The sequence below is a fragment of the Prosthecobacter gellanilyticus genome (assembly GCF_007992435.1).
Lineage (GTDB): Bacteria > Verrucomicrobiota > Verrucomicrobiia > Verrucomicrobiales > Verrucomicrobiaceae > Prosthecobacter > Prosthecobacter gellanilyticus.
Genome location: NZ_BKAG01000010.1, coordinates 1 through 115343, shown reverse-complemented (window position 1 = coordinate 115343; position 115343 = coordinate 1). Strand labels below are relative to the sequence as shown.

Genomic DNA, 115343 nt, shown 5'->3' with positions numbered 1-115343 from the left:
CCACCTCCTCCGAGGTGATCGCGCCGTTTGTGGATCGCTTTCTGCAGCTTTACCACAAGTCCTATGCCTGGCTGGCCGAGTCAGCTGAGCGCACGGAGAACCATTTCCTCAGCCCATTGAGCATGGGCGCGGACGTGGAACTGCTGATGCCTGAGGAGTTTGCCAAAATGCGGGAAACCCAGCCTCTGCGCACGCCTCCGGTCTTGCCGAAAAAGGCGTGATGACTCTGTGATAAACCGATGACGACCAGCAAATTAGCGAACGATCGGGCTGAGCAGGAAGGAGTGGTGCAGGGGAGACTTGCTCACCACGACAGAGGCTGCCGGAACGCGGGCGACTGGAGTGCCGACGACCACACGGCGAGCCTGCTGGGGCACATAGGAAGTGGAGGAGGGCCAGCGGCGCTGAACCTTGCGGCTGAACTGACGGTCAACGGTGCGCAGCACCTGGACCAGGGCGACCATGAGCGCGGAATTCACCACGCTGGCCAGGAACAGCAGACCATAATAGGAAACCTTCTTGATAGCCACGGACAGCCAAATGGAGCCTTCGCTCATCAGGTGGCCCAGGGTGGACTCATGTCCCGCGCTGTGGGAGGAGGCCAGCTCAAGCATGAACAGGGCACCGCCGCAGATCATGATGAGCATGAGGGTGAAGAAAGCGTAGTCGAACCAATGGATCCTGACGCGACGCGCGGACCGCCGCGCTGAAAAAACTGGAGCTTCCACAAGAAGCGAGGGAGAAAGGGAGCGAGTCATGGCTATTAATTATGGTTATACGGGCAATATACGTCTGTTTCAAAGTTTATATTTAATAAACCTTGATATTTTTGCACGTTCTCATGAACAGTGGTCCTGCCTTTGGTTAGGCCGCCAAAATGGCCGGTTCGAGCGCCTTTTGTCGACTTGCGAGACGACTTCAGAACACCCACCAAATAGGTCCACTGATCATCCTGGTTTGACGAGCTCAAAAGACGAGTTCCCCCCCTCAACTGGACATTGATTCCAGTATCTCGTCTTAAACCAGCCGTCCCGTCACATACTGCTCGGTCAGCTTGAGCTTCGGATTGCCGAAGATCTCCATGGTGTCGTCATACTCCACGAGCTTTCCCTTGTAAAAGAAGGCCGTTTTGTCGGCGATGCGCTTCGCCTGCTCCATGTTGTGGGTCACGATGACAAAGGTGAACTGCCCGCGAAGCTGCGCGATGAGGTCTTCGATACGTGCTGTGGCGATGGGATCCAGCGCGGCGCAGGGCTCATCCATCAAAAGAATGCGCGGCTGAAGGGCCACCGCTCTGGCGATGCACAAACGCTGCTGCTGACCGCCGCTGAGACCTGTGGCAGGCTCATGCAGACGATCCTTCACCTCATCCCACAGAGCGGAGAGCTTGAGACTGCGCTCCGCAGCTTCTTCCAGCTCCTGCTTGTCCTTCACTCCGGCGACACGCAGTCCATACACGGCGTTTTCAAAGATGCTGCGCGGGAAGGGATTGTACTTCTGGAAAACCATGCCGATGTTTCGGCGCAGGCTGATCACATCAACCTCAGGCGAGTAAATGTCCACACCATCAATGCGGATGTGGCCGCTGACCACGCGGGCGATGTCCACCAGATCATTGATGCGGTTGATGGCGCGCAGCAGGGTGCTTTTGCCGCAACCTGAGGGCCCGATAAGCGCCGTGATGTCCTGCCGATGCAGATCCAAATCCACATCAAAGATCACCTGATGGTCGCCATAGGCATAGTTGAACTTCTCCACCTGGATGAAGCTGGCGTCGGGTGTTGGCGATGGCGAGGTGGCTGGCATTGGTGAAACGACAGAAGGCTGATATGGAGCACTAATACCCCGGGCTTCCAAACCATTGTCTTCTGCAGTTCTGAAAAAAGTCGTCATGGGTGTTCATGAGTTCGATCAGAGGATCAACTGAAGGTGCCGCGCAGATAGGACTCGGTCAGTTTCTCCTTCGGCCGGTCAAACATGCGCTCCGTCTCGCCGAACTCGATGAGCTTGCCAAGATGAAGGAAGGCGGTGTAGTCGCTCACCCGCACGGCTTGCTGCATGTTATGGGTCACGATGATGACGGTGTAGTCGCGGGCCAGTTGATGGATGAGTTCCTCGATCTTCAGGGTGGCGATCGGGTCGAGCGCGGAGCAGGGCTCGTCCATCAAAAGGACGTCTGGCTGCGTGGCGATGGCGCGCGCGATGCAGAGACGCTGCTGTTGGCCACCGCTCAAACCGAGCGCATGAGCTTGAAGACGATCTTTGAGCTCATCCCAAAGGGCGGCCTGCGTCAGCGCCCGCTCGACGGCTTCGTGAATGACTTCGCCATCCTTTTCGCCATGCACACGAAGACCGTAGGCCACGTTTTCGTAGATGGTTTTAGGGAAGGGATTGCTCTTCTGAAACACCATCCCGACCTGCTTGCGGAGCTGCGTGAGATCCACATCCGCATCATGGATGTTCTTGCCCTTCACCCGCACCTCACCTTTGGCGATGCGTGCTCCAGTGACACGGTCATTCATGCGGTTGATGCAGCGCAGCAGCGTGCTTTTACCGCAGCCGGAGGGGCCGATGAGGGCTGTCACGCGCTTGCGCTCAACCTCAAGATTGATGCCATGCAGCGCCGTCTTGCTGCCATACGCGAAATCCATGTCTTTGACCTCCACGATGGAAGGCTGGGCTGGATTTGAATCAGTGGGCATGAGTGAAATGAAAACTGAGAACAGGAAACCGTGAACTGAGAACCGGGAACCCCTTACCATTTGTATTTGCCGCGCAGACGGCGGCGCATCCAGATGGAGGTCGCAGCGAGGCTGGCGACGAGGACGAGGAAGACGAAGACGCTGCCGTATTGAGCGCGCTCCGAGTATTCATTATGCGGAATGCGCGCTGCCAGGGTGTAGATGTGATAGGGCAGGGCCTGCACGGATTCGGTGAAGATGCCCAGGAAGCGCTGCACGCTCTGCTCCCAATGCGCGAACATGCCGGCATCTGCGGGCAGGGGAGGCATGTCTTTTTGCCAAGGAAGCTTGTCTTTGAAGGCCAGCGCCGCGGTGAACATGATCGGTGCGGTTTCACCTGCAGCGCGGGCGATGCCGAGGATGCTGCTCGTCAGGATGCCTGGTGTGGCAAAGGGCAGCACCGCACGCCAGATGGTCTGCCAGCGGGTGGCTCCGAGGGCCATGCTGGTTTCGCGGAAGCCCTGGGGCACGGCCTGAAGGCACTGCTCGCTGGCCGTGATGATCACCGGCAGAATGACGAAGGCCAGCGTGAAGCCACCACTCAGCACGCAGGTGTCCCAGCCTTGGAAACTCAGCTTCGTGAAGAGCAGCGGAATGACCAGCAGGCTGCGCTCATGCGGTGTGTCAGTCAGCACGGGTGCCGTCAGAACGAAGGCGCCAAGACCGAACAGACCAAACACCACCGAGGGCACGCCGGCGAGATTTAGAATGGCGAGCCGGATCATCTCCACGCGCTTTCCTTTGCTGGCATACTCACTCAGATAGATGGCACTGCACACTCCGAGGAAGAGGGCGATGGTGACACTGACAACGACGAGCAACGCGGTGCCGACGATGGGACCGAGAATGCCTCCGCCAGAGTAAGAGATGGTCTTCTCCTCTCGGAAGTTATCGCCGAGCTGTTTCTTGATCCCATCAGCACCGTTCACATCCGTCTCGATGGCGTTGCCTTGCTTGTCGAAGATGACGTGCAGCGTGCCTGGCAGCTCGGTGAGAAACTTCACATTCACAAAGGGGAACTCTTTGCGGAAGGTGATCGGCGCGCCCTTGATGAAAATATGCGCCACGATGGACACCGTGACGGCCACGATGAGGAAGGTGCTCAGGCGGAGAAGCCAGCGCACCGTGGTCTCGCGGCGCTGGGCGGAGCTTTGGTCTCCGGCGAAGGGATTGGCAGATTCGTTGCTCATCATGCTTTCGGGAGTTCAAACCTGCGCACCACGGCGCGGGCGCAGCCGTTCACAGCGAGGGAGATGACAAAGAGGACGATGCCTACCATGAAGAGTGCCTGCCAGTGCGCGCTGCCGCGTGACACCTCACCCAGTTCCTGGGCGATGATGCCGGTCAGTGTATGCGCGGGCTGGAAAATCACGCCCGGGCCTCCGCTGAAATCAGGAATGGCGATACGGTTGCCGGCCACAAGCAGCACCACCATGGTCTCACCGATCACACGGCCAAGGCCGAGCAAGATCGCGGCGGCGATGCCGGACAAGCCTGCGGGAACGATGACCCGGAACACCGTCTGCAGCTTCGTGGCACCGAGCGCATCCGAGGCATCGATGTAGGCCTGCGGCACATTGTTCAGCGCATCTTCCGCGAGGCTGAACATGGTCGGCACGGCCATCAGCGCGAGCAGGCAGCCAGCGTTGAACATGTTGAGCCGCTCTTGAATCGGGAAGCCCGGCAGCCAGCCCAGCCATGGCACCTCGCTGATCTCTTTGATGAGATCACCCACCAATGAGATGCCGATGAAACCGAGCACCACGGATGGAATGGCCTGGATGAACTCGATCACTGGTTTGATGATCTCCTTCTCACGGTCCGAGGCGAACTGGTTCGTGTAGATCGCTGCCGCCACACTCAGCGGCGTGGCGATCACGATGGCAATCAAGGCAATCACCACAGAACCCACCAGCAGTGGAACGAAGCCGAAGAAGTCCTGCCACGAGCTGTTCGTGAGCCAGGATGTGCCGAAGAAGAAAGCGCCGATGACAGTGAAGATGGAAACGGGTTTGTCCTGCTTCCAGGTGCGAAGGCTCTCCACACCATCACGCAATGCTTTGGCATGCAGTGGCAGGGCAGCGCGCACTTCGGTGAGGAGTTGGGTGGCTTCAGCGGTGCCGCCCTCCTTGGGCAGATTGACGGCAGCTGCATCCGCCGCAGCGGCATAGGCCACGACTTTTCCGATGAGCTCTTCCCGACGTTCGAGGACGGGCTTGATGCTTTCCTCATAGTTAGGCTCGTCGGTCTTGGATGCATCAGCCTCTTTGATCAGATCTTCTTTTTCCTGGGGATCTTTGGCCTTGCTGGCGGCTTTGAGGAGTTTCTGGCGGCCTTCCTCAAGGGTGAAATGGGTGGTGGCGGCTTCCTTCGTGGCGAGAACTTCTTCCTTCAGCTCATCCAGCACACCACGCAGTTCCTCAGGGGCTTCCTCGAGTTCATCAGAGGCATCCACGAGTGGTCCGAACTTTTGCTTCGCCTCCTTGTCCTTCACCGTGAAGGCGGCGCTCAGTTCCATCAGCATCGGAGGCAGATCGCTCACTTCCGGTGTCAGCTTGGCAAATTCGTCGCGCAGGCGCTTGGCTTCATCAGCGGTGAAGACGTCAGGCACATTCATTTTGGCCGCTGCTTGCTGAGTCGCCGCGGCAACTTGCTGGCGCAGAGGATCAAGCTCCGTCGCGGCAGGCGCGGGTTCTTTTTCCAAAGCCGCCGCCAGAGGCTCGCGGGCCAGCTTGGTCTGCTCTTCCACCTCACGCTTCAGCAGGAAAGCGGCATCACGTCGTGCGCGCACTCCTTGGATGATCGGGTCCACACTGGTGGTCACGGCCCGGCGCAGCTTGCTGGAAAGCTCCTGCTGCTCGGAGAGCGGGCGATCCACGATATCGCAAAACTCAAGACCAGCGCGGCGGTAGATCTCCAGCTCATGCTTGTAGGTGCCGAGGAAACCGGCACCCTCCTTCAGCAGGAAGATCATGATCAGCGCCAGCACGATGATGGTCACGCTGGAGTTGGCCGCGAAGAAGCCTCGGATGAGGCCCTGGGGGTCGGCACCCACGATGGTGCGTTTCCCCTTCCTGAGGATCAGGTCACGGAGCGGAGGGCGTTCAATTGGAGCAGGAGTATCCACCAAGTCAGGAGGTCACGGGTGACAGGGAGAGAAACGGGCAACCGGCGAAGGAAGTGTCTCATTCGCCGGTTGGCACGCACTGTCAAATCAGGTGTTCTTTACTTCGCCAGGGACTTCGGCACGAAACCGACCTTGCCCACGATGCTGTCGCCATTGGCGCTGAGGCAGAAATCCACGAATTCCTTGGTCGTGCCGGTGGGTTCGCCGCTGGTGTAGAGGTAGGTCGGGCGGGAGTAAGGGTAGTCCTTCACCGTGGCCACGCTGGGGGACACGCCACCGATGGTCACCACTTTCGTGCCCTTGGAGGCGGCATAGGCCAGGCCCACGTAACCCACGCCATTGGCGTTCGAGCCGACTTCGGAAGCGATCTGCTCATTGCCAGCCATCTTCTGGCTGTTTTTGCCATACTCACGGCCCTTCATGGCCAGACCGATGAAGTCCTTATAAGTGCCAGAGGAGGTGTTACGGGTGTAGAGCGAGATCGGGCCAGGGGTGCCACCCACTTCGCTCCAGTCGGTGATATCACCGGCGAAGATCTGCAGCACCTGCTTCTTGCTCAGGTCCGAGACGGGATTGTTCTTGTTCACCACGATGACGATCATGTCCCAAGCGATCTCGAACTCGGTCAGGGTCACACCCTTGCTGCGGCAGAGGGCACGCTCGTCGGCCTTCACCTTGCGGGAAGACATGCCGATCTCGGCGGTGCCGGCGGCCAGATTTGTGAAAGCGGTGGAGGAACCTTCCGCAGCGATGTCAAAGCTCACTTTGCCACCCTGCTTCTTGAAGGACTCGGCCAGCTGGGGGACGAGCTTGGCACCGAGGGTGTCAGAACCGCGGATACGGAGGGTGGTCTGCGCCTGAAGGCTGACGGCCGTCGTCGCGATGAGGGCCAGGGTAAGAAGGGCGGATTTCATAGGAATAGGATGTCTGTTGGTTGGAGGCGGCCACCTTTTAGGAGGTGGTGAGGAGAGTGGCAAAAGTTGGCTTGTGACGAGTTTGTCACACATGGGGATATTTTGTCACGAAGAGTGAAAATATGGGTGTCCATGATGTCGTGTGACGCTCTGTGACACACGTGTAAATTGCTGTTAATCAAATGATTAAATATAAATTGGTGGGGCGTTGTGGTTGCGTGTGACGAACATGTAACATTCGAAATCTCGCCAACTTGGTGACGCTCCCAATACATGTCGGAACTGTCACCTTGGCATCCAGCCTGGGTGCTGTGTCTCACTGCCTCTGAGGCAGGTCCTTGGCTCTCTCTCTCTACGCTTCACCCACATCATGCTACGCATCAACCCGACCCGCACTCGCTGGAGACTCCTCAGTCTCTTCACGGCCGCTACAGTGGCCCTCACTCCCGCCTCTCCCGTGCTTGCCAGCCAGGCTATGGAGCAGCTTTTTGGCATCCTGAAGACCAAGGGCAGCATTACCCAGGCCGAGCATGACATGCTCGTGGCCGCCATGAAGGCTGATGAAGCCAAGGCCGCCGTCCCTGCTCCGGCCCCGGCTTCTGGAGCCACTCCTTCTTCAGCGCCCGTGGTCGCCAATGCCCCGGCTGGTTCCACGGCTGCTTTGGAAAGGCGCCTTGCTGCTCAAGAGACCCGCATCAAGCAGCTCGAGTCTGCTCTCAGTGGCACGAAGACCAAGGTGGATCAGATCGCTGCCGGCACGAAGCCGGAAGCTTCCACAGGTCTCGCTGGCAAGGTGGAGAAGCTTGAAGACATCCTCATGGGCACCAAGGGCCAGGTGGAGGAGCTTTCCCGTATCACGGATAACACCTCTCCTTCCACTCTGAGCAAGACCGAGCTGGATGAGATGCTGGCTGACAAATGGTATGAGCGTCTGAAGCTTAAAGGTTACGTCCAGGTGCGCGGCACCTCGGTTCTGCATGATGAAGGTGCTCCGCTTAACGTGCCGAATGATGCCATCGCCAATGACCTGACCAGCATCGGCATCCGTCGTGCCCGCATGACCTACAGCGGTGACCTGACCAACCACGTCTATCTCTATGCTCAGCTGGACTTCTTCGGCAGCGTCGCTGGCTCCGTTTCCAATGCCGTCTCCGCTCGTGACTACTATGCGGATATCTCCCTCGACTCCGCCCGCGAATATCGTGTCCGTCTCGGTCTTTCCAAGGTTCCTTACGGCTGGTCGAACATGCAGTCCTCCCAGAACCGCCTCGCCTTGGAGCGTCCGGACGCCATCAACTCGGCCGTCGAAGGCGAGCGTGATTTCGGTGCTTTCTTCTACTGGGCTCCGTATGAGATCCGTAACCGCTTCAAGGACCTTGTGAAGATGGGTCTGCGTGGCTCGGGTGACTACGGCGTGCTCGCTCTCGGTGCCTACTCGGGCAATGGCATCAATCGTGCCGACAACAACGGCCGGACGCACTACGTCGCCCGTCTCGCCTATCCGTTTGAGTTTGAGAACGGCCAGTTCCTGGAGCTGGGTGTTCAGGGCTACACCGGCCAGTTCGCGCCAGGCACCTCGTCTGTCCGCCGTCCGGATGGCACAACTGGCACGCCGACCTTTGCCGACAAAAAAGGCGTGCTCGATCAGCGCGTGGGTCTCAGCGCCATCCTTTACCCGCAGCCCTTCGGTCTCGAAGCCGAGTGGAACTGGGGCCGCGGCCCAACGCTCAGCAAGGACATGCGCACCATCACCTCAGACAGCCTCAGCGGAGGTTACGTCCAGGCGAACTATCGTCACGTCTTTGCGAACCAGCAGGAACTCATCCCCTTCGTCCGCTGGAGCACCTACGATGGTGGTCGTAAGTTCGCCACCAACGCCCCGCGCAACCAAGTGGACGAGATCGGCCTCGGTCTCCGCTACATCCCTTATCCTGAGCTCGAGCTGAGCCTGATGTATACTCACGGCGATCGCACCAATACCGCTGTCGCCCCCTACAATCAGACCCGCGCCGACTACATCGGCCTCCAGGCCCAGATCAACTTCTGATGATCGATATTTAGTTAGACTGATGTGACGATCAGGCCTCCTCAAAAGGGAGGCCTGATTTGTTTTGATGGGGTGTGTTTATGATTCAAAAATCCTCTGTCCATTGAAAGCACGGGCGGAGACGTAGAGAAGGATGAGAGCGATGACAGTGAGGGCGGTCTTGGACCAGAGCAGGGCAGTAAACTCGGCCTGTGCACCCCCGAAGCCGATGGGCGGGCTGGCCCAATATTCCACCACCGTGAAGCCGGAGATGGCAAGCGCAACGCCCACCCAACGCCGGCCACGATGATACAGGCCGAAGCCGGTGAGGATCAGGAGGATGCCGTAAACAGAGTAGGCCCAGGTGTCGCGCAGTTCGCGAGATTTGTTTTGACGTTCGGCCAGTTCAGAGTGCAGTTCATCCAGCTTCTTAAAGAGTGCGGGATTCTTGGAGCGTGTGGTAGAACTGACATATGTTCCAGAGTCGCCCCCGCTGCTGAATGGGTCGTCTTTCTGCGGCTGGGCGTCCGCTTTGAGCTTCTCGGACTCGACCCAAGCTTTGCGGTACTCTTCCAGCAGGACGCTGGAACTGCTCTCGTTGCGCACCTTTGTTCGCTCGGGAGAAAATTCATCAAAGACGGAGGTTTCCACGCCCCAGGCAATGTGGTGCAGGTCGCGCCCAAGCTGGCCGAGGAAGAGGACATTGCCGATGATAAAGAGAGTGATCTGTAGTGTGCGCATTCGAAGGGGCTGCGTTGTTTGCTCCTCGCGAAGAGGATATGCGCATGAGATGCAATGTGGTAGGTCGAGTCAATATCTCTCGGGAACGAATGACGAAGTCGTTTTCCTTATTTCGCCTCTGCACTCCCCCTCGGCAGCAGCATACCCGTCTGGAAATCCAGCACAGATCGCCTCAGCAGGTACTCATACCTTGTCGTCGTCTGGTTGATCTCCGCCGCTGTCAGCGTGAGCTGTGCCTGGCTCAGCTCCACCACACTGCTGCTCCCGGCCTGATACCGTGCCTCCGCCAGCGAATATGCCTGCGCCGACTGCTCGCGCAGACGGCCGGTGATGTTCAGCCGCTCCAGCGCGTTCGTGGCATTTAGCCAGGCGAGCTGCACATCCCGTGTGACCGCGGCTTCCTGATCCTTCAAAGTTTGTTCGGCGGCTTGTGCGCGCAGACCGGCCTCGTTCTGCCGAGCGGTGTTCAGCCCGCCGGTGAAAAGCGGCCAGGTCAGCACCACACCCGCGGCAGCGTAGTTCTGATCCAGGCTGCGATCTCGCCAGGGCATCACGCCTGCGGCGCCTTGCAAGGTCAGGCGGGGCCGGCTTAGCGCGTTTTCAGCCTTCACAAACTTCAGCGCCGCATCATGCTCCAGCCTCAATTTGGCCAGCTCAGGACGCATGTTCATCGCCATCTGTACCAGGCCATCCGCTTTGGATGGCAAGGCCACGGGCTGGATGGGCGAGGTGATGTGATACACGGTGTCCTTCGGATCCATCAGCAGCCGTGCCAGTGTGGCGTGAGCGGACTTCAGATCATTGCTCGAGCGCGAGACCAGCAGTTCCGCATCCTTCAGGTTCACCTCGGCAAAGCTCACATCGATGGCCGACTTGAGCTGGTTCTTTTGCAGTGAGACGGTGTTGTCACGCAGCAGGCCGCGTGTCTTCACCGTCTGCTCGGCCACATCCAGCAGCGCCTGCGCCTGCAGGATCGCATAGCAGGCCGCATCCGTTTCCAGCAGAATCTGCGCTCGCGTGGTCTGCGCGTTCTGCGCCTCGGCCTCGGCTCGTAGTCGCGAGCTGGCAGTGAGGTTTGTCGTGCGGCCAAAGTCCGTGATGAGCTGGGTCACGTTCAATGCTCCCGATGCACGGTCATAGATGCCGGCGAGCTGCAAGGCATCCGTGGAGGCGCGGACACCTCCCTGGCTTTCAGACGTGATGACGCCAGCCATGGTGCCCTGTACCTGCGGCAGATACGCTGCGCGATTTTGGTTCACAATCTCTTCCACCGCGCGAACGGTGAAGTCAGCAGCGTTGATGCGCGGATGCCTCTGCAAAACCAGCACACGAGCCTCACGCAGGCTCAGCTTCTGCGGCTGCTCTCCGGCATGGGCGGCAAGGAGTGGCAGGCAGGCGAGTAAAAGGGAGATTCGGTTCATGAAGCAGGCGTGGGGGAAGGGGAACGAGGGAGGGCTTCGCTGCGGCGATGCGCGATGAGATAGGCTGCAGGCACGACGAACATGGTGAGCAGCACCGAGACACCGAGACCGCCGATGATGGCGCGGGCCAGCGGCGCATAGGCCTCGCTGCCAGCACCAAGCGCGAGAGCCATGGGCATGAGGCCGATGAGGGTGGCGAGCGAGGTCATCAAGATCGGCCGCAAGCGCACACGGCAGGCGCTGACCACCGCATCCAGCAGCGGCATTCCGTCCTGTCTTTGATGGCGGGCGAACTCGACGATGAGAATGCTGTTCGAGACCACAATGCCCATCATCATCACCACGCCCATGAGCGACATGACGTTCATCGTCGTGCCGGTCAGCCAGAGAGTGAGCACCACGCCAATGAGACCCGTCGGAATGGCCAGCAGGATCAGAAGCGGATCCAGAAAGGACTGGAACTGAGCGACGAGGATCAGATACACAAGAACGACCGCGAGGATCAAACCCAGCCCGAAGGTCTTGAACGAAGCGTTCATGTTCCCCACGCTGCCGCGCAGGTCGATGCGTGCCCCTTCCGGCACCTTGGTTTCCTTGAGGATCTTCTCCACGCCCTTCATGACCAAGCTCACGTCCTCACCTTCCGGTGCCACGAAGAGATTGATGATGCGGCGGATCTGATAGTGTGTGATCTCGGTCGGACCGAGCATCGGCTCAAGAGTTGCCACGGCATCAAGACGCACGGACTTTTCCATGCCCGGGCCGCGAATCGGAATCGCGCGCAGCATTTCAAAATCCTTCACGTGATGATCGGGATACTGCACCGTGAGGTAGTAGTCGTTGCCGCTCTTCGGATCCGCCCAGAAGGTCGGGGCGATGAGGCCGTTCGACATCAGCGCGGTGATCACGTTATGCGTCACCTCCTTCGGGGTCAGTCCGAGTTCCGAGATGCGCTTGCGGTCCAGGTCCATGCGGATCGCCGGGTAGTCCATGTCTTGCGGAACGAGCACATCACTCACCCCTGGAAGCTGGCGGATCTTCGCCGCCAGTTCAGACGCCGTCTTGTGCGTGGCCTTGAGGTCCGAGCCGCTGATCTGAATATCGATCGGCGTTGGCTGGCCCAGGTTCAGCACGGAGTCCACCAAGCCTCCGGATTGGAAGAAAGCACTCACGTGCGGAAGCTCCGCGCGGATGCGCTCGCGCACACGCTGCATGTAATCATAGCTGCCCACATGATGCTCTTCCTTCAGGCTCACCTGCACCGTGGCCGTGTGCTGCGCTGAGTTCGGATTGAAGATCGCGGAGAAGTCTGCCGTGATGCCGATGTTGGACACGATGATGTTCATGTCGTCTTTGGAGATGACCTCATGGCAGATCTTCTCCACCTGCTCGACGAGCTTTTCAGTGACTTCCAAGCGGGTGCCGCTCGGTGCCTTCAGGCTGATGTAGAACTGTCCCGCATCCGTGCGCGGGAAGTAAGCCAGGCCAATCCTCGGCAGAATCAAAGCCGAAGCCCCCAGCGCGATGACAAGCGCGATCAACACCAGCGAAGGTGCCCTCATCGCCGAGCGCAGAAGCCTCTCAAAGATGTTTAGCATGCCATCGAAGCGGCGGTTGAACCACGCATTGAAACCCTTGGCATCGGGTGAACCATGCGGCTGCACCTTCTTGATCAGCTTCGCGCAGAACAGCGGCACCACCGTCATTGCCACGAGATAGGAAGCCAGGATGGAAAGCACCACGGCAAGCCCAAGCGCCATGAAGAGATAGCGGCTTGCACCCGACAGGAAGATCACGGGGAAGAACACCACCGCCGTCGTCAGCGTGGCAGCAAGCACTGGCAGCGCCACTTCACGTCCGCCTTTCTCCGCAGCCACCTCTGGCGTCTCGCCATGCTCCATGTGCCGGAAGATGTTTTCCAGCACCACCACCGAGTCATCGATAAGGCGTGAGAAACCGAGCGCGAGACCGCCGAGGATCATCGTGTTGATCGTGCCGCCACCAATCGCCAGCGCGATGAACATGGCCAGTGCTGACAGAGGGATGGACAGGAACACTGCGATCGTCGCGCGCATGTTGCCGAGGAAGATCAGAATCAAAATGCCGGTGAGGATGAGGCCGATGCCACCTTCGTGAATCAGGTTTTCGATGGCCTTCTTGACGAACATCGACTGGTCAAACACCACGTTCGTCACAAGCTGCTTGGGCACATCCACCAGATTCTTCAGCACCTCCTTCACACCCGCCACGACTGAGATCGTGTTGGCATCGCCACCTTGTTTGAGCACGGGTTGATAGGCCGATCTCTGGCCGTCCACACGCACGATGTTGTACTGCACCTGCGAGGCATCCTTGGCCTCGCCGATGTCACCGACGAGCACGGACGACTGCCCCACCGTCTTCAGGGGGATGCGCCCGATCTCCTCGATCGTGTCCACCTGCGTGTTCGCATAGATGTTGTAGTCAAAGGGGCCAATGCGCACGTCACCTGCAGGCAGGATGAGGTTCGAGTCATTGACTGACCTAACCACATCCATGACACTGAGTTGATGCGCTTCCAGCTTGAGCGGGTCCACGTAGACCTGGATCTGGCGGTAACGTCCACCGAAGGGCTGCGGCACGGCAGCGCCTGGCACCACCGCGACCTGTGTTCGCACCTTGTAGTGACCGGTGTCACGCAGTTGCGCCTCGTTCATGCCTTCACCTTTCAGCGTGATCAAGCACACGGGCTGGCTGGAGGCGTCAAACTTCAGGACCACCGGCGGAAGGGTGCCGGGCGGGAGTCGCCGCAGCTCAGCCATGGCCAGATTGCCGATGGAACTCACCGCAGAGTCTGCGCTGGTGCCGGGCTGGAAGTAGATCTTGATCAAGCTCGCTCCGGGGAGCGAACGTGATTCCATGTGGTCAATGCCACCCGCGAGCGTGAGGAAGCGCTCAAGACGGGCGGTGAGGTCCTGCTCGATCTGCTCCGGCGGCATGCCGGGGTAGAAGGTGGCCACGATGACCACCGGCATCTTGATCTCCGGAAAGAGATCGACCGGCAGCCTCACGAGGCTGGTTAGCCCAACCACAAGTGTGGCAAGGCAGGAGACGATGATGAAATAGGGATACCGAAGGGCGAATCGCGTCATGGGGGGCTGGTCAGTCTGGCTTCGGTTCTCAATCAAAAACGCCACGCACCGCGTTGCGCAGCTTGTCCACGGTCACGTCACCTGCGTAGCAGAGATCAAAGACCTTCTGCTCGCGTGCGATGATCGCCTCGGCAGCGGCCGGGATTTTGTCAGCAATCTCATGCGGCACGGAAAGCACGCCATGGCAGTCCGCATGCAGCAGATCACCTGGCTTCACCTCCAGTCCGCCAATCTTCACCGGCGTGCCAAACTCCACCACATGCACATAGGCATGAGAGACGGAGACATGATTCGCGAAGAGCTTGAACTTGCCTTTGTTGATCGCGGGCAGGTCACGCACGGAGCCGTTCGTGATGGCTGCAACGCAGCCGAGCCCATGCAGGATGCAGGCATGCACCTCGCCCAGGAAAGCGCCTGCGCCAGGAGTTTCATCCACATCTTCAATGACGACGATACGCGGTCCGGGAATGGTCAGGATGTGATCCCACCAGTCCGTGCGGTCGGGGAAGTTGCCACCCATCACAGGCGGGCTAGAGCAGCGGATGCGCGCGGTGACGGCATATCCCACGACTGGTGAGTCACAGTTCGTCATGCAGCGGATGCTGGAGTCGGCGTAACCTTCATTGCGGAGACGCACGTTGAAGGTCTCGATGGCATTGGCCACCGTGCAGGTGTCGAGAGCCTGCAATGCCTTGAGGGTGTCAGGAGAGATCGGCGGCTTCATTTCTCTTTCTTCTCGAGGGTTGGCAGTTCCACATGCTTCGGTTGCACACTCTGGCCGTGGCTGAACTGCGCACGACTGCCCACCATGACGAGGTCTCCCTCCGCCAGGCCTTCCTTGATCTCCAGATGCGTGGGCGACTCCGTGCCCACCGTGATGTTCTTCGCCTCGATCTTGTTCTCCTTGGTCACCAGATAGACACTGGAGGTTCCCTTGTCCCGCGCCACGGACTCGATCGGCAGCACCAGCGCGTCATTCCGCCGGTCGATCTTCAGCACCACGGTCGCGTAGACACCGGCAATCAAAGAGTTGTCTGTGTTCTCCAGGTCGATCTGCGCCTCCATGGTGCGGGTCGCTGTCTCCACCTTCTGGGCGACACGGGAGATCTTCGCCGTGAATTTTTTGCCCAGAGATGGAATGCGGATCTCCGCCTCATCACCCACCTTCACTCCGGCCACATAGGAAACGGAAACGGGAAAGGCCACGCGCAGCTTGTCCACCTGCGAGAGGCGCACCAGTGGCGATGATCCTGAACTCGTGCCCGCTTGAATGAGCGAGCCTGGATCCGAATAGCGACGCGTGATAACCCCGGCAAACGGTGCCGAGATCTGCGTGTAGTCCAGCATGGTCTGGAAGCGGGCAGTGGTCGCGGCGGCCACGTTCTGCTCTTCCTTGGCGGAGTTGAGTGCAGCCCTGGCGGACTGGTCCTGGAGGCGGGCGGAGTCGATGTCCTGCTTGGCGATGAGGTTTGGCTGGGCCTTGTCGGCAGCTTCAAGGCGTGTGATGGCCAGATGCGCCTCCTCATAGGCGGCGGTGAATTTTTCCATGTCAGCCTTGGCTCGGCGCTCCGTGGCCTCGGCATTCTGCAGGTCGAACTTTAGTTCGGGCACATCCAGGGCGGCGATGAGCTGGCCGTCCTTCACAACGTCACCGGCATCGACCAGCATCTTGTCCAGGTAACCTGTAGCCCGGGCATGCAGTTCGATCTCCTTATAAGGGCGCAGTTCGGCATCAAACGACACCTCCCTGTAAATCACGCCTTTCACCACGGGAACGACGGCCACGACGGGAGCATCGGCGGCGGGCAGGTAAGTCAGGCTCAGACCCAGCAAACTGAGAGTGGAGAGCCATCGCAGGCTTCGTGACGGGAGGAGGGGCGGGGGGATTGTTTCAAAAAGCATGTCTCGGGGGATTTTTGGCAACGGCTCCAAAGGATTCTTTGTTACAGTTTTGTCACATTGAGACCCTATTGGGTCAACGACATGCGCCCCCGCCACAAAGCAATCCACGCCCCCGCCACAGGCTTTCCGACGCAGCTCCCGGGTCAAAAACAGAGTTTTGCCGCTCTTGTAGCCCCTCTGGAAGGGACATCAGCCCGCCCTTTCCGACATGTCGGCGGCACAATCCGACACGCTTTCGCCTGATTGATTGTCATTCTATGCCACGTTGGTAATTCTGGCGGCTCACCCCTGGACACCGCTCTCCCAAACTAGTTCCCCCTCCATGTCACGCGCTTCTGATTACGACTCTCCCAAGTCCTACACACTCGTCTGGGTGGCCACGCTCCTCCTCATCGTGGGTTTTGTGACGGGCTTGGTGATGTTTCCACCCATGTATGAAACGCCGAAGGATGAGGCGACCAGCAGCGTGCTCTTCGTGGGCCGTTTCCACCCCATCCTCCTGCATATGCCCGTGGGTGCGCTAGGGCTGCTCTGCCTCATGGAGCTGATCTGTTTCACTCGTCGTGGCGAGGAAAGCCTGGGCGTAGGTGCGCTGCTCACTCTTTGGGTCGGTGCCGCAGGTTCCGTGATGGCGGTGCTCGCGGGCATCATGCTTTCCCGTGAAGGCGGTTATGAAGGGGGGAACTTCACCCTTCACCAAACTCTGGCGCTCATCGGTACCTGCGGGGTGTTGCTGGCCCTTGTGGTCCGCATCTTCTCCATGAGTCATGAAAACAGGGAACTCATGCACGCCTACCGTGCGCTCTTCTTCGGCAGCTTCGGCCTCATGGGCCTCGGTGCTCACTTCGGCGGCAACATGAGTCACGGCTCCAAGTTCATGACCGAGCACGCTCCGGAGCCCATCAAGAGCCAGATCACCGGCATGGAGAAGTGGATGCTCAGCTTTGTCGAGAAGCCGAAGACCAAGGGGGAGCCTGCTGCTCCTGAGGCGAGCCCGACCCCGGCGCCAGTTCCCACACCGGTGCCGACTCCTGTGCCAATTCCGGTTCCAGTGCCGGTGGTCGCTTCTAGCGGCACCACTCCAACTCCTCCGCCGCCCACTCCTCCGCCGCCCACTCCTCCTGCAGGCTCGAGCTCCGGACCGGATGAGAAGCTTGTGTTCCAGCACGTGATCCTCCCCATCTTCGAAGCCAAGTGCAACAAGTGCCACAATGAGGACAAGTCGAAGGGCGACCTCCGTCTCGACACCTATGAGATGGCCTTGAAGGGTGGTGAGAACGGCAAGAACATCGTGGCAGGCAAGCCCGAGGACAGCCTGACCGTTCAGCGTATCGCTCTTCCTGATGACGATGATGAGCACATGCCACCCGATGGCAAAGAACAGCTCACTCCTGCTGAGGCAGCCGCCATCCGTTACTGGATCCAGTCCGGTGCCAGCGAGACGATGAAGGTCTCCGAGGCTCAATTTCCGCCTGAGGCGAAAGAAGCTGTCAAACTTTGATCCCGATCTGCCTTGGCAAGGGATGCCGTCTTGGGAGCGTAACCTTCTGACGGCATCACTCATCCGTTTCCCCCGCTTAACTGTCCCCACCCACCCATGAAGAAATCCCTGCTGCTTCCGGCCCTCCTCGCCCTGAGCCTGCACGCTGCCGAGCAGCCTGCTGTTGATCCCGCCATCAAGGCCGCTCTCGACAAGGTCAATGCCTCCGGAGCCTCGCTCATGCCCATCGCTGCCGATGGCAAGACCTATCGCTTCACAGCTCTGAATGTGGCCAAGGATTTCACAGATGCTGGGCTCGATTCATTGGCTCCGATCGCGGACAAGGTAACCTCGATCGACCTGGCTCGCACGAAGATCACCGACGCAGGTCTGGCCAAGGTGGCCACGATGAAGAACCTCACGGAGCTTCATCTGGAAAACACCGCCATCAGTGATGCTGGCCTGGACCATCTCAAGGGTCTCGCCTCGCTTGAGTATCTCAACCTTTACAACACCAAGGTCACTGACAAGGGGCTGCCCACGCTGGCCGGTCTCAGCAAGCTGAAGTCTATTTACTTCTGGCAGAGCGGCGTGACCAAGGCTGGCGTGGCCCAGCTCAAGGCCAAGCTGCCGAACACACAGATCAACAACGGCTGGACCGCTGAAGATGATGCCAAGCCCGCTGCCATCGTGGCCGCTGCTCCTGCTGCCGGCGCACCAGCACCGGCCGCCGCGGCTCCCGCCAAGGCTGATGCCGCTGCCAAACCTGCGGCAGCTGCACCCGCCGCCGCTCCTGCTGCCGCTGGTGGCAAGCTTGATGCTGCCATCGCTGCGAAGGCAGTGGTTTATAAAGATGTCGTGGCTCCGATCATGAAAGCCAAATGCGTGAGCTGTCACGGTGAGGAGAAGAAGAAGGGCAAGCTGCAGCTTCACACCTTCGCCTCCATCCTGAAGGGTGGCAGCGATGGCGAGAACACTGTCATCCCGAAGAACACCAAGGACAGCCTTCTCCTCGTTCGCGCTCTTCTGCCGACTGATGACGATGAGCACATGCCGCCGAGTGATGAGCCGCAGCTCACGAAGGAAGAGATCGCCATTCTGAAGTGGTGGATTGAAGCCGGTGCTTCTGAATCTGACACCGTGGCCGCTGCCAAGCCCCCGGCTGATGTGGAAGGTGCCCTCGCCGTGGTGCTCGCCAAGGGGCTGCCAAAGGGAGATGCCACCGCTGCTGCCAAGGTTGAGAAGCCAAAAGCCAAGCCTCTGACGGATGCTGAGAAGAAGCAGGTCGCTGATGTCACTGCCAAGATGCAGGCTCTGAATGCCAGCCTCATGCCGCTGGCCCAGGACACTGAGCAGCTTCGCCTCAGCGTCATCAATGCCGCTGACAAGTTCACCGACAAAGAGCTCGCTCTTCTGGAGCCGATCGCCCAACAAATTGTGTGGGTGGACCTTGCCCGCAGCCAGGTCACCGATGCCGCTGCTGACACGCTGGCGAAGATGAGCAACCTGGAGCGCCTGCACCTCGAAAACACCAAGGTGACCGATGCTGGAATCGCCAAGCTCGCCACGTTGCAGAAGCTGGAATACCTCAACCTTTACGGCACCAAGACCACAGATGGCGGCATCGCCAAACTCGCGGGTGCCAAGGGGCTGAAGAAGCTCTTCGCCTGGCAGACCGCTGTCACCAAAAACGGTGCCAAGGCACTTGAAGGCCAGCTTCCTGGCTTGAAGGTGAACGTTGGCTTGAGCGAAGCCGAGATCGCCGCTCTCACCACGCCACCGCCTGCTCCTCCGGCCCCGCCGAAAAAAGAAGAGCCGAAGAAGGATGACGCCAAGAAAGCTGATGCCAAAAAAGCTGATGCCAAAAAAGCCGAGGAGAAGAAACCTGATGCTCCCAAGCCAGACGCCGCGAAGCCTGAGGCCAAGAAAGCGGACGACAAGAAGGCTGCCGCCGGTGGCAGCGATGTCATCAAGGTGGCCATGAAGCAGTCCTTCAAACCTGATGATGCCCTGAGCAAAAAGGTATCGGCGGGCACCGCCAGTGATGCCGAGGTGGCGCAGATGCTGAAAATCTGCCAGGACATCGCCGCAGCCATGCCGCCGAAAGGTGACAAAGCCGCCTGGGCCAGCAAGTGTGAGATCCTCATCGCCTCCGTGAAGAAGATCCAGGCCAAGGACGCGACTGGCATGGAAGCTTTTAAAAAGGCCTCGAACTGCAAGGCCTGCCACACAGATCACAAGGGTTCCTGAACCTTGATGACTGCACCTGAACCCCCACCTGTGTTGATGCTGCCTGTCACATCGGCATGGTGTTTTGGTTGAGGTGGTCTCAGGGATGGTGAACTAGGCATGACACGGGAACGTAATCTCCGTGGAAAGCTTGGTCTGACCACTGGGCACTTGTCATTTTCCACCTTCGTTTCTTCATCCCTGAAGCACGTTGTCCAAAGCCTTTGCCCGTTTGCTCGTTATTCATCGCCATCATGATTGCATCCCCCCCACGTCTTGCGGCTTGTCTTGCAGCATCTGCCTGCCTCGCTGCCTGCGCTCCTGACTCCACGGAACCCATCACCGAGTCTCGTGAGCTGTCCCAGTACGCGCGCCCGCCTGCCGTGGACATTTCCAGCGCCACCCGGTTCTATGATGATGCAAAGCCGGAAACACCGCAGCCGCGCATGGACTTCCGCAGCCTGCTGGCCTGGACGGTGCCGCAAGGCTGGGCTGAAAGCTCCACTCCTGATCCCATGGGCATGCGCCTGGTGGATCTCCGCTTCGGTCCAAACCAGGAAGGCGAGTGCTACATCTCCCTCTTGCCCGGGCCTTCGGGCGGTCTCGATGCCAACGTGAACCGCTGGCGCTCGCAGATGGGACTGCCCCCTTACACCGCCGAGGAACTCGCCAGTCTGCCGAAGAAGCCCTTCTTCAACCGCGAGGCGACCTTTGTAGCCTTTGATGGCGACTTCAAAGGCTTCGGTGCTGAAGCCGCCAAGACCGGCTACCGAATGCTCGGCCTGATCAACAGCGCGGAGCAGGCCACCATCTTTGTGAAGCTCACCGGCCCCAAGGCCCTGGTGGAGCAAAACGCGGCGGCCTTTGACCAGTTTTGCCAGTCCATCCGGCCCAACCTGCCGAAGGAGTGATCCTCTATTTGACGAACCAAAAGCATTGCCTTCCGCAGTCCTCCCTTCGTCGTTTCCCTTTTGTCTTTCGTCATTAACAGCGCCGCTTTCCCCGTGTCCACTTCCCCCCAAAGCTTTCCCGCGAAAATCATCGCGTTCCTGTCCAGTTTCGGACTCGCCACCGTCGTCCTGGCCCTGCTGCTCCTGCTCACCTTTCTGGGCACGCTGGAGCAGGCAGAGTATGGCCTGGTCGCCAGCCAGGCGCGGTATTTTGAATCTGTGATCGTCGATCGCATTGACGTCGGCGCCTGCTGGCGCGCACTGGCGCTGGATGTCTACTGGAACATCGGAGATGTGGTGCTGCCCACCCCCATCCTGCCAGGCGGCTACACGCTGATGGGTGTCTTGTTTGTGAACATGTTGTTAGGTGGTCTCATCCGCATCCGCAAGAGCCCGCGCACGATCGGGGTCGTCATCAGCCACTTCGCCATTCTCTTCATGATCGCCGCCGGCGCGGTGACCTACCACTTTGCCAACGAAGGCATCCTGAACCTGGCGGAAGGCCAGACGAATGATGAGTTCCAAAGCTTCCATGAGCGCGTGATCGAGATCGAGAAAGTGCAGCCGGAGGGCTCGAAGCGCAGCGTGCTGGTCATCGACGCAAGGCTGTTCCAGGACCTCGGTAACAGCACGGATCATGGCAAGTCCCGCACCTTCACCCATGAGAGCCTGCCGTTTGACCTCAGCATCACCAACTGGAAGCAGCACGCCGAGGTGAAGCATGCGGAGGATGCCACGCGTGGCGATGCGGTGGATGGCTACTACATCCAGGAACTGACAAAGCTGGATGAGAACGGCCAGCTCCTCCCTGATGAGCGGCTGTCCCAGGCCTGCGTCGCGGTCGTGAAGGACAAAAAGAGCGGTGCCGAGCAGCGTGGCATCCTCTGGGAGTTCGCCAGGGCTCCATGGACGGTCACCATCGGCGACCAGAAGTTCCTCATCAACATCACCCGCCGCTCCTATCGTCTGCCCTTCGCGATCCGCCTGGATGAGACCAGCCAGGAGAAACATCCTGGCACCAATCGTGCCCGCCGCTTCACCAGCAAGGTGACCAAGCTCCACGGCACCCGTGAGGAGAAGCGAGTGGTGACCATGAACGAACCTGTGCGTGGTGAGGGCTATGCCATCTTCCAGAGCAGCTTTGATTCCGGTGAGGAGGAAGGCGGGGTGAAGCGCAGCGGCTTCCAGGTCGTGGAAAATCCCTCGGACCACTGGCCTCTTATCTCCTGCATCCTCGTCGCCATCGGCCTGCTCATTCACTTCGTCCTGATGCTGGCCCGAGCCATGAAGTGGAATCCCTGGCTCGCGGTCGGCATCACCCTGTTTGTCGTCACTGCGGGCTTCTGGCTCGCCTATCTGAAACTCTGACCTTTTCTGTCTTATGAAGAACTTCCTTGTCACACTTTTGGTCATGCTGGCATCGCTGGCGGAGGCGGCTGAGCTCCCCTCGCTCGAGCTTCTCCGCGATCCCGAGGTGTCAGCCATCTTTGAGGCCATCCCCGTGCTGGAGTCTGGCCGCATCAAGCCTCTGGAGAAGGTGGCGAACACGCGCCTGCTCAGCTTCCGCGCCCGGCAGAGCATCTGGCTCACGGACAATGGGGAGATGTCTGGTGGCAAGCCGCTGGTGGATCCCGCCACTCAGAAGCCCATCGTCAAAGAAGGGGATAAGCCTGTGAAACTCAGCGGGACTCAGTGGCTGCTTCTGACCTGGTTCCGGCCAGACGTGGCCCGCATCGTGCCCTTGTTCAAAGTGGACAACTCCTCAGCGATCGCGGAGCTGGGCCTGCCAACAAAGGCCAAGCGTGACCAGTACACCTATGCCGAGATCGAGCCTGCCCGCGTGACTCTGATGGACAAGATGAAGGTGTATCGGGAGATGGGATCCAAAAAGCTCAGCCCCGAGCAGCGCATGATCGTGCAGCTTGCCTCCAGCTATCTCGACTTCGAGATGATGATGGGCCACTTTGACTTTATCCGCGCGCCCTTTGGCAAAGGGGAAAGCCTGCCTGAAGGTGTCACCGCGCCCGTGCGCCTGTCCCAGAGCCTGCCCAAGATCATCGAGGTCGTGAAGAATAGTGGTGCTCCGATGCAGCTGCCCTGGTTCCAGCAGTTCTTCAAAACAGCGCTCGGTGCGATGATGAGCGGCAATGCCGAGGCGCAGCTCCGGCTCTTTCCCTCGGCCGACAAGTCTGTTGAGATCTGGGATGGCCCTGGTGCCTTGATTTTCGACTCCCTGAACAGCGGCACCGTGCCGAACGCGGGGCAGCTCAAGTGGCTGGCGGATTACGAGGACATCTATCTCGCGCTGCCAGATGCCGCAAAGTTCAAGACTGCGTCCCAGGCGCTGCTGACGAAAATCCAGACAGCCGCCAAAGAGCGCGGCGAGGCAAAATATGTCGGTCTGGAGCAGCATCTCATCAAAGCTGATTACTTCTTCAAGGCCCAGTGGATCTTCCTCACCGGTTTCATCTTGGTGGGGCTGACCTGGATCTCACCAGGTTCCCGACTGGAGAAGACCGCCAGATTGCTGGCCTGGCTCGCGCTGATCAGCGCCACCGCTCTGGCCGTCACCGGCGTGGTCGTTCGCTGCATCATCCTGCAGCGCCCGCCCATCACCACGCTGTATGAGACGATCCTCTTCATCGGCTCCGCCTGCGCCCTGCTGGGCCTCATTGCTGAGTGGCTGACCAAACGCGGACTCGGCCTGCTCATTGCCGCGGTGGCCGGCACCGCCTGCATGTTCCTTTCCATCCAGTTTGATACCGCCGAGGCCACGGACAACCTCCAGCAGCTCCAGGCCGTGCTCATTACGAACTTCTGGCTGTCCACGCACGTGCCGATCATCAATCTTGGTTATGCCGCTTGCATGGTCGCAGCCCTCATCTCCATCGTTTACTTCATCAAGCGCCTTTTGGGCGGTCTCCGGACAGGAGATGACGATGCCCGCGCCATGACCAAGATCGCCTATGCCTTCATTGGTTTCGGCCTGCTGCTGTCTCTCGTCGGCACCGTCCTCGGTGGCATCTGGGCGAACTACAGCTGGGGCCGGTTCTGGGGCTGGGATCCCAAAGAGAACGGGGCTCTCATGATCGTGCTCATGTGCCTGGTCATCCTGCATGCCCGCCTGGGTGGTTACATCCGCGAGATCGGCCTGCATTGCTGCAATCTCGTCCTCGGGTGCATTGTGATCTTCAGCTGGTTCGGTGTGAACCAGCTCGGGGTCGGCCTGCATGCCTACGGATTCACGGACGGCACTTGGCCGAAGATCTACGGCTACTGGCTCAGTCAGGTGCTTCTGCTGACGTATGGATTGTTTCTCGCCTGGCGCGAAGGCCGCAAAGTGAAGAATCGTCCTCCGGTGCCGGCTTGATGCAGGTGCGGTGGCTTCTCGAATGACGACGGAGCCGCAGCCAGCCCAAGGATCAAGGAAACGAAACTCACCAGGACCGGTGTTCCGCGTTCTGACGGGGCGGCCTGCAAGTCATCACTGCATGTTCGCCTCGATCACCTCACCACCTGTCGGCTCCACAAGCTGGGTTCTCACCAGATCAAACGAAGACCCATGCGTATAGGGCTGGATGTAGAGCTTCTGCTTCCGGCGTAAGAGGTTCTCACGCACGATCTCGAGCTGCTGGAAGTTCGCGCTGTCCTGGAAATCGGAGAACCAGTAAAGCGCATCTGCCTGCCTCACCTGCTCGCTAAGCAGTGCTGTCCAGGCGTAACCAACACCAACGTAATGCACGAAGAAGGTCTGCGGCCTATTGGAGAGAATGTTGTAGATGCTCTCGCTGGGGATCGGGTCATTGCGGCTGAACTTAAACTTGCGGGCGTCTGAAATGGAAGACATGCCGCCGGATCTCCAGAAGCGCTCAAACTCAGTTCCATTCGTGCGGTAGACCTCATCGCCACTGAGCCCGCCTCCAGGAGGGGCTTCCAAGCCACAGCCTGGAAAAAGCACGATGATGCTGCCACGCGCCACCTTGTCCACTTCCTCGATCACCTTGGGCAGGAACGGCGCCATCGAGCTGGAGACATCGAGCACAAGCGCCAGTTTCTTCGCCTTGATCTCACGGCCAAACATCGAGAGCGGCTGGAAGACCATGCCGCCTTTGGCACCTAGGCCCATACCCTTGCCGAAACCGCCACCACCCAATCCGCCGCCGACCTTGCTATTCGCAAGCATGTTGTTCGCGCTGGGCAGATCGAGAAGGTCCGGCACTTCATCCGGTAATACGATCTCGGAAATGGAGCCAACCGCGGCGATCTTCTGCTTGGGGATCTTCTTGTTCCAGGGCTGCTTCTTCTGCTGAACCTTGTGCTGCAGTTCCTGGGAGGCCTGCTGCCCTTGCTGTGTGCCACCGGGCAGGAAGTCCACCTGGGGTTCGAGCAGGACTTGGTTCACCACCAGGAAGCCGCCCACACCTAGAATCAACAGATGAATGCCCAGGCTGAGTGAGAGTGATGCGCCACCCCACTGCACCCACTTTTGCCGCAGCAACCGCACTACCGGGCTGTCCTTCTTCAGAACATCGGCGTCAGGCTTCTTTTCGCCCTCGGCATCACCATCCTTGGGAGCCTTTTGTTCGGCCGGCTTGGCATCCGCATCTTTGGGCGTTTCGGCCTTGGGCGTCGTCGCACTGGCAGGGGAGTCCTCCGTGTGTTTGCTGATCTTGGTCTTGTTCTTGCGCGGCTTCTCCGGTGCTTCAGCGACGACAGGTTCTTCGCGAACTGGCTCCGGTTCCGAACGAGGTGTCTCAGGCTGCGAAACGACAGTGCTTTCAGGAGCTGGCTCTGGAGTCGAAGGAGACTCTGGCGCGGATTCGGAAAGCAGAGGCTGCTCTGGGGGTGTTTCCACCGGCGGCGTGTTGCGCCGGATCACGCTGCGTTTTCTCGGAGCCGGCGAGGCGGCGGGGGAGGGATTCAGGGCGGGCAGCGTGGAGCCAGCTGCCTCATCCGGATTCATCGCAAAGAGTTCCGCCCATTCATCTCGCGAACTCGGTCGCTGCGGTGCTGGCAGCGGTTCTTCGGGGGCGGGAGGTTCGGGTTCAGGCGCGGGCTCCACTGGCGGCGTGGCGGCTGCGCGGCTCTGCTTCCGCTGCTCGGCGATCTGTTTCCAAAGGGCTGCCTTGGCGGCACGCGCGGCGTCAGCATCGGCGGTGGGGAGATGCTGGAAATCTTCGGGCGGCGTATCAGACATGCGGTGCGGCGGGAGACTGAGGGTTCGCCGGAAAAGCTGCAAGACTTTTCCTGGCGCTATCTTAACGCCGAAACCGGCCCTAAAATTAGCGTCCAGCCACCTGCCGGATCACTCCGATGACGCGCTCGATGTCGGCATCCGTGGATGACGAGCTCGAGGGGATCGAGAGGCAGTTCGCATAGAGGTCCTCAGCCACGGGGCAGGGAAGCTTCACGGCGTCCTGATGCGCGGGAGAAAGGTGCCCGGGCTGCCAGAGCGGCCGAGCCTCGATGCGGGCTTCTTTGAGCTGGTCGCGCAGGGCACGCGCCTCCATGCCGAAATTCGCGGGATCCACATAGATGGTCGTCAGCCAGCAGTTGCTGACCACTCCATCCGCTTCGCCTTGGAAACGGATGCCGGGGATGTCCGCGAGCTGCCTTTGATACAGCGCCTGGATCTCGCGACGGCGCTGCACGTAGCCCGGCAGCGCCTCCATCTGCGCACAGCCGAAGGCCGCCTGAATGTTGGTTAGGCGGTAGTTGTAGCCGACTTCGTGGTGGATGTATTCCTGCGGGTCGTCCTTGGCCTGAGTGGTGAGGTAGCGTGCCTTCTTGGCCCAGGCTTCGTGATTGGTGACCAGCATGCCGCCGCCACCGGTGGTGATGATCTTGTTCCCGTTGAAGCTGAAGCAGCCCATGTGGCCGATGCCACCGACGGGTTTGCCATGATACAGTGAACCGAGGCTTTCCGTCGCATCTTCAATGACGGTCAGGTCAAACTCTTCGGCGAGCGGCATCAGGGCATTCATGTCCACCGGATGGCCGAGGATGTGTACGGGGATGATCGCCGCGACGCGACGCCCGGTCTGCTTGTTGTAAACACCGCCGGTCTTGCGCTCACAACCATTCGTGAGGAAGTCACGCACCTGGTTCACATCCATCTGCCAATGGGTGGCTTCGGAATCCACCAGCACAGGGATGGCATTCGCATAACGAATGGCATTCACCGGCGCGATGAAGGTCATGGAGGAGACGATCACCTCGTCTCCCGGCTTCACGCCACAAACAAGCATGGCCACGTGCAGCGCGGCCGTGCCGCATTGGGTTGCCACAGCATGAGAAGTGCCTGCCGCTTTCGCGAGATCACCCTCGAAGCGCGTGACATACGACCCAACGGAAGAGACCCAGCCCGTGTCGAGGCAGTCCTTGATGTAAGTCCATTCATTGCCGCTGAGGTGCGGCACGCTGAGCGGGATGAAGGCAGGCGGCTCAGACGACATAGCCTTGGGCTTTGTAATGTTCGGCGTTCTGCTGGATCCAGGCCACGGTTTTTTCCAGGCCCTGCTCCAGGGTCACACGCGGCTCCCAGTCGGTCAGGGCCTTGGCCTTCTTGTTGCAGGCCAGCAGGCGCTCGACCTCGCTCTTGCTTGGGCGCAGACGTTCCTGCTCGCAGATGATGTTCACGTCCTTGCCAAAGATCTTGCCAATCGCGATCGCCAGATCACCGACGCTGATCTCACGGCCCGAACCAAAATTGATGGTCTGGCCCTTAGCGTTGGGAGCCAGTGCGGCAGCGCAGAAACCTTCAACCGTGTTTTGCACATAGTTCAGGTCGCGCGTCGGGCTCACGGCTCCGAGCTTCACATCATTGCCACGCAGGCACTGGCTGATGATCGTCGGAATGACTGCGCGCATGCTTTGGCGAGGGCCGAAGGTGTTGAAGGGACGCACTGTCACCACTTCAAGCTCAAAGGAGGCCGCGAAAGCTTCCGCCATCTTGTCCGCTCCGATCTTGGAGGCGGAGTAGGGGGACTGGCCCTGAAGAGGGTGTTCTTCTGTGATCGGCACAAAGAGTGCCGTGCCGTAGACCTCGCTCGTGGAGGTATGCAGCACACGCTGCACGCCTTCATCCATGGCGGACTGCAGCACGTTCAGGGTGCCTTCGATGTTGGCCCGCACATAGCTGCGCGGAGCCTGATAGGAGTAGGGGATGGCGATGAGGGCGCCGAGGTGGAAGACATAGTCACGGCCTTTCACTCCAGCGCGCACGCTGTCACGATCCGTGATGTCGCCAGGAAGGATTTCCATCTCGCTGGCGAGGTCGCTGTAGTCCAGCCAGCCGCGCTTGCCGAGCGCATTGTAGTGCACCATGGACCGCACCTGCGCGCCTTCGCGCATCAGATGCTCGGCCAGATGGCTGCCGATGAAACCGCCAGCTCCTGTGATGAAGACTTTTTTGCCTTTGAATGATCCCATAAATAAAAATTCGTTAGGTTATTGAGCGCCTCCGCGCGCTTGCTTGAGCTGCTCGCGCTGTCCCACATCGATCCATTCGTCCACGATCTCGAAAGCGCCGATGCGATCACTCTTGCGGACTGCTTCGTCGAAGAGCTCGGTGATGGGGAAGAACTGGCGCGGCACGCGGTCGATGATCTCCGGGGAGAGGATGTAGATGCCGGCGTTGATGAGCTGGGACACCGTGGGTTTCTCCACGATACTGGTCACGCAGCCCTCGTTGACCTCCAGGCAGCCAAAGGGAATCTCATGCGCATAGCTGCGCACACCGATGGTGGCCAGATAACCGCCGTCCTGATGAAACTCGAAGAGGCTGGACACGTCCACCTGGGTCACGAGATCACCATTGCAGACAAAGATGGGATGCTCGGGCCTCTCTGGCAGCAGCGAAAGAGAGCCGCCAGTGCCCAGCGGCTGGTCTGTGGTCTCGCGCAGATACTCGATGCGGCAACCAAAGTTGGTGCCATCACCAAAATGATCTTCGATCACGCTGGCGAGGTAGTTCGTGGAAATAAAAATGCGCCGGATGCCACAGCCGACGAGGTGCAAGACCAGACGCTCCAGAATCGGTCGGCCCGCCACTTTGAGCATCGGCTTCGGCGTGGCTTTGGTGAGCTCGCCCAGGCGTGTGCCTTTGCCTCCGGCCATGATGACCGCCCAGTTGGGCCTCGGTTGGGAGCCAAGGATCTCGCGGACCAAGTGCAGACCTTTGAGGCGGCCTTGGTCATCAAGGATGGGGATCTGATGAAGATGCCGCGCCTGCATGAGGTCGATGACCTCGGCGCGTGAGGCATTCGCGGACACGCTGGTGAAGCGGCGCTTGCCGAAAGGCTCCACGCAATCCGCCATGGATGCCCCTTTGAGCAAAGCGCGGCGGATGTCTCCATCCGTCACCGTACTCAGCAGGCGCTGCTCGGCATCCACGAGGAGGCAGATGCCCTCCGCGCCTTTTTCGATCACCTCCAGGGCATCTCGTATCGTGCCGGTGGGCGGCAGACAGAGCAGGGAGACGGGCTTGGAAGTCATGAGGGGCGGGTTGGAACGAAAAAAGACCCCGCCATCCGGTGGGAGGAGGTGGCGCTCCTGTCATTTTGCCGCTGGGCGCGTTTTGGCAACCCCTAACTTTCCCTCACTCGATGCGCTGCACGGTTTTGAGCACGAGGGTGGGCTTCCCATCTTCACGGGCCTGAGCCAGATCCACGCTGAACTCCGCCTGCCAGTCGTTCATTTCTTCGGGGTCGATCAACACCTGGCAAATGCGCCACGACGAGTTGTCTTCACTTGGCCCCACATAGGTGTGGCGGCCGTTGCGCGCTTCATTGTCGAGGCGGATACGGTCGTGGTCCGCGTAGTAAGGATCCATCAGCGCGGCCAGGGAGTCAGCGGTGAAAGATGACTTCACGGTCGAGACCGCCGCCGCGTAGTGCTCGGTGGAAAGAGGCTTCAGGAAGCGGAAGATCTCGGTGCGAATGAGGGCGGTGAACTCGCGTTTGTTGCGCGTGATGTCAGGAGCTTCGGCGGGCTTCTCCTCGAGTTCGTCGGGTTGGTAGTTGGGATCACGCAGGCGCTCCCACTCATCCAGCAAACTGGAGTCCGTGCCGCGCAGCAGGCCAGCCAGCCAAGCCTCCATCTCCTGCACGGGCTCGGTCTTTGCTGTGTCAGGCACCGTTTGGGCCAGCACTTTATAAACGCTGCTCAGATGCCGCAGCAGCACGCCTTCAGAACGGTGCAGGTCATAGTCATGGATGTAGTCGGCGAAGCTGCGGAAGTTCTCGAACATCTCGCGGGCGATGCTCTTGGGCCGGATGTTCTCCTGCCCTACCCAGGGATGTTCGGCGGCGAAGTCGTTGAAGGTATTGTAGATGAAATCGCGGCAAGGCTTCGGGTATTCCAGCTCCTCCAGTTTGGCGATCCGCTCCTCAAAAGGTATCCCCTCGGCCTTCATCGTGTTCATGGCCTCGGTTTTGATCTTGTCCAGCTGCCGGCGCAGGATGATGTCTGGATTCTCCAAGATGGACTCGCACAGCGTCATGACATCCGGCGCATAAGACGGGGACTCTGGGTCGATCAAGGCGAGGGCGTCGATGAGGTAGAGTGACAGCCCGTGGTTGAGTGAGAAGTCATCCTGAAGCGTCACGTTGAGCCGCAGCTTGGTGCCACCGCTGCGCTGCGCCAAAGGCAGAATCTCGACGATCTTCCGATCAATCAAGGCTCGAAAAAGCTGCCAGGCGCGCTTGCGATGCAGCTTCTTCGCGGCCGCTGTTTCATGGGAGTCACGGATCAGCTTCATCATCGCCCGGCAGCCATCATCACTGCGGCTCAGCACATTTAGCAGCAGGCCGTGAGAGACCTGGAAGCGTGAAATGAGCGGCTCTGGCTTGGCGGTTTGCAGACGCTTAAAGGTATCCTCACTCCAGCCAACAAAACCCTCGGGCGGCTTTTTCTTCACCATCTTGCGCAGCTTCTTCGGGTCACCTCCGGCCTTGGCCTCGAGCTTGGCATTTTCCACCACATGCTCCGGTGCCTGCGCCACCACATAGCCGATGTCATCAAAGCCGCGCCGTCCGGCACGCCCGGTGATCTGATGAAAGTCGCGCGCTGTGAGAGTCGCCACTTTTTGACCGCTGTATTTGCTCAGCTTCGTCAGCACCACGGTGCGGATAGGTACGTTCACGCCGACACCGAGAGTGTCTGTGCCACAGATGACCTTTAAGAGGCCGCGCTGCGCCAGTTTCTCCACCAGCACGCGATACTTCGGCAGCAGGCCTGCGTGATGGATGCCCACGCCGTGTTGCAGATACTTCCGCACCTCTTTGGCATACGGACTGGTGAACTTCGCTCCCTGCATGGCCTCTTTGATCTCAGCCTTTTCCGCCGTGGAGCAGAAGTTCAGACTCATCAGATCCTGCGCTGCCTGCGCGGCATCGTTTTGGGTGAAATGAACGAGGTAGATCGGTGCCTTGTTCGCGGCGACCAGCTCCTGCAAAGTCACGTCCACCGATGTCTCCACGTAGCTGAACTCCAGCGGCACTGGCCGCTCGCTGCCCGAGATGAGCGTCGTCTCATGACCCGTGAGACGCGTCACCTCCTTTTGGAAAAATTCCGTCGAGCCGAGAGTGGCCGAGATGAGCAAAAAGCGGGCCTTGTTCATCGTCAGCAGCGGCACCTGCCAGGCCACTCCGCGCTCCGGATCGCTGTAGTAGTGGAACTCATCCATGATCACCTCACGGAAGGGGGCTCGCTCGCCATCACGCAGCGCATAGTTGGCTAAGATCTCCGCCGTGCAGCAAAGGATGGGCGCGTCTCGGTTCACCGTCGCATCTCCTGTCGCCATGCCGACATTTTCGGGCCCAAAGTCACGGCAAAGAGCGAGAAATTTTTCGTTCACCAGCGCCTTGATCGGGCAGGTGTAGATGGACTTTCGCCCCATGGCCAGCGAACGAAAATGCATCGCCGTGGCCACCAGTGATTTGCCTGAGCCCGTCGGCGTGGCGAGGATGACGTTCTTGTCCTCAAACAACTCCAGGATGGACTCCTCCTGCGCGGGGTAGAGCGTCAGCTTCTTCTCCGTCACATAATCCAGAAAGCGGCTCAGCAGCTCATCACTGGAACAACTCTGCGTGGCGGGCAGTCGGCGGAGCAAGGGATGGTCAGGCATGGAGGCGCTCGACTAAACAGGCATCCACCAGAACCTCCAGTCTTCACTCGGCTTTCTTGCTCGTTGGCGCGAGACGTTGCTCAAAGAGCCACTGATGCAGTTCCGGCATGGGATAAACCAGACCTGTCAGGCTGTGGCCGACCCCGGCAAACTCTGTGTACTTCATCAGCAGCCCGCCTGCCGCCTTCACCGCCTCCACCGGTACACGATCACGCTCCACCGGAACCATGGGATCTTGGTCACCATGGAAGACCCACATCGGCACGTTCTTCAGCACGTCAGCTTTTTTAGGGTCACCGCCGCCGCACAGGGGCACGCCTGCCGCGAAGACGTTCGGATACTTGGCGCACAGGCTCCAGGTGCCAAAGCCTCCCATGCTGCTGCCTGTCAGATAAAGACGCTTCAGATCAATCGGCAGCTTGCTCGTCAGATCGGCGATCAGTGCCATCAAATTGTCCGCCACCTGTTTATTCCAGCCGATGGCCGAATCAGGGCACTGCGGGGCGATCATGAAGCACGGATGCGCGCTTTGGTGCTCGGCATTGGTGAAAAGTCCCGTCGGCCCGCCCATCTGCGCTTGATTGTCACTGCCGCTCTGGCCGGAACCGTGCAGCCAGATCACCAAAGGATAGCGCTGGGTGCCCTCCCATTCTGGATTGCCATAGATCTGATAGTTCAGCCCTTGCTTGGACACGGCTTTCACAAAGGCGCCCGTGATCTTATCCGCATATGGCCCCTTGGTCATCCCCTCATCCAGGCTGCGCTCATGCACCAGGCCGGCGACAAAAGCCTGATCCTCGGCGCTAAACTTATCCACTGGCACTTTCATGATTTGAAAGTCCGTCATGCGTTTGATCTTGATCTCAGCGGCATCGAATTCCAGCAGCTCGGCCTTGAGTTCGCGGCCATCGGAGGACTTCCACGCACGGATGATTTTAGGCTTGTCCGCACCTGCACAGACGCCACTCAGGCAGAGGGCCAAGACCAGGCTGATGGAGAGAAGATTCGGGCGCATGACCACCAGTCTAGGGGCGTCGGTGATCCATGAGCAAGCTGAATCCTGGGACGTTGACCGCACCTCATGACTCAACAGGGCGAGCGGGCACTCCCACGACCGTCTGCCCGTCGGCCACGTCCCGCACCACCACCGCGCCTGCGGCGACCAGCGCACCTGCGCCGATCGTGATTCCCTGGCGGATCACGGCCCCGGCTCCGATGTGGCTGGCCTCGCCAATCGTCACATTCCCGCACAGCACGGCCCCTGTGGCGATATGGCAGTGCGTGCCGACGACGCAGTCATGCTCCACAATGGCCCCCGTGTTCACCAGCACGTGGGCTCCGAGTTGTGCGTTGGTATGGACGACCGCTTTCGGCAGCAACTGGCAGCCCGCTCCGAGGACCGCCAATGGCGAAACCCAGGCGGTCGGGTGAATCACAGCCTGAGGTAGCAAACCTGCCTCGATAGCGATTTGAAAAAGCTGGGCACGTCGTGCGCAGCTCCTGCCGGAGCCCACCCCGATGACAAAATGAGTGAATCCCTGGGCTGCGAGTTCCGGCAGCATGTCATCGCCTCCGATCACAGGAACATGGCTGACCTCCATCAAGCCCGGCTGGGAGTCCAAGATGGCCTGAAAGCTAGCAGGCAGATACGCTTCCATCAGCACGCGACCATGCCCGCCAGCACCGATGAGGACACATTTCATGATGGAGGAAGGTCGTGGAAGGTTTTGTTCAGCAGCCGCTCATCCAGCGGTGTGTTCACGATGAGGTTCAGCAGTCGCTCGGAAGCGTGACCGTCACCAAAGAAGTGCTCGAAACCTGCGGCGCGAGCTTTGAATTCAGGAGTCAAAGCCTGCTTCACCGCACGCACGATATCCGCCGCTTCAAACTGAGGCACATCAATCACGTTACCCGCTCTCAAGCGACCCTTCTGGCGGTTGCCAATGTTCACCACGGGCAACGCGTAGCTTGGGGCCTCGAGCAAACCGCTGGAGGAATTGCCCACCATGGCGCTGACTTCACCCAAGATGGAGAAATACCCTTCAGGTCCGAAATTTTCCACCCAGCGCGCATTGGGATGAGTGGTGCAGAAAGCGAGGATTCGTTCGCGGATCACGCTGCCCGCCATGTCCGCATTGGGCATGGTGAAGATCACCGGCAGACCCAAGGTCTGCAGCGCGCTCATCAGCGCGTCCGTCTGCGGGGCGGTCTGCTCATACTCGCTTGTCGTGGGATGCAGTGTGACGAGCAGGGGAGGTGTGGAGAGATCCAGCTTGAACCGGGTTTCCATCTCGGCGCGGCTCAAGCGCGGGACAGACAGCATGTTGTCCAACGAGAGCGCTCCGCAGCACTCTACACGCCAGGGCTCTTCTCCGAGCTGGATGACCCGCTGGCGATACACTTCAGTGGCCACACCATGCAGATGACTCATTTTGGTTAGGCCATGGCGGAAGCGGTCATCCATGGCGCCCTCGGTGAGCTCGCCACCGTGAAGATGCAGGATGGGGATGTTGAAGGGAACCGCAGCCAGTGCTGCGGCGAACATTTCAAACCGATCTCCCAGCACCACCAGAAGATCCGGTCGTTGTCTGGCAAAGTGCTGGGCGAATCCAGAGACACCCGCGCCCATGGCGATGGCCACTGCCTCAGCCGTGTCTTCTTTTTGCAGCACTGGAATGCGTGCCGTGACAGGGAAGCCATCTTTCTCGATGAGGTTCACCGTGCTGCCGTAGCGCTCTTCCAGATGCATGCCGGACACAAGCAGGCGCAGTTCCAGATCTGGATGCGCGGCGATGCGCTGGAGCAAAGGCCGATAGATGCTGTAATCTGACCGGCCGACGCTGACAACGCCGACGGATCTCATGCCACGTCCTCCCAGCGGATCATGGAACCTTCGGAGATGTCCACGAGCGCGCGTTTTCCGGGCACCTCATGGAAACGAGCGGGCGGAATGCCGGTGCCTGGACGACGTAGAACGAGCATGTCCTCCGTGATCAGTGTGCCTGCGGGAATGCTGGCCTGGGCCACCACGCTGCGGCGGACGATCTTGGCCACATCCAGCTCCGTCTGGCTTGGCTGCTTCTGACCGGTTCCGAGCAGCACCTCGACACGGCGGATGCTGCGCACCATTTCCGTCAGGTCCGCAGGCTCCAGGGAGGCCTTGTGATCAGGGCCGGGCATGTTGCAGTCTAACGTAAAATGCTTCTCGATCACCTGGGCTCCTGCCGCCACGGCGATGACGGAGGCCTCGATGCCCATGGTATGATCGGAATAGCCGATCGGCACGCCCAGCGCGGTGCGCATGACGTCCATGGCACGCAGGTTCACCGTCTCTGGCGGCGCAGGATAATTGGTGACGCAGTGCAGCACGGTGATCTGGTCATTGCCTGCGGAGCGGATGGCATCCACCGCTTCAAAGACCTCGTCCAGCGTGCCCATGCCGGTGGACACAATCATCGGCTTGCCATGGCGGGCGATGTGACGCAGCAGCGGCAGGTTCGTCAACTCACCCGAGGGGATTTTGAAGATGGACATGCCCAGCGCGGCGAGGAAGTCCGCGCTCTCTTCATCAAAGGCCGTGGACATGAACATGATGCCCAACTCCTGGCAGTAACGGCTTAGTTCGGCAAAGGCCTCCAGCGGGAGCTCGAGACGCTTGAGCATGTCAAACTGGCTCTCCGTGATGCCCGAGTTCTCGGCCTGATATGCGGCCTGAGGCGCATCCGATGTCACGAGATGCTTTGCCTGGAAGGTCTGAAACTTCACCGCATCTGCGCCGCTCTCTGCAGCGGTGCGGACGAGTTGTCTGGCGAGCTCAAGGTCACCGTTATGATTTACTCCGGCTTCCGCGATGATGAAGCAGGGGCGGTCGGACTGAAGGGGAGGCTGGCTGAGAGACATGACGAGGACGGGTCAGGGAAGTTGAGCCGACGTTGCGCGATCCTTCAAAAGCTTTTCTGCGACGAGGAAATCCTCCAGGCTGTCGATGTCCACAGATCGTTCGGCGGGCATGACCCATCCGAAGGCCCCTGGCGGCTGGAACATCTGAGTTTCACGCAGGGACGAGCAGCGGTTGAGATAGAGCGCTCCGTTGAGGATGTAGGCAGGAGGCAGATCCTGCCGGCGTGGATAACGAAGGCCGTGATCAATGAATCCGGTGAGACGACCATCCTCCGCGACTTTGTAGGTCAGATAGGGGTGTGATTCCGCAGGGCTGAGGCCGACCACGGCCGGGCAGCTTGTGCTTTCCATCAACTCGACCGCTCCATCGATGTCCTCTGGCGTGCGCAGTGGTGTGGTGGGTTGCAGCAGCAGCACGGCATCTGGCAGGTCGCCCTGCTGCTCCAGCCATGACACCACATGCAGCATGACGTCAATGTGAGCTGAATCCGCTGTCGAAAGTTCAGGGGGGCGGACAAAGGGCACCTCGGCACCATATTCCCGGGAAACGGCAATGATCTCCTCGTCGTCCGTGGAGACAATCACCCTGTTCACTCGCTTTGCTTCCTGGGCCACACGGATCGAATGGGCGATCAAGGGCAGCCCGGCCAGCGGCAAGACGTTTTTGCGGGGCAGGCCACGGGAGCCTCCCCGTGCGGTGATGACAGCGACGATGTTCACGACAACGGAAAAACATGGCCTTTAGCAGGGTCGGATCGACTATGCCAATATTGAATAGTCCCTGGGTGAGGTTAGCGGGCGGTTTCCAGAGCAGAATATTTCGCTTGCCCGGGCATTTCACTGCTTCATTGAGTCTTTCGCAGTGCTTCCGCATGCTCCGGAGCGCGATTGAACCTGTCCTCTATGCCGCATACTCTTTTCCTGACTGGCTCCCTGGCCCCGGAGGCGCTCGAGAAGCGGCTGCTGGAGCAGAAAGGGCCGGCCTTTGTCCTGGAGTTTGACACCATGCTGGACAGGAGCCGCTACCCGCAGGTCACTGACTGGTTGACGGTGCGGGATCTGCTGACGACCTCGGACATCCAGGGCTTCCAGAAGGAGATGTTTGCCGCGCTGAGCCTTTTCCTGGTGCCACGCCCCGGTTTGCCTGAAGAGCCTGGAGATGCTGACCTGCGCCGGACGGCCTTGAACGGTGCCTACATGGACTCGGCCTTCACCCAGCTTCTCAACACTTGGTTGTGCCGGGGGCTCTGTGAGCGCTGGAAGTTTGACAGGCTGGTCGTGACCGCCGGTTGTGGAGTGCACTTTGGGTTCTGGCGCGAAACAGCCGCAGCGATGGGGTTGCCCATCGAGATCCTTCCGCCAAGGAACTTCAAGCGTGGTTTGATGCGGAACATCGAGAGATGGTACTACAAGAGGCAGTCCAAAAAGCTGGAATCAGAAGGCAGATCGGAAACGGGCGAGAGTGTGCAGCAGACGGCAAACGGACCGCTGGTGGCGTGTGTCAGCAAGCGTGTGTCACATCTGCTGGCGGACGGCCCGTCATCCACCCAGTTTCGTGTCCGGCACCTGAAGCTTGCTGACCTGGGAAGTCCTGACGCAGAGCTGTTGCAGTCCGAGCGGGCACGGTTTGAGGATTGGTGGCAGAAGTGGCCGACTGCGGCCGAGGCCTCCGCAGATGCTTCAGACAAGCAGCTTTTGCAGCGATTCGGCCCGCTTTTGAAGAGTGCAGGTGAGGATCTCATCCAGCGGATCTTTCCGCGTTGGTCCGCACTACGGGCCAAGGCGCGGGCGCTTCTCCAGCAGGTCAAACCCGATGCGCTGCTGGCAGACACACAACTGGCTGAGGAAGAGGGAGTCTGGAAACTGGCCGCGCTGGATTTGGGTATCCCCGTAATCGCCTACAGCTATGACCAGGTGGTCAATCCCAAGATGATGGTGCTGCCGGCGTATGTGCTCGCTGACGGCATGCGCACTTACCCGCGGGCGCTCCAAGGCGGTTACCCTGAGGAGCGGTTGATCAATGTGGCCAGTCATCGGCGGCCTCGCACGCCTCCGCGCACGGAGGCCCAAACGGAGGCCGTTTTCACCCAATCCCGGCCAGAGGTTCTCTTCTCGGATCCTATGTCCGTGGTCTCGGATCCCCAGCGCAGCATGCGCTGCTTCAGCGCCATTGTGGAGGCAGCGCGCCTGCTGCCCAAGGTGAACTTTGTAATCAAGTTCCATCCGCTGCGGGCGGCCAAGTCGGAACTGCGCAGCTTTGTGGGAATGGACGAAAGCGAAGTGCAGTCGAAGATGCTTTTCATCCGCAGTTTGAAAGCTCCTGCCAACGTGAAACTGCTGGCGCCGGAGGCAAGCATGGAACTTCGCCTGCGGAGTGCGGCGGTGCTTCTGAACACGACGTCCATGTCGGGTCATGAAGCCTTTCACATGGGCATTCCGGTGGTGTTTCTGACCGAGCACACGACGGACTCCATCACGTTCCCCGAACTCATTGACCGAATGGACATGCAGGTCACGGAAAACGGCAAGGAACTCGCCGCGATTCTTGGCCGTCTAATCACGTCCAAGGAGTTTCGGCAGTCTCACATCACCGCGCAGAAGCGCTACCTCGACGAATTTTACTGGCCGTCGCGCATCGACTTGAACACGGGTGTGTGCATGGCGCTGGACAAGCTGGGCCTTTCTCAATGATCATGGACCCGGCACCCAGTCATCCACCCCAAAGCTGTGCGCTTGTCAGCGACAAGCAGCTGGGAGACATCACGCTGCTGGAGCCGCTGACCCGGCTGCTCTCTTCCCGGACGGGAACACCCTGCTCGCTGTATGTGAAGGAGGCGTTTCGCCCGCTGGTGGAGCTTATGCCCTCGGCTGTGTGGGGGCCTGACCAGAAGACCACGCATGCGTATTCATGGACCACACACTGGAATTCACGCGCGTCTTTGATGACCCGCCGTGTGCGCGCAAGGCGGAAGCATCTTCTCGTCAATCAGGAGCGGCACCGGCATTGGTGGCATCGTTTGTTTTTCCATGAGACTCATGTGGTCTCGGCGGAGAGCCAGTACTGGGCTTTTTATTTCTGGCGGGCGTTGGGAGGAGACACCTCTGCATTCACCAGCCCCAGACTCACTCTGCCGCCTGAGGAGTGGAGGCACCCGGACCTGCCGCACGGTGACTATCTTTTGGTTAATCCAACGGCCGCGTGGCCGACGAAATTTTGGGAGCCCGGGCTCTGGGCGCAGGTGATGAAGCAGATTTCCGCCGAGAAAGGCATGTCAGTGGTCATGACCGGAGGTGGAACACCGGAAGAGAAGGAACATTGTGCGCGGGTGGTCCAGTCTGCGCCTTCCTCTCTGGTGAATCTGGCCGGCCGCACATCGCTGAAGCAGTACCTTCACGCTGTCAGCCGGGCGCGCTTGGTTCTGTGTGTGGATGGTTCGGCATCGCATCTGGCCCAGGCTTTCGATGTGCCCGTGGTGACGCTCTTTGGCCCCGTCTATCCTGTGCGCTGGCATTGGCCGACACCCCGCCATGTGGCGGTGAGCGCGTTTGATTTTTCCAGCGAAATACCGCCGCCATGCTCGGCTGTGCCCGCGGCTGCAGTCCTGGAGGCATTTGAGAAGGTCCTGTCACAAGGTGGCGGGTCGCGCTGAGCCCTTGGCTTGCAATCATGGGGCTCCCATGCCAAGCAGTCAGATGAAGAAAACCCTCGCGGTCTATGGCTCCCTTGGCACCAGCGCTCTTCGAGAGCGCATTGGACAAGACTGGAGTCATGTCTCCGTGCTGGAGATGGATGCCTTTCTGCCCGAGGCTTTGGAGCGGGCCGGTGCCAGGAAGGTGCTGGAAGGGCCAATGATGAATCATCCCCAGTCCACGGAGCAGTGTGACCGTGTGCGTCTTCTGCTGGACAAATTTCTTGAGGAGCGCTGCGTGAGGCCCGGCATCGACACCCGGCGTGTCTTCCGCGCAGCCAGCCTGGATGCCATGGCCTTCCGCATGGCGACTGCCTATATCTGGAGCCTGGAGCAGGCACGAAAGCTGGCTGACATGGGTGGCTGGGAACGTATTTTGGTCAGTCCCGGCGCGGGTGTCAGCACACTCGCCTGGCGGCAGCTGGCACAGGCCATGGGAGCGGAGTTTGAGGTCCTTCCGGAGTCAGACTCGGTCCCGCCTCTGGCGTGGCGTCTGCGCAGAAAATGGCGCCGCTGGCGCATGAAATCCGCCCCCGGAAAGAAGGCTGGCAATGCCGCGCCAAGTCTTCCCCTGGCGACCTCCAGTTCACCGTGGGTCTGTGCCGACCCGCGCCTGGATGCCCTTCTGGCGCGAGGTGGCGATGCCTGGCCATGGCATCGCATGCCGTCATTCGCTGCCGCTGGCTCCCAGGAACTGACGGATCTGAAGCGCGAGTACTCCGCCTGGTGGAAGGATTGGTGGCAGGATTGGATGTCATGCGAGGAGCATCGTGTTCCTTTGCATGAGGGGCAGATCCTGGAGTCTGTGGGGCAGCATTATGCGCTGCATGTTTACCCGCTTCATTCGGTGTGTCTGAGTGAGGCCCGGCGTGTGATGGCCGGGCTGAATCCCAAGCGGCTGCTTGTGGGCGCCATGCGAGGCAAGAAGGAACTGATGTGGCTTCTTGCAGCCCAGGAGCGCGGGCTGGAGACCGCTGCCTGTACTCTGGATGACCACCTGGACCCTTTGATCGCCTTCAACGTGGAGCAGGCCTATTGCGATGATGAGCGGCAGCATGAGATGGCGCTCGACTCAGGCATGAAGGAATCCCAGATCACCATGGTGCGCACGCATCGGGCCCCGGCACTCCGGGAGAGGCGGCAGCATGCGCTGCGCCCTGGGCAGCGTGGTCAGATTGTGCTGGCTGGCACCTACTTCAGCGGCCAGCGCATCGCAGCCTGTCCCCGCATGAATCTTTGGTCGCTGCGTTTGCTAGTGGAGACAGCCCGCCTGCTGCCCGGTCATGACTTCCATGTGAAACCCCACCCTGTCAGGGAACGACCTCAGGAGCCCACGAACTGGACGGGCTTTCATCACGTCAATGTCTGGCAGATGGAGAACTGTCTGCGTGAGCTCAAGGCACCGCCGAATGTCATCTGGCATGAGCCTGAAGTGAGCCTGGCCCCTGTGATGGACAAGTCGGACATCCTGCTGAACATCGAGTCTTACGCGGCTTTTGAGGCATATGCCCTGGGCATACCTGTGATCCATGTGTGCCCGGTGGCCGCAGAACAGAAGGCGTTTGCGCGGCAGATCGAACTCGGTGCTGCCCAGGTAGCCGAGACCCCGGAAGCCCTGGCTGAACTGGTGCGGCGGAACTTGGAAGATGCGTCCTGGATCAGTGCCAGGACCGCAAGCCAGCAGGAGTTCCTGCGCGGCTTCTTCCACACCGAGGGACCGCTCCTGCATGAGGCGGCCAGCATGAGTCCGAAGGCGGTTTGATGGAGGCGCGCAGAGTCAACGCGCTCTTTCAGCAGACCAGACCGTGATGACGCAGAAGAGCCAGGCTCTTTTCGACGGCTTCGACAGAAGCCTGGCAGCGTTCAGCGATCGCGGGCACATCCTGCCTTCCGTCAATCTGGTCCATGATGCTGAAGAAGTGGCGGTGAAGATCCGGCTGGGTGGTCGGATCGATGTGGATGCCGTACCTTGTGCAGAAGACTTCTCCCTTGAACCGGGGCAGGGGGATGCCGTTGGCCTCCCAGGCTTCGATCATCTTCATGACCATGTCCACGCTGGCTTCTAGATGGGGAAGCGAGGCATGCGCGAAATTGTCGTGGCTGGAGTGATACTCGCGGTAAGGCCAGTCAGGATGATTGCGCGGAAGCACCCTGGAAAGGGACAGCATGGGGACGCGCACACCGGGACCGTTGAACTGTCTTTCATCATTGCCGATGATGCCTCGGAATGGTGCTGTCCAGCCGTCTGGGGCATGCTTCTCAAAGGTGGCCTTCAAGCAGCGGGCTGCAGCAGACGCCTCGTCAAAAGGCATCTGAAGGGCCATGGGGTGGGCCAGGCTCAGCATCTCCAGGAAGAGGCCGCCATGGATCTCAGGAACGAGATGGCGATGGCGTGAAAGCCAGGCTGCCGAACCAATTGTTTCGGGAAGGATGAGGAGACGGTAGGTGTAACGAAGATTCTTTCGCTGCTGCAGGCGGCGCATCACTTCCATGCCAACAACGACACCGCTGAGATCATCCGCCGTCTGTGCTGGATGACAAAGGTGGGCGCAGAGCACAAAGCTGGCTTCTGACATGCCCTGGACTACCACCTCACCGACTTTCAGATGACTGAAGTTGGTGTCGGTCTTGATGGCCACTTTGTACTCAGGCTCAGTCAGGGATGCCCTCTGACGCTGGCTGCAGCAGAGCCCCCAGTCACGCTGGTAGTACTTGAACATGAAGGGCACGGCATCCTCCAGGTGCGGATGCACATGAAGATGTTTCAGCAGTTCCTCACGGCTGACCACACCCTCAAACGACTGGGAATAGGACACGACATGCAGAGGATGATCCTTGTCTGAGAAAATCACCTGCCCGTCCAAAGTCTGCAGCGAAGCCTCCCGGCAGGTCCAGCGCTCAGGAACCAGCCAGGTGGAGCATTCGACACCACTGACAAACTTGTGGATCGTCATCGGCAGTTGCTCCGCCAGCGCATTTAGAGCGATGTCATACTCCTGGGTGACGATGTCACGGCGCAGTGGAGACAAGGCTTTAAGCATTTGAACCATGCTCGCACCGGGCGGCAGAGTGACGGAGGCTGCTGGAACTTGTGTTCGCGCATCTTCCAGTGCCACCAGCTTTGCTTCATGCAACGCAGGCCCCTTGGCGCAAAGCCAAGGATCAGCGGCAAAAGCCTCCAGGCCTAGACGAGTGTACTCTGCGCAGTCGATGGCGCAGACTTCGCCGCGACCCACCCTGGCGGAGAGACATAGCCCACGTTCGCGTGCCAGTTTTTCCAGCGGGACACCATTGGGCGCGCAGTTGTCCTGACGTGGCGCGCAGGAGTAAGTCCATGTCTGACGTGCCTCGACGCCATCCACACGAACGACTCCCGTGAAGAGCTTGCGAAAGCGGAATGGCACACCAGCCTTTTCCTCAATGTAGTGACGAAAGGTCGCCCAAAAAAGGCCAAGACCGATCATGACAATCTTTCCACCGCTGTCCACGAGCCGGTCATAGATACTGCCCGGGCCATAGCAGGTGCGGGGCAGGTCTGAAAGCAGTTCAGCTGCCTTCGGGCCGATGCCGCTGACGGCCAGCATCGGGTCATGGGAACGCAGTGCATCTAGTTGCATGCGCACGTGCTCGGTGAAGTCGCCTAACGTTGAGCATGTCAAGGCCGGGTCGAAGACTTCTCCTTTGCCGATGGAATAGGTGTAGGTCGGCACCAGGATCGTGCCTCTTGCCCCCACGGCTTCACGCAGGGCATCCAGAGCTGCTGCACAGGCATCTGGCATGGAGCGGCCGCGGTCCGGGTAGCCCAGCCTGCCGAGGCTGGCATGCACAAAGACGGTGTCTCCCTCCACCACGCCAGCGGCGCGAAGACCCTGCACCAGGTCAGCCTGGGTGTAGTGATACGGAGCGGGGCTCGTCATGAGGCGGCGTCGGCGAGCTTCATCTCAAGCAGGAGCCAAACGGGGAACTCGCTGGCGAACACCGCATCACGCTGAGGCACGTGCGGATCACTACGGCTGGAGGCTGGTTCTTCCACACCGGTGATAACGAACCCGGAATCCAGGAACGGACGCGCCAGCACGCTGAGCGGCGGATTGATGCGCCAGTGGGTGTGCAGATACTCGGTCGTCACCGTGAAGGGCCGTGCGGGATCACCCAGCCAAGGCTGGACGTAAAACACAGGATGCGGTTCCAGGGACAGGAAGGTGCCACCTGGTTTCAGCAGGCGCTTCACGTCAGCGATGAAGCCTGCGAGATCGAGTGGCTTGCCGGGTTCGTAAGGGACGAAGTAGAACAGCAGCGCATCACTCATGTAGATGCAGTCAAACGAGGCGGCTGGCAGGGCATCGAGGGCGCGTGGCTGGTTCAGGTCCAGCACCTGGAAGGTGGCATCACCCTCCGCGCGTTCGGTGGCGAGGCGGATGTATTCTTCGTTAGGATCCACGCCGAGCACACTGGCTCCGAGGCGCGCCATTTTTTGCGCGATGGTGCCGGCGCCGCAGCCGAGGTCCAGCACGCGCAGTCCTGGCTTCATGCGCTTGGGCAGCCATTCATCCAGAAAGCGGTCCTGCACGGCTCCATACAGGTTGTCCTGACGGATGGCGGAGAGGTCCGGTGTGAACTTTTGCTGCAGCCACCAGGCGGTTGGGTCACGACGCTCAAAGGCGATCAACTGCTGCCCGAGCTGCTGGTGATAGGTGCCGAAGCGCTGGCGGTCTAACAATGATTTCTTAAAGTCGAAACGAGCGCGGTAAGACTCAAGGTCATCAATCAGAAGGCACTGGTCCTTCAGCATCTTCACCAGGGTGCCGTGGTCCAAGTTTTCGGGTTCGCCCCACGTGGCGGCGTCGCGTTTGAAACGAGAGGGGTCAGCCAGGAGGCCGTCAATGTTTGAAAACCTCCAGATCTTCCAGACCCGATAAGTCTCGGAGGTGGTCTTGTCCGGATCGGCCAGCACTGCCAGCACCTCCGGGCCTGCGCCGATGCACTGACGTGTATGCACGTTCATGAGCACCCAGCGGTCCGGATGCGTGGCCGGAGATTCAGGGAAGGAGATGAGGTCCGGACAGATCTGGCTCATGCGGCGGCGCGGAGTTTTTCGATCACCTGCACCAAACCTCCCACGGTCTGGAACTCTTCAGACTGCATGTCATCCGCTTCAAAACGGATGCCGAAAGTGTCCTCAAAATGCGAGATCATGTCGATGATGCCCATGCTGTCGATGACCTTGGCATCAAGGTAGGCACAGGCGAGCTTTTCCTGCTCCGTGGAGCCAGGAAGGCCGCCGCGGGAGTCGAAGAATTCGAGGACGGTTTGAGTAACGTTCATGAGTGGGAAAAATCAGCGTTCAATGGCGATGACACGGGCGGGGGAGCCATCGGAGCCGAGAATGTTCAGCGGCGCCACGACAAGCTCGACCTCGTCACGCGACAACTGGCGGAGGTTCGTGCAGTATTCAACAAAGACGACACCTGCGCCGAGCATGATTTTATGCAGGGGCGAGTCCTTGGGGCCGGTGCGGCCGTTGTCCGGGCTGTCCACCTGAGGAGTGTCCATGGCCAGCACGCGCACACCGCGCTCTACCAGCCAATGACCGGCCTCTTCGGTGATGTAGGGCTGGTCCGTGTAGTACTTCATCGTGCCCCAGTGATCGGACCAGTCGAAACGAAGGATCAGGCGCTCGGGTTTGTCATCGCCCAGACGCTGCTTGAAGTCTTCCACACCGAATTCCTGCTTGGGCAGAGTGATCGGGGTGAAGTTCAGCACGCGTGCCGGGCCGACCAGCCATTCAAGCGGGATTTTGTCGATGGTCGGGCCATTGGGAATGAAGTGGCGGGGCGCATCAATGTGGGTGCCGCAATGGGTGCCCATGGTGATCTTCCGAGTCTCGCGGTTCTCAATGCCGAAGCGGCCGAGCTGCGTGATCTCCACGACAGGATGCCAGTGGACAGGGAAGGTCGTCATGCCTTCGTGGATAGGGTAGCTGAGATCGATGATGCGCATAAGATCAAGGTTGAGGTGCCCCGGGCTGCTGGTCGGGAACGATGCCAGCCTTGGATTTTTGGTCGAATCCGAAGGAGTTGAACGGTACGATGCGCGCCGGATTGCCCACGGCCAGGCTGAAGTCTGGCATGTCACCGCTGACGACGGAATTGGCTGAAACGATGCAGTGCCTGCCGATGCGCGCGCCATTGATGAGCACCGTGTTCACGCCGAACCAACAATGATCATCAATATGGATGGGCTTGCCCAGCTCGTTGGGGCAGAGGCTGGGCGGGATGTCCGGGTTTTTATGCAGATGATTGGCGTCGGAAATATAGCAGCGGTCTGCGATGGCCACATGACGGCCGAGCACGAGCTCAAGATTCACGCTGATGAAGAAGTTGTCACCGATGGTGGAGCCATCACCAATCTTGAAACGCGGATTGCGCGTGCCGCAAAGCTCTTCGGGAATATCGAAGACTGCATCCGGATAGTGCTGACGAATCAGTGGCGGCAGGACTGAGAAATCCGTCTGCATCAGGATCTTGCCCATGCGTCCGAAGCTGACCCAGTTTCCGAGATGGATGAGCCGCGGGTTGGTGACAGAGGCTGGCGTGCGGATCTTGGCATACGAGCCGAAGTAGCCAAAGGCATCCTTCTCCGCTTCGGTGATATTGTTCTCGAACGTGCTGTTGAAAATCTGCGTGGTTTCCTGGCGCATCTTGTTCAGGCGCTCCAGTCGTGCTGCGCACTCGGCAGAATCAGCCGTGCCTTCACTGCCTGCGGAAAGCCAGCCGCTGCGCACGATCTCCACGATGATGTCACCCTTCCAGCCGGAACGCTGGCGCACCTGCTCAGTCAAACGGTCACGCAGCCGCTCGCTGCAGGTCACCCGGGGACCGCCGAACTCCGCCAGGACCACCAGCTTCTCGGGGCCGTCCTTCTCGTCCTCTGTGGTGATGGCGCGGACAGCGGCTGGATTGACCTCCGAGTCTTCGGCGGCGATGGCTTCGATATCGTGATACTCGATCATATGAGATGGATGGAATGGGGCAGGGCAGGCCTGCTGGCGGGAACGGAATAAGTGACTTCAGCAGAACTGTCTGAGGGCAGCAGGTCCAGCCTGGCCAGAAAGGTTCTCGCATAGTCATTCTTGGCCGTGGGCCGGAAGAGACCCGCGACTTTGGAGCATCCAGACGCGAGGGCATCTGCCAGCGCATGGTTTAAGATGGCATCCTCCAGCCTGCGGTTGAAAACACGGCAACTCATGACCCAGTTATCCACCTGCCACTCTTCTTGCACAAGCCGCGCCACGAGAACGGAAACGATACCATGCGCCGCGAACCGGTCTTTGAGCCGAACGGCATAGACGCGGCAGTCAGGGGCGGCGGCCATCGCCGCCAGGGCATCTTGTGTGTAGGTGGCGCCGGTGAGGTTAAACTGGTTGGTTTTTCTGAAGAGCTGTTCGATCCGGGGCAAGTCGCCCGTGGTCGCCTGGTGGATCGAGCCTTCCATTTCCAGGCTGGCCAGATGCGCTTCCAGTCCCGCGCCGGGAGTCTGGGTGAGCGTGCTGATCTGCCTGAGCGCAGCGTAACTAGCCGTGCGGCTGAAGTCCTCCTGCGTGATGTCCAGCGGCGTGAAGAGCTGTAACTCCTCAATCCTGCGCGGGAAGTAGGCGGAATCCCCGGACATTTCGATGACTGTGACTTCAGGCAGAGCCCTGCGGACTTCATCACATTCTGCGGGGTTGTCATCGACGAACACTAAGCTGTCGAGGCCGAGATTCAGATGCTTGGCGATGCTTCGGAGATTGTCGGACTTGGGTTCCCAATTGCAGACAAAGGCGGCGAATTCGTCCTTCTTCAGTGGCATCTCGGAATGGGTCTCAAACACGGCGGATGCCACGGCGGGATCATTTTTGCTGCACACGGCAAGAGCCACCCCGAGGGTGCTGAGGCGCTTCAGATAATGAGCATAGGCCGCATAAGCTTCTCCGGCGGCCGAGATGCTGCCAAAGGCTATCCCATCGACCCCGTCATCACCAATGACGCCGCCCCAGAGTGTGTTGTCGAGATCGGTGACGAGACATTTGCGCGTGCGCCCCAGCATGGATCGCAGGAGGCCTCCCAGAGCCCGGGAATAGTGATGAACTAGGGCGGGGTCAAACCCGTGCTTGGCGTGGTGGAACCAGCGCGGTTCATGCCAGTGACGCCGGCCGCAGTCAGACGTGAGTTGGTGCATGTCGAGGATGCGCACCGCGCCTCCATCGTGGGTCCAAAGCCGGTCATTGACCTCGCGGGTGAAACGCGTGGCAGACCAGGGCAGGCGGCCTTCGAGACGTCCGAGAGGAAGGTCAGCAGGCGTTTCAAAATTATGCTGGATGATCCGCACTCCATCCCGGCGGCACAGGGCCTGCCAGCGCTGGGCGCAGCCAGCCACCACCTGCTCAGCCATCTGGGCTACCAAGGCCTCGTCGGCACCAGGAGGCGGGAGTTCATGCAGATTCACGCTGCCGGTGGCGAGGATGACGATGTCTGGCGCGAAGGCATGGACCCCCGAGCTTTCGTCCAAGGGCTCGGTTTCAAAGGTGTTGTAAGGGGCCTCGTAGATTTCCGGCCACCACCCTTCTGCCAGCACCACGGCCCTGATCACTTCCCGCACTGGCTGTGTGGTGAATCCGCCCAGGATGGCGATACGCAGGCTGCGAGCTGACAGATGGCCGCGCCAGGCAGCTTCAGAAGCCGCGTTCGTCCGGTTCAACTGCTGCAGCTCGGTGAATTTGAAAGGTTCCTGAAGGGCGTCCCGCAAAGCACCTGCCGCCTGGGGTAGGTGCCCCGCGCGGAGATGCGTTTGCAGTCGTGTATGGGCTTCGGCAAAGGTCATAGGGTCCGCAGAGTGTCAAACACCAGGGCGGGGTGATGTCATTGAGGCTGTGCGGCCTCGATGAGCTCGATGAGATGTCTTTCGCGGGTGAACGCGAATTGACAGCGCCGTCCCTGAAAGGCCTCCGAGGCAAAGGCCGGCATCATGCGGCAGCCTGCCGTCTCCATGGCAGCGACTGCCGCGGCCAGATCTGGAACCTCATAGGCCACATGGTAGAAGCTGGCACCTTTCTCCAGCATCTGGGTCAGCGAGCTGCCTGGATTTGGCTGGATCAACTCGATGGCACCACCGTCTCCGGTGGTGACAAAGCATACGCGGACGCACTGTGACGCCACTTCTGTCACGGTCGAAACCGCATCCATCCCAAACAGGGCTCCATAAGTGGAGCGTGCCTTTTCGATATCAGCGACGAGGCAGCCTGTGTGATGAAAACGTGCTCCTTGGATCATGACAAACGTGGCTTGAGAAAGGCACCGTATAGCAGGGTGACCTTGTTCTTCTCGAGCTGCTCAGGAGGCATCTCCTCGGACCAGATGCCGAGTTCCTCCTCGATGTCATAGCCTGCAGCGTGGATCACCTGACGGATGTGTTCCGCGCTGGTGAAAAGGAAGATGTGATCGATCGCCGGCGCGTTCGTGGGCGTGGTGATGAAAACGCGACCGTCATCCTTCAGGAAGGTTCTCAGCCGTGCGAGCAGAGCCACGGGGTCCTCCACATGCTCCATGACCTCTCCCATCGTGATGAAGTCCATCTTCTCACCATGCTCATAGGCAAAGACATCGGCGAGCTTGAAGGCTGTGCGGGGATCGTGGGGGACGAATTCCTGAGCCATCTCAAGCGAGGCCGGGCTGATGTCCACCATGGTGAACGTCTCGCCTCCTTTGACCATGCCAAGCGCATCCGCCAGGAACATGCCGTGACCACCACCCACTTCCATGTAGTGCTTGATGCCTGCGGCACGTTTTTCCAGGCCTGAGTGGAAGAAGCGCAGCATCTTGTAGTGATGCGCCCACAGCACCTGGCTGAGCAGCAGCCCGTGCATGTAGTAGCTCATGACCTTGGGGTTTCCGTACACGCGTTCGTTCACTTCGGCGAAGGAAGTGCTGGTGTAGCGGCCTGAACGCAGGAAGCGGACGTGCTCCATGGTCACGTCAGCAATCATGTTGAGGTAGCACTTCACGGCGAACTCCAGCGTGTGGCCACGAGCTGTGAGATAGGTCTCGATCCGGTGAATGAAGGGTCCGGCAAACTCGAAATAGTCGTCTCCGAGCGCCATCAAAAAGCGCTCCAGCTTCTTGGCATGGACGGGGTTTGTCTTTGCCACTTCTTCAATGAGGCCGGTGACGGCCTGACGGCCTGAGGAGATGGGGTCGAGGGTGGCGGACATCGTCAATGAATCGGTGGTGAACAGTTGGTTGGGGAACAGGTCTGGAACGTGGGCGTTTCTGCGGGAGACGGGAGGCGAAGGGCAGGATCAGACGCCCTTTGACTCAAGAAGGGTGAGGAGGTCACCGACGCAGCCGATCTGGCCCAGTTCGGAGGTCTCAAAACGAACGTTGAAGGTATCTTCCAGCGCCATGATGAGATTGATGTGGGCGAACGAATCCCAACCCTCGACATCCTTGGCCGTCATCGTCTCGTTCAGGACGAGATCAGGAGCATTGAAGTTGTTGCGAAAGACGGGAGTGACGCGGGTGAGGAGATCGGAACGCATGAGATGGGCTGGATAGCCGGGGCACTGTCTGACGCAATCCCAAATACATCATTTTCAGCTACGGAGAGACCTGCACAGCCTCCTTCGGGGAGAGTGGGCGTCCGTGTTGTTCCACCTGCCATGCGCAGTCTGTGTCCTGGCGGGAGGGAGACAGACTTATTGGAGGATCTGGAAGACTTCCACCATCACACCGTCCGGCCCCTGAATCAGGTCCAGCAGCATCGGTTTGCTGCCGATCTCTTCCTCCATCGTGCCGGTGGAAGCCAGAGCCCCGCCGTTCGCAAAAATCCGGTCACGATCCTTTTCAAACTGCGTGACGACCATGGAAAGCACCCGGAAGCCGGGTCCGTCGAGCAGGGCGGGGGACGTCTCCCGCACGGGCAGCAGGAGCAATCTGGCCCGCCACTGGGGCATGAGGCTGGGAAACTCCAGCAGGACTGCCTCCGGCAAAGGGGGCGGCTGCTTGGAGCGGCGGAAGCCAAATCCAGCCTCCCAGAAGCGGGTGGCAGCCCCCAAATCTGTAATGCGATGCACGATGAGGCTTGGCTGGGAAGGTTCATCCGAGATCCACAGCGGGCTGGTGAGGCCGGGGACAACGATTTCCTGCACACCCGGCAAGGGGGCTGGGCGAACCTCGACCGCGTGTGAGAGCCAGTCTCCCGTGGGCAGGATGATCTGCAGAGGTGCCGAGAGGTCTGCTGGAGCGGGCTGAGTGTAGTGGATGAGTTCCAGTGGTGTGCCAGCAGGTGCATTCAGGAAGACCAGGGAAAGGTCCGGCGACGAGGTGCAAAGAAAGGGCTGCTTTCCTGGAAAGGTGGGAACGTCATGCTGCTCGAAGCGCAAGCCCCAGCCCATGGACTCAAACAAGGCGCGGTCACGGCCTGAATCCGTGCTGCCGAGAACGATGTGACTGACGCCGAGAATCATGCCTTGGCCGCGAGCAGTGCCTGAACCTCTCGATTGAGGATTTTACCAGTGCTGCCGAGCGGAAATTCAGTCACCTGCTTCAGCTTCGTCGGCACGGCAGCCTGGGCCAGGAGCTTGCGGCAGTGGGTGAGGATGTCTGACTGCTCGTCAGCGAGCAGCAGCCCGGGTTTAAGGCGGAGAGCGGCGGCCACTTCCTCGCCGTAGAAGTCATGAGGAATGCCCACGACCACGGCATCCTCAACGGACGGATGATGCAGCAGCACCTCACGGATGCCGCGAGGACTCAGGTTCTGGCCGCCGCGAATGATGAGGTCCTTCTTGCGTCCGGTGATGAAGACATTGCCTTCAGCATCAATGACTCCGATGTCACCGGTCGGGAACCATGTTTCGCCACTGAGTTCCTCCACCTGGAGCGTCTCAGCGTTCAGATAGCCATGCATGCGGCATTCAGTGCGCGCCAGCAGCTCGCCTTCGGTGTTTGCCGCTGTTTGATGGATGCCTTGCTCATCAGCGGCCACAAGCTCAACGCCGCTGAGCAGCCTGCCCACTGAGTTTTCCTTTCGTGGATGAGACGGTGTGTTGGCGCAGAGGATCAGTAACTCGGACAAGCCATAGCTCTCCATGCATTCGACGCCGTAGCGGGCTTCGAAATCCTTCTTCAGCTTCAAGGCCAGCGGCGCGGTGCCGACACAGACCGTGCGCACGTTTTCGCGGCAGTATTTATGTCCGTCTTGATCGCGGTCCATGCGCAGAAGGGAAGCCATCATGGTGGGGGAAAGCCAGAGCGTGTTCGCCGAATGGTCCTTCACGGGCTTCCAGAAGTTCAGGATCGTCTGCGCGGTAAAAGCCGGGGCAAGCACGACGCTGGAACCTGCCATGAAGGGAGACATGAGCGTGTTCAAGTAGCCGCTGCTGTAGGCCATGGGCCAGATGTGCAGGAAGCGATGTTCGGGACCGAACTGCATGGCCTCATTGAAGGCCACGGCATTGCCGAACTCTGAACGCACGAGATGCACCACGCCCTTCGGACGTCCGGTGGTGCCGGAGGTGAAGAGGATGAGCAGCGTATCGTCATCGCTGGCACCTGCGAAGGGAACGATCGAAGGATTTGTCGTGGCTTGGTCGAAGGTCCAGGCTTCATCGACATCCTCAGGATGAAAGCTGGTCTCCTGACCGAGAGCGACACGTAGTTGCTTCAAGGTGTTCAGCTTCTCAGTCGCCTGCAAAATGAGGGATCGCGTGCAGCGGGAGAAGAGCAGCAGCTTGGCTCCGCTGTGCTGAAGGATGTAACTGACGTCATCCGTGTGCAGCGCCTGGTTCACCGGCACCGCCACAGCACCGATGAAGAGGCAGCTAAAATACAGGGCAGCAAACTCGGCTGAGTTCGCGAGCACCAGCGCGACGCGGTCGCCCTTGCTGATGCCGTGGCTCTTCAGCAGGGCTGCACCACGCAGGCCCCACTCATGAATCTTGGCGAAGGTCCACGAGCGACCTGTCATCGATTCGATCAAGAACACCCGGTCTCGATTCTCTTCGAAGACGCTGCGGATGCGGTTAACGAGCGTGGTCTGCGACATGAAGACGGGTTGATTAGTTTTTCTCCGCCATGGAGGAGATGCGTGAGGCGAGGATGCTCTGGCCAGCCGCTTCGATCTTGTTTTGCAGCCACTTCAGTGCCGAGGCCGTCTTGCTGAAGGTGAGATTCACCAGGGTGATGAAGTCCACTTCCTGCGCGCGGTTTTGCACGGCCTGATCTTCGCTGAGAAGCGTCACGAACTGGTCGCGAGTGACCATGTAGCGCTCCAAAATCTTCTGCACGAGTTTCGCCTTCGGCTGACGCGTGTTGTCACCCGTGAGGTAGATGTTCACGGCTGGATTGAGCGCTTCAAAGGCGGCTGGATCCAGCGGGCGCAGGCGGTAGTTAAGACGGCTGTGCGTGCGCTCATGACGGGCGAGTTCGAGGAGTTCCTTGAGATCGCGGTCGATGAGTTGGAGGAACTGCTTGGCCAGCGTTTCCATGTAAGGGCCTTCTTCGCTCGCCTCCTGCAGGAACCAGTTGGTGCCCTGCACGTCCTTGTTGAATCCGGCGAACTCGAGGAAGGTGGCTGAATCGAATCCGGCAAGGCGCAGCACGGCGGCGAGCTCAATGACGGAGAGCGTGCGCTCATCCATGCGCGACAGCAGGTAACCCGCCATGGCGGCGGCACCGGCAGGCTCCGGCTTCCGCGAATGCTGCATGATGTAGCGGACGCGTTCCTCGGCACTCATGCTGGCAAACGCTGGCTGGCTGGCCGCGCGGTGCATGTCATCCGCATAGATCAAAGCCTGCGCGATGGGGTTCAGCGTGTGCGTGGCCGGGTGGAAAGTCTCCTTGCCCATGAAAGGGCCATTGCAGAGCAAGCTCTCCTTGAGAATGGAATAACAACGATTGCCGTTGGCATAGGAGCTGGAACCCAGGCCGACGTAAGCGGTGCCACGTCCGGAGAGATGTCTTTCGACGACGACGCCAAGCAACTGTGCGAGTGACTGGAGGTTCGCGAGGTCAAAGACGCCGTGAATGCGGGTCGGCAGATCTTTACCAAGCTGCTGACGGTTGAGGAATGTGTCGATGGCTGGGAAGGTTGCCTTCAGGTCAGCGCGGATGGAAGGGCTGAGCTTCTGAGGCTCGCGCAGTTCAAGGTCGGCGAGCACGGCAGCGGCGAGAGCAGCGCCGATGGAGGCCTGGTTCCAGGTGCTGATGGCGGCGGTGTCATTCCTCGGGATGGTTTCATCCAGCATCACAAGATAACCTGCCATGAGGCCGAAGAGGCCGCCCTCCACGCCACCGCGGACGACGATGCGGTTGCCTTCGATGCTGCATCCGAGGGAGCGCAGGGTATAACGAACTTTTTCGTCGGCGAGGAGCTGCTCGGTGGTGCAGCGGCGCTCACGAGCCACATCGCCTAACGAATTGGCTAGCAAATTTTGCAGCTCGTCCGAGCTCTGCGGGTTGGTGGGGAAGAAATAACCGCCGGAATCGAGCGCATCCTTCAGCGCGCCTGGGTCACGCTGCTTGCGGTTGATGTAGGTGTGCAGAACCGTGAGTGGAGGCTGCTCGGTCTCCAGGGAGCGCAGGTGCTCCGTCTTCTCCGCGTTCATGAAGTCAGCCTGCTCGTCCGGGCACCAGATGATCAGCCAGCCTTCGTCATCGTTGAGCACGGTGAAGTGTTTGCCGGCCAGAGTCACTGGCTTCTTCTGCATGAAGCGCAGTGCCTCATGGAGGGAAATGCCCATGTTGGAAGAGGTGGAGCAGACGATGGGGCGTGCGCCGTAGACTTTCCAGATGGCGAGGGCTTCGAGATCGAGCGTGGCGATCTCGGCATCGCTGACAGCTTCGATCTCAGCTTCGGTGAAGATGGCGGTGCGGCCATCATTAAGCTTGGTTTTGCGGGAGCGCAGGAAGGCCAACGCATCGGCCTTGAGGGAAGCTTTGTCAGCCTTCTGGAGACGGCGGAGTTCCTTGAGAATGTGCTCACCGAGCAGGCCGAGACCGTTGAAGCACTTCACGCAACTACCGTAGTCCTTCCAGCCGCGCAGAAAGCGCATGCGGCGGCCCACGGCGAGTCCAGCCAGGGGCGCATCGAAGATCAGATTGTCATGCGAAGCATCATAGGGCAGCAGACCGGCCTGGGGCGGCACACGGGTGATCACACCCAGCTTGCGGGCCAGATGCACCGTGAAAATCGCCAGGTCCATGGGTTGGAGGGCCTCAGGGTCAGGGTGCTTGCCAAAAATGACAAAACCCTGCTCGGCGGCGACGGAATCATCCAGGCCAGGAACAGTGGTATGCAGATAAAAGGACTTCGACATGTGAGAAATTAGCGGGAGAGGGCGGCGGAAAGCTGTTCCAGGGCCAAAAACTGGGCGGCGGCGGCCGGGGAGACATTCCGAGAGCGGGCAACTTGGAGCATTCTGGTGGCAGTGGCAATCATTCGCGTGTCCAGACGGCTGCGGGCTTCCTCAGCCGACCAGAGGGCTCCGCCCCGGTTTTGAGCCCATTCGAAGTGGCTCATGGTGATTCCCCCGGCGTTTGCCACCACATCCGGGATGATTTCGATGCCCTTGGAGGTCACAATTTCCTCCGCATCAGGGCTGATCGGAGCATTGGCGATTTCCAGGATCATCCGGCATTGCAGGCGCGCGGCGATCTCTGCCGTGATCTGATTGGCCGTGGCCGCAGGGATGATGATGTCTGCCTTCACGGCCAGAACTTCCGAGGCGGCCAAGGCCTGGGCTCCGGGAAGACTGAGGCTGGAGATACCGCGTCCGGCTTCGCGTGCTTCCCAGATGGCTTCGGCATCCAGGCCAGCTTCCGCGTGAAGACCGCTTGTCGAGTCGCTCGCTGCCACCAGACGCAGTCCGTTCGCCTGCAAAACGCGAGCGAGGTGTCCGCCAGCGCTGCCATAGCCCTGCACGGCGAAGGTCAGGCCTTCAGCCGCCAGTCGACGCTCCTCCAGAACCAGGCGCAGCACATTCCAGGCTCCGCGTGCGGTGGCGCCGGGACGACCGGGAATGCCGCCAAGCGCGGGTGGCTTGCCATTGATGGCTCCCGGGATGCAGGCACGCCGGGTCATGTTAAACTGGTCCGCCATCCAGCCCATGGTCTTGGCATCCGTGCCGAGGTCGGGAGAGAGGATGTCCACATCTGGGCCAACTTCCTCACCGAGGGCATTCAGATAGCCACGGGCGAGCTGCTCAACCTCGCGTGACGAGAGTTTTTTGGGATCGACGCAGACACCGCCAGCGGCGCCGCCATGAGGCAGGCCGTTGACGGCGCATTTTAGCAGCAGGCGGAAGGCTAGTCCGGTCAGGTCTTCCTCATTGGTCGCCGGATGGAAGCGCACACCGCCTTTCGTCGGACCAAAGCAGTCGGAGTAGCGCAGCCGCCAGCCAGTGAAGATGCGCAGGCTGCCATCATCCATCCGCACGGGAAGGTTGAAACGGCGCACCGCTTTCGGCAGGGAGAGGCGCAGCTTGATGTCTTCAGAAAGGCCGGATGCGGCCAGGGCGGAGGCAAAGCGGGCTCCGCCCAGCTTCTGGAAGATAGGATCGATCGATTCAGGCATGACTAACAAACTTTTCTTTCACTCATTTGAGCTTCTGTTCGGCGCTGTATTTTTGCTCCACGTTCGCATTGAGCGCGGCCAGTTCTGGACGCTGCTTCAGAAGGGTGAGGACCTCCTGCGTGGTGATCAGGTGGCCGGGTTTCCACAGGATGTTGTACACGATTTCCACAAACTCCCAGTCCTCGGGAGTGTCAACCGTCCAGCGGAAGTGGGACAGGTCGACATCGTTCACCCAGGACATGGCGCGGAACTTCTCGGGATGATGGTAGAAGTGAGGCGTGACATGCTCACGTTCATTGGGCAGATGAGCCTCGTTGAAATTGCGTTCCAGGGCCTTGGCCGTGAAGATCTCGGTGTCCAGCCCGCGCGGGAAACGGCGCTCAAAGACACTGCTCATGAAGTCAGGTGGTGAATCTGTCTGCAGTGCGGCGTGGAAGCGTTCCAGCATGGCATCGCAAACGATCGGATCATAGAGCGGGCAGTCGCCGGTGACACGCACGATGACGTCTGCTTTGGCGGCCTGGATGGTGCCGTGATAACGGGCCAGGACATCATCCTCGCTGCCGCGGAAGCAATGGTAGCCCAGACGCTTCACCTCGGCTTCCAGCGCGTCATTTTCCGGATTCGTGGAGGTGGCCAGCCAGACCTCGTCAACATGCTTCACGGAGGCCACGCGCTCCAGCACATGGGCGATCATGCTCTGTCCGCACAGGTGGCGGAGCACCTTGCCCGTGAGTCGTTGTGAGCCCATGCGGGCCTGGATGATGCAGATGGTCTTCATTCAGTTGGATGGTGCTCCTTCAACGAGATCCCAGGAGAGCGGCGTGCCATGCTCAATAGCCACCTTCGCCTTGGTGCCCAGCACCTGTTCGAGATGACGTGGATGCAGGCCATGGGCGGGACGGATGACGCGGACGTTTTCTGCGGTGAAGGCTTCGCCCACGGCGATGTCGGCAACCGCGAAGAGGGAGCGGCGGAAGACGCGGCTCTTCATCTCCTTGGGAGAGACCTCATAGTTCACCCGGCCGAGCGCCTGCTCGGTGATGCGGATGGCATCCACCATCTCGCGAAACTCCTGAGGCTCCATGCTGAAGCTTGAATCCGGGCCGGGAGTGGCGCGGGAAAGCGTGAAGTGTTTTTCCACCACGCAGGCACCCAAGGCGACGGCGGCAACCGCGACGGTGCTGCCGAGCGTGTGATCGCTCAGGCCAACGAAGGTCTGGAAGCGGTCACTCATGTCCTGGATGGTGCGCAGATCCATCTCATCGGGCGATGCAGGATAAGCGCTGGTGCATTTCAGCAGCACGATGGGGCCGCTGCCTGCCGAACGAAGAGTTTCGATGGCCTCGCTGATCTCCTCCAGCGTGGACATGCCGGTGGACATGATGATGGGCTTCTTGGTCGCTGCGATCTTCCGCAGCAAGGGAAGATCCACGAGTTCGAAGGAGGCGATCTTGTGAACCTCGACATCCATGGCTTCGAGGAAGTCCACGGCGCTGGCATCAAAGGGCGTGGAGAAGAAATCCATGCCCAGATCGTTGGCGATCTTCTTGAGCTTCGGCTGCCACTCCCAGGGCATGTAAGCCTCCTGGTAGAGGTCATGCAGCGTGCGGCCATCCCAGAGTGTGCCACCACCGATCAGGAAGGGCGGTTTGTCACTGGCGATGGTCATGGTGTCTGCCGTGTAGGTCTGCACCTTCACCGCATCTGCACCGGCCTCTTTCATGGCCTCGATGATGCGCACGGTGAGATCAAAGTCCTGGCCGTGGTTCGCCGAGAGTTCGGCGATGATGTAAGTGGGATGTCCGGGGCCAAGCGGACGGTTGCCGATTTTGAAGTCCATCATTGAATTTCTCTCACAAGTTCAAAAGCCTCCGCAGCCTGGACACCGACGACACTGCCCCAGCGGCGTGCGATGGCACGCAGAGCCTCAGGGGAGCGGGGGTGGGGAAAGGCGCGAGTCTCGCTCTCATACACCTGCATGGCGGCGATCTTCGTCTCCAGCGTGTCGCCGATGTCAAAGAACACACTGGGGTGAAAACGTGGCTCGAAGCGCTGGAAGGACCATTCGCTTGAGGAGGCCACTTCATAGGCATAGAGGCGGCGGACACAGCGGCCTGCCATGGGCCGGGTGGCGGTGAGGGTGGCCCGGTAGGTGATGACGTGATCCATGTTCAGGTCACCTCCATGCTGGGTGAAGACGGTGTCAGGCTGTGTCCGCTCAATCTCCCGTTCGATGGCCTGGGTGATGTCCAGCAGCGGCACGGTGTCCATTTTCTGGTCAGGAAAACCCAGCACTTTGACGCTGGTGGCACCCACGAGCTGGCCTGCGCGCTCGGCACGTTCATGGTGGACCTTCAGGGCCCCCGCAGCCTGGCTTTCGTCGAAATCAGGCCGGGAGGTCAGGCCATTCGCCAGAATGATGATATGAACCTCAGTTCCAGCGGCTGAGAGGCGCGCCATCGTCCCGCCACAGCCCAGCACTTCATCATCAGGATGGGCGGCAATGACGAGGACTTTTTTCATGTGGCGGGTGCAGTGGGAGTCGGGCGCGTGACCTTCACGTCAGCCACGAGGCGGCCATCATAGAGAGAGGCTCGGGTAAACTCAAGGCGGAAGCCGCCATGCTCGATGAAGGCGTGGGGGTAGCCCTCGGCATCCAGCATGCGGATGAAGTCATGCAGGGCGCCCAAATCAGGCAGATCTGCCGGGATGGCGCTTTGCTCCGGACGCCGGCGCTTGAAGGGGGTTGGCTCGCCGCTCTGCGGCACCGGCTCAGGCTGGGTGCGGACCATTTCAGCAATGATGTCCGCCGAAAGTCGTCCGGCGCGGAGGAAGATCTCCTCGGCGCTGCCTTCCAGGCTCAGTGGCTTTTTGGCATAGACCGGGCCAGCATCCATCTCATGCGCCATCCGCAGGGCGGTGAGCTTGGTCTCACGGTGTCCGCGCGCGATCAGGTTTTGCAGCGGGGAGCCACCCCGGCCGTAGGGCACATCGGTCATGTGAAAACAGACGCACTCATGAGTGTCCAACCACTCATCAGGCACGCGCATGGACCAGTGCAGGAAGAAGATGTAGCGCGGTGCAGGGGACTGCTGAAGCTGGTCCGAGAGTTCCTCCACGGTGCTGGCGAAGCTCCACTGGCCCGGCAACGTCTGGAGCTGCTCCTCGAAGACCGCTCGATTCCAGGGGCGGCTTCCGGCGACGATGTAGCGATTGGGGTCAGAAGAACTCATGGCGAGACAAATGATAGCCGATGGCCGGCAGGCCGTGCATGTCCTTTTCTTCGCCACGCCGGAATCCGGCACGCGCAAAGGATTTTTGAGAAGCGGTATTGGAGGTCTTGATCCAGGCTTCCACGTGCTGCCAGCGCGGGGCCTCAAACAAAAGCCCGAGTCCGAGACGAAGAACCGCTGCCGCATGCCCGCGACCACGGGCCGAGGGGGCCACACTCACATCCACGATGACAAGATCACCCTCACCTTCAAAGCGAACCTGACCGACAGGCGTGCCGGACTCGTCGACGATGATTGCGATCAAGCAGTCCGCATCCTCCAGACGCCGGGTGAACCAGGCCAGATGCCCGTCCCAAGGGATCGGAGCCGTGTTGAAAGCCGAGGCCCGCACTTCCGGGTCATTCACCCATTCCCAAAGCAGTCTGGCATCGTCGATCGTAGCATGCCGTGCCCTCAGGGGATGATGAAGCATGGCCTCGACAACTCTGGCGGCTCCATGACCATCCACCAGTTTCCGGCCTAACATTGAAATCTGTTCACGGCGCGGCTGGTCGTCCAGAAAAGCGGTGATTCGTGCCAGGGTGTCCGCAGCCGGGAAGTCCTCGTGCCACCCTGAAACCTCGGCGATTCCCAGTTCGTCGAGCTTGGCCGCGACGCCACGCTGGTTGTCCGCTGTGATGATCAGGATCATCGGCAGCCCGAGGCAGGCAAGCTCCCAGCAACTGCTGCCCGAGGCGGAGATGGCCACGTGCGCGTGCTTCATCAAGTCAGGGAGATTGGACGGGTTAACCAATAGTTCGACTTGGTGGGGGCCTGAGGATGCGCTTCGAAGGCTGTCGAGATGGGGGTTGGCCGCGCCGACGATCACCTTGAGCTTCAGCGGGCGAAGAGTGAAGCCCGAGAGCAATTTCAGGACCTTCAGGGTCACGTTGTCGGGATCACCACCGCCAAGTGTGATGATGATTTCCGAGGCCTCTCGAGGCTCGGCGGAGCGCGGTCTATCCGAAGCGACAAACTCTCTCCGCAGCAGCGCATGCCTGGCACCTGGGAGCAGACGTTTCACCCCTGGATACATGGCCTCAGAGGCGTAGGCGTTCTGATTCAGGACGATATCCGCAGCCGTGAGGTCAATGGTGGCGAGATCATCAAGCACCAGGAGTTTGACGCCGGATCCTTTGAGCGCAGCGAGGTAGTCAGGTGAAAAATGGTAGCCATCTGCCACCAGCCAGGGCAGGCCAGCATCAGCGGCCAGTGAGGCTACTTCCCGTGCCTCATCCAAACTGCCTGCCTCATGCCGGAGTTTGATGGTGGTCAGACCTTCCTGCTGAAGACGTTCCATGAGGGCTGGCGCTTCCGCGTGGGTGTAGATCACCACCTCACCCCCGCGTTTTTGCCAAGCCTGGGCGAGCGCCAGACAGCGCATGACATGACCGATTCCCATGCGCGCTCCGGCGTCAGCGCGGATGCCTAGAGCTGGAAAAGGTGCGCTCATGGCAGGCTTTTTAAATCCCGGTGGCTGTGATCAGGGCATCCTTGACGCGGACGACATCCTCATCCGTCATCAGCGGGAACATCGGGAGGGTGATGGCCTCTTCGTAGTAGCGTTCGGCCTCCAGGAACATGCCTTTCTGAAAGCCGAGCTTTTGATAGTCTGGCTGCAGGTGCACGGGGATGTAATGCACATTCACGCCGATGCCCTGCGCGCGCATGCTGTCGAAGACTTCGCGGCGTGTTTTGCGGATCTCACCCAGGTTCAGCCGAATCATGTACAAATGCCAGCCGCTGATGCCTCGAGGATCTCGGGCCAGGGGACGGAGCGGCAGGCCTGCGAGTTCGCGATCATACAGATCAGCGATCTCACGACGGCGCTTCGCGAATGATTCCAGCCGGGTCATCTGACTGGCTCCCAGCGCGGCCTGGAGGTCGGTCATGCGGTAGTTGAAGCCCAGCTCCAGCTGCTCGTAATACCAGGCGCCGTGGGATTCGTTGACCATGCGCTTTTCATCACGCGTGATGCCATGGGTGCGCAGCATGCTGATGCGCCAGGCCAGTTCATCATCATTGGCCGTGATCATGCCGCCTTCGCCGCTGGTGACAATCTTCACAGGGTGAAAACTATGTGAGGCTGCGTCCGACCAGCGGCAGCTGCCAATGCGCTCTCCTTCAAACTCACCCCCCATGCAGTGAGCGGCATCCTCCATGATCTTGAAGCCATATTTCTGGCCCAGGGCATGGATGCGGGGCATGTCACAAGACTGCCCGGTGAAGTGCACGGGCACCACGATCTTGGGCAAGGTGCCAGCCTTTTCTGCCTGAACCAACTTTGCTTCAAGACGCTCAGGGCACATCAGCACGGTTCCTGGATCCACATCCACAAAGTCGACCTTGGCTCCGCAGTAGCGTCCGGCATTCGCGGAGGCGACGAAGGTGATCGGCGACGTCCACAAGTAGTCACTCGGACCCAGGCCCATGGCCTGCGCTGCGCAGTGCATGGTGGCCGTGCCATTGGCGAAGGCGATGCCGTGCTTCGCCCCGCACCAGTCTGCCACTGACTTTTCGAAACGCGGGATGGCGGGCCCCTGGGTGAGATAGTCTGACTTCAGGACTTCAACGACGGCGGCAATGTCAGCCTCATTGATGTTCTGGCGCCCATAGGGGAGGAATGCTGCGGCGCTCATGCATCCACGGTGAAGCTCGCGTCACAATGCTGGTGGATCAGCGTGCGGATCTGCTCCACCGAGAGCCATTCAGAGTTTTTGCCGGAATTGTAGGAGAAGCCTTCCGGGACGGGCGTGCCGCCATGGGCCTCGGCGTAGCGCTTCATCAAGTCAGCTGCTGCGTGACCGTAGAGCATCGGCACGATGATGTAGTGCTTGTCTGTCTGGAGGGTCTGGAGCGCGTCCGTCTCCGTGATCATCTCCTCATGGATTTTTTCACCTGGGCGGATGCCGACAATCGGCTGCTCGCACTTGGGGCCGATGGCTGTGGCCACGTCTCCGATGCGGTAGGACGGAATGCGGGGAACGAAGATCTCACCACCCAGCGCATGATTCAGCGCATGGACGACGAGGTCCACACCCTCCTCAAGCGTGATGTTGAAGCGGGTCATCTGCATGTCGGTGATCGGCAGCACACCGGTCTTGCGACGCTCCAGGAAGAAGGGGATCACGGATCCGCGGGAACCCATGACGTTGCCATAACGCACGACGCTGAAGCGGATGTCCTGCCACCCGCGCACGTTGTTCGCGGCGACGAACAGCTTGTCAGAGCAGAGCTTGGTGGCGCCGTAAAGGTTGATGGGGGCGGCGGCCTTGTCTGTGGAGAGAGCCACGACATTCCGCACCTTGGCGTCCAGACAGGCCTGGATCACGTTTTCCGCTCCCAGCACGTTCGTTTTGATGCACTCAAAGGGGTTGTACTCCGCCGTCGGCACCTGCTTCAGCGCAGCCGCATGGATGACGGTGTCGATTCCCGACATCGCGTGCAGGAGGCGCTCGCGATCCCGCACATCACCGATGAAAAAGCGCAGGCGCTTGTCCGTGAAGCGCTGGGACATCTCGTACTGCTTCAACTCGTCGCGGGAATAAACGACCACGCGTTTGATCTCTGGCTGGCTGAGAAGGCGGGTGATACATTTGTGGCCGAAGGAGCCAGTACCACCGGTGACGAGGATGCTTTGGGCGTTAAACACGTGTTCTTTTGCGGGGTGAAATTGACCGGGCTACGTGCCTCGGGGTTGATTCGATTACTGAGCCACCCCCCCCTCCATTGCAAGAGCGAATTACTGCGGGCGGCGCTCAAACAAGGCATTCTTATACTTGCCTGCGGGACGCTCCATCACGAGCTGAAAGCCCGCCCGCTCAAGCACGGCCTGAAAATCAGCCCAGCTGCCCTGGAAACCATGCCATTCGATGAGCAACGCCCTGGCCTGGGCCAGCACGTCTCCCCATTCACGCACCAGGGACTCCTCACCACCCTCGATGTCACACTTGATCAGATCCAGACCGCCAGGGAAATGCTGCTGTACCAGGGCGGCGAGGTCCACACAAGGGACCTCGACCTGACGAGCATGCTTGGTCTGGTTCACCGCCGAGGATTCCGCCGAGGCGGTGGCGAGATAAAAAGAAGCCGACTTTTGGCCACGGGCACCGATCAAGCCATGCACCAGGGCCACTTCTGCCTGGGTGCCACAGCCGCTGACCACGGTTCGGGCACGCTCCACGGCGCCATTGTTGGCATCCACCAGCACAAGCTTCGGCAGCGGCTGGCCAGGAGTCACGACACGTGCCCGGTTCAGCATCTGCACGGCGAAGTAGCCGCTGTTGCAGCCCAGGTCCAAAACCGTGCGGGCAGGGGGCAGGCGATCCAGAAAGTCATCGTATTCCTGCTGGATGAAGATCTCCCTGAAGGTGGCCATCTCATGCCGGTCTGCCACCGGCACCTCCAGCCCCGAACGCAGGCGGAACCGCATGTCCGACCATGCGAAGCAACGCCACATCAGGGACTTGGCGAGCCGTTGGAGACTGAAATTGATCTTCATGAAGCGGGTGACTTCTGCGATTGAGAGGGCAAGTCAAGCTCCAGCCGCTGCACGCAGGCACGCAGATGTGCCTCCAGGGAGAAGAGGGCCCAGGCGCGCTCTTTCAGGGAGAGAGTTTCTGTCCTGAGCATTTCAGGGCGACGCAATAGGGAGTCGATTTTCTCCACCAGGAGTTCCGACTCGAAGCGCTCACTGACAAACAGCGGCTGGTGCGGGCCAAAGATGTCCTCAGCGCCCTCGCAGGGATACATGAAGCAGGGGCGGCCCGCGAGACAGGACTCCATGACCGAGCCAGGCAGTGCCTCACGCAGGCTGGTCAGCAGGCTGATGTCTGCGGTGGCGAAGAGAGTCTGAATGTCCGAGAAGTTCCCCAGCATGACCACCCGGTCCTCGACCTGACATTCGCGCATGGCCGCCTGCATCACGGGCAGGTAATCCGCATCACAGTCGCCGGCCACGATGAGCCCGAAGTCCGAATGACCACGCTCCAGAAGTCCTTTCAGCACCCGCACGGCATCCGCCTGGCGTTTGCGCTCCTGCACACGGCCGATGACGAGGAGCCAGCGTTTCACCGCCGGACTTGCCGCAGCCAGTTTACCTTGCAATTGCGCGGCTGACTCTGGCTTTGACGGCGGAAGCAGGACGGCGTCCAGAAAGACGTGGGTGCGCCGGCCTAACTCCAAGTCTTCCTCCAGCCCTCGCGCGATCTTTAACGAGGATGGCAGGATGAGGTCGTTGGCTTGCAGCTTATACTTCCGACCTTTCTCCGCATTGGCGATGCCGTCTCGCAGGATGGCGGCGGATCTGCCACCGAGATGTCGGGCCAGTGCCGAGGCGTGCGGAGCCCACCACATCTCATTGCTCACGACCCAGTCGGCATGGGCGAAAGGCAGTTTGCGGGCCAGGGCACGCATGGCCCCCGGAAAGCGCAGCCTCTCCAGAAATTTCCGCCACTCGGGCAGGGGATGCACAGTCACCGGAACTCCAAGGGCCGCACATTTCTCCGTGAATTCACCCTCCTCCGAGGTCACCACATGCAAGCGCGCATCCGTGCCCTTTTTGAGGGTGGTCAGCGTGTCCAAGAGACGGTTTTTGGCACCGCCACGGCCGGCGGTTTTCTGAATGAAGACAAGTGTTTGTGGTTCGGGCACGGGAAGGAAGGTCGGCGGCGAGGAAGGACTCATTCCCGAAAAAGCCCGGTGGTGGCAACTGCTGATTCTTTTCAAAGTAACTTAAGCCCTGGGTGCTGATCGCGCTTTGACATCGCTCTCTCTTTGGGACGACAAAACTACGTCTCATGCGAGCGTCATGCCTCAAGTGCCGCTTTCTCTTCCTCAGGTTGAAGCCGCTCTCCGCTGCGGCTTTTGATCTGCGCGATTATGCCTGTTTTTCCAGCACCTTGGGCCTGAGGGGTGGCCGGGCTTGCATGACGACTGGGATGGCTGTGCTCGTCCTGCCTCCGCGGCGGGACCATCTCTGGCGAAGATGATGCCAGCGACGCTCGAGCTTCATGGCCAGCCGGAGCAGGCCTGATCTGTTCTCGGCCTCCTTGAACTCCAGCAGTGCTTTCACCAGATTGACCGTCAGTGCCGTTTCGCTGGAGATGAGGGCAGGGGACTCTGGTTCATCGGGGCGGGGAAACAGTCCGCTATCATCGCCCGCTGGCATATAATCTCGTCGAACGCGGTCGTTGGAGTCCTCGTGAACAGACAAGATCTTCCGTCTGGCTTCGAGGTCGAGGTAAGAGTAGCTTTGGAAAACCGGTTTGGCGCTGGCCACCTGGAGCATCTGGCGCAGCTGCTTGCGACGAACGGGATCGAGGGAGGGATTGCACATCCTGGCCATCTCCACCGCCTCCATCGAGAAGCCCTGATTGCGCACGGTCTGCAGGCGGTGCTTCAAAACCTCCGGCCTCAATCCGATCATCTTGCAAAAGTCGACGATGATGTCCTGAGGTTTGGGATAACAATCTTTGTGGTAAACCCGGGTGATGATGTTTTCACGGCCGAACTGAAGGGCGTAGCTCTCCAGAAGCTTGTGCCAGTTCATTGTCTCAGGATCGATCCCGTCCAGGAAATCCCCGAAGGTCATGGAGTTCCCCTCATGGATCTTCTGGGTGTAGAGAGACTCGATGAAATCATCCTGCCGGCGTAGAAAGACGATGATTTTGACATCGAAATCGCGAGTCAGCTCTCTCAGGCGCGAGGCCAGCATCGGAGCGTTGTCGTAGCCGGTCATGGGGTCACCGCTGAGGCATTCGGAACTGATCAAAAAGCGGTGTGACGCACCGGAATGCCTCTCCCTGTTATGGCGTAACCAAAATTGCAATTCAGAATTGTCTTTCGGGCTCCATTCGCGCTTGGTCAGCAGTTCATGGCAGTTCAGACGCACCAGGCCTTCGCCCAGACATTCCTTCTCGCCCGCTTTTAAGGCCCGCTGAATGGCCGTGGATCCTGTCTTGTGAGTGCCGATGTGAATGAAAAGACGGGATTTCATCAAAGAGGGTGATTGAGGGGCTCCAAACCTGGAGTGGTATTGCGGCGATTATTTTCCGCCGTGGCAGTTCACGCAAAGAACTCAAGGCGTGGCGAGGAGCACCACAGCTGTGACAGCGCTCATTGATTCGGTTAGGAAGGTCGCGCGGGCCTCCTGATGCGCCAATCAGGCGTGTCTGGCATTCGGTGTTTGCCATGGCGGCGTTTCTGCTGGCAAAGTGAGTGCAATGTCCCGAAAGCTGTCGATCTCAATCTTTGTGGTGATGGCCGTGTTCTTCGGCTGCTTCTTCGCCTTCCCGATCTGGACGGCGGTGCGGGTCGCGTTTGAAACTCCGGACCACCAGTTCACACTGGAGTTCATCTGGGAAGTTTTTGAGAACCAGCTCTACCGCGAAGGACTGCTGAACTCTTTTTTGATCGCGATCTGGACCACCCTCGGGTGCCTCTTGATATCGCTGCCTTTGGCGCTGCTGTTTGTGCGTTACGACTATCCGGGCAAAACCATCCTTAACAGTCTGGTGCTCACGCCCATGGTACTGCCACCGTTTGTCGGTGCGATCGGCATCAAGGCCATTCTTGGTCAGCAAGGGGCTCTGAACAGCTTGCTGATGAATCTGGGCATGATGAGCCGGGAGCATCCGGTGGACTGGTTCGCGGAGGGGCAGATGCCAGGGATCGTCATCATGGAAGTGCTGCACCTCTACCCGATCCTCTATCTTAATGTGGCTGCGACTTTGGCGAATCTGGACCCGGCGATGGAGGAGGCTGCGGCCAGCCTGGGATGTCCTCCCTGGAAGAGGCTATGGCGCGTGACTCTCCCGCTGGTGATGCCGGGTATCTTTGCCGGCGGGACCATCGTCTTCATCTGGGCCTTTACGGAACTCGGCGTGCCGCTGGTGTTTGATTTTGAGCGAGTGACGGCCGTGCAGATCTTCCGCTCTCTGAACGACCTCAGTGGGAATCCCTTCCCGTACGCGCTGGTGGTCGTGATGCTCACCTTCAGCACTCTGATCTATCTCTTGAGCAAAGTCTTGTTTGGCCGTGCGACCGCTGCTGGCGGCGGCCGCGCCACCATGGCGCGTGAAACCGTGCGTTTGCCGCTGGGGTTGGGTTTGCTCTGCACAGGTTTCTTTGCGGGGATAACCTTTTTGGCCGTCATCCCGCATCTGGGTGTCGCCTTGCTGAGCTTTTCCAAGGATTGGTATGGCACGGTGCTGCCGCAGGAGTTCACGCTGGATCATTATCACTCGGCACTCGGGCATGAGCTCACGCTCAGTTCCATCGCAAACAGCCTGAAATACTCCGGGCTCGCGCTGGTCGTGGCCTTGGTCCTTGGCATCAGTGTGGCCTACATCAATGTCCGCACCAAGATCTGGGGAAGGCAGCTTTTGGACATGATGGCCATGCTACCGCTGGCGGTGCCAGGCATCGTGGTGGCCTTTGGCTATCTGGCCATGACCCGTCCAGGGCAGCCTTTTGACTGGCTGATCATCGGCGAGGATCCTTTGCTGCTGCTGGTCATCGCCTATGCGGTGCGCCGCCTGCCTTATGTGGTGCGTTCCGCGAGCGCGGGTTTCCAGCAGGTCAGTCCTGCGCTGGAGGAAGCCGCACAAAACCTCGGTGCCTCGCCGGAGCGGGCCATGTGGCGGGTCACCCTGCCGCTGGTGGCGCCGAACCTTGTCGCCGGCGGGCTTCTGGCCTTCGCTTTTGCCATGCTGGAGGTCAGCGACTCCATGATCCTGGCCCAGCAGGCCTCCTACTTCCCGATCACCAAGGCCATCTACTCCCTCATCCTTTCTCTTGGCAACGGGCCGCAGCTCGCCGCTGCGCTGGGTGTCTGGGCCATGATCTTCCTCACGGTCACCATCGTCGGGGCCAGCGTGCTCCTGGGCAAAAGGCTGGGCGCCCTTTTCCGCTGAAGCGCTGTGTTATCTGGCCCGAAAGCCGCTGTCTTCTGATGAAAGCGCCTGTGACCCGCGCTTGACGGCCCCCTCTTCGCCGCCGAAGAAACAGACCTCCTTTTTCTTTCCCCCAAGACCCGATGCCCCGCCGAATCACCTACCGCGACGCTGTCCGTGAAGCCCTCGATGAAGAAATCGCCCGCGACCCCATGGTTGTGGTCATGGGTGAGGAAGTGGCCCAATACAATGGCGCTTACAAAGTGACCCAGGGCCTTTGGGACAAATGGGGCGACAAACGCCTTGTGGACACACCGATCAGCGAAGCCGGTTTCATCGGCATGGGCATCGGTGCCTCCATGCTCGGCGTGCGTCCGGTGATGGAGCTCATGTTCTGGAGCTTCTACACGGTGGCCTGGGACCAGATCGTCAACAACGGCGCCATGGTACGCTACATGAGCGGCGGCAAGATCAACTGCCCCATCGTGATCCGCGGTCCTGCCAATGGCGGCACCAGCGTGGGTGCCACCCACTCTCACACTCCGGAGAACATCATGGCGAACTTCCCCGGCATGAAGTGCGTCTGCCCCAGCAACGCTTACGATGCCAAGGGCCTGATGAAGGCCGCCATTCGTGACAATGACCCGGTCATGTTCATGGAGAGCACAAAGCTCTATGGCGAAGAATGGGATGTGCCCTCCAACGACGAGCTTCCGAACGGTGAGCTCTTCATCCCGCTCGGCCTCGCTGATGTGAAGCGCGAAGGCACAGACATCTCCCTTATCGCTCACGGCAAGGCTGTCATCACCTGTCTGGAAGCCGCCCGCATCCTGGAAGAAGAGCACGGCATCAGCGCCGAGGTTGTCGACCTTCGCAGCATCCGCCCGCTGGATGAGGAAACCATCCTCAACTCCGTGGCCAAGACTCATCGCGCGGTCTACGTCGAGGAGAACAAACCCTTCTGTGGTATCGGCGCTCAAATCGCCTACATGATCCAGGAGCGCATCTTTGACGAGCTCGATGCTCCCGTGCAGCGCGTTTGCAGCCTCGATGCTCCAGCCATCTACAGCCCACCGCTCGAAGCCATCCAGCTTCCGACCGCTGAAGTGGTCGTGGCCAAGGCTCTCGGCATTTGCTGATTCGCAGGCTGAAAATCCGATCTCTCACGAAGCCTCTGCCATAAGCAGAGGCTTCGTTGTTTTTGGGGGAGAGGCGTCGCTAGACCGTCAGCTGGAGTTCAACCTGCTACCTTGAACCAGACATCCTAGGCGAGCGCATCTCGGGCCGCGGCAGAGTGGCTGCTGGATCGCGAACACTCAAAGGTGTTCTTCAAACATGTAACTAAATCGCATCGTTAAAATTGCGTTTATGTTCTGAATTAAAAGTTACTACTCATTCCATTGCGAATAACCGAACGTTTATGTAACGAATAAAGCGCAACCTTGACGTTCCAAAGTCCGTAGTTAGTCTAGTGCCATGAGACGCCCCTGGATCAAAGTTGAAGTCGCAACCCCTGACAAACCGGAAATCTGTGCCATCGCGAATCGATTGAAGATGGATGAGGACATGGTGGTGGGTAAGCTGGTGCGCTTTTGGGCTTGGGTAGCGCAAAACCAAGTACACGGAAGTAACTTAGGCGTTACTTTAGATTTCATTGATCGCTTGGTCGGACGAAAGGGTTTCGCGCTAGCAGTGTGCCAGGCTGGCTGGCTGATTGAAGATGACGGCGTCGTTTCCATCCCCAACTTTGACCGTCATAACAGTAACTTGGCCAGAACTCGTGCGCTTACTAAAACAAGAGTCGAACGTCACCGAAAAGTAACGTCTCAAAAGTTAAAGAAAAAAGTTTCTAAAGTTACTGTTGAAGAATCACCCCCAGAGCCAACGCCAGCTCAAGGTGATGAAGACGCAATGGAGGAGCTTCAAGAGGAGAGCATTGCTCCTTCTGAAGCAATCCCTCTTGAGCAGTCTGCTGAAGAGAGCGCTGAAGAGAGCGCTGAAGAGAGCGCTGAAGAGAGCGCTGAAGAGGTAGCGGAAGAGGAAAAAAATGACGAGCTTTCAATTAACGCTTTGCCAACGTTTGATTCGTTACAATCAGAATCGGTGGTTGAAAAAGTGATGGAGGGACCGGCTGCTGAGCTTGAGCCGGATGAACCTGAGGTGCCGGCCAAACCTGAAAAGGCTTCCAAGAAAAAGGAAGATCCTTTTAATGACCAGCCGATGCTTTTTTAACGTTATTCAAACGATCTAAGCGTTAGGTTTGAGAACTCGCTCGCTGATCAAAGGTCAGGTTGAACACAAGGTATCCACGCGATGATCGATCACCATGAGGGGAGACGCTGATGCTTTCCTGCTTTCATCACTTGCGGCCACGCCAGGGTGATCTTTGGTCTCTTGCGGTGTCCTTTGAAGCGCACTGCAAGAGAAAGAAATTATAGCGCAGGAGGTACAGGGATCTGGAGCGGTGGCTTTTGTCTCTCTCCATGCTCACCGTGAGTTCAAATCGGGACCTCGTTAGGAGGCGTTTGCTGCCCGACCCGTTAGATAGTCTTCAAAGATACGTCGATGCGTTGGATTCCAGTCCTACCGCAGATTCCGAATTTAAGCCGTCACAGCGTCGAGGAGGTGCCTGTGGGCTTCCTGACTTTCGGGAGACGTGCGACGGGGATGGAACGTCTTTTCGAAGCCCATGAGGTGGGTAGCCTGTGGACGGGTCACAGGTCAGAAAAAAGAGCGCCCCCGATCAACGGGGACGCTCTTGAACTTTCAGCTCTCGACTGGTAGCCGGATCACGAAGCCAGTGCTGGTTCGTCCTCGTTGCCAGCTTCAGTCTCGGCATCAGCTTCGATTTGCTCACTGATGTTCGTTTCAGTCTCACCTTCAGCCATTGCCCCGGCTTCCTCGTCAGGTGAGGCCTCCTCACTTTCAGCCGCAGCTTTGGCACCTCTTTTGGCCTTCTTGGCTGCCGCCTTGGTGGCTGCGGCAGCCTTCGCCTCGGTCCTGTCGGCAGCGGCCTCCTCGACCGCCTGTTCTGCGGCTGCCACATCATCCTCGGAAACGATCATCGTCGGCGGCGCAGTCGTCTCCCGGTGGTGGCCCTCATCAGCATCCACTTCGGCGGTGATCTGGAGTTCTTCCTGTTTCGGAGTTCTCTTCTGGCGCTCGTTGTTCTCGGTCATGCGCACGCCGACCGGCTTGCTGACGCCGAACTCCTGCATGGTCACGCCATAGATCACATCCGCGCGACCCATGGTGCGCTTGTTGTGCGTGACGATGATGAACTGGGAGTTGTCGATGAAATTGTCCAGCATCTTGAGGAAGCGGGAGATGTTCGACTCGTCGAGAGGGGCATCCAGCTCGTCCAGCACGCAGAAGGGGCTGGGCTTCACCTGGTAGATGGAGAAGAGCAGGGCCACGGCCGTCATGCTTCGCTCACCACCGGAAAGCAGGGTGATGGTCTGCAGCTTCTTGCCGGGCGGCTTGGCGATGATGTCAATGCCCGATTCGAGCGGATCTTCATCATCGATGAGCATGAGGTCGGCCTTGGCGGTGGGGCCGAAGAGCTCGCGGAAGTTGTTTTGGAAGTTCACACGGACCTGCGCGAAGGTTTCCGCAAACATGGTCTTGGTGGTGTCGTTGATCTTCGCGATCACCTCGAGCAGTTCTTCCTTCGAGCGGACGAGGTCGTTGTACTGGTTGTCGAGGAAGTTGTGACGCTCCTCGAGCTCCTCGAACTCCTGGATGGCGTCCAGGTTCACCGGGCCGATGCCTTCCAGCTTCTGGCGAAGCTCGCCCACGACAGCGGTGACGAAGTCCCAGTCTGGATGACCTTCTTCACCTGGAAGGGTGATGTCATCGATGTCCACTTCGTCCGAGTTGCTGGCAGAGGCGGCTTCCTCAGGTTGCGGTGCAGGTGGCTCGTCGGCGGATTCGGAGGTTTCAGGGGCGCTTGCCGCTTCCGTGTCAGCGGCTGCGCCTTTCTTGCCGCGGTTACGATTGCGCTTCTGCTCATCGATCGTGAGCATGAGCGCATGGTAGTCGGGCTCGAAGGCGCTGATGTGGAAGTTGTAGCGCTCCTGCACCTGGTTGATCAGGTTCTCAAGACGCAAGTCCACACGCGTGAGCTGAACCTCGATGCGGTTGCGGCTTTCGCTCAAACCCTGAGACTGCTGGCGAAGCTGGACGAGCTGGGACTCGAGTGCGTTCACGCGCTCAAAAGCGGCGGCGCGCTCCTCGGTGCGGCCTTGGAGGTGATCTTCAATGCTGGCGATGGCGCCACGCTGCGACTCGACCTGCTCGGAGAAGCGGGCGTTTTCTGACAGGGCCTGCTCGATGCGGCCACGCCATGCGGCGATCTCATTTTCGAAGCGATGAATGGTGCTCTCCAGCTCATGCAGGCGGCTGGCCATCGGAGCCTTCTGGCGCTCGATGGAGTGAAGCGAGTTCTGCTCCAGCGCGAGCGCACTGCGGAGCTCGTTCAGACGCTCGGAGGATTCGAGTTCGCGGCGCAAGAAGGATTCCATCTCGACTTCGAGCTGCTGCTCATGTTCGCGGGCACCTTCCAGCTGTTCGCGAGCCACCTTGGCCTCTTCCTGCTGCCATTGGATCTGTGCTTCGGCGCCTTGGATGCGAGTGGTGATCTGGTTCTGGTCCCACTCCACGCTTTCGAGTTTGGTCACGGCCTGCTGCAATGCGCGCTGCACCACGCTGATCTGGCCGGTGAGCTGGGAGAACTCCTCGCGGGTGCGCTGGGACTGCTCACGCAGAGTCACTTCCTCACGCTGCATGTCTTCCACCTGATGGCGCATCTGCTCGGCGGCTTCTTCCTTCTCGAGAAGCTGGTATTCCAAGCCTTCAAGCTCGGCCTTGAGGGCACGCACTTCGGCCTCGCGACGAAGCGTGGACGAGCCTTCCTCCTTCGTGGCACCACCGTGGATGATGCCATCCGCCGCGACGAACTCACCCTTCATGGTGGCGATGGCCACGTCACGCAGGGTGCGCTTCATGCGCAGGGCAGTGTGGAGGTCTTCGACGATCAGCACGTTGCCGAGAAGACGATCCGTGATGTCCTGCACGCCGGGTTTGGCGCGCACTTTGTCGATCGCCCAGGCGATGCAGCCTTCCGGCACAAACTGACGGTCCGGCTGCGGACGCATGGTGGCGAAGTCGGCCGGCAGCAGCGCGGCTTTGCCAAGCTTTTGGTTCGCCAGGCGGTCCAGGATCTGGCCGGCGAGTTCGCTGTCAGTCAGCAAGACGGCTTGCAGATGATCACGTAATGCGGCTTCGATCGGTGTGATGAACTGGGGCTCGACCTCGATGGAGGAGGCCAGGATGCCGCGCACGCCGACGGAGTAGACTTCCGGGTTGTCGATGCCCTTCAGCACCTGCTGGGTGCCTTCGGCCAGACCTTCGCCCTTTTGCAAAAGCTGCTCGATGATCTCGACGCGGCTACGACGCTGGGTCACGGCGCGCTGAAGCTCGTTCAACTGCTCCATCAAGGCATCGCGCTGACGGCGCTTCTCGATGATGTCGCGAGCGCAGGTCTTGGCGCGTTCGTCCAGATCGTTGCGGTTCTGCTCCAGTTCCGCAATCATCTGCTGAAGGTGATCAAACTCGACCTGGCTCGCGGCCTTCGCGTGCGCGGCGTTTTGCAGATCATGGGAGAGGGTCTCATGACGCTGACGATCTGTGGAGATCTGGCCGTTCAAGCTCTGCGCACGTGAATCAGCGGCGGCGATCTGGCCTTCAAACTGGCGGATCATCTCACGCACAGCACGACGGTCTTCGTCCAGGCGGGTGCGATCCGGCACGATGCTGTTGTGCACGGTGAGATGCTCGTTCAATGCTGCCTGCCGGTTTTCGATGGTCTCGCGGAGCAAGTCCATCTGCTCGTCGGCGGTCAGCAGGTCGCGGCGCTGCTGGTCCAGAGTCTGGCGCCCCATCTCAATCTGCTCATCGTTCTGGCGGATGCGCATGTGCAGCTCTTCATTGCGCTCATTATTGAAGCCGATGCGGCCTTCCGCGCTCTGCACCTGGCTGCGAAACTCCTGCATCTGACCACGCAATTGGTTAATCTGGGATTCGATGCCGTGGTAGGCCTCGCGGGTTTCCAGCGCCTCCATCTCGGCCGTCTGCAGGCGTGCCTGCACCTGGTCGATCTGCTCGGTCATCATGCGCACGTGATTGTCAGACTCCGCCTTTTCCGCGCTGAAGTCAGAGTAGTGCTTGTGCGCGAGGTGCGTGTCCAGCATGCGGGAGTCGTCCAGCAGCAGCTGGTAGCGCTTGGCCTTGGCTGCCTGACGCTGCAGGGATCCCATCTGGCGCTTCACTTCCGCGACCACGTCCTGAACGCGGAGAAGATTGGCTTCGGTGTACTCGAGCTTGCGCAGGGCCTCACGTTTCTGGCCTTTGAACTTGGTGATGCCGGCGGCTTCCTCGAAAACCGTGCGCCGGTCTTCCGGCTTCGAGCTGAGAAGCATGTCGATCTGGCCCTGGGCCATGATGGAGTAAGCAGCGCGGCCCACGCCCGTGCCGGCGAAGAGGTCGTGAATGTCCTTCAGACGGCAGATGGTGTTGTTCAGGCGGTACTCGCTGCGACCATCACGAAACACGCGGCGGCAGATGGCGACCTCGTTGTAGTCCACGTTGAGTGACTGCTCACAGTCCGCCATGGTCAGGATCACCTCAGCCATGCCCACCGGCTTGCGCTTGTCCGTGCCATTGAAAATGACGTCCGCCATTTCCACGCCACGAAGAGCTTTGGCTGAGGTTTCACCCAGCACCCAGCGGATAGCATCCACCACGTTGGACTTGCCGCAGCCATTGGGGCCGACAATACCGGTCACCCCTTTGTGAAACTCAAAGTTGGTTTTGTCCGCGAAGGACTTGAAACCGTGGATGGAAAGAGTCTTGAGATACATGGCGGCTGGAAAGGGAAAGAGACCCTCCAAGAACCCGATTTTCTCATATACGAGCAAGAGCTAACACTGATATTTCCCCTATCTTGGGGATGCTTAACCTATCTTAAACAAGATGTGGGATCGTTAAAGGCAGCTGAGCGTGTGAATAATGGTAGCTCCTGTGAACAAGAGCAAAACCCAACCCCGGTTCCTTGTCGAGTCTTCATCTGTCAGATGGCTCGCTGATGACGGGGTAGGGTTTAGCCGATTTGGCAGTGTCTGGAGACGTCACATCCTCACTTATCGATCTGGATGGTTGTGCCATTAATTTGCCATCGCAGATCGCTGAGATACGCCAAAACTTCAAACAACTCTCCATAGGACCAAATGCCCAATAGATTGGCGTTGGACATGCTTTTCTGCGCAGCATCGCTGCTTTTGACTCGGTAGGGACATGGACTGGATGGATGGCTAAGCTCCCACGTTTGCTGAAGTTTGGCATTGAGAAAGTCATCCAATCCTCCCTCTGGCTCGCGGATGATGATTGAACTGGCGATGAACGTGAACATTAGGCGGTCAAACTCTGCCGCATGATCATACTTTTTCCGCTTGTCGTTCTTCATGGGGGAACGAGTGGCTGCGGTGACCAACAGGTAATTGCCGCAGGTCGTGAGGCGTTCCTTGCGCTGCTCTGCAATCTTTTCCAGAGCTTTCAAAACGGTCGTGCCTTCGGGGACTGTCAGGGAAAATGCTTGCATGTCCGCCTCAAGATGACTTTCCCACGCCAACGTGAGATCATAGTAATTGTGGTCGCCCAAGCCGTGTTCGATGGTGCCCGCGGTATTGTAGTGATTGGCAAAGCTCTCGTAGATGTCTGGACCGTTGGTTAAAGTCAGCTCTTTCTTGATCTTAAATCTCGCCCAGGCTTCCGCTGGAGACATGGGGGATATTGCCTCGAGACGTGTTAGCCACAACGCGAGGAGGCAGACGATGAGTGACACGCGAGAGAAATGCATGGCATTGTAGATTTGACCGTAGATTACCAGTCACGCGCGCAAAGCCAGCGTGGGCATGCGAAGTGCTATCGGGAGCCTTTTACAGACCTTAAAACTCCCCGCGGAACACGCAGCGGGCGCTGGGGGTCTCGTGGATGGTGATCTCGGCCAGACCGGGGAGCTGGGGGGCGAGCTTTTTCCAGAGCCAGGCAGCCATGTATTCGATGGTCGGGTTCTCCAGGCCTTCGATCTCGTTCAGGTAGCTGTGGTCCAGGCGGTCCAGGATGGGCTTCATGGCGCGGCTGATCTCGGCATGATCGTAGACCCAGCCGATCTTCGGATCGACCTCACCCTCGACCGTGATCTCCACCTTGAAGCTGTGACCATGCATCTTCGTGCACTTGTGGTCGGAGGGCAGGGTGGGGAGGGTTTGGGCGGCTTCGAAGCGGAAGTCTTTGATGATGCGGGCGCGCATGAGTGGGGCACCATTCAAGAGTTCGCCCCGCAGGTCAAGAGATGGTCAAGGGTGTTGTTTCTTGACCCATTGGCCGATGGCGAGGCTCATCTGACCGGTCAGGGCACCACCAGAGACGGGTTTGGTGGCGGAGCCAGCCTGCATGATGGGGACCAGAATGAAGCAAGGACCGCCGTTCGCGCGGTCGTCCAGGCAGGCGACCTCCAGCGAGTAGTCGTTGATGATGCCGCATTTGTGGTAGAACCGTGCTTTCGGGAAGAGCGTCTCCAGCGCGCTTTTCCAGGCATTGGGCGCGGAATCAGCGTGTTGCGTTTCCAAGCCGGTGAAGCCAAGGCCGCCATGGACCAGGAAGTCCACCTCCTCCTGACTGAGCTTGAAACGCTCCGACTCCGGGATCTGCGCATGGAACATCAGCCGGCGCAGGCACTCCGCCAAATCGCGGGGCGTGGTCATGTTGCCCGTCTTCACATCAATCACCGTGCAGCCGCGCTCCTGCGACCAGGAGTGGCCTAACCAATGATGATCTAGAGTGTGTGTCCTGGTCCCATCCGCGCTGCTGAGCCGGAGGCGCTGCGGCTCCTCGCGCATGTAGACCCATGGACGCTCTTTGACGTAGCCACGCATGAGGGCTGACTTTTGAAAGCCCCGCCCGGGCGTGAGGAAGCTGCTGTTCAGCCAGTCCACACCGCACACCCGGAGAAGCAGCGTGTAGTCCTCATTGGACGAGCGCCGGAAGACCTCGCTCAGCATCTCGCGCATGGTGCGGGCGCAGTCGAGGTGCCACGTGCCGTCCTTGTCCTGGTGCTCAAACTGGATCGTGGTGTCGAGGGTGAAGCCATGTTCCTTGATCCGCTCCAGTGCGGCGATGGCCGTGTAGAGCTTGATCGTGCTGGCGGGCCAGAAGTCTGTGCGTGTGCCGGTCTCTTGATAGTCGTGCCACTGGAACTCCGGTTTGCCTTCCTTCTCGCTCACGATGCAGACGGTGGCCCACTTGGGAATTCTTGGAGCCACCGCATTCAGCAAGGCATCCAGTTCTGGATCTGCGTGCAGCATGGTGGTGAGAAGCAGGAAAAGAAAAACGCGTCCGGCACCGAGGTGCCGAACGCGTGTGAGAATGCTGATGCAGCGCTGAATCACATCAGGTGGGAACGCCGATCAAGCCGCCGGGCAGGCCATCTGACTCGTCCTCATCCTGGGTCACTGGACGTGCGTCCGGGGTCTTTGGAACGGGTGGTGGCTGTGGTGGGGATGGCTTGTTGTTCGGCGGATTGAGCATCCGGCCATGATTCATGATCTCCTTGATGTGGCTGCCGTCGAGGGTCTCATATTCGAGCAGGGCTGCGGCGATGGCATCAAGCTTGTCCTTATGAGCCAGAAGAACCTGTGTGGCCTTTTGATAGGCCTCATCAATGAGACGCTTCACTTCTTCATCAATCTTCTGTGCCGTGTCCGGACTGTAATTGCTGCTGCCACGACCCATGAAGGAGGTGCTCTCATTCTCACCGTATTCGATCATGCCCAGCTTCGTACTCATGCCCCAGGAGCAGACCATGCTGCGAGCTACACGCGAGGCCATGCGGATGTCCCCGCTGGCACCATTGGTCACGTCGCCAAACTGGATCTCCTCAGCCACGCGTCCCCCCATGGTCACGACGAGATTGTCGAGCAGTTCGCTCTTGCGATGGGTGAATTTGTCCTCTTCCGGTAGCATCATCGTGGAGCCCAGGGATGGGCCGCGGGGGATGATGGTCACTTTGTGCAGCGGATCGGTGTGCTCGAGCAACTCGTTGAGAATGGCATGACCAGCCTCGTGGTAGGCCGTGTTTTCCTTTTCTTTCTCGCTGAGCGCCATGCTGCGGCGCTCACGACCCCAGCGGACCTTATCGCGTGCTTCCTCAAGCTCGGCACTATTGATGGCCTTCAGATTACGTCGTGCCGCGAGGAGGGCGGCTTCATTGATCAGGTTTGCCAATTCCGCACCCGAGAAGCCAGGCGTGCCACGGGCGATCTTGTTTAGATCTGCGGTTTCGCTGAGTTTCACCTTTTTGGCGTGAACGCGCAGGATTTCCTCACGGCCTTTCACATCGGGCAGCGAGACACTGACCTGGCGATCAAAGCGGCCCGGGCGAAGCAGCGCGGGGTCAAGCACATCAGGGCGGTTTGTCGCTGCGATGATGATGATGCCTTCCTGCGTGTCGAAGCCGTCCATCTCCACCAGCAATGCGTTCAGCGTTTGCTCTCGTTCATCATGACCACCGCCCATACCATGGCCACGGTGACGGCCCACGGCGTCGATTTCATCGATGAAGATCAGGCAGGGAGCATTCTTCTTGCCTTGCTCGAACATATCACGCACACGGCTGGCACCGACGCCGACGAACATTTCGACGAAGTCAGAGCCGCTGATGCTGAAGAAAGGTACATCGGCCTCACCAGCGATGGCTTTCGCCAGCAAAGTCTTGCCCGTTCCAGGAGGGCCCGTCATGAGCACGCCTTTGGGGATCTTGCCACCGAGCTTCTGAAATCTCTTCGGGTCTTTGAGGAACTCGACCAGCTCCTGGACTTCGTCCTTGGCCTCTTCAACGCCAGCGACGTCCTTGAAGGTGACCTTGTTACGGTCCTGGGAGAGCATCTTGGCCCGGCTCTTACCGAAGTTCAGGGCTCCGCGTCCGGCTGTCTTGATCTGCTGGCGGACCAGGAAGAAGATCAGGACCAACACGAGCATGATGGGCAGCATGGAGATGAACAGGGCACCCATCTGATCATTGTCGTATCTCGGAATCAGCACAAGGTTGTGCTTCGTCATCAGGGCCTGGAGTTCCTCTTTCTGGAACTGGATGGAAACAGGAACGCTAAACTTCACGCTGCCTTTTTTGAGCGTTGGCGCTGTGCTGGAGGGGGCTGGCTTGGCCTCGGGATCCACAGGCTGGGGCGCCGAAAGCTTGTTCGTGCCTGTGCCGGTGGGAGCTGTGGCAAGCTTGTAACCTTCGATGGTTTCGGCGGAAGTTGTGTCCTTTTGAACCAGGACAAGATCTTTGTCCCGGTCAATCATGTTCTCTTCAACCAACTGTTTGAAGTACTTATAAGTGATGCCCTCAGCAACGGTTGCTTGCTTGCCCACCGTGATGGCTGCGCCGAAGAGCAGGACAACCACGGCCAGCAGCAAAAAGCCCTTCCAATTGAATTGAGGTTCCTGATTGCGCCGATTCGGGCCGTCGTTGCGTGGGGATGGGTCGTCTGACATGAGGGGGTGTTAAGATGGCTTGGAGAAATACGCCGCTCAATCTTACACACCACGATTTGTTTTGTAAAAGGGGTTTCCGAGTGAACAATGTTCAGAAGATCGAAAGATGGCCCCGTCTCTGCTTCGTTGAGCTTTTGGACCTTGGTCCGGCAGCAGGGTGTCAGCCCGGCGCTTCAAATCATGGATTTGGGGGTGATTCTGGCCCTGAGCACAGTTATTTGTGTGAAGGAAAATTGTCTTTACAGCCTCTAGCGTCTATGGTTCAAATCACTGAATTGCAAAGGACTATCCGCAAAGTCAAATTTTCCACTCCATAACGCCTGTATCGTCGCATCATGAAAAAAGCCCCCGTCTTCGTACTACTGACAACAGCCTCTCTGCTCACCATGTCAGTAGCCAAGTGGAGCCGTCTTCCTGGAAATGAGAGCAAGCAGGTCAATATGAGCTTGTCCTCCGCTGGCACTACGGTGTCCAGCTCGGATGGCGTCACTCCGATCGCCGCATTGACCGCAGGTGACCCTCTTCGTCCGATCAACCTGGCCGGTGGCCGCAGCAGCGCGGTCATCAAGTTCACGAAGCAGTCGGTCATTTCCAGGGCCACCTTCGTCAGTGATGGCATTGAAGGCAAGGTCAGCACCTCCGTCAGCTCGGATGGCAAGGCCTGGAATCCAGCAGTGGCCTCCGTGTTTGCTCCTGCAGATCGTTTTGTGTCCATGGATCTCGGTCGTGCCCAGGGGCGCTACCTTCGTCTGGAGTTTGAACTGATCCGCGGTGGTTCCATCCGGAGCTTCCAGGTGTTTGGCAGCCACACGGCCGCTGATTACGAAGTCACTCAGAACTCAGATGGCTCCGGTTCCATGATCAACTTTGCCTCTGGCATCGGTGGTGGCCGTCTGATCTATGTCAATCCTGAGCTCTATGGTGCCCGCAGCGACGCTCTGGAAGCGAATCAGATCGACTTTCCGGAGTCGGACGAAAAATATCGCACAGCCGTGTATGACCTCGGTCAGGTGCGTTCGCTGAGCGAATTTGGCTCAGTTCATTCCCCCCGTCCGGTCCGTCTGGCGGTGTATGCCTTTGAAACCCTGCCTGAGAAAGAAGACTGGCGCGGTCGTCTGGCTTTTGACCCCACCGTTTTCGAAAGCACGCAGCCAGTGGCTTCGGGTGAAGATGCCTCGGGTGCTGGTTCCCTGAAGGTGAAGACACGTGACACGGTCAAGGCTCGCTATGTCGCCTTGCGCTGGGAGCCCGACTTCAACCCGCCTAATTTTACCGCAAGCGCTCATATCGGTGGTGTTGGCACAGCTACCTTCAATGGTGGTGGCAGCGGCAATGGTAACGGCCAGGGCAATGGACAAGGTGGAGAGGGCAAGGAAGATGGCGGCAAGCAGAACGTTGACCCGATCAATACCTTCAATCCTCAGAATAGCGCCAATGGTGTCGGCCCGAACGGCACTTCCTCCAACGGTGTCTCAAACAACTAAGATTCGCCTGACCTGATTTCAAAGGGTGATGGATGACCTCCATCACCCTTTTTTGTGCCCCGATGACGATGCCTCATTTGAGGAGCCTCCCGGGTTGGCGCGGCTGGATATCAGGCAATCTAGTGTAAAACTGTAGTACGCTTCCGATGACGGGCAGTCAGAATGTTAGTTAGACGCTGGGGAAATAGATTTGCCTGCTGAAGTAGGAAGCTCGTGGAGATGCTTGCAGATAACGCCAGCATGCTAAGAAAGGGCCATTGACAGGATGGCAGGAGCCCTCCCCGCAGGAGGGAGAAGAGGCTAAAAGATTGAAAAAATCTTGCTTCGTGCGGGATCATGGTTGATAATTCAAATATATTAATTTCTCACGGATGAGAGTTGGGCAATTAGCATAAGGTTAATTTTACAGTTAATATGGTTTTTACCTTGATCTCATTTTCTGAACTCTGTATATTTCGGCACAATTCGATTATTTTAAAAAACCATAAGCTCCCGACATGCCCACTATGACACCTGCCTCATCCCAGAGCAAAGACCACGCTAAGCTGGCAGATTTCATTCTGTTCAGTCAGCGTGAGTTCCTGCTTAACCTGTCGCGGGAACTTAACCGCGATAACATCTCCTTCGCGCAGTTCTTCCTGCTGAGCTACCTGGCATCCTCCAAGGAGCTGACCATGACGGACATCGCCAAGAAGATGGGGCATTCCACGGCTGCCGCTACGGGGCTGGTGGACCGCCTTGAGAAGCTTGGCTATATGGAGCGCACCCACGCCATTGATGATCGCCGCAAGGTGATGGTCCGCGTGACCTCCAAAGGGCTTGATTTGGTCAACCGCCTTCGCGACGAGCTTCAGAGCCAGATTGCTGAGGCTATGAGCGAAAGCTCCGCCTCGGATGCCGTGAGCTTCCTGTCTTCCTACCGCAAGGCTGAGCCGGTGCTGACCCGCTGATTTTTTGTTGTTCGTGTTCGGTTGAAGGGCGCGCACGTTGATTCCGTGCGCGCCCTTTGATTTTCAGGCAGAGACATCATGAAGCTTTTTAAGTTAGGCCGTTAGCCTTTCAGGCCGGTAAGCGTCCGCTTTGATGCCTGAAGCTTCTTTCTTCTCGTTCATGCACAGGATCTGTGCCATCGCTGGGGCATGAACGATTCGCTTTGGATGACATTTCCGCTGCTGGAGAGGCTGCCCGCTTTCTCTCACCGGTTCACGCTGCGCCATCCGACCATTGCCGTGGACGCGGAGAGGTTCGAGGTCGTCGAGCGACTCTGGGGCTGGCATCGCGAGCAGGCTGAGGAGATGGGGTTTGCTCCGGGCAGTCTTTGCATCGCCCAGCAGGTGCATGGAAAAGGTGTGGCCGTGGTTCACGAGCCGCCTGCGGCTGCGATCCCTGACGTGGATGGAATCATTGCGGGAAGGGCAGGGGTGGTGATCGGCATCTATGTGGCCGACTGCGGAGCGATCTATCTGGCGGATCCCGTCAGCGGTGCGTTTGGAGTGCTGCACTCAGGGAAAAAGGGCTCTGAGATGGGGATCGCGGCTGAGGGCATCCGCCTCATGGGAGAGCATTTCGGTGCCCGTCCGGAGAATATCCGTGTGCAGCTAGGTCCATGCATCCGTCCGCCAGCCTACGAGGTCGATTTCGCGGGCCAGATCCGTCAGAGCTGCCTTGAGGCCGGAATTTTGCCGGAGCATTACGATGACTGCGGCATCTGCACCTCCTCAGATCCTGCCCGCTATTACTCGTATCGCCTGGAAAAGGGGCGCACCGGCCGCATGCTGGCCTTGCTTGGCAGGCGAGTTTGATGTGAAAGTGAACGTCTCTGTTTCGACCTCCCCATGCCCGCTCCCACCAGCCTCGATCTCCCGTCCTATGCCAAGATCAACCTCTGGCTTCGAGTGCTGGGAAAGCGTGAGGATGGCTTTCATGAGGTGGAGACCCGGCTGGTGAAGATCGATGTGGCAGACACCGTCAGCCTCACACTGACAGGTGGAAAGCCGGGCATCTCCCTGACCTGCAATGTCCCCGGTATCCCGACGGACGATTCCAATCTCGCCATCAAAGCGCTGAGAGCTTTCGAAGCCCGTGCTGGCATCTCGCAGGGATGGAGCATTCATCTGGAGAAGCGCATCCCTCATGGCGCGGGTCTCGGTGGGGGGAGTGGCAATGCGGCCACCATCTTGAAAGCGGCGAACCAACTTTTGTCCAATCCGCTGCCATTGGAGGCCTTGATCGAGATTGCGGCCGGAATCGGCTCGGATGTGCCTTGTTTCCTGCTGGATGCTCCCGCTGCCGATGGCTCGGGTCGTGGTGAGCGGGTGGTGCCTGCGGAGTTCCCCTGGCAGCTTCCCATGGTGCTGATCAAGCCTAATTTCCCCATCCCCACGCCATGGGCCTACAAGAACTGGGCGACCTCCAAGGAACTGCCGGGCGTGCTTTATGCGCCACAGCTGTGCCCCTGGGGAGCCATGGTGAATGATCTGGAGCGGCCAGTCTTTGAAAAGCACCGCCTGCTGCCCGCCTTGAAGACATGGCTGCTGGATCGTGGCGGTGTCCGTGCGGCGCTCATGTCCGGCTCGGGCTCCACCATGTTTGCCATCACGCAGACAGAGGTACAGGCGGCAGCGCTGGCTGAAGAAGCGCGCCACTACTGCGGTGACACAGCCTGGGTGCAGGTCACACGGACTTTGGCGAGCGAATGATCGCTATTGGCTCAGCCTCTTGGCAGGACCTCGACCACATCTGCCAGCACACGTCCAGAACCGTGACGGAGTTCATTGCAGCGGCCAAAGAGGACCTGTCCGCTGGTGGCACCTAGAAGATCAGCCAGGCGCTGATCCACCGCGATGCGAAAGTAACCCCGCGGATGGCTGCTGTGAGGCACTTGATAGCGCTCCAGGATAGCGCCAAACGGGACAAGTCCTTCCAGGACGAGATGCTGCGCTTCTTCAGGGAGCAGATCCAGATGAATGCCGATGGCACCGAACTCGACCGGCATGCCGTCTCTACGGCGATGCAGCACGGAGGCGCGCACCAGATAGTTGCCGATGCGGGCCCGTGCCGCGACATCGAGATCGATCTCGCAGCCATGGAAATCCCGAAGATGGGGCGTCATGTCACGATCATGCACCAGCAGGCCGCGTTCGCGCTCAGCCAGAGCCTCAGGCTCGGCAAAGGTCACGCGCGGCCGCGTGCTACCGATCCCGTAAAAGAAGATCAGCGGAGCCAGAATGTCCTCATCCTGCCGGACCTGGGACTGCGTGCTTGCGCCTGCCCGGGTGCTTTCGACCGTCGAGGGAGCGGCGAAGATGGCATCAGGTGTATCGAGCATACTGGCGGTGCTGGGGCAGGAAGAAATCATGCAGAAGGCGGTCCACCTGGAGCAGTCCTTCACGATCCAGGGTGACGTCCTTGTCTGTGAGACGGGCAAAACCCTCCGCAGCCAGATACTCGAGCTGCGGTGCAAAGAACTCGCGCGGGTTCACACCGAACTTCTCCTGGTAGTAACCGAACTCGCTGTGCCCGAGCTTCATCTTGAGGATGAACTCGCGGACGAAGCGCTCTTCGTGGCTGGTTTCATAGGCGCGGAAGATCGGCAGCTTGCCGGCATCCACCGCCTGCATGTAGGGGCCGACCTCGGCCTGGTTCTGATAGTGAATGCCGCCCAGGTGACCGAAGGAGGCCACGCCATTGCTCAGAAGGTCAGCGCCTTCCCAAAGCGCGTCACGATAGACGAACTTGATGCGCTGCGGATCCTTCACCACGGTGTAGGCGCTGGTCACGGTATAACCAGCTTTGACAAATTCATCGAACGCGTAGCTGACCCAGCGGCGCTTCGTCGGCCAGTCAGCCACGGGCGCGGTGACCTTGCCCTCAGCCTTCATCTGCTGGTACATGGTGGTGTTGTAGGGCACCTCCATCTGGTAGATGGTCACGGCATCAGGTCCCATCTGCACCGCCTTCTCCACGGTGACCTTCCAGTTCTCCTCGGTCTCATTCATCATGCCGGCGATGAGGTCGATGTTGATGTGCTCAAAGCCGAGCGTGCGGGCAAAGCGGTAGGCTTTGTCGATCTCGCCGCTGCGATGGGCACGTCCGTTGGACTCGAGAATGTGATCGTCAAAGTTCTCCACGCCCAGGCTGAGACGGGTCACGCCGATCTCGCGGATGCCCGTGAGCTTGGTTTCATTCAGCGTGCCTGGCTCTGCTTCAAAGGCCACCTCCGCGGCTCCTTCCCAGCTCACGCAATCCTTCATGCGTGTGGTCAGCTCGCGGAGCTGAGGCACGCTGAGGTAGCTCGGTGTGCCGCCGCCGAAGTAGACGAAGTGGGCCTTTCGGCCTGCGATGTAAGGCGTCTTGGCGTAGCGCTCCATCTCGCGCATTCCGGCATCGATGTAAGCGCGGATCTCCTGGGCGTTCTTGTCGGTGTAGACCTTGAAGTAGCAGAAGTGGCAGCGCTTTCGGCAGAAGGGGATGTGAAAGTAAATGCCGAGGGGGATGTCATGCGCGGCGGGGCGCTGCATCACGGCTTCAACGGAAGGCACCTGCTCAGGTTTCCAGAAGGAGAAGGGCGGGTAGTTCGAGACAAAGTAATTGCCTACCTCGGTTTTTTCTTCGGGTTTGACCGTGGCAGGGGGGGATGAATCCAGGGTGGTGGACATTGGGGGGCAAAGGAAGGAACGCTTGTCAGAAGATAGTTCTGCCGGAAAAAACTGCCAGCCTGGAATTGTCGCCTGTACAGGGGATAGCTTCAGGCGTCGGGGCGAGCCTTTTACTTCCGGCCTGGGGTCTCAGTGCTGGCGCCGGAGCCGAGCAGTTCTTCGTCAGCGAGATCATAGCCCACCACCTCCACCTCACCCCGGCGGATCTTCTTCTGCGCCATGGCCACAGAGATCCAGCGGAATTCCTCGCTGTTATCCAGCAGCACTTTGATCACCATGGTCAGGGGCACCGCCATGAACATGCCCAGCGGACCCCACAGCCACCCCCAGAAGATGACCGAGAGCACCACCACGATCGCCGAGATGCCGAAGCGATTCCCGAGGAGTTGGGGCTGCACGAAGTTATCCAGACAGAAATTCACCAGCCCATAGCCCAGCGCCACACCCACTGCGGCTCCGGTCCCATGCTGAACAAGAGCCTCGACGATGGCCGGGATGCTGGCGGCGCTGGAACCCACGGCGGGGATGAAATTGAACACGAAGGCCAGGATGGCCCAGAGCAGGGGATACTGTAGATCGAAGAACCAGCACCACACACCGGCCAGCGCACCTGTGAGGGCGCTGATGAGGGTCTTCACTCCGAGATATTTCTGGATGTCTGTGGCGCTGCGCAGCAGGCCGCTGAAGTCAGGACCTCCAGCCTGGCGCACCGCCACCAGACGGCGCTCGGTGCCCTGCGCTTCCATGAGCATGAACATCATGACGATCAGCACCATGATCAGGCTCGCCAGAAAGGTGGCCACCGTGCCAAAGGTGCTGCCCAGCATGGAGCCGATGCGCGTCACCACATCCTGCTGGGTGGCATAGCCAATCAACTGGTTCCAGTCGAACATGCTGTCGATGGTGGACTTGGCATCATTCACGCCGTTGTCCTGCAACCACACGGCGAACTCGTTCATGGAACTCTGCAGCCCGCGCAGATAGCGAGGAATATCCTTGTTGAAGCTCATCAACAGCCGCACCGCCAGGAAGATGATCCCGGCCACCACGCCAAGGTTCATCAGCAGGGTGGTGCCGAGTGCGACCACAAACGGAAGACGTTTCCTAACCAAAAAGCGCAGCAAGGGAAAGCTGAGCACTGCCAGGAAGAATGCATACACGATCGGCACCAGCACACCTGCCGCAGCCTTCAGTCCTGCGAGGACGATGAAAAGGCTCGCAAGCGTGAGCAGCATCCGGGAACCTTTCTTCTGGCTTCCGGGAGTGCTTTTTTCAGGATGTTCATAGTCGGGTGACATCAGGTGGCTGCTTCTTCAAAGGTCATAGACGATACATGGACATACAAGGGAAAAGCCCTTCATTTGTTTCATTAGACGGATGAAAAGTCATCGTGACAGGCTTCTTGAGGGTTGGCGGCATTGTGAGTGCCTTTGAATTCAGAGCGGGAAGTCAGCTTCCTGTTCAATCAGCGGGCAAAATGCCCGGCGGAGAAAATAGATGTTTACAAGTGTAGTCGTTTTTGGCTACGCTTGTAGACATGAGCAAAAAATCAGCGAAAAAGAGCCGTGATTCCAAACCAGCGGTGACGATCACCGAAGCTGAGTGGTCCGTGATGGAGCTCCTTTGGGATCATGCACCGCGCACCTCCCAGGAGATCGTGGCACATCTGGAGAAGGAGCGGGGCTGGAAGCGCCCGACGGTGCTGACCTTGCTGACCAGGCTCGCGGGCAAAGGTGCCGTGGACACAGAGCCGCAAGGGAACCGGTTTCTTTATACTCCAGCAGTCCAGCGATCCGCCTGTGTGGCGGAGGAGACGCGCGGCTTTCTCGAACGTTTGTTCGGCGGGGCATTGCAGCCGCTGGTGGCTCACATGGCAGAGCATCATTCGCTGACCAAGAAGGACATCACGGAACTGAAAGCCCTGCTTGATGAGATCCAGCCCAAGCCCTGAAATCTATGAACACACTGCCTGTTATGTCTGATCCCTGGCTGCAGAATCTTTTCCTGCTTTCCTGCAAAGGCGGACTGCTGGCCCTGTGTCTGGGCATCGTGCTTCTGCTGCTGCGCCGGCATGTGTCACCCGCCTGGCGTCATGGCCTTTGGCTGCTCGTCTTGCTGCGCTTTGCGCTTCCTGATATTGGCACCTCCAGTCTTTCGCTGAACCAGGTGACTGAACTGCCCGCTGTGCAACTCAGCTTCGAGCCTGCGGCGGTCATGGCTCCGATCGAGCCGGTGCAGGAGTTGCAGGTGTCTGATGCGTCCGTCAAGCCGGCGCGGTTGCCGCCTGCGCCGGCTCCAGTAGTGATGGAGATCCAGCCCGCTTCGCCTCCCGTCATCACAGCGCCTGAGGCAGGCAGAGCTGCTTTGATGCCTGCTCAATGGCTGCTTGGAATCTGGGTGCTGGGAATGCTTGCTGTGCTCGGGGTGATGTTGACGCTGCATCTTCGGTTGGTCGCCCGGCTGCGCCTGGATGCCTCACCAGCACCAGAAGCAGTGGCGGAGATCTTGAGCGAAGCCTGTGCACTGGCGGGCATTTCACACCGTCCGCGATTGATCATCACGGAGGCTGTGCACTCGCCGGCGTTGTTTGGCGTGGTGAGTCCTGCGATCCTGCTGCCGCGTGAACTGGCGCATGAGAATGATCCTGCGGCACTGAAGCTCGTGTTTCTGCACGAGCTCGCGCACCTGCAGCGCCGGGACCTTTGGGCGCAGATGGCGACGTCCCTCATCCTCGCTCTGCATTGGTTCAATCCCGTGGTCTGGTGGGCCGCACGACGCATGCGTGCGGAGGCTGAGATGGCGGCGGATGCCCGCGCTCTGGCCTGCACAGATGTCGCGGAGGCGCATCGTTTTGGCACCGTGCTGCTCGGCTTCGCCAGCCGCGCGACGGCCAGTTGGATGCTCTGGCTCGCCGCAGCCACCGTCCTTGGCATCTCGGAAAACAAGCATGACCTTCGTCGCCGCATTGAGGCACTGAAGGACATCGCCCGTGGTCGTCGCACGCGCTGGATCATCGGGCTTTCCGCCTTCCTGCTGCTCGCCATCACCGGCCTGACCAAGGCACCCGCCGAAGATGCGAAGAAGGACGCCGTCGTCGCCAAAGTATCCACAGCTGTGGTGGAGGAGTCTCTGATCACCGTCTCCGGCATCATCGTCGACGAATCCGGTAAACCTGTCTCCGAGGCGGAATGTTCGCTGAACTCCCTGGGCACCTCGTTCAAGAGCCAGCAGCGAACGACGGGTGCGGACGGGCGATTCCGTTTTGATGAGATCCCTCCTTTCTCCACCCTCACGCTGACCGCTCGCCATGCGGACTATACCAATGCCACCGCCGTGAATTTTAACGGTCACACCCAGGTGGCGGAGCACCGTCTGGTGCTGCCGAAAGCCACCTGGATCGTTGGCCGGATCACGGACAAGCGGGATGGTAAGCCCATCCGTGACGCCCGTGTCTTCTATGGGCGTGAGCAACCCGAAGGCATCGGGGCTTATCGCTGGACGCTGCCATCGGTTCACACTTCGGAGACTGGTCACTACCGCCTCCAGGTGAAATCTCCGGACAAGGCCGGAATCATCGTGCGTGCCTGGGCTCAGGACATGATGTCAAAGGCCGCCGTGATCACCCTCAACGGTGCTGAGACCACTTATGATGCGGCCTTGGAACCCGTGCAGCGCATCCCTGGCAAGGTGGTGAATGCTGAGGGCCAGCCAGTGAAGGATGCCTTTGTCTGGGTGGTGGAGGACTCACCCGTCCTGGATGAGCGGAAGGAACCGATCACCCTCGAGTGGCTGAAGGACAAAACGAAAAGAGCCCGCCTGGCGGACGGTCGAATGTTTTTCAGCCTCGGTACCTCTGTCGAGGGCGGTGCATTCCGGCTGCATGAGGTGGATCCCTTGCTGCGTGACAAGCTCTGGGTGGCGGCCCTTCATCCTGAGGAGGGCATCGGCTTCATGCGTGCCCGGGACTTGCGTCCTGGTGCCCTCATCAAGTTGAAGCGCTGGGCTTCTTTTGGCGGCCGTGTCATGAAGGCGGACGGCACTGCTTTAGTGAATCAGAAAATCGATCTCATCGCTGGCTTTAACTTCAGGCAGCCAGGAGCAACTGAGATGCCACCGGGCATCAGCCACCGTCAGAGCATCACGACAGACGCCGACGGAAACTACGAGGTAGAGCGAATCCTGCCGCATGCGTGGATGACCGGGGTGGCGGTGAATGACAAGTTTGAGCGGATAGAACTCGTCGCGATCGGCTCGGGATCCTCTTCGGCAAAAGTGATCCGGCTGCTGCCTCCGCTCACCCCAGCGGTGGATGCACAAATGCGCACGGTGCGGGGCAGGATCGTCACACCCGCCGGGCATCCCGTGATCAGTGATGCGCACTCTATCAGCATCAGCCTGAGATCAGACGCAGGCACCTACCACTTTGTCGATCCCGACAAAGACGGGCGTTTCATCACCAATCCGCTCAGGCCGGACATTTACACCCTCACCGTCATGCCTTCGCCGAGGAAAAGCGGCATGATGAATCCATTGAAAGCCGGTCGCTCCCTCCGGTTCAAACTGGAGGCTGCTGGTGATGGAAAGTCGGTGGTCCTCAATGACATCGTTTTGGAGGATGCCGACTTCGCTTTCCAGTCTGCTGTGGATAGACAGGCCACCTCTGGCCCGAAACCCATCCCTCGGCTGGAAGGGGCTGAGGGGCATGTGGAGCTGCTGGTGGTGGATGCGGATAAAAATCCAGTTCCCGGAATCAAGATCGAGGCCCTGGACTTCGTGAACCAGGCGCGCTTGCGCCTTGATCTCAAGGACGTGGCGCAGCGAATTCCGGCGGCGACGACGGATGCCAGGGGGATCGCATCATTGGCCTTTCCGCGTGCACCGGCGGCAGGCGTGAGCGCCTCAGGCTTGTTGCTGCGTGGCACCGGCCTGAACGGTTCAGCCACACCCAAAATAGCCCTCACGGACGCGATGCGCACCCAGGTTCAGATCTATGAAGCGTTTCCCCTGGATGCCTCAGTGGCCCTGCCTTTGGCCAGCTGGACCCTCAGCAGCATCTCCGAAATCCAGAGCGGAAAATCAGTGGTCAATGACACACAATTGGTTGGGGAAGTCCGCTCGATCCCCGGGTATGGTTTCCTGATCCAGGGCACGCAGCAGGATGGCTCGGCGCTTTTTTCGCCGCTGCAACTGGCACCCTTGACCAAGGGACAGCCCTTCAAAGGCACCATCCCAATGTCTCCAGGCCTGTCCTTGAAAGGCAAGATCAACGACCTGCCTGCAGGGGAGGTCGGCGAGGGCTGGGTCATCGCCACGGTGATGGTGCGTGGAGGTCTTGAGCTCAATGAATGGGTCAAAGGCTTTCCTCCGACCGTCTTTTGGCGTGCCTGGACCCGTGTTCACCCAGACGGCAGCTTTGGTTTTGCCGCATTGCCTCGCGGCGGGATCACGCTCTCTGCAGCCGGCAGCACATGGGCTTGTCAGGATGCCGGTGTCACGGATCCCGCGGCGGATACCAGAGACCCCCAATCACCGCTTGTCCTGCGCACGAACCTCACCGCCGTGCCCGTCACCAAGCAGAGGGCGGTCCAGGTGCTGCACCCTGACGGGAAGGCCATTTCGGGGGCGACCATCGTGGTCTTCTCCATGGGTTCTTTCCGGTTCACTGCCTCTCAGTTTGATATCGATCACGTCGTCAGTCCTGCGGACGCTGCTGCTTACGAGCGCTATAAGGCGCGACGCATTCCCGGACATCAGGTCACCACGGACTCGGAAGGCAAGGCCACCGTTGGAGGTCTGGTGGACGGCAAGGCTGCTTGCTTCGTCCATTGGACGGATCCCAAGACCTTCAAGATTCATCGGGAGAAGGTGGAGGTCCTGGTCAGTCCTGGCGTGGATGAGCCACAGGTTTTCAAATTGACCGGCGAGGAACTCTGAACAAGGAGACAACCGCTCAAATGAACTGTGTCGAAGGGTTGCGAAGCGCACCAGACTTCGTATGATGAGCCATCATGTCCGCCCCTCGTCGTTCTCTTGCACTCCTTTGGCTCCCGCTGGTCTTCATCGCTGCTGCCCTTGTGTTCCGATGGTTTAAAATGACCTCTACTGGCATGACGTTGATGCCAAATTTCTCGCCCTGGATGGCCCTTGCCTTCACGGGCACGCTGGTCATGTCCCGTGCCCTCCCTTGGTGGGTGTGGCCGACTGCCATGCTGGGCATTAACTGGGCTGCCCTGGGCACTGCGTCTGCGTTTGCGAGTGAGAGCCTGGCCATCTATGGCATGTATGCCGGGGCCGCCTTTGTGGCCTCCCGCCTTCGCGGGAACCTCAGCGTGCTTCAGTCGCTGATCGGCGTCACTCTTTGCAGCGTCATCTTCTACTGCGTGACGAACACGGCTGCATGGATGGTGGAGCCGGGCTATGCCAAGACACTGGCAGGCTGGTGGCAGGCGCAGACCATTGGGCTTCCAGCCTTCGCGCCCAGCTGGGTGTTTCTGAAGAACGCGCTGCTGAGTGATCTCGGCTTCAGTGGCCTCCTCCTTGTGGCTTACAATGCTGAGTCTCGTGTCCGCGCCACGGCTCCCATGCCCTGGCTGGCACGTGCTGCGGCCTGATCTCCGGAGCCATCCTCATGAAGACTCCGCCGCGGCCGGGAGTCCGACCTCACGGCCGGGGTGCTGCGGTGAACACGGAGCAGCGCTTTTCCCAACTGCATGTGCAGTATGATGAGGGCGAGGAACCGGCGAAGATCGCCACGAAGCTGTTTAAGGATCACTCCAGCTCCGTCATCACCCGGCACAACAGCCCGGATCTGCCTTTCAGCGCCAGCCTGAATCCCTACCGCGGTTGCGAACACGGTTGCGCTTATTGTTACGCCAGACCTACGCATGAGTGGCTGGGCTTTTCAGCGGGTGTGGACTTCGAGAGCCGCATCGTCATCAAGGAGAATGCTCCTGCTTTACTCCGCGCAGAACTGGCGAACGAAAAGTATGTTCCGGAGAATCTCTCGCTCAGTGGCGTGACGGATCCTTATCAGCCGCTCGAGAAGAAGCTGGAGATCACCCGCGGGTGTCTTGCGGTTCTCGCGGAGTGCCGGCATCCTGTGGTCCTCATCACGAAGAACCATCTCATCACAAGAGATGTGGATCACCTTGCCACACTCGCAGGCTTTCAAGCCACTGCTGCCTACATCTCCATCACCACGCTGGATGCCGACCTTGCCCGGAAGATGGAGCCGCGTGCTTCATCCCCGAAGATGCGGCTGCAGGCCATTCGCACTCTCGCTGAGGCTGGCATTCCTGTGGGGGTGTCCATCGCGCCCATCATCCCAGGCCTCAATGATAGTGAGATTCCCGCGATCATGGCGGCTGCGAAAGAAGCTGGTGCTCAGTTCGCCGGATACACCGTGGTCCGGCTGCCTTTCAGCGTGAAGGAAGTCTTCTCTCTCTGGCTTGAAGAGCACTTTCCCGGCATGAAGGACAAGGTGTTAGGCCGCATCGAGGAAACTCAAGGCCGCACCCTGTCTCATGGCGACTTCGGCAAGCGTCTCAAAGGTGTCGGTGTCTGGTCCGAGCAAGTGGCCCAGCTCTTCAAAGTCTCCCTCAAGCGTGCCGGCATGCTGCACCGTCGCCCCGAAGTCACCCCCATTCACTTCCGCCGACCTCAACTCGGCGGGCAGATGGAATTAGGGCTATAAAATGACGAATGCCGAAGCCCGAATGACGAAAGAGTGTGTGGCCCTTGACTCTTTCGAGCTGCCTCCCGGTTCGTCATTCGGATTTCGTCATTCCTCTAGAGGCTCTTCCGCACCATCTCCACACCGGCTACCATGTTTGCCAGCTTTTGCTTGGCGGCCCAGCGTGCGGTCTGGCTCAGACCACAGTCCGGCGCGAACACCAGCCGGTTCGCCGGGGCATGCGTGAGGCAGGCCTTCACGACATCCGCGATGTTCTGCGGTGTCTCGACATAGTAGCTCTTCACATCAATGATGCCCACGGCCACATCCATTCGCTTGGCGATGTGGCTGATGATCTCAAGTTCCGCATACTCGCGGTTCGCCATCTCCACGTGAAGCTCATCACAGTGCAGATCCAGGAAGGCGGGGAACAGTGGTGCGTATTTGCGGTAGCCCACCGGGTGGCCTTTGAAATTGCCAAAGCATAGGTGAGTGCAGATGCGCGACTTACCATGGTAGCCGCTTTCCACGGTGCGATTGAAAATGTCCACGAAGCGCTTGGTGTCCTCGCGGAAGCCGTAGCAGCTCATGCTCGGCTCATCCACGCAGATCTCCTCCGCGCCTGCGGCCACGAGATCCGCGATCTCCTGGCGCACGATGGGCAGCAGGGCCTCGGTGATGGCGTAACGATCGGGATACTGTTTGTTAGGGGCCAGCCGGCCGCTCAGCGTGTAGGGACCTGGCACACTGACCTTCAGCCGCTTGCCTGAACTGCCTGCGAGACGCTTCAAGCGCTTGAACTCCTCGACTGCACCGAGACCGCGCGGTGCCTTCAACTCGCCGATGATCTCATGCTTGCCGCGCTGGTCATGAGCAGGGGGGCCAAACCGACGCGGGCTCGCCGGCTCCAGCGCGATGCCTTCGATGAAGCCATAGAAGGACAGATTGAAATCAAAGCGCGTCTGTTCGCCATCCGTGATCACATCCAAGCCTGCGGCAATCTGGTCCTGGATGGCCACCATGGCCGCATCGTCCTGCATTTCCGCCAGATCAGCGCTGCCGAACTGGTCCAGATGCCGAGCAGAAAATTCCAGCCAGCCAGGGAAGGGGTAACTGCCAATGACCGAGGTGCGGAGAGGTTGGGAATCCATGCAAGCACGGTAGGACGAGGAGCGGTAAAACACAAATCCATGTCGCAAAGTGCAATCAATCGGGCTGAAAAGCGCATGACGGCTCGTCAAAAGTACTCATGCGCTTTAGCGCGTGAAAACCTGGCAAACCAGCCAAGTCAGCCTCTGTGATGGATACTGAGCTGCCAATGGTTTCGACATCGGTGCGGGCTAAAGCCCAGCACTACTTTGGTTGGCGCTATAGTCCAAACAGCGTCCGGGCATTGCCGCCGAGGATCTTCGCTTCGGTCGCCGCCGGAAGCTTGAGGGAGCGAAGCGGATCCAAAATGGCCTTGGGCTCGACCCATGGATGATCGCTGGAAAAGAGGAGCCTGTCCTCGCTGCTGAAGTCGAGCGCAAAGCTCATCGCTTCGGGCAGCGGCGAGACGATGTCCATGTAGATGGAGCGCAGGTATTCACTGGGCTTGCGCTGCAAGGTCTGTGTGCTGCGCTTCAGCACGGTGATCTGGTGATCCATGCGCCCGCAGATGTAGGGCAGGGTGCCTCCGAGGTGTGGACAGACCAGTTTGAGTTTCGGATGCTTGTCCAGCAGACCACTCGCGATGATGCGTGCCATGGCAATGGTGTTCTCAAACATGTTTCCCAGCGTGCTGGTGAGTTCATAACCCTTCGTCTGTTCCGTTGTCATCGGCTTCGCCGGATGCAGAAGGATGGGCACGCCCAATTCCTCAGCCCGAGCAAACAGCCAGCGGAACTGCGGTTCATCGCACCACTGATCGGCGAGGTTGGTGTAAAGCAGGATGCCTTTGAATCCCAGTTTGTTCACGCACCGGTCCAACTCTTCCGAAGCCGCTTTCTCATCCTGCATGGGCAGCACGCAGAGTCCGCGGAAACGCGTGGGGTGTTTGGCGATGACTCCGGCCAGGGAATCATGAATCAATCTCGCCACAGCCGCGCCATCCTTGCCGAACCACTCGGGTCCTGGGTCGTTCGTACTCAGCATCGTAATATTGATGCCGTTCGCATCCATCGCGGCGAGCTTGGCATCCACGTCCAGGTAGAAGGGCGGCACCTTGCGCAGCCAGTCGCCCATCTTCAGATAGGTCGTGCCGTCCTTGTCATAGACCAGCGGGTCGGAGGTGCGCTTGCGCATCATGTCAAGCACCTCGGGAAAGAAGAGGTGACTCTGGCAGTCGATGATCAACGCCTTGTCTGCCGGTTGTGCGGGGTGGGCACTCGATTTCAAAGCTGCGGTAATCCCGGCGACCTTGAAGAATGCTCGGCGTTGGATGCCGGCAGGTTGAGTGGAATGAGCCATACGCAGGTATCTCCAACGGCGTCCTCGGCAGCATCATTTCCGAAAAGACCCACGAATGCCGTTGCTCGCAAAGTTAGCAGTCAATAGGAGAAACAAGAGCTTCGGGAACCCAATGCATTGAGTCAATCAAAAGTCCGTTCTAGTCGGTTTGCTCCCGTTTCTCGAGTTCAGCTCGATCCAGTCAATCTCCACGGATTGCTCCTGCATCGGGAGGTAAACACGCACGATCCCGAGTGGCCCGACGGCAGGAAGTTCGACCATAACTTCTTCCCAAGTGCCTCCTTGAAGTGTGAAATCAACACGCTCCTGCCGACTGCCGACACCGCCGGGAAGCCAGTCGAAGTGACTCAAACTGGGTTTGGCCTTGATGCGGAATTTTGCAGTCGTGGGACCGCTGTGTTTCCCTGCCGCAAACCCGAGAAAGCACTCAGAGCCAATGTTTGTGATGTGCAGGATGCCGTCCTTGACCGCTCCGCGGCAATCGCGGGCCTTCCAGCCTTGCAGGGCGGGATCACCATCATCCTTGTCCTTGGCGGAGGGCTTCTCGGCCGCTTTGGCCTTGCCCTTCGCCTGCTGCTTTCCTTCGAGTTCGGGGCGATACTTCGCCGGATCAAACGCTGGGTTAGGTATTGGAACGACGGCCTTCATCTCCTTGAGGAAGCTTTCGATCAAAGAATCCATTTCGGCCACCAGCTCAGGCTTGTGCGTAGCGAGGTTGTTCTTTTCGCCAAGATCATCACGCAGGTTGAAGAGTAAGTGACGATGGGCGCCTTTTTCTCCACCATGGAAGATGCGGATGAGTTTCCAGTCATCGCGATGCACCGAAACACTCGGCGGCAGCCAGTCCGGTACACCCGGATTGTGCGGGAAGTATTGGAAGACGGCTTTGCCAGCCAGCGCATCGCCTTTCAGGGCGGGGAGAATGCTGTGGCCATCAAGCGGTTGTCCCTCTTCAGGCTTGAGTGCCAGAACCTCCAGCAGGGTTGGGTAATAGTCCTCGCTCTGGATGATCGCATCGCTGCGGCTGCCTGGGGCAGCGATGCCCGGCCACACGATGACACCGGGCACGTGGGTGCCGCCTTCAAACATCGTCGCCTTGCCGCCCCGCAAAGGGCGGTTGCTGGTGGGTGTGGTTCCGTCCACTTCGTTATACATGTTGCCACCATTGTCGGCGGTGAAGATGATGATCGTATCATTCGCAAGCTTGAGCCGGTCGAGACCATCCAGCAGCGTGCCGATGGCGTCGTCCATGCTCTGGATCATCGCGGCGTACGTGGGGCTGCGCTGAGCGTCCTTGGGATCGATTCGGCCGCGATGCTTCTCGATGTTCGCCTTCTTGGCGTCAAAGGGCGCATGCACGCTGAACATCCAGTAGTTCAGGTAAAACGGCTTCTCCTTGTGCTGCTCCATCCACGCCACAGCCTCCGCCGCCATGCGGTCCTCAATGTGCTCTCCTGGCGCCTTCTCCTTAAATCTCGTGAACTTCCACGGCGCGACAAAGCTGCCCGCAGGCCCGGGTCCCGGATGGTGCGGCAGATCGAGATCAAAACCCTGCTGCAGTGGTGAATACGGCTCCGGCCCAAGATGCCACTTTCCAAAGTGCGCCGTGGCATAGCCCGCGTCCTTCAGCGTCTCCGCGAGTGTGCGGTAGTCCGTCTTTAGCCGCGTCGGTGGATCAGGCATGATTGCCTTTTGATCGGGCGGAGCCTTCTTCCCTATCGTTGCCTGCACAACCACTCGCGGCTCGTGGCAGTTCGGTACGGTGATGCCCGTGCGCGCCGGACTCAGCCCCGTGAGAAGCGCCGACCGCGTTGGTGAGCAGAGCGGACTCGCCGAATACGCCCGCGTGAAGGTCATGCCGCGCTTCGCCAACCGTTCGACGTTCGGCGTTTGGTAATACGCGGTGTTGCCATAAAGCGTCGTGTCACTCCAGCCAAGATCGTCGGCGAGGATAATGATGATGTTCGGAGAATCAGCGCCTAGCAGCCAGGGGCCAAAAGCGAGAAATAAAAGAGTGTAGAGCTTACTCATCGGTGGATGGACTTGAAGTCGAGGGAGCGAAATTCCGCACCGCCTGCGGGCAGATGCACGCGCACATGGATGACTTGGCCGGATGTCGGGATTTCGAGGGTGTGGGTTTGCCAATCAGATGTGCTTTGAAGGGGGAAGGCGAGGCGATTGGCGGGGAAGAAATCTTTGTCGCCCTCAAGACGCCAGGCGATGGCACCCTGGCCGGTGGCGGCGGTTTTGAGGGTGAGTTGGGCGGTAACGGGACCGGAGAGCTTGAGCTTGGACTTGGTGATGAAGGTGGGTTTGTCGGCCTTTTCAGGCGTGAGGATGATAAGGCCGTTATTGGTCGTAAGCTTGCCGTTGCGTGCTTCCCAGCCTTGGGTTTCCGAGGCATTGGCGGCGGGGGGCTTGATGCGTGGGGAGATGGTTTTGCCTTCGAGATAGTGATCGAAGTAGTCGTTCCATGTCGCGGCCATGGGACCAAGGGCCATGCCGGGTGGTGTGAGTCCGTCGGCCCAGGTTTTGAGCTTCGTGCGCAGTCGCGTGGCAACCTCCGGGTGCTTCACGGCGAGGTTGTGCTTCTCCTCGCGATCAGTGGTTAGGTCATAGAGGTATTCGCGCTCACCGCCGCGGAGGAGTTTCCATTTTCCTTCGCGAATAGCGCTTTGGGCCATCCAGCGCCAATAGAGTGCGTCGTGAGGCGGCGTTTTATTCTCGCCAGTCAGGTAGGGGAGGATGTTGACGCCATCGAGGTCGCCGGGCTTCACGGGCAGATTTGTGATGGAAGCCGCCGTCGCCGCGACGTCGAGCGCGCTCACCGGATGCTCATACACCTGCCCGCCGGGGATTGTGCCTGGCCAAGCAATCAGGAAGGGCGTGGACATGCCGCCCTCGGCCAGCATGCCTTTCTCGCCATTCAGCGGCGTGTTCAGGCTGCCGTCCCAGCCGCCGGGATCACCTTTCAGCGGTGAATCAACTTTGTGGATCTTCAGCGGAGCGCCATTGTCTCCAATGAAGAAAATGAGCGTCTTTTCGGTTAGGTCATACTTCTTGAGGGTGCTCGTGATGAGTCCCACTCCGTCATCGATGGCGGAAAGCATGGCCAACGCGGCGCGGCGTCGCTCCGGCATATCGCCAGGAAAACGGTCCATGTATCTCTTCGGCGCATCCAGCGGCGTGTGCGGGCCGCGATAGGCGAGGTAGAGGAAAAAGGGCTGGTCTTTGTAGCGCTCGATGATCGCCGCAGCGGCCTTGGAGCAGCCATCAAGGTGATACTCTCCCGGCGGCAGATCGCTCATCGGGCGGTCCCGGCCATCGAGCGTGATGTTCGCTGAGAACGGCCGCTGGGCGTTTTGCGAGAACACATGCTTGAAGCCATGCTTTGTGATCGCGTCCGTGGGGCCGAGGTGCCACTTGCCGAACTGCGCCGTGGTGTAGCCCGCATTTTGCAGCCGCGTGGCGATGGTGGTCTGCTTGTTGAATCCGTCGAGCGCGGAGCCGTTGTTGTCGAGATCGAAACGCCCTTGAAAGCGTCCTGTCATCAGGCCACCGCGTGAAGGCACACACTGCGGAGCGGTGCTGTAACCATGAGTCGCCACCAGGCCGCTGCGGGCCAGCGCATCGAGATGAGGTGTCTTGATATCACTGACCACGCCATGAATGCCCAGATCAGCATGACCGTGATCATCCGTGTAGATTAAAATAATGTTAGGCTTGGCGGCGGCCAGGGTGAAACTGCAGAGCGTGCAGAGGAGCACGAGGAGGAGGGAACGCATGGGCCGGGAAACGCCAGATCTTGCGGGACATCTCAGCAAATTCTGTGTCGGATCCGGTAATCCATGCCTGACCTTCCTCACCATGAGGAATGCGCGACTAGATCGCAGCCATCCTTACGGTGAGGGAATTATAACCAAGGGTGCGATCAAATTTGGCCTCATGCTCCACTCGTTCCTCGGCCGAAAGGAGCGTGATGCTCTTCACGTGTTCGCAAAGCAAGCGCAGCAGTGTGCGCAAGATCAGCCTCGCATGCGGTGCCCCAAGACAGAGATGTGTGCCGAAGCCGAAGGAGAGATGCGGATTCGGTTTGCGGTCCAGCCGCACTTCGTCCGGAGCAGGGAAGGCATTCGCGTCAAAGTTGGCCGATGACCAGCAGAGCGAGATGCGATCGCCAGCCTTCACCATCGTTCCATTCACGTCCGTGTCCGCAGGACAAACACGACCGATGTGCGTGAGCGGCATGAAGACGCGGAAGAACTCCTCGCTGGCCAGGGTGATGCGCTTCGTGTCCTCGCGGAGAAACTCCAATGCCTCTGGATGTTCTGCCAGATAGCCGATGGCACAGGCGATGGTGAGGATGATGGTGTCACGACCACCGGCAAAGGCCAGGTTGGCAAAGCCCATGCACTCTTCGCGTGTCAGCTTACTACCCCGAAACTCTGCTTGAGTCAGAGCGCTGAAAAAGTCCTCGCCCGGATTTGCTTCTGCTTTGTCGAAGCGCTGCTGCAGGTAGTCCTCAAGCACCGTGCCCTTTTTAAACTCACCGCCGGTCACCTTGAAGACATGAATGCCCCAGCCGATCCAGATGTCTGCTTCGGCCTCGTCGGTATTGAGCAGGTAAGTCAGTGCTCGTGACTGGATGGGCAGAGCGAACTCATTGACGATCTCGATGGAATCACCTTTTAGCGCGCTGTTGAGCATGCCGCTCATCAGCGTCTCCACCTGCTCGATCATCGCCGGATCCTTGGCCCGTGCAAAGAAGGGCTCCACGATCTCGCGGTAGTCACCATGCTCAGGCGGATTCGTTTCGATGGGAAGCTGGCGCATGGTGCGCACGTCTTCTTCCGAAGGAATGGGAACGCGGAAGGGCACATCCGAACTGAATGTCTGCCAGTCCTTCGCGGCTTTCCGCACGTCCTCGTGACGCAGGATCATGGCGATGTCCTCGCCATGAAACGGGCATTTCAGCACACCGGTGTCGGTGCGAGCTTCGCGGAAGGGATCAGAGAAGGCGGGCATGAGAATTTATGCCTGGACGAAAGCAGGTCGCGCTGCTGTTTCAAAGCGGATTGCACGCATGATCGAATCCGCCATGCCGTTGGTGAGGAGGTTGAAGCGGATCACTTCTGCAGCCACTCCACAGAGCTGCCTTCAGGCTCCTTGCCTTCGCCTTGAAGCCAGAGGGGGTGGGAGCCATTCAGCTTCACAAAGCCAGGAAGGTCCAGATACTTGGAACCACCAGGGATGAACATCGGATCACGATAATCCAGGATCTTGCCAAAGCGGAAGCCATGCGTGTTCACGGCTGCGCGATCCACCGCCTCTCCAGCCAGGGCACGGGCTGCGAGAGCGATTGGGCCTGTCTGCTTGCCAAAACCTGCAAGGCACACCGTCTTTGGACTTTCGTGGGAGCCGACCTTCGCGCGGCGCAGGAAGCTGACGATGCTCAGCACATCATGCACACGCTGGGCAAAGAGCGCGTGATTGTAACCATGTGTGTAACCGGCAAACTCACGCGGATTCTTCACCATGCGGGTTTGTGTGACCGGCTCGCCACCCTGGAACAGCAGATCCACACCGATGACGGTCGTTCCACCTTGGACGAGTTTGGTCACCTCATCATTCTTCAGGCCGGACTGGCCCTTGTCGTCCAGCCAGATCACGGCGCGACCATTCCACTGCTTGGGATACAGCCAGGTGACGTTGAGCTCTTCGCCATAGGTTTTGTTCGTCAGCGTGCCTGTCATCTCCAGGTGACCAGCGCGACCCTGCTTGTCCTTGAGATCCCACTCGACCTCGCCCGCCTTGTCATAGCTGCGGCCAATGGTGACCTCGATGCCTTGTTTGAGCACAGTTGGTTCGGCGCTGGCGAGCTGCTTATTGGCGTCTTCCGTCAGCCATTTCAACAGTGCGCGCTCAAACTCAGGCCCTTTGGCTTTCGGAGCTGGATGCTTGTCATCCCAGACCGTGAGTTGCTCCCGCGTGAGGGGTTCATAGTCCTGCTCAATGACCGGCGATGGGAAGCCGAGTTTGAAATGCTTGTTGAGGAAGGTGTAGAAGGCGCTGCGAGTGACCGCATTGTAGTTGTGCGGGAAGTGCTCGCCACGCAGGAGGAAGACGTTGTCCTTCTTGCCGAAGGTCGTGTAGAGCTTCTGAAGATCAGGATAACCTTTGGTGGCGAACTCCTTGGTCCAGTCGTTCGCGGTGTTCATGCCCTGAGGCTTCGGCGCGAAGAGTCCGGCGAACTCCACATTGCCGGTGTTGATGCGCAGCAGGCTGGCATTTTCACAGGTGCAGCCGCCTTGCATGGACGTGCTCACCATCACGCAGGGAAAGGAGAGCTTGATGCGGTCATCGATGGCAGCGAGCAGCATGGTCTGTGTGCCGCCGCCGCTCGCTCCGGTGATGGCGGTGCGCTCTGGATCGACCTCCGGCAGGCTGAGCAGGAAGTCCAGTCCGCGCTCCGCATTCAGAGTCTGCAGGCCCATGATGGATTGAAGGTTAGACTCGGCTTGAGGACTGAAGAGCCCCCAGTTCTCTGTCGTGTTCATTTCGGGCCTCTGCTTGGCAAAGGTATGCACGACTTCGCGTGGAATCTGGATGGAGTCTGAATCGCTCAGCATGTCCCACTGCCAGACCACACAACCCATGCGGGCGAGCTGCACGCAGAGTGATTGAAACATGCTCTGGCCGCCTTTTTCAAAGCGCTCGCCACCCGTGGAGATCTCGGCGCGCACCTTGTCCGGCGGTGTCAGCGAGAGCCGGGCATCCTGCCAATGACCATGCGCAAACATGACGCCCGGGACTTTGCCTTTGGGGTTCTTGGGGCGGTAGAGGCTGCCGGTGACATAGAACCCGGGAACGCTCTCAAAGTAGACTTTTTCGACGGTGTACTCTCCGCAGTCGACCTTGCCATGGATGACAGCGTTCAGCGGAGTCTTGGTCGGCATGGGCCACAGACCCTCGGCCACCAGAATCTGCCGCTTCACATAGTCCTTGCGAGCATCCCACTCACTCAGCGATGACGGTGGCGAGAAAGGGAAATAGCCGTTCAAATCCTTCGGTGGTTCGAGGCGGACATCGGCAGCTTGAGAGAGCGAGAGGCCGGCGGCGGCGAGGAGGAGCGGCGGGAGTTTCATGGTGGTTGAGGCAGCGGGAAACAGTACGCATACAGGAAGCGGGGTTGTTCAGCCAAGCCTGATCCGCGCACAGGACGATGCATTTTCGATCTTGGCAGCTGCATCCACCCTGTCTTTGCTAGGCACGCCTCATGCCGACCCGCCGAAAATACCTGAACTACACCACGCCCTGGGGCGTGAGCTTGTCACCGGTGGCCAAGGCGGGGTGGTCGGCGTTCCTGATTCATGAGTCCGGTTACCAGCCTGCCTTGAATGACTGGAACCACCAGGATGTGGACAGCCCGTTCTGGCGTCTTTATCACAATCCGAAGGCTGGCTGTCACATTCGCTTTCATGGCGAGGACATCGCTCTCGGTCCGGACAGCTTTGTGCTCATCCCGGCGAACACCATCTTTGATTGCTGCGGGCCCGTGCTGGCCTGTCACTTCTGGCTGCACTTCACGGTGACCCGGCTGGCTGGGGAGGTCACAGAAGCCCCAGTGGTCTTGAAAGCGACGCCTTTGCTGAAAGCACTCGTGGAGGCCACTATTGAGACTCACCAGCGTCCTCCCGATGACCTGCGGGAGCAGCGGCTGCATCATCAAGGCGCTGCCTTGCTTCATGCGGTCTTTGCCGAGTGGGAGATGCCACCGAGCCCGGCCATGCCGGAGCGCTTGCTGGAGGTGCTGTCTCTGATCCAGCGTGCGCCGCATTCCATTCTTTCCAATGGCTTCCTGGCTGAGCGTGCGGGCATGAGCGTAGAGCGGTTTATCCGGGCCTTTCGTGAGCACACGGGTGCCACGCCTGCGGCCTATGTGCTGAATACCCGCCTGCGTCTGGCAGGCGAGGCTCTGGCGCTGACGGACAAGACCATTGATGAGATCGCTGTGGAGAATGGTTTTCCGAACCGGCACTATTTTACCCGCATGTTTGCCCGCCAGCTCGGCTGTGGCCCGGCGGAGTTCCGTGCGCGGCAGCATCGGCGGCGGGGCAGGTAAGGCTCGTTGAACATTTCTGCGGAGCGGAGCATCTTCATATCATGGCCCACATCGCACTTCTTCCCTTTGGCAGCGCCGGGGATGTCTTTCCGTTTCTTTGGTTAGGTCGGCTGCTGAAGAAGCGGGGACATCGCGTGACCATGATCGTGGCCTGCATCTTTGAGGAGGTGGCGCGCAAGGCCGGGATGGAGGTCATTCCTCTGGGGGATGCCAAGGTGTTTGAGCAACTGATCGCCGATCCGCGCATCTGGAAGCTCTACGAGGGCACGAAGATGGTCTTCGAGTTTGCCGGGCAGAGCACGGAGACTTTCTTGGAGCCCATCGAGCAGCGGCAAGGCACGGCGGATGCCTTTGATCTGATGCTGGCACCTTGCACCGCCTTTGGCGCGAGACTCGCGAGGGAGTCGCTCGGCATTCCGCTGATCAATGTGCATCTGCAGCCAGCGATCATGATCAGCGCGCATGACATGCCGGTGCTGCTTCCGGGCATGCAGCATTTCAACAAGCTGCCGCTCTGGCTGCGGCAATGGCTGGTGAAGCTGCCGAACCCGGCGGACCGCTTCGCCGCGCCCATGGTGGCGAAAGCTTGCGCGAAGCGAGATGTGAAACCGCCGAAAAGCCTGTGGTGGGACTGGGCGCACTCGCCAGACGGCACGCTGTGTGTATTTCCTGAGTGGTTCGCGAAACCGCAGCCGGACTGGCCGGAAGGTGTGAAGCAGTGGGATTTTCCGCTGGAGGATCTGGCCACCGAGCAGCCTTTGAGCGAGGAACTGCGCCGCTTTCTGGCCGCTGGAGAGAAGCCCATCATCTTCACGCCGGGCAGTGCGAACGTGCATGCAAAGCGCTTCTTTGAAGTGGCCTATGCGGCCGTGACCCGCTTGCAGAAGCGAGCACTCTTTGTGACTCGAAAGCTGGATCAACTGCCACCGAACCTGCCCAATAGCATCTTGCCTGTCGAGTATGTGCCGTTTTCCAATGTGCTGCCGCAATCGGCGGTCTTTGTGCATCATGGTGGCATTGGCACGCTCTCCCAAGGGTTCGCCGCTGGCGTGCCGCAGCTCATCATGGCCATGGCGCACGATCAGCCGGACAATGCCTGGAGGCTGACGGGTCTCGGAGCGGGATTAGGCCTCACACCTCGGTCCTTCACGCCTGATCGTGTCAGCAGCGCACTCGAGCGGTTGTTGAATGAGCCCGCCTTTTCCGAGGCTGCACGGGCCTGTCAAAAGCTCACTCTCGCGCGGCGTGATCAGGCTGGACTGGCGGGGTGGATTGAATCGAGGGTTTCCTGAGGGAAAGGCTGTCACAGGTCTGAGGCGGCTGGCTAATCCCCTCCAATATGCGGCCTTTTAGGCCATTCCACTCAGACTCCCACCTTCTACACCCATGCCTGACATTCCCGGAACTGATGCTGTCCTGAGCGGCGCGACCAAGCTGGCTGGAGACAAAGGCGGTGACATCCTCGGAGGAGGTGGCGACCTTCTCAAAGGCGGTGGTGGCGATCTTCTGAAAGGTGGGGGTGGAGACCTTCTCAAGGGAGGTGGCGGCGACATGCTCAATGGCCTCGGCGGTGGTGGTGAAGGGGGCGGTGCTGGCGGCCTGCTCAAAGGTCTTGGCGGCGGAGGAGGTGGTGGCGGCGGCAAGGGGAAGGGCGAAGAGAAAGGTGAGGAGAAGGGCATGGGCCAGAGCATTGGCGAAGGCATCGGCGGCACGGTCGGCAAGGGCGTTGGCAAAGGTGTCGGCACAGCCGCTGGCAAGGCGGTGGGCGCTGCCGTGGGCTCCGCGATTCCAGTGGTCGGCACGGCCATTGGCCAGCAGGTCGGTGGACAGATTGGCGGCCAAGTCGGTGGGCAGATCGGCCAGAAAGTCGGCTCTGAAGTGGGCGGCTCCGTCGGCAAAGGCGTGGATGATGGCATCAAAACCGTGCGCATGTCCCTGAAGGAAGAAGGCTACAAACTGGGCGGTGAGGGCGGCCTCGGGCTCGGCATGGGCAAAGGCAAGGGCATGAAAGCCTGAATCTAAACACTCACTCACGTCCATGGCACAACTCGATCCATCTCAGGAACAAAAGACTGACGGGCCTCAGGCAGCCCCAGCCCCAGAACCTCAGCAGCCAGCCCCAGCCCAACCAAATTTGCAACAGGGTGAGGGTCAGCAGCAGGACGGCGCCAAGCTTCCCAATGTGGTCGACCTGGCCTCCAAGGGACCTGCGGCGATGCAGCCGGGTGGCTCGGGCTTGCCTGGGCTGAATTCCCAAGGCCTGGGTGGATCTCCCGCTCCGGAAGTCGAAAAGCCTGAGAACAAGCAAGATCAAGGCGTCGGAGTGGGAGCCAATGCAGAGATCAAGGGGGAGACCCAGGGAAAGAACGAGATCGCCAAACCCTTTGAGCAGGATGTCCCACCTCCGGCGAATTCTGCAGACTATCAGCCATACACGCCTAAACAAGGCACTCAGGAGCCGCAACAGGGCCCGGGAGCTCAGCAAAGCCAGGAAGGTCCAGGTGAAGAAGCCGCCCCGGTCAAGCCGAGCGTCTCCCATATCCTGGGCAAAGGGAAGGTGGGCAAGGACACGGGTTCCAAGATCGGGCAGGCGCTTGCAGGGAATACCGGTGCGAAAGTGGGAGGCATTCTAGGCCAGGCCGCGACGAGTGTCGGCACCAAGGTGGCCGATGCAGCCATCGACCATGCCCGCGGCATCGGCGGTGGGATTGGTGGCGGCATCGGCGGAGCCATTGGCGAGGCGGTCGGTGGCAAGAACGGCGCGAAAGCTGGCCAGGAGATCGGCAAGATCATCGGCAAAGGCGTCGGCTCTGCGATCACCAGTGTGCGCGATGCCCTGGCTCAGAAGGGCATCGAGACGCAGAAGCAGGGACCGGGACAGGGAACTGGCGGAGGAGGCAAGATGAAGGCGGGCTAAAAATCAGCCATTGATCAAGCCATGCCTACACCTCCGAAGAAACAAGCCTCCTCCTCGCGTGATCTGGATCACGATGGAGATGTGGATCTTGCGGATGATGCCTCGAATGACCTGAACCGTGATGGCCGCATCGATGCCAATGATCGTGAGGAGTTTGATCTCGACAACGACAACGACATCGACGCTGCGGATCGCGAACTGAAGCAGAAGCAGGACTCGAACGGGCAGTCCGTGGGAGCCTCACTGGGCTGGCGCAAGGGGGCTCAATCATGGAACAAGGAAGGCCAAGGGCAGGGGAATCAGCCACCGCCAGCAGGGCCGAAGCTCGGTAAAACTTGAATCCGCTTTTCGGCGCAATTCAGCCGCTTGGAGCGCGTTCTCAGCGCCGTCATGATTCGCCTCGCGCTGCTTCTCTCACTCCTTGCTCTTCTTCACCCGTCCCACGCGGCACAGCCGAATGTGGTCCTGTTTCTCGTCGATGACATGGGGTGGATGGACAGCGGTGTTTATGGCTCGAAGTATTACGAGACGCCAAACATGGATCGCTTCGCGAAGCGGGCGATGCGTTTTACCAATGCCTACTCGCAGCCGCTATGCTCCCCCACTCGTGCCTCGATCTTGAGCGGGCAGTACACCGCGCGTCATGGCATCACGACGGCCAGTGGGCATCAGCCACCGCAGCCTGCCGGGCATGTGTTTTTGAAGAAGGATGCCGCTGCGAATGCGCCCATGCTGCTGCCGGAGAGCAAGAACTACCTGGAGCCTTCCCAGATCACTCTGGCGGAGACACTCAAAGGTGCAGGCTATCGCACCGCGCACATCGGCAAGTGGCACCTCGGCCTGACGCAACCACACTGGCCGGAGCAGCAGGGCTTTGATGTGGCCTTCCATTGCCATCCCGATCCTGGTCCACCTGGAGAATATTTCTCACCTTATGGCGTGGTGGCAGAGGGCAGGCCGGGTGGCAAGGTCAAGGTCGGCGCGATCACGGATGGACCTGCGGGCGAATACATTGTCGACCGTCAGGCGCAGGAAGCGGTGAAATTCATCCAGGCCAGCAAGGGCGGGCCCTTCTTTCTCAATCTCTGGTGCTATGGCGTGCACGGTCCCTGGGGACATAAAGAGGAGTACACGAAGGCTTTCGCGAGCAAGAAAGATCCCACGGGCCGCCAGGGCAATCCGATCATGGCTTCCATGCTGAAGAGTGTGGATGAATGCTTCGGCCGAATTTTGGATGAGCTGGATCAAAATGGCCTAACTGAGAATACGATTATTATTTTCACCTCTGACAACGGTGGGAACGTGCACAGCAACACCATCGAGGAAGGTAAGAAGTCCGCGAACGAGGCCTGGCAGAAGTGGGCAGGCCTGCAACCACCGACGATGAACACACCGCTGCGCGATGGCAAAGGCACGCTCTATGAGGGCGGCACCCGTGTGCCCATGATGTGGTCCTGGGCTGGCAAGATCGCCCCTGGTGGCACGAGCGAGACGGTAGTAGGACCGATCGACATCTATCCCACAGTGATTGATCTGGCAGGCATCGCAAAGCCAGCGGAGCAGGTGTTTGATGGAGTCAGCTATGCCAAGGTGCTGAAGGGGCAGGGGAACCTGGAGCGCCAGGCCTACTTCAACTATCATCCGCACGCAGGAGCACATCGTGCCGGAGGTGTGTGGGTGCGCAGCGGGGATTTCAAGTTGCTTCGTTGGTTCGGCAATCCGGGCTCAAGCGAGCTCTACAACCTTCGTGAAGACCTCAGTGAGGCGAATGATCTGACCGCCAAGATGCCGGAGAAGGTGAAAGAACTTGAGGCCTTGATTGATGGTTTCTTAAAGGACACAGGAGCCACCTATCCGCGGCCCAATCCAGCGTATGTGCCCGTCGCTGCGAAGGCCCCGGCCAGACCGGGCAAGGGCGTTGCCGCCGATCCTCTGGATGGCTGGAAGGAGCGCGGCTGCAAGGCCACGCCTGCGGATGGTATTCTGACGATGAAAAGCACCGGCAAGGCTGGTGCTGGCTTCCTCGGTCACGGCATGGCCAAGATGCAGGGACCCGCCACCGTGAAAGTGCGCGTCCGCAGCGCCAGCGGGGGTGCTGGCAAGGTGGACTGTTTCCCCAAAGGCGCAGGCGATCCCGAGGGCATGCACAGCACACCTTTTGAGGTGAAGGCAGGTGATTGGCAGGAACTGAGCGTCTCTATCAAGAGTGCTGGTCTGCTCGGCACTCTGCGTCTGTATCTGCCAGACTCGGAGATCGACGTCATCGAAGTCGCTCCGGAGAAAGGAAAGCCTCAAAAGTGGGACTTTTAAGCGCGTATCCACTTCTCCATGATCCGTCACACTGTCGTTTTTCGTCTCAAGCACCTGTCAGGCTCCTCTGAAGAGCGCTCCTTTTTGCAAGCTGCCTGCGCACTCACTAGCATCGAAGGCGTGCAGAAGTTCGAATGCCTGCGCCAGATCAGTCCGAAGAACAACTACACTTTTGGTTTGTCCATGGAGTTTGCGGATGAGGCGGCCTATGCCTTTTACTGCAAGCATCCGGATCATGAGGGTTTCGTCCAGCAGCGCTGGATTCCCGAGGTGGCGGAGTTCATGGAGATCGACTACGTGCCGCATGTGCCGTGATCGAGTTCCGCGAAGTATCGCTCTAGCAGTGCAGGGTGCCATTCATCTTCAGGATCCATGAGGTCAGTCCATGAATCCAAAAGGCCGAGGTGTAGCAGAGCAAAGCGTAGATAGCCCAGCCTGGGCCATTCTCGTTTCGCGTGTATGCGACAGCAATTCGTAATGCGATCAGAGCATCGAACCAAAAACCCACGCCCATGCGCCAATTGCCAATCGCGCACATGCACGGTAGGAAGGTGACCTTAAAGAGCAGCCCCACGCTCCAGGCTATGCCCAGGTGTGTATAGTTCCAGGGCTTGTTCCACTCTGAGGAAGGCGTGGATGCACTGGGATCTGGGACTGTATCAGGCATGGATCCTGTGACAACCAGGCGCTTGGAAGGATCAAAGGCAGATCACTTCACCCAGCCCATCGCCTTCATCCATTCACCCACGCGCACGAGCCACTGGGCGGTGGGAAGGCCGCTGTCCTTCATGCCGAAGCCGTGGCCGCCTTTGGCATAGATGTGGAGCTCGGCGGGGAGGTTGAGCTTCTTGTATTCCAGATAGAGCAGGGCACTGGAGCTGGCGCTGGTCACGCCTTTGTCATCATGGGCATGCACCAGGCACATGGGAGGCGATTTCTCAGTCACTTTGATCTCGGGCAGGAGCTTGAAGGTGTCGTCCTTGTCGACGAGGTAGGCGGGGTAGACCGGGATGGAGAAATTTGGCGTGGCATCTGGAACATCGAGCGCAGGATCCTGGGTGTAGGTGCGCTCGTTCGCGTGCAGCGTGGCCATGACCGTCAGGTGACCACCGGCGGAGAAGCCGAGGATACCGATGCGATCTGGGGCGATGCCAAACTCCGCCGCGCGATGGCGCAGGATGCCGATGGAGCGCTGCGCATCTTGCAGAGGCTCCACACTCGGGTTCGCCGGATCGCGGCGAGGCACGCGATATTTCAGCAGGGCGGTGGTCACGCCGAGTTTGTTCAGGTAGTCGCAGACCTGGGTGCCTTCGTGCTCGATGGCGAGGATGTTATAACCGCCGCCGGGGCAGACGATGACACAGGTGCCGTTGGCATTGTCCGGCTTCTGAACGGTGAGGGTCGGATCGCTGACATTCGACATGCGCTTGATGCCGTCGCCCTTGTCATTCAGTTCTTCGGCGCCGATCTTGAAACCGGGCTTCTCGGGGGCTCCGGAAGGCCAGAGTTTGATGGTGACGGGTTCGGCAGCTTGGACAGAGAGGGCGACAAGAAAGGCGAGGGAGGCGATTTTCATAAATCCAGAGAGCGGAGGATGGCTCAAACCAACGGCCGAGCGCACGTCTTTTCGCACGATTCTTTACAAGCAGGTCCCACTCAGAGAGAATCAAAGTATCTCGAGTGAAATCTGCGGGCAGAAATGCTCGTTCTCTGGCATCGCTTCTGCATCCTTCGTTCTCATGAAACGCTCCAAGATCCTCTCCGTCATGGCAGTCGTGGCCATTTCCGGAGGTCTTTGGTCGGCGGATGACAAACCGGCTTCACCGACGAACTTCGGCGTCAAGGATGGCAGTGTGGCGGAGGATCCCCGGGAAGTGGGACGCGGCCAGTTCTCGGACTTTCCGACCTGGCCGGTTTCCAAAGAGCTGCCTAACGATCTTTTTGTCTTTTGCCGTCTGCGCTATAATTCGGAAGGTGGCCGAGGCAGAAGCTGGGGCCGTGGCGGAGGCTGGGGGAAATGGACCACGGACTACCCGGACGCAGACCTGAACTTCTCCTACCGTCTCCAGCAGCTCACGGCCCTCCAGGTCAGCCCGAAGGGGGCCATTGTGGACATCGTGGCGGAGCAGATGCGGCACTACCCCTTCATCTACATGATCGAGCCGGGGCACATCACCCTCAGTGATGAGGAAGCCAAGACCATGCGGGACTACATGATGAACGGCGGCTTCATCATGGTGGATGATTTCTGGGGGGAGGAGGAGTGGGATACCTTCCACATCGCGCTGAAGCAGATCTTTCCAGACCGGGATGCGGTGGAACTGCCAGTGGAGCACGAGATCTTTCACATGGTTTTCCCGCTGAAGGTGAAGCCGCAGATCCCGAGCGTGGGGCATGCCATGGCGGGCCGCAGCCAAGGCATCACCTATGAGCGCTGGGATGCCCAGACGCCTCATTACCGGGCTGTCTTTGATGACAAGAAGCGCATGGTCATGCTGATCTGCCACAATACCGACCTGGGCGATGGCTGGGAGGAGGAGGGGACGGACCCCTGGTATTTCCGGGAGTTCTCCGAGAAGTATGCCTACCCGCTGGGCATCAACATCCTCTTCTACGCGCTGACACATTGAAAAAGCGTCTCACTTTTCTGTCTAAGATTCAGGGGGACGTGTCGTATAAAGAACCAAGTAGCGCGCTTTTTGTGGGAATATATGTCCTGCTTGGGCGTCTGACTCCCGCCCGGCACGCCGGGCAACCCTGCAACGAACCAAACCCAACGAACCAAACCTTATGAAGAAACTGCTCGCACTTGCCCTCGCTCTCGTCGCCTCCGCTGGCTTCGCCGCTGAGTATCCTGATATCAGCATCGCTGACCTGAAAACCGCCATCGCTGAGAAGAAGGTCGTCGTCATCGACGTCAACGGTTCCGATTCCTATGCCGCCGGCCACGTCCCAGGCGCCATCGACTTCGCCGCCAAAGGCGACAGCCTCGCCAGCGCTCTTCCTGCTGACAAGGGTGCCCTCGTGGTGGCCTATTGCGGTGGCCCAAGCTGCTCCGCCTACAAGAAGGCTGCTGCCAAGGCTTCCGAGCTCGGCTACACCAATGTGAAGCACCTGTCCGCAGGCATCTCCGGCTGGAAGAAGGCCGGTGAGTCCCTCGACAAGTAATTCACCCCTGTGAATCTAGACGCCGGGATGCTGGACAAGTGCCGCATCCCGGCGTTTTTTGTACCTCGATAGCGAACACGGTCGTGTGCCCTCCGGCCTCTTTTGACGGGCTTGACCTCTGGACGATCTGACTACCCTTTCCCCCACCATGAAAAAGCTGCTCCTCACCCTCTCCCTCCTGGCCACAGCCGCCCTCCAGGCTGGCGATGAAAAGAAAGCCGTCACCTATGAAGGCAAGATCACCGGTGTGGTCTGTGTCTCCTGCAAAGAACACGTGGCTGGCGCTCTGAAGCAGAAGCTTCCTGGCGTGGTCAGCGTGGACGTGAAGCCTGGGGCCGACCCTGCCTCTGAAGAGAAGAAGCTGATCATCGTGGCGGACAGCCAGGAGATCACCAAGGACACCGCGATGGCTGCTCTGGGCACCTACGCGAAGAACTACACCATCGTGAGCCTCGAGAAGAAGCAGTAATCCGGCATGCTTCTTCCTGAACTCCGTGAGCAGATCTGCGAGGCCAACAAGGCGCTCGTGCCCTCTGGCCTCGTCCGTCTGACCTGGGGAAACGTTTCCGGCATCGACCGCGCCAGCGGTCTCTGGGGCATCAAGCCCAGCGGTGTGGACTATGCCGAGCTCACGCCGGAGGACATCGTGCTCGTGGATCTCGAAGGCGAGGTCGTAGAGGGCACGCTGCGGCCGTCCTCCGACACTAAGACCCATCTGCATCTCTACCGCGAGTTTGCAGAGATCGGTGGCATCACGCACACGCACAGCCTGCATGCCACCATGTTCTCCCAAGCAGGTCGTGAACTGCCCTGCTATGGCACCACGCATGCGGATCACTTTCACGGCACGGTGCCCGTCGTGCGCGCACTGACTCCGAAAGAGGTGGAGTCAGACTATGAGCACTACACAGGCGTGGCCATTGTGGAGCGTCTGCGCGAGTTGAAGCTCAGCCCTCTGGAGATGCCGGCGGTGCTGCAACTGCACCACGCGCCCTTCACCTTTGGCAAGCATGCCATGGATTCCGTGAACAACAGCATCGCGCTCGAGATGTGCGCGAGCATGGCGCTCGGAAGCCTAACATTGAATGCAGGAATGCAGCCCATCCCGGCGCACATCCTGCAAAAGCACCATCTGCGCAAACACGGCCCGAATGCGTATTACGGGCAGGGGAAGCATTGACCCTTCTGGAATGACGAATTCCGAAGCTCGAATGACGAAGGAATTCAACTCGATCGGTTACGCCCACTCCTTGAGACGCTCAGGGAACGGGCAGTCTGCGCAGGCGCTGTCGTCCTCGAGGCAGAAGTCCTCATAGATCTGCAGCAGGCCTTGTTGATGATGCAGCTTCTTTTGAAACAAGGTTCCGCGCGGGCTTTCGCCAAAGAGCCGGAGCACGGCCCGGCTGACTTTTTGATTCTCCAGCAGGGCTGGTAGTTCCAGATATTCCGCCCACAGTCGTGTTCGTTCCGGCATGAGAAGCGGATAGGCCACGTTCGCGAGCATTTCCTGAACTCTCGACTCACCCACCAGTGCCATGGGTTTGGCAGCCGGTGCGGCTAACAAAGTATAGTGTCGGCTCCAGAACTCATGGGCGAGAGCCGCCAGTGTTTCCTTCCATGCCATCTGGCTCCAGCGTGTGGCATCCATGAGAGGTGCGGACACTTTGTCCCAGGACTCGAGCATGATGGTGAGAGCACCCAGGCGGCGCTGCGGGTGATTCCCCGGCCGTGTGGCCGCCAGCTTCCAGTGAGGGCGCTGGGCAGGCTCCAGCCAGCGGGCACACTCCTCACGCATGCGCCACCACTCCTGCCAGAGCTGGCGCAGATAGCCGCGGGTCTCCGGCTCGGTGTCTTCAAACTTCACGCCTTCCAGAAAGCCGCTGACGCCGAAGATCAGGGCTTCACGCTGTTCCGCTGACAGACCCTTGAGACGCCGGATCGGCAGCCTCTGACTCAGCAGCATGAAAGCTTGCTGATTCTGTCGATAGCCAAGCGCTTGAGAGATGGCTTGATAGATCGTTTGTTCGCGGCCCTGGGCGGAGATGCTGCGATGAAGACGGAGGGATTTCTTTTCCAGCCGATGCTGTGCTGCTGACTCAATGATGGAGTGCACCCGCGCATCGTCCATCTCGCGGAGCGGTGTGGAGCAGCGCCCGATGCGCACGGCGGCGAGTCCGCGATTGGGCCGTACATCCGTGTGCAGCATGGCGAGATCCAGCCGAACCTGCGGCACCTCCTGATGGTCGAGGGTGCGCGTGTAGAATGTCTCCGCGGGAGCATTCATGAAGAGATGCAGCACCACTCTGGCATATTCTGGGTTCGCGCCATGGGCATGGCGTTCCCAGTCACGCGCATCGGGATCGAGCTCGATATCTCCACGCTTGGTCTGCCCGTCGATCTCGATCACGCAGTGGTTGAAGTCGGGTCCTGCGCCGGAGTTCCAGACGCCGAAGTCGACGATACGCACCCGTTTGCCGTCCGTGCTGGTGAACTCATTTCCAAAGGCTCCGGCGAACCAGAGACTTTGCAAATCCAGCTCCGCCAGGGGTTCGTCCAGCCCAGGCAGCTTGGTCGAAGTCTCGGCGACCCCGGCGAAAACGAAGTCCCGGAAGCGGGTGTAGCGGTCAGCGAGGGGCAGGGGAGTCATGGGATAGGCCTGCAAACGCTACAAAACTGCCTCCGGGGTGAGAAGCGGAATTTTTCGGTGAACACTATCGTTAGACCGGTTCTCAAAAAAATTCTGTCACTTTGCTTGGACGGCGGAGCGGCCTCACTGGCTGCGTCAGGCGCTTGCC

Annotated in this window: 92 protein-coding genes (1 of these 92 running past the window's edge); 32 read left to right on the top strand and 60 right to left on the bottom strand. The window is 59.5% G+C overall.

Translation table 11 applies throughout. The features are described 5' to 3' along the window. Window positions 1–221: the end of a M48 family metalloprotease gene (locus tag BGE01nite_RS09035; RefSeq protein WP_146850119.1), read on the top strand. It extends 2029 nt beyond the left edge of the window; the window shows 221 of its 2250 coding nt (coding positions 2030–2250); the start codon falls outside the window, past its left edge; its stop codon occupies window positions 219–221. A gap of 33 nt (window positions 222–254) precedes the next feature. On the opposite strand, the gene BGE01nite_RS09030 is transcribed toward BGE01nite_RS09035, so the two are convergent. The 6 genes from BGE01nite_RS09030 to BGE01nite_RS09005 all read right to left on the bottom strand — a co-directional run bounded on the left by BGE01nite_RS09030 (window position 255) and on the right by BGE01nite_RS09005 (window position 6782). Then, window positions 255–758: a hypothetical protein gene (locus tag BGE01nite_RS09030; protein ID WP_146850118.1), complete on the bottom strand. Its 504-nt coding sequence runs from the start codon at window positions 756–758 to the stop codon at window positions 255–257. A gap of 259 nt (window positions 759–1017) precedes the next feature. Next, window positions 1018–1806: a phosphate ABC transporter ATP-binding protein PstB gene (gene pstB, locus BGE01nite_RS09025; protein WP_146850117.1), complete on the bottom strand. Its 789-nt coding sequence runs from the start codon at window positions 1804–1806 to the stop codon at window positions 1018–1020. A gap of 113 nt (window positions 1807–1919) precedes the next feature. After that, entirely contained in the window at window positions 1920–2702 is a 783-nt protein-coding gene (pstB, locus tag BGE01nite_RS09020; RefSeq protein ID WP_246145688.1) for a phosphate ABC transporter ATP-binding protein PstB, read from the bottom strand. Between the two features lie 53 nt (window positions 2703–2755). Continuing rightward, entirely contained in the window at window positions 2756–3934 is a 1179-nt protein-coding gene (locus tag BGE01nite_RS09015) for a PstA family ABC transporter permease (RefSeq protein ID WP_146850115.1), read from the bottom strand. Beyond that, a complete protein-coding gene (gene pstC / locus BGE01nite_RS09010; protein WP_218032940.1) occupies window positions 3931–5796 on the bottom strand; it encodes a phosphate ABC transporter permease subunit PstC in 1866 nt (621 codons plus the stop codon). Before pstC ends, BGE01nite_RS09015 begins: the two co-directional genes overlap by 4 nt. Before the next feature lie 170 nt (window positions 5797–5966). Beyond that, window positions 5967–6782 carry a PstS family phosphate ABC transporter substrate-binding protein gene (locus BGE01nite_RS09005; RefSeq protein WP_146850114.1) on the bottom strand — a complete coding sequence of 272 codons (816 nt, stop codon included), beginning with the start codon at window positions 6780–6782 and terminating at the stop codon, window positions 5967–5969. A 370-nt stretch (window positions 6783–7152) separates the two neighbouring features. Here BGE01nite_RS09005 and BGE01nite_RS09000 point away from each other — a divergent pair, with 370 nt between their 5' ends. Continuing rightward, window positions 7153–8829 (top strand): porin, encoded by a 1677-nt coding sequence (locus tag BGE01nite_RS09000; protein WP_146850113.1) that lies wholly within the window; start codon window positions 7153–7155, stop codon window positions 8827–8829. 78 nt (window positions 8830–8907) lie between these two features. Here BGE01nite_RS09000 and BGE01nite_RS08995 read toward each other — a convergent pair whose 3' ends face one another. The 5 genes from BGE01nite_RS08995 to BGE01nite_RS08975 all read right to left on the bottom strand — a co-directional run bounded on the left by BGE01nite_RS08995 (window position 8908) and on the right by BGE01nite_RS08975 (window position 16003). Continuing rightward, window positions 8908–9549: a hypothetical protein gene (locus BGE01nite_RS08995; RefSeq protein ID WP_146850112.1), complete on the bottom strand. Its 642-nt coding sequence runs from the start codon at window positions 9547–9549 to the stop codon at window positions 8908–8910. Window positions 9550–9656: 107 nt separating this feature from the next. Further along, entirely contained in the window at window positions 9657–10970 is a 1314-nt protein-coding gene (locus BGE01nite_RS08990) for a TolC family protein (RefSeq protein ID WP_146850111.1), read from the bottom strand. Next, the gene (locus tag BGE01nite_RS08985; RefSeq protein ID WP_146850110.1) at window positions 10967–14101 is read right to left on the bottom strand and encodes an efflux RND transporter permease subunit; all 3135 of its coding nucleotides are present in this window, start codon (window positions 14099–14101) and stop codon (window positions 10967–10969) included. Before BGE01nite_RS08985 ends, BGE01nite_RS08990 begins: the two co-directional genes overlap by 4 nt. Window positions 14102–14129: 28 nt before the next feature. Further along, window positions 14130–14825 carry an RraA family protein gene (locus BGE01nite_RS08980; protein WP_146850109.1) on the bottom strand — a complete coding sequence of 232 codons (696 nt, stop codon included), beginning with the start codon at window positions 14823–14825 and terminating at the stop codon, window positions 14130–14132. Continuing rightward, window positions 14822–16003: an efflux RND transporter periplasmic adaptor subunit gene (locus BGE01nite_RS08975; protein WP_146850108.1), complete on the bottom strand. Its 1182-nt coding sequence runs from the start codon at window positions 16001–16003 to the stop codon at window positions 14822–14824. The genes BGE01nite_RS08980 and BGE01nite_RS08975 overlap by 4 nt, the downstream gene beginning before the upstream one ends. A 322-nt stretch (window positions 16004–16325) precedes the next feature. On the opposite strand from BGE01nite_RS08975, the gene BGE01nite_RS08970 reads away from it, so the two are divergent. The 5 genes from BGE01nite_RS08970 to BGE01nite_RS08950 all read left to right on the top strand — a co-directional run bounded on the left by BGE01nite_RS08970 (window position 16326) and on the right by BGE01nite_RS08950 (window position 24032). Further along, complete coding sequence (locus BGE01nite_RS08970; RefSeq protein WP_146850107.1) at window positions 16326–17504, top strand: c-type cytochrome domain-containing protein; 1179 nt, start codon at window positions 16326–16328, stop codon at window positions 17502–17504. A gap of 96 nt (window positions 17505–17600) precedes the next feature. Then, window positions 17601–19733 (top strand): c-type cytochrome domain-containing protein, encoded by a 2133-nt coding sequence (locus BGE01nite_RS08965; RefSeq protein WP_146850106.1) that lies wholly within the window; start codon window positions 17601–17603, stop codon window positions 19731–19733. A 233-nt stretch (window positions 19734–19966) separates the two neighbouring features. Next, the gene (locus BGE01nite_RS08960; RefSeq protein WP_146850105.1) at window positions 19967–20623 is read left to right on the top strand and encodes a DcrB/PsbP domain-containing protein; all 657 of its coding nucleotides are present in this window, start codon (window positions 19967–19969) and stop codon (window positions 20621–20623) included. A gap of 93 nt (window positions 20624–20716) precedes the next feature. Continuing rightward, window positions 20717–22030, top strand: a complete 1314-nt coding sequence (locus tag BGE01nite_RS08955; protein WP_146850104.1) for a cytochrome c biogenesis ResB family protein — start codon at window positions 20717–20719, stop codon at window positions 22028–22030. A gap of 13 nt (window positions 22031–22043) precedes the next feature. Continuing rightward, window positions 22044–24032 carry a cytochrome c biogenesis protein gene (locus BGE01nite_RS08950; RefSeq protein ID WP_146850103.1) on the top strand — a complete coding sequence of 663 codons (1989 nt, stop codon included), beginning with the start codon at window positions 22044–22046 and terminating at the stop codon, window positions 24030–24032. 114 nt (window positions 24033–24146) lie between these two features. Here the strand turns inward: BGE01nite_RS08950 and BGE01nite_RS08945 are convergent, their stop codons facing one another. The 10 genes from BGE01nite_RS08945 to BGE01nite_RS08900 form a co-directional block, all read right to left on the bottom strand. Beyond that, complete coding sequence (locus tag BGE01nite_RS08945; protein WP_146850102.1) at window positions 24147–25859, bottom strand: hypothetical protein; 1713 nt, start codon at window positions 25857–25859, stop codon at window positions 24147–24149. 85 nt (window positions 25860–25944) lie between these two features. Continuing rightward, window positions 25945–27117, bottom strand: a complete 1173-nt coding sequence (locus BGE01nite_RS08940; protein WP_146850101.1) for a LegC family aminotransferase — start codon at window positions 27115–27117, stop codon at window positions 25945–25947. Continuing rightward, window positions 27107–28093, bottom strand: coding sequence for an SDR family NAD(P)-dependent oxidoreductase (locus tag BGE01nite_RS08935; RefSeq protein WP_146850100.1), 987 nt, complete (start codon window positions 28091–28093; stop codon window positions 27107–27109). Before BGE01nite_RS08935 ends, BGE01nite_RS08940 begins: the two co-directional genes overlap by 11 nt. A gap of 18 nt (window positions 28094–28111) precedes the next feature. Continuing rightward, window positions 28112–29158 (bottom strand): nucleotidyltransferase family protein, encoded by a 1047-nt coding sequence (locus BGE01nite_RS08930; protein ID WP_146850099.1) that lies wholly within the window; start codon window positions 29156–29158, stop codon window positions 28112–28114. Between the two features lie 103 nt (window positions 29159–29261). Further along, the gene (locus tag BGE01nite_RS08925) at window positions 29262–31790 is read right to left on the bottom strand and encodes a DEAD/DEAH box helicase (protein WP_146850098.1); all 2529 of its coding nucleotides are present in this window, start codon (window positions 31788–31790) and stop codon (window positions 29262–29264) included. A 43-nt stretch (window positions 31791–31833) separates the two neighbouring features. Next, window positions 31834–32805: a carboxylesterase family protein gene (locus tag BGE01nite_RS08920; protein ID WP_146850097.1), complete on the bottom strand. Its 972-nt coding sequence runs from the start codon at window positions 32803–32805 to the stop codon at window positions 31834–31836. A gap of 64 nt (window positions 32806–32869) precedes the next feature. Then, window positions 32870–33493 carry a NeuD/PglB/VioB family sugar acetyltransferase gene (locus BGE01nite_RS08915; protein WP_146850096.1) on the bottom strand — a complete coding sequence of 208 codons (624 nt, stop codon included), beginning with the start codon at window positions 33491–33493 and terminating at the stop codon, window positions 32870–32872. Next, window positions 33490–34653: a UDP-N-acetylglucosamine 2-epimerase gene (neuC, locus tag BGE01nite_RS08910; RefSeq protein ID WP_146850095.1), complete on the bottom strand. Its 1164-nt coding sequence runs from the start codon at window positions 34651–34653 to the stop codon at window positions 33490–33492. Before neuC ends, BGE01nite_RS08915 begins: the two co-directional genes overlap by 4 nt. Further along, entirely contained in the window at window positions 34650–35690 is a 1041-nt protein-coding gene (gene neuB, locus BGE01nite_RS08905) for an N-acetylneuraminate synthase (protein ID WP_146850094.1), read from the bottom strand. Before neuB ends, neuC begins: the two co-directional genes overlap by 4 nt. Before the next feature lie 12 nt (window positions 35691–35702). Continuing rightward, window positions 35703–36410, bottom strand: coding sequence for an acylneuraminate cytidylyltransferase family protein (locus BGE01nite_RS08900; RefSeq protein WP_146850093.1), 708 nt, complete (start codon window positions 36408–36410; stop codon window positions 35703–35705). A 183-nt stretch (window positions 36411–36593) separates the two neighbouring features. On the opposite strand from BGE01nite_RS08900, the gene BGE01nite_RS08895 reads away from it, so the two are divergent. The 3 genes from BGE01nite_RS08895 to BGE01nite_RS08885 are packed head-to-tail and all read left to right on the top strand — an operon-like array spanning window position 36594 to window position 41141. Further along, the gene (locus BGE01nite_RS08895) at window positions 36594–38381 is read left to right on the top strand and encodes a glycosyltransferase (protein WP_146850092.1); all 1788 of its coding nucleotides are present in this window, start codon (window positions 36594–36596) and stop codon (window positions 38379–38381) included. A 2-nt stretch (window positions 38382–38383) separates the two neighbouring features. Beyond that, a complete protein-coding gene (locus tag BGE01nite_RS08890; RefSeq protein ID WP_170266685.1) occupies window positions 38384–39340 on the top strand; it encodes a glycosyltransferase family 9 protein in 957 nt (318 codons plus the stop codon). Window positions 39341–39383: 43 nt separating this feature from the next. Then, entirely contained in the window at window positions 39384–41141 is a 1758-nt protein-coding gene (locus BGE01nite_RS08885) for a hypothetical protein (RefSeq protein WP_146850090.1), read from the top strand. Window positions 41142–41169: 28 nt separating this feature from the next. Here the strand turns inward: BGE01nite_RS08885 and BGE01nite_RS08880 are convergent, their stop codons facing one another. The 23 genes from BGE01nite_RS08880 to BGE01nite_RS08770 form a co-directional block, all read right to left on the bottom strand. After that, window positions 41170–43296 carry a DUF4910 domain-containing protein gene (locus tag BGE01nite_RS08880; protein ID WP_146850089.1) on the bottom strand — a complete coding sequence of 709 codons (2127 nt, stop codon included), beginning with the start codon at window positions 43294–43296 and terminating at the stop codon, window positions 41170–41172. Beyond that, window positions 43293–44456 (bottom strand): class I SAM-dependent methyltransferase, encoded by a 1164-nt coding sequence (locus BGE01nite_RS08875; protein WP_146850088.1) that lies wholly within the window; start codon window positions 44454–44456, stop codon window positions 43293–43295. Before BGE01nite_RS08875 ends, BGE01nite_RS08880 begins: the two co-directional genes overlap by 4 nt. Further along, window positions 44453–44704 (bottom strand): acyl carrier protein, encoded by a 252-nt coding sequence (locus tag BGE01nite_RS08870; protein WP_146850087.1) that lies wholly within the window; start codon window positions 44702–44704, stop codon window positions 44453–44455. The genes BGE01nite_RS08875 and BGE01nite_RS08870 overlap by 4 nt, the downstream gene beginning before the upstream one ends. 12 nt (window positions 44705–44716) lie before the next feature. Next, window positions 44717–45379: a cyclase family protein gene (locus BGE01nite_RS08865; protein WP_146850086.1), complete on the bottom strand. Its 663-nt coding sequence runs from the start codon at window positions 45377–45379 to the stop codon at window positions 44717–44719. 4 nt (window positions 45380–45383) lie between these two features. Continuing rightward, window positions 45384–46391, bottom strand: a complete 1008-nt coding sequence (locus tag BGE01nite_RS08860) for an acyltransferase (protein ID WP_146850085.1) — start codon at window positions 46389–46391, stop codon at window positions 45384–45386. Beyond that, window positions 46388–48241: an HAD-IIIC family phosphatase gene (locus BGE01nite_RS08855; RefSeq protein WP_146850084.1), complete on the bottom strand. Its 1854-nt coding sequence runs from the start codon at window positions 48239–48241 to the stop codon at window positions 46388–46390. Before BGE01nite_RS08855 ends, BGE01nite_RS08860 begins: the two co-directional genes overlap by 4 nt. 38 nt (window positions 48242–48279) lie before the next feature. Next, window positions 48280–48690 carry a VOC family protein gene (locus tag BGE01nite_RS08850; protein ID WP_146850083.1) on the bottom strand — a complete coding sequence of 137 codons (411 nt, stop codon included), beginning with the start codon at window positions 48688–48690 and terminating at the stop codon, window positions 48280–48282. Further along, the gene (locus BGE01nite_RS08845) at window positions 48687–49628 is read right to left on the bottom strand and encodes a class I SAM-dependent methyltransferase (protein ID WP_146850082.1); all 942 of its coding nucleotides are present in this window, start codon (window positions 49626–49628) and stop codon (window positions 48687–48689) included. Before BGE01nite_RS08845 ends, BGE01nite_RS08850 begins: the two co-directional genes overlap by 4 nt. An 87-nt stretch (window positions 49629–49715) precedes the next feature. Next, entirely contained in the window at window positions 49716–49955 is a 240-nt protein-coding gene (locus BGE01nite_RS08840) for an acyl carrier protein (protein WP_146850081.1), read from the bottom strand. Between the two features lie 156 nt (window positions 49956–50111). Next, on the bottom strand, window positions 50112–50882 hold the full coding sequence (locus tag BGE01nite_RS08835) for a VOC family protein (protein ID WP_146850080.1): 771 nt from the start codon (window positions 50880–50882) through the stop codon (window positions 50112–50114). Next, window positions 50879–52459, bottom strand: a complete 1581-nt coding sequence (locus BGE01nite_RS08830) for a class I adenylate-forming enzyme family protein (RefSeq protein WP_146850079.1) — start codon at window positions 52457–52459, stop codon at window positions 50879–50881. The genes BGE01nite_RS08835 and BGE01nite_RS08830 overlap by 4 nt, the downstream gene beginning before the upstream one ends. Before the next feature lie 13 nt (window positions 52460–52472). Next, complete coding sequence (locus BGE01nite_RS08825) at window positions 52473–54731, bottom strand: hypothetical protein (protein ID WP_146850078.1); 2259 nt, start codon at window positions 54729–54731, stop codon at window positions 52473–52475. A gap of 8 nt (window positions 54732–54739) precedes the next feature. After that, the gene (locus BGE01nite_RS08820) at window positions 54740–55987 is read right to left on the bottom strand and encodes a Glu/Leu/Phe/Val family dehydrogenase (protein ID WP_146850077.1); all 1248 of its coding nucleotides are present in this window, start codon (window positions 55985–55987) and stop codon (window positions 54740–54742) included. A 22-nt stretch (window positions 55988–56009) separates the two neighbouring features. After that, window positions 56010–56768, bottom strand: a complete 759-nt coding sequence (locus BGE01nite_RS08815) for a cytidylyltransferase domain-containing protein (protein WP_146850076.1) — start codon at window positions 56766–56768, stop codon at window positions 56010–56012. Further along, window positions 56769–57833 (bottom strand): pseudaminic acid synthase, encoded by a 1065-nt coding sequence (pseI, locus tag BGE01nite_RS08810; RefSeq protein WP_146850075.1) that lies wholly within the window; start codon window positions 57831–57833, stop codon window positions 56769–56771. It lies immediately after the preceding gene. Then, window positions 57830–58513 (bottom strand): PIG-L deacetylase family protein, encoded by a 684-nt coding sequence (locus BGE01nite_RS08805; protein WP_146850074.1) that lies wholly within the window; start codon window positions 58511–58513, stop codon window positions 57830–57832. Before BGE01nite_RS08805 ends, pseI begins: the two co-directional genes overlap by 4 nt. Continuing rightward, the gene (locus tag BGE01nite_RS08800) at window positions 58510–59223 is read right to left on the bottom strand and encodes a formyl transferase (RefSeq protein ID WP_146850073.1); all 714 of its coding nucleotides are present in this window, start codon (window positions 59221–59223) and stop codon (window positions 58510–58512) included. The genes BGE01nite_RS08805 and BGE01nite_RS08800 overlap by 4 nt, the downstream gene beginning before the upstream one ends. Continuing rightward, window positions 59210–60715 (bottom strand): UDP-2,4-diacetamido-2,4,6-trideoxy-beta-L-altropyranose hydrolase, encoded by a 1506-nt coding sequence (pseG, locus tag BGE01nite_RS08795; RefSeq protein ID WP_146850072.1) that lies wholly within the window; start codon window positions 60713–60715, stop codon window positions 59210–59212. The genes BGE01nite_RS08800 and pseG overlap by 14 nt, the downstream gene beginning before the upstream one ends. Before the next feature lie 10 nt (window positions 60716–60725). Further along, entirely contained in the window at window positions 60726–61901 is a 1176-nt protein-coding gene (gene pseC / locus BGE01nite_RS08790; protein ID WP_146850071.1) for a UDP-4-amino-4,6-dideoxy-N-acetyl-beta-L-altrosamine transaminase, read from the bottom strand. Next, complete coding sequence (pseB, locus tag BGE01nite_RS08785) at window positions 61898–62914, bottom strand: UDP-N-acetylglucosamine 4,6-dehydratase (inverting) (protein ID WP_146850070.1); 1017 nt, start codon at window positions 62912–62914, stop codon at window positions 61898–61900. The genes pseC and pseB overlap by 4 nt, the downstream gene beginning before the upstream one ends. Window positions 62915–63004: 90 nt before the next feature. Further along, complete coding sequence (locus tag BGE01nite_RS08780; protein WP_146850069.1) at window positions 63005–63763, bottom strand: FkbM family methyltransferase; 759 nt, start codon at window positions 63761–63763, stop codon at window positions 63005–63007. Further along, a complete protein-coding gene (locus BGE01nite_RS08775) occupies window positions 63760–64947 on the bottom strand; it encodes a glycosyltransferase family 4 protein (protein ID WP_146850068.1) in 1188 nt (395 codons plus the stop codon). The genes BGE01nite_RS08780 and BGE01nite_RS08775 overlap by 4 nt, the downstream gene beginning before the upstream one ends. 193 nt (window positions 64948–65140) lie before the next feature. Then, window positions 65141–66259: a hypothetical protein gene (locus BGE01nite_RS08770; protein WP_146850067.1), complete on the bottom strand. Its 1119-nt coding sequence runs from the start codon at window positions 66257–66259 to the stop codon at window positions 65141–65143. Between the two features lie 226 nt (window positions 66260–66485). On the opposite strand from BGE01nite_RS08770, the gene BGE01nite_RS08765 reads away from it, so the two are divergent. The 3 genes from BGE01nite_RS08765 (at window position 66486) to BGE01nite_RS08755 (ending at window position 70388) form a co-directional block, all read left to right on the top strand. Further along, window positions 66486–68177, top strand: coding sequence for an ABC transporter permease (locus BGE01nite_RS08765; RefSeq protein WP_174770041.1), 1692 nt, complete (start codon window positions 66486–66488; stop codon window positions 68175–68177). 122 nt (window positions 68178–68299) lie between these two features. Further along, the gene (locus tag BGE01nite_RS08760; protein WP_146850066.1) at window positions 68300–69295 is read left to right on the top strand and encodes an alpha-ketoacid dehydrogenase subunit beta; all 996 of its coding nucleotides are present in this window, start codon (window positions 68300–68302) and stop codon (window positions 69293–69295) included. A gap of 337 nt (window positions 69296–69632) precedes the next feature. Next, window positions 69633–70388: a hypothetical protein gene (locus tag BGE01nite_RS08755; RefSeq protein ID WP_146850065.1), complete on the top strand. Its 756-nt coding sequence runs from the start codon at window positions 69633–69635 to the stop codon at window positions 70386–70388. A gap of 557 nt (window positions 70389–70945) precedes the next feature. Here BGE01nite_RS08755 and smc read toward each other — a convergent pair. From smc to ftsH, 5 genes are all read right to left on the bottom strand, one after another. Then, the gene (gene smc / locus BGE01nite_RS08750; RefSeq protein ID WP_146850064.1) at window positions 70946–75076 is read right to left on the bottom strand and encodes a chromosome segregation protein SMC; all 4131 of its coding nucleotides are present in this window, start codon (window positions 75074–75076) and stop codon (window positions 70946–70948) included. 275 nt (window positions 75077–75351) lie between these two features. Further along, a complete protein-coding gene (locus BGE01nite_RS08745) occupies window positions 75352–75996 on the bottom strand; it encodes a hypothetical protein (protein ID WP_146850063.1) in 645 nt (214 codons plus the stop codon). A gap of 163 nt (window positions 75997–76159) precedes the next feature. After that, the gene (queD, locus tag BGE01nite_RS08740; RefSeq protein ID WP_146850062.1) at window positions 76160–76525 is read right to left on the bottom strand and encodes a 6-carboxytetrahydropterin synthase QueD; all 366 of its coding nucleotides are present in this window, start codon (window positions 76523–76525) and stop codon (window positions 76160–76162) included. Window positions 76526–76570: 45 nt separating this feature from the next. Beyond that, window positions 76571–77578, bottom strand: coding sequence for a serine hydrolase (locus BGE01nite_RS08735; protein WP_146850061.1), 1008 nt, complete (start codon window positions 77576–77578; stop codon window positions 76571–76573). A gap of 85 nt (window positions 77579–77663) precedes the next feature. Then, a complete protein-coding gene (gene ftsH, locus BGE01nite_RS08730) occupies window positions 77664–79769 on the bottom strand; it encodes an ATP-dependent zinc metalloprotease FtsH (protein WP_146850060.1) in 2106 nt (701 codons plus the stop codon). A 335-nt stretch (window positions 79770–80104) separates the two neighbouring features. On the opposite strand from ftsH, the gene BGE01nite_RS08725 reads away from it, so the two are divergent. From BGE01nite_RS08725 to ispE, 4 genes are all read left to right on the top strand, one after another. Continuing rightward, window positions 80105–81253, top strand: coding sequence for a hypothetical protein (locus BGE01nite_RS08725; protein ID WP_146850059.1), 1149 nt, complete (start codon window positions 80105–80107; stop codon window positions 81251–81253). Between the two features lie 506 nt (window positions 81254–81759). After that, window positions 81760–82203 (top strand): MarR family winged helix-turn-helix transcriptional regulator, encoded by a 444-nt coding sequence (locus tag BGE01nite_RS08720; RefSeq protein ID WP_246145687.1) that lies wholly within the window; start codon window positions 81760–81762, stop codon window positions 82201–82203. A gap of 189 nt (window positions 82204–82392) precedes the next feature. Then, a complete protein-coding gene (locus BGE01nite_RS08715) occupies window positions 82393–83055 on the top strand; it encodes a purine nucleoside phosphorylase YfiH/LACC1 family protein (RefSeq protein ID WP_146850057.1) in 663 nt (220 codons plus the stop codon). A 33-nt stretch (window positions 83056–83088) separates the two neighbouring features. Next, window positions 83089–83952: a 4-(cytidine 5'-diphospho)-2-C-methyl-D-erythritol kinase gene (ispE, locus tag BGE01nite_RS08710; protein ID WP_146850056.1), complete on the top strand. Its 864-nt coding sequence runs from the start codon at window positions 83089–83091 to the stop codon at window positions 83950–83952. Between the two features lie 11 nt (window positions 83953–83963). Here the strand turns inward: ispE and BGE01nite_RS08705 are convergent, their stop codons facing one another. From BGE01nite_RS08705 to BGE01nite_RS08695, 3 genes are all read right to left on the bottom strand, one after another. Next, entirely contained in the window at window positions 83964–84581 is a 618-nt protein-coding gene (locus BGE01nite_RS08705; protein ID WP_146850055.1) for a hypothetical protein, read from the bottom strand. Further along, window positions 84565–85911 (bottom strand): coproporphyrinogen-III oxidase family protein, encoded by a 1347-nt coding sequence (locus BGE01nite_RS08700; RefSeq protein ID WP_146850054.1) that lies wholly within the window; start codon window positions 85909–85911, stop codon window positions 84565–84567. Before BGE01nite_RS08700 ends, BGE01nite_RS08705 begins: the two co-directional genes overlap by 17 nt. Before the next feature lie 110 nt (window positions 85912–86021). Then, window positions 86022–87146 carry an AI-2E family transporter gene (locus BGE01nite_RS08695; protein WP_170266683.1) on the bottom strand — a complete coding sequence of 375 codons (1125 nt, stop codon included), beginning with the start codon at window positions 87144–87146 and terminating at the stop codon, window positions 86022–86024. A 302-nt stretch (window positions 87147–87448) separates the two neighbouring features. Here BGE01nite_RS08695 and BGE01nite_RS08690 point away from each other — a divergent pair, with 302 nt between their 5' ends. The 4 genes from BGE01nite_RS08690 to BGE01nite_RS08675 all read left to right on the top strand — a co-directional run bounded on the left by BGE01nite_RS08690 (window position 87449) and on the right by BGE01nite_RS08675 (window position 93604). Beyond that, window positions 87449–87862 carry a BlaI/MecI/CopY family transcriptional regulator gene (locus BGE01nite_RS08690; protein ID WP_146850052.1) on the top strand — a complete coding sequence of 138 codons (414 nt, stop codon included), beginning with the start codon at window positions 87449–87451 and terminating at the stop codon, window positions 87860–87862. A gap of 23 nt (window positions 87863–87885) precedes the next feature. Beyond that, the gene (locus BGE01nite_RS08685; protein ID WP_218032939.1) at window positions 87886–91845 is read left to right on the top strand and encodes a M56 family metallopeptidase; all 3960 of its coding nucleotides are present in this window, start codon (window positions 87886–87888) and stop codon (window positions 91843–91845) included. Between the two features lie 74 nt (window positions 91846–91919). Beyond that, complete coding sequence (locus tag BGE01nite_RS08680) at window positions 91920–92522, top strand: DUF6580 family putative transport protein (RefSeq protein WP_146850050.1); 603 nt, start codon at window positions 91920–91922, stop codon at window positions 92520–92522. 17 nt (window positions 92523–92539) lie between these two features. Further along, complete coding sequence (locus tag BGE01nite_RS08675; protein WP_146850049.1) at window positions 92540–93604, top strand: PA0069 family radical SAM protein; 1065 nt, start codon at window positions 92540–92542, stop codon at window positions 93602–93604. Between the two features lie 95 nt (window positions 93605–93699). Here the strand turns inward: BGE01nite_RS08675 and BGE01nite_RS08670 are convergent, their stop codons facing one another. The 6 genes from BGE01nite_RS08670 to BGE01nite_RS08645 form a co-directional block, all read right to left on the bottom strand. Further along, window positions 93700–94734 (bottom strand): methionine synthase, encoded by a 1035-nt coding sequence (locus BGE01nite_RS08670; RefSeq protein WP_146850048.1) that lies wholly within the window; start codon window positions 94732–94734, stop codon window positions 93700–93702. Window positions 94735–94951: 217 nt separating this feature from the next. Beyond that, the gene (locus tag BGE01nite_RS08665) at window positions 94952–96031 is read right to left on the bottom strand and encodes an amidohydrolase family protein (protein WP_146850047.1); all 1080 of its coding nucleotides are present in this window, start codon (window positions 96029–96031) and stop codon (window positions 94952–94954) included. Between the two features lie 126 nt (window positions 96032–96157). Beyond that, window positions 96158–98062: a sulfatase gene (locus BGE01nite_RS08660; protein WP_146850046.1), complete on the bottom strand. Its 1905-nt coding sequence runs from the start codon at window positions 98060–98062 to the stop codon at window positions 96158–96160. Further along, complete coding sequence (locus BGE01nite_RS08655; RefSeq protein ID WP_146850045.1) at window positions 98059–99816, bottom strand: sulfatase family protein; 1758 nt, start codon at window positions 99814–99816, stop codon at window positions 98059–98061. Before BGE01nite_RS08655 ends, BGE01nite_RS08660 begins: the two co-directional genes overlap by 4 nt. 97 nt (window positions 99817–99913) lie before the next feature. After that, window positions 99914–101056 carry a cytochrome P450 gene (locus BGE01nite_RS08650; protein WP_146850044.1) on the bottom strand — a complete coding sequence of 381 codons (1143 nt, stop codon included), beginning with the start codon at window positions 101054–101056 and terminating at the stop codon, window positions 99914–99916. A gap of 101 nt (window positions 101057–101157) precedes the next feature. After that, window positions 101158–103176, bottom strand: coding sequence for an alpha/beta hydrolase family protein (locus tag BGE01nite_RS08645; RefSeq protein WP_146850043.1), 2019 nt, complete (start codon window positions 103174–103176; stop codon window positions 101158–101160). A gap of 131 nt (window positions 103177–103307) precedes the next feature. On the opposite strand from BGE01nite_RS08645, the gene BGE01nite_RS08640 reads away from it, so the two are divergent. The 7 genes from BGE01nite_RS08640 (at window position 103308) to BGE01nite_RS08605 (ending at window position 109695) form a co-directional block, all read left to right on the top strand. Further along, complete coding sequence (locus BGE01nite_RS08640; RefSeq protein ID WP_146850042.1) at window positions 103308–104153, top strand: AraC family transcriptional regulator; 846 nt, start codon at window positions 103308–103310, stop codon at window positions 104151–104153. Between the two features lie 41 nt (window positions 104154–104194). Then, window positions 104195–105445 carry a glycosyltransferase gene (locus BGE01nite_RS08635; RefSeq protein WP_146850041.1) on the top strand — a complete coding sequence of 417 codons (1251 nt, stop codon included), beginning with the start codon at window positions 104195–104197 and terminating at the stop codon, window positions 105443–105445. A 94-nt stretch (window positions 105446–105539) separates the two neighbouring features. Further along, a complete protein-coding gene (locus BGE01nite_RS28930) occupies window positions 105540–106169 on the top strand; it encodes a hypothetical protein (protein WP_170266682.1) in 630 nt (209 codons plus the stop codon). 22 nt (window positions 106170–106191) lie between these two features. Beyond that, complete coding sequence (locus BGE01nite_RS08620) at window positions 106192–107070, top strand: hypothetical protein (RefSeq protein WP_146850039.1); 879 nt, start codon at window positions 106192–106194, stop codon at window positions 107068–107070. 21 nt (window positions 107071–107091) lie between these two features. Beyond that, window positions 107092–107409 carry a hypothetical protein gene (locus tag BGE01nite_RS08615; RefSeq protein ID WP_146850038.1) on the top strand — a complete coding sequence of 106 codons (318 nt, stop codon included), beginning with the start codon at window positions 107092–107094 and terminating at the stop codon, window positions 107407–107409. Between the two features lie 51 nt (window positions 107410–107460). Then, window positions 107461–109380, top strand: coding sequence for a sulfatase (locus tag BGE01nite_RS08610; RefSeq protein ID WP_146850037.1), 1920 nt, complete (start codon window positions 107461–107463; stop codon window positions 109378–109380). 18 nt (window positions 109381–109398) lie between these two features. Beyond that, entirely contained in the window at window positions 109399–109695 is a 297-nt protein-coding gene (locus BGE01nite_RS08605; protein ID WP_146850036.1) for a Dabb family protein, read from the top strand. Between the two features lie 394 nt (window positions 109696–110089). Here BGE01nite_RS08605 and BGE01nite_RS08600 read toward each other — a convergent pair whose 3' ends face one another. Further along, window positions 110090–110956, bottom strand: a complete 867-nt coding sequence (locus BGE01nite_RS08600; protein WP_146850035.1) for an alpha/beta hydrolase — start codon at window positions 110954–110956, stop codon at window positions 110090–110092. 163 nt (window positions 110957–111119) lie between these two features. Between BGE01nite_RS08600 and BGE01nite_RS08595 the strand changes: the two genes are divergently transcribed. From BGE01nite_RS08595 to araD, 4 genes are all read left to right on the top strand, one after another. Beyond that, a complete protein-coding gene (locus tag BGE01nite_RS08595) occupies window positions 111120–112010 on the top strand; it encodes a DUF4159 domain-containing protein (RefSeq protein WP_146850034.1) in 891 nt (296 codons plus the stop codon). A 160-nt stretch (window positions 112011–112170) separates the two neighbouring features. Further along, window positions 112171–112548 (top strand): rhodanese-like domain-containing protein, encoded by a 378-nt coding sequence (locus BGE01nite_RS08590; protein WP_146850033.1) that lies wholly within the window; start codon window positions 112171–112173, stop codon window positions 112546–112548. Between the two features lie 148 nt (window positions 112549–112696). Further along, the gene (locus BGE01nite_RS08585) at window positions 112697–113017 is read left to right on the top strand and encodes a hypothetical protein (RefSeq protein WP_146850032.1); all 321 of its coding nucleotides are present in this window, start codon (window positions 112697–112699) and stop codon (window positions 113015–113017) included. Between the two features lie 6 nt (window positions 113018–113023). Next, on the top strand, window positions 113024–113728 hold the full coding sequence (araD, locus tag BGE01nite_RS08580; RefSeq protein ID WP_146850031.1) for an L-ribulose-5-phosphate 4-epimerase AraD: 705 nt from the start codon (window positions 113024–113026) through the stop codon (window positions 113726–113728). Between the two features lie 57 nt (window positions 113729–113785). Here the strand turns inward: araD and BGE01nite_RS08575 are convergent, their stop codons facing one another. Beyond that, on the bottom strand, window positions 113786–115195 hold the full coding sequence (locus BGE01nite_RS08575) for a DUF2851 family protein (RefSeq protein WP_146850030.1): 1410 nt from the start codon (window positions 115193–115195) through the stop codon (window positions 113786–113788). Window positions 115196–115343: the final 148 nt, after the last annotated feature.

Excerpts from the sequence above, each read along its gene's own strand:
- BGE01nite_RS09030 (WP_146850118.1), bottom strand. The coding sequence starts at position 758 with ATGACTCGCTCCCTTTCTCCCTCGCTTCTTGTGGAAGCTCCAGTTTTT.
- pstB (WP_146850117.1), bottom strand. The coding sequence starts at position 1,806 with ATGCCAGCCACCTCGCCATCGCCAACACCCGACGCCAGCTTCATCCAG.
- pstB (WP_246145688.1), bottom strand. The coding sequence starts at position 2,702 with ATGCCCACTGATTCAAATCCAGCCCAGCCTTCCATCGTGGAGGTCAAA.
- BGE01nite_RS09015 (WP_146850115.1), bottom strand. The coding sequence starts at position 3,934 with ATGATGAGCAACGAATCTGCCAATCCCTTCGCCGGAGACCAAAGCTCC.
- BGE01nite_RS09005 (WP_146850114.1), bottom strand. The coding sequence starts at position 6,782 with ATGAAATCCGCCCTTCTTACCCTGGCCCTCATCGCGACGACGGCCGTC.
- BGE01nite_RS09000 (WP_146850113.1), top strand. The coding sequence starts at position 7,153 with ATGCTACGCATCAACCCGACCCGCACTCGCTGGAGACTCCTCAGTCTC.
- BGE01nite_RS08995 (WP_146850112.1), bottom strand. The coding sequence starts at position 9,549 with ATGCGCACACTACAGATCACTCTCTTTATCATCGGCAATGTCCTCTTC.
- BGE01nite_RS08990 (WP_146850111.1), bottom strand. The coding sequence starts at position 10,970 with ATGAACCGAATCTCCCTTTTACTCGCCTGCCTGCCACTCCTTGCCGCC.
- BGE01nite_RS08985 (WP_146850110.1), bottom strand. The coding sequence starts at position 14,101 with ATGACGCGATTCGCCCTTCGGTATCCCTATTTCATCATCGTCTCCTGC.
- BGE01nite_RS08980 (WP_146850109.1), bottom strand. The coding sequence starts at position 14,825 with ATGAAGCCGCCGATCTCTCCTGACACCCTCAAGGCATTGCAGGCTCTC.
- BGE01nite_RS08975 (WP_146850108.1), bottom strand. The coding sequence starts at position 16,003 with ATGCTTTTTGAAACAATCCCCCCGCCCCTCCTCCCGTCACGAAGCCTG.
- BGE01nite_RS08970 (WP_146850107.1), top strand. The coding sequence starts at position 16,326 with ATGTCACGCGCTTCTGATTACGACTCTCCCAAGTCCTACACACTCGTC.
- BGE01nite_RS08965 (WP_146850106.1), top strand. The coding sequence starts at position 17,601 with ATGAAGAAATCCCTGCTGCTTCCGGCCCTCCTCGCCCTGAGCCTGCAC.
- BGE01nite_RS08960 (WP_146850105.1), top strand. The coding sequence starts at position 19,967 with ATGATTGCATCCCCCCCACGTCTTGCGGCTTGTCTTGCAGCATCTGCC.
- BGE01nite_RS08950 (WP_146850103.1), top strand. The coding sequence starts at position 22,044 with ATGAAGAACTTCCTTGTCACACTTTTGGTCATGCTGGCATCGCTGGCG.
- BGE01nite_RS08945 (WP_146850102.1), bottom strand. The coding sequence starts at position 25,859 with ATGTCTGATACGCCGCCCGAAGATTTCCAGCATCTCCCCACCGCCGAT.
- BGE01nite_RS08940 (WP_146850101.1), bottom strand. The coding sequence starts at position 27,117 with ATGTCGTCTGAGCCGCCTGCCTTCATCCCGCTCAGCGTGCCGCACCTC.
- BGE01nite_RS08935 (WP_146850100.1), bottom strand. The coding sequence starts at position 28,093 with ATGGGATCATTCAAAGGCAAAAAAGTCTTCATCACAGGAGCTGGCGGT.
- BGE01nite_RS08930 (WP_146850099.1), bottom strand. The coding sequence starts at position 29,158 with ATGACTTCCAAGCCCGTCTCCCTGCTCTGTCTGCCGCCCACCGGCACG.
- BGE01nite_RS08925 (WP_146850098.1), bottom strand. The coding sequence starts at position 31,790 with ATGCCTGACCATCCCTTGCTCCGCCGACTGCCCGCCACGCAGAGTTGT.
- BGE01nite_RS08920 (WP_146850097.1), bottom strand. The coding sequence starts at position 32,805 with ATGCGCCCGAATCTTCTCTCCATCAGCCTGGTCTTGGCCCTCTGCCTG.
- BGE01nite_RS08915 (WP_146850096.1), bottom strand. The coding sequence starts at position 33,493 with ATGAAATGTGTCCTCATCGGTGCTGGCGGGCATGGTCGCGTGCTGATG.
- neuC (WP_146850095.1), bottom strand. The coding sequence starts at position 34,653 with ATGAGATCCGTCGGCGTTGTCAGCGTCGGCCGGTCAGATTACAGCATC.
- neuB (WP_146850094.1), bottom strand. The coding sequence starts at position 35,690 with ATGTCTCTCAGCCAGCCTCCCCTTCAGTCCGACCGCCCCTGCTTCATC.
- BGE01nite_RS08895 (WP_146850092.1), top strand. The coding sequence starts at position 36,594 with ATGCCGCATACTCTTTTCCTGACTGGCTCCCTGGCCCCGGAGGCGCTC.
- BGE01nite_RS08890 (WP_170266685.1), top strand. The coding sequence starts at position 38,384 with ATGGACCCGGCACCCAGTCATCCACCCCAAAGCTGTGCGCTTGTCAGC.
- BGE01nite_RS08885 (WP_146850090.1), top strand. The coding sequence starts at position 39,384 with ATGAAGAAAACCCTCGCGGTCTATGGCTCCCTTGGCACCAGCGCTCTT.
- BGE01nite_RS08880 (WP_146850089.1), bottom strand. The coding sequence starts at position 43,296 with ATGACGAGCCCCGCTCCGTATCACTACACCCAGGCTGACCTGGTGCAG.
- BGE01nite_RS08875 (WP_146850088.1), bottom strand. The coding sequence starts at position 44,456 with ATGAGCCAGATCTGTCCGGACCTCATCTCCTTCCCTGAATCTCCGGCC.
- BGE01nite_RS08870 (WP_146850087.1), bottom strand. The coding sequence starts at position 44,704 with ATGAACGTTACTCAAACCGTCCTCGAATTCTTCGACTCCCGCGGCGGC.
- BGE01nite_RS08865 (WP_146850086.1), bottom strand. The coding sequence starts at position 45,379 with ATGCGCATCATCGATCTCAGCTACCCTATCCACGAAGGCATGACGACC.
- BGE01nite_RS08860 (WP_146850085.1), bottom strand. The coding sequence starts at position 46,391 with ATGATCGAGTATCACGATATCGAAGCCATCGCCGCCGAAGACTCGGAG.
- BGE01nite_RS08855 (WP_146850084.1), bottom strand. The coding sequence starts at position 48,241 with ATGACCTTTGCCGAAGCCCATACACGACTGCAAACGCATCTCCGCGCG.
- BGE01nite_RS08850 (WP_146850083.1), bottom strand. The coding sequence starts at position 48,690 with ATGATCCAAGGAGCACGTTTTCATCACACAGGCTGCCTCGTCGCTGAT.
- BGE01nite_RS08845 (WP_146850082.1), bottom strand. The coding sequence starts at position 49,628 with ATGTCCGCCACCCTCGACCCCATCTCCTCAGGCCGTCAGGCCGTCACC.
- BGE01nite_RS08840 (WP_146850081.1), bottom strand. The coding sequence starts at position 49,955 with ATGCGTTCCGATCTCCTCACCCGCGTCACTCCCGTCTTTCGCAACAAC.
- BGE01nite_RS08835 (WP_146850080.1), bottom strand. The coding sequence starts at position 50,882 with ATGATTCTCGGCGTCAGTCACATCGTTCTCGGCAGCACGGATTCAGGC.
- BGE01nite_RS08830 (WP_146850079.1), bottom strand. The coding sequence starts at position 52,459 with ATGTCGCAGACCACGCTCGTTAACCGCATCCGCAGCGTCTTCGAAGAG.
- BGE01nite_RS08825 (WP_146850078.1), bottom strand. The coding sequence starts at position 54,731 with ATGTCGAAGTCCTTTTATCTGCATACCACTGTTCCTGGCCTGGATGAT.
- BGE01nite_RS08820 (WP_146850077.1), bottom strand. The coding sequence starts at position 55,987 with ATGCCTGAATCGATCGATCCTATCTTCCAGAAGCTGGGCGGAGCCCGC.
- BGE01nite_RS08815 (WP_146850076.1), bottom strand. The coding sequence starts at position 56,768 with ATGAAGACCATCTGCATCATCCAGGCCCGCATGGGCTCACAACGACTC.
- pseI (WP_146850075.1), bottom strand. The coding sequence starts at position 57,833 with ATGATGGACTTCAAAATCGGCAACCGTCCGCTTGGCCCCGGACATCCC.
- BGE01nite_RS08805 (WP_146850074.1), bottom strand. The coding sequence starts at position 58,513 with ATGAAAAAAGTCCTCGTCATTGCCGCCCATCCTGATGATGAAGTGCTG.
- BGE01nite_RS08800 (WP_146850073.1), bottom strand. The coding sequence starts at position 59,223 with ATGAGTTCTTCTGACCCCAATCGCTACATCGTCGCCGGAAGCCGCCCC.
- pseG (WP_146850072.1), bottom strand. The coding sequence starts at position 60,715 with ATGAGCGCACCTTTTCCAGCTCTAGGCATCCGCGCTGACGCCGGAGCG.
- pseC (WP_146850071.1), bottom strand. The coding sequence starts at position 61,901 with ATGAGCGCCGCAGCATTCCTCCCCTATGGGCGCCAGAACATCAATGAG.
- BGE01nite_RS08780 (WP_146850069.1), bottom strand. The coding sequence starts at position 63,763 with ATGAAGATCAATTTCAGTCTCCAACGGCTCGCCAAGTCCCTGATGTGG.
- BGE01nite_RS08775 (WP_146850068.1), bottom strand. The coding sequence starts at position 64,947 with ATGAGTCCTTCCTCGCCGCCGACCTTCCTTCCCGTGCCCGAACCACAA.
- BGE01nite_RS08770 (WP_146850067.1), bottom strand. The coding sequence starts at position 66,259 with ATGAAATCCCGTCTTTTCATTCACATCGGCACTCACAAGACAGGATCC.
- BGE01nite_RS08765 (WP_174770041.1), top strand. The coding sequence starts at position 66,486 with ATGTCCCGAAAGCTGTCGATCTCAATCTTTGTGGTGATGGCCGTGTTC.
- BGE01nite_RS08760 (WP_146850066.1), top strand. The coding sequence starts at position 68,300 with ATGCCCCGCCGAATCACCTACCGCGACGCTGTCCGTGAAGCCCTCGAT.
- BGE01nite_RS08755 (WP_146850065.1), top strand. The coding sequence starts at position 69,633 with ATGAGACGCCCCTGGATCAAAGTTGAAGTCGCAACCCCTGACAAACCG.
- smc (WP_146850064.1), bottom strand. The coding sequence starts at position 75,076 with ATGTATCTCAAGACTCTTTCCATCCACGGTTTCAAGTCCTTCGCGGAC.
- BGE01nite_RS08745 (WP_146850063.1), bottom strand. The coding sequence starts at position 75,996 with ATGTCTCCAGCGGAAGCCTGGGCGAGATTTAAGATCAAGAAAGAGCTG.
- queD (WP_146850062.1), bottom strand. The coding sequence starts at position 76,525 with ATGCGCGCCCGCATCATCAAAGACTTCCGCTTCGAAGCCGCCCAAACC.
- BGE01nite_RS08735 (WP_146850061.1), bottom strand. The coding sequence starts at position 77,578 with ATGCTGCACGCAGATCCAGAACTGGATGCCTTGCTGAATGCGGTGGCT.
- ftsH (WP_146850060.1), bottom strand. The coding sequence starts at position 79,769 with ATGTCAGACGACCCATCCCCACGCAACGACGGCCCGAATCGGCGCAAT.
- BGE01nite_RS08725 (WP_146850059.1), top strand. The coding sequence starts at position 80,105 with ATGAAAAAAGCCCCCGTCTTCGTACTACTGACAACAGCCTCTCTGCTC.
- BGE01nite_RS08720 (WP_246145687.1), top strand. The coding sequence starts at position 81,760 with ATGACACCTGCCTCATCCCAGAGCAAAGACCACGCTAAGCTGGCAGAT.
- BGE01nite_RS08715 (WP_146850057.1), top strand. The coding sequence starts at position 82,393 with ATGAACGATTCGCTTTGGATGACATTTCCGCTGCTGGAGAGGCTGCCC.
- ispE (WP_146850056.1), top strand. The coding sequence starts at position 83,089 with ATGCCCGCTCCCACCAGCCTCGATCTCCCGTCCTATGCCAAGATCAAC.
- BGE01nite_RS08705 (WP_146850055.1), bottom strand. The coding sequence starts at position 84,581 with ATGCTCGATACACCTGATGCCATCTTCGCCGCTCCCTCGACGGTCGAA.
- BGE01nite_RS08700 (WP_146850054.1), bottom strand. The coding sequence starts at position 85,911 with ATGTCCACCACCCTGGATTCATCCCCCCCTGCCACGGTCAAACCCGAA.
- BGE01nite_RS08695 (WP_170266683.1), bottom strand. The coding sequence starts at position 87,146 with ATGCTGCTCACGCTTGCGAGCCTTTTCATCGTCCTCGCAGGACTGAAG.
- BGE01nite_RS08690 (WP_146850052.1), top strand. The coding sequence starts at position 87,449 with ATGAGCAAAAAATCAGCGAAAAAGAGCCGTGATTCCAAACCAGCGGTG.
- BGE01nite_RS08685 (WP_218032939.1), top strand. The coding sequence starts at position 87,886 with ATGTCTGATCCCTGGCTGCAGAATCTTTTCCTGCTTTCCTGCAAAGGC.
- BGE01nite_RS08680 (WP_146850050.1), top strand. The coding sequence starts at position 91,920 with ATGTCCGCCCCTCGTCGTTCTCTTGCACTCCTTTGGCTCCCGCTGGTC.
- BGE01nite_RS08675 (WP_146850049.1), top strand. The coding sequence starts at position 92,540 with ATGAAGACTCCGCCGCGGCCGGGAGTCCGACCTCACGGCCGGGGTGCT.
- BGE01nite_RS08670 (WP_146850048.1), bottom strand. The coding sequence starts at position 94,734 with ATGGATTCCCAACCTCTCCGCACCTCGGTCATTGGCAGTTACCCCTTC.
- BGE01nite_RS08665 (WP_146850047.1), bottom strand. The coding sequence starts at position 96,031 with ATGGCTCATTCCACTCAACCTGCCGGCATCCAACGCCGAGCATTCTTC.
- BGE01nite_RS08660 (WP_146850046.1), bottom strand. The coding sequence starts at position 98,062 with ATGAGTAAGCTCTACACTCTTTTATTTCTCGCTTTTGGCCCCTGGCTG.
- BGE01nite_RS08655 (WP_146850045.1), bottom strand. The coding sequence starts at position 99,816 with ATGCGTTCCCTCCTCCTCGTGCTCCTCTGCACGCTCTGCAGTTTCACC.
- BGE01nite_RS08650 (WP_146850044.1), bottom strand. The coding sequence starts at position 101,056 with ATGCCCGCCTTCTCTGATCCCTTCCGCGAAGCTCGCACCGACACCGGT.
- BGE01nite_RS08645 (WP_146850043.1), bottom strand. The coding sequence starts at position 103,176 with ATGAAACTCCCGCCGCTCCTCCTCGCCGCCGCCGGCCTCTCGCTCTCT.
- BGE01nite_RS08640 (WP_146850042.1), top strand. The coding sequence starts at position 103,308 with ATGCCGACCCGCCGAAAATACCTGAACTACACCACGCCCTGGGGCGTG.
- BGE01nite_RS08635 (WP_146850041.1), top strand. The coding sequence starts at position 104,195 with ATGGCCCACATCGCACTTCTTCCCTTTGGCAGCGCCGGGGATGTCTTT.
- BGE01nite_RS28930 (WP_170266682.1), top strand. The coding sequence starts at position 105,540 with ATGCCTGACATTCCCGGAACTGATGCTGTCCTGAGCGGCGCGACCAAG.
- BGE01nite_RS08620 (WP_146850039.1), top strand. The coding sequence starts at position 106,192 with ATGGCACAACTCGATCCATCTCAGGAACAAAAGACTGACGGGCCTCAG.
- BGE01nite_RS08615 (WP_146850038.1), top strand. The coding sequence starts at position 107,092 with ATGCCTACACCTCCGAAGAAACAAGCCTCCTCCTCGCGTGATCTGGAT.
- BGE01nite_RS08610 (WP_146850037.1), top strand. The coding sequence starts at position 107,461 with ATGATTCGCCTCGCGCTGCTTCTCTCACTCCTTGCTCTTCTTCACCCG.
- BGE01nite_RS08605 (WP_146850036.1), top strand. The coding sequence starts at position 109,399 with ATGATCCGTCACACTGTCGTTTTTCGTCTCAAGCACCTGTCAGGCTCC.
- BGE01nite_RS08600 (WP_146850035.1), bottom strand. The coding sequence starts at position 110,956 with ATGAAAATCGCCTCCCTCGCCTTTCTTGTCGCCCTCTCTGTCCAAGCT.
- BGE01nite_RS08595 (WP_146850034.1), top strand. The coding sequence starts at position 111,120 with ATGAAACGCTCCAAGATCCTCTCCGTCATGGCAGTCGTGGCCATTTCC.
- BGE01nite_RS08590 (WP_146850033.1), top strand. The coding sequence starts at position 112,171 with ATGAAGAAACTGCTCGCACTTGCCCTCGCTCTCGTCGCCTCCGCTGGC.
- BGE01nite_RS08585 (WP_146850032.1), top strand. The coding sequence starts at position 112,697 with ATGAAAAAGCTGCTCCTCACCCTCTCCCTCCTGGCCACAGCCGCCCTC.
- araD (WP_146850031.1), top strand. The coding sequence starts at position 113,024 with ATGCTTCTTCCTGAACTCCGTGAGCAGATCTGCGAGGCCAACAAGGCG.
- BGE01nite_RS08575 (WP_146850030.1), bottom strand. The coding sequence starts at position 115,195 with ATGACTCCCCTGCCCCTCGCTGACCGCTACACCCGCTTCCGGGACTTC.